The sequence below is a fragment of the Pseudarthrobacter sp. AG30 genome (genome assembly GCF_003116525.1).
Classification (GTDB): domain Bacteria; phylum Actinomycetota; class Actinomycetes; order Actinomycetales; family Micrococcaceae; genus Arthrobacter.
The window spans coordinates 172905-277099 of record NZ_QEHL01000008.1; the positions used below are offsets into that span (position 1 = coordinate 172905).

The 104195-nt window shown below is 64.7% G+C and carries 86 protein-coding genes, 1 tRNA gene, 1 other RNA gene and 1 riboswitch (1 of these 89 only partly in view); of the genes, 36 read left to right on the top strand and 52 right to left on the bottom strand.

What is annotated here, in order from left to right:
- The 5 genes in view from thrB to argS are tightly spaced (at most 5 nt apart) and all read right to left on the bottom strand, a layout consistent with a single transcriptional unit that may run on beyond the window.
- On the bottom strand, positions 1-347 hold the 5' end (the start) of the coding sequence (thrB, locus tag DC347_RS08570; protein WP_109045063.1) for a homoserine kinase. Its footprint begins 628 nt before the window's first position; only the first 347 of its 975 coding nucleotides appear in the window; the start codon lies at positions 345-347; the stop codon falls past the left edge of the window.
- Between the two features lie 2 nt (positions 348-349).
- Complete coding sequence (thrC, locus tag DC347_RS08575) at positions 350-1456, bottom strand: threonine synthase (RefSeq protein ID WP_109045064.1); 1107 nt, start codon at positions 1454-1456, stop codon at positions 350-352.
- Positions 1457-2773: a homoserine dehydrogenase gene (locus DC347_RS08580; RefSeq protein WP_109045065.1), complete on the bottom strand. Its 1317-nt coding sequence runs from the start codon at positions 2771-2773 to the stop codon at positions 1457-1459.
- Entirely contained in the window at positions 2774-4243 is a 1470-nt protein-coding gene (gene lysA / locus DC347_RS08585) for a diaminopimelate decarboxylase (RefSeq protein ID WP_109045133.1), read from the bottom strand. It lies immediately after the preceding gene.
- Between the two features lie 5 nt (positions 4244-4248).
- A complete protein-coding gene (gene argS, locus DC347_RS08590) occupies positions 4249-5913 on the bottom strand; it encodes an arginine--tRNA ligase (protein WP_109045066.1) in 1665 nt (554 codons plus the stop codon).
- A 143-nt stretch (positions 5914-6056) separates the two neighbouring features.
- Here argS and DC347_RS08595 point away from each other — a divergent pair, with 143 nt between their 5' ends.
- From DC347_RS08595 to DC347_RS08610, 4 genes are all read left to right on the top strand, one after another.
- On the top strand, positions 6057-6578 hold the full coding sequence (locus tag DC347_RS08595; RefSeq protein ID WP_231369808.1) for a hypothetical protein: 522 nt from the start codon (positions 6057-6059) through the stop codon (positions 6576-6578).
- Positions 6579-6581: 3 nt separating this feature from the next.
- Positions 6582-7454 carry an FAD:protein FMN transferase gene (locus DC347_RS08600; RefSeq protein WP_109045067.1) on the top strand — a complete coding sequence of 291 codons (873 nt, stop codon included), beginning with the start codon at positions 6582-6584 and terminating at the stop codon, positions 7452-7454.
- Positions 7451-9037, top strand: coding sequence for a ferredoxin--NADP reductase (locus DC347_RS08605; RefSeq protein ID WP_109045068.1), 1587 nt, complete (start codon positions 7451-7453; stop codon positions 9035-9037). Before DC347_RS08600 ends, DC347_RS08605 begins: the two co-directional genes overlap by 4 nt.
- Before the next feature lie 111 nt (positions 9038-9148).
- Positions 9149-9224, top strand: a tRNA-Arg gene (locus DC347_RS08610).
- A 53-nt stretch (positions 9225-9277) separates the two neighbouring features.
- Here DC347_RS08610 and DC347_RS08615 read toward each other — a convergent pair.
- A complete protein-coding gene (locus DC347_RS08615) occupies positions 9278-10228 on the bottom strand; it encodes a cation diffusion facilitator family transporter (RefSeq protein WP_109045069.1) in 951 nt (316 codons plus the stop codon).
- Positions 10229-10355: 127 nt separating this feature from the next.
- Here DC347_RS08615 and DC347_RS08620 point away from each other — a divergent pair, with 127 nt between their 5' ends.
- The 4 genes from DC347_RS08620 to DC347_RS08635 all read left to right on the top strand — a co-directional run bounded on the left by DC347_RS08620 (position 10356) and on the right by DC347_RS08635 (position 16870).
- Positions 10356-11408, top strand: a complete 1053-nt coding sequence (locus tag DC347_RS08620; protein WP_109045070.1) for a M4 family metallopeptidase — start codon at positions 10356-10358, stop codon at positions 11406-11408.
- 60 nt (positions 11409-11468) lie between these two features.
- A complete protein-coding gene (locus tag DC347_RS08625; protein ID WP_109045071.1) occupies positions 11469-11807 on the top strand; it encodes a protealysin inhibitor emfourin in 339 nt (112 codons plus the stop codon).
- A 64-nt stretch (positions 11808-11871) separates the two neighbouring features.
- Positions 11872-15858 carry an ATP-dependent RNA helicase HrpA gene (gene hrpA / locus DC347_RS08630; protein WP_109045072.1) on the top strand — a complete coding sequence of 1329 codons (3987 nt, stop codon included), beginning with the start codon at positions 11872-11874 and terminating at the stop codon, positions 15856-15858.
- A gap of 28 nt (positions 15859-15886) precedes the next feature.
- Positions 15887-16870, top strand: a complete 984-nt coding sequence (locus DC347_RS08635) for a beta-ketoacyl-ACP synthase III (protein WP_109045073.1) — start codon at positions 15887-15889, stop codon at positions 16868-16870.
- Between the two features lie 2 nt (positions 16871-16872).
- On the opposite strand, the gene DC347_RS08640 is transcribed toward DC347_RS08635, so the two are convergent.
- Genes DC347_RS08640 through DC347_RS08650 form a run of 3 tightly spaced genes read right to left on the bottom strand, consistent with a single transcriptional unit; the run spans position 16873 to position 19345 of the window.
- Positions 16873-17301: an HIT family protein gene (locus DC347_RS08640; protein WP_109045074.1), complete on the bottom strand. Its 429-nt coding sequence runs from the start codon at positions 17299-17301 to the stop codon at positions 16873-16875.
- Positions 17298-18455, bottom strand: a complete 1158-nt coding sequence (locus tag DC347_RS08645) for an NAD(P)-dependent alcohol dehydrogenase (protein WP_109045075.1) — start codon at positions 18453-18455, stop codon at positions 17298-17300. Before DC347_RS08645 ends, DC347_RS08640 begins: the two co-directional genes overlap by 4 nt.
- Positions 18452-19345 (bottom strand): sulfurtransferase, encoded by an 894-nt coding sequence (locus DC347_RS08650; protein WP_018760148.1) that lies wholly within the window; start codon positions 19343-19345, stop codon positions 18452-18454. Before DC347_RS08650 ends, DC347_RS08645 begins: the two co-directional genes overlap by 4 nt.
- Before the next feature lie 109 nt (positions 19346-19454).
- Between DC347_RS08650 and DC347_RS08655 the strand changes: the two genes are divergently transcribed.
- Positions 19455-20570 carry a PLP-dependent cysteine synthase family protein gene (locus DC347_RS08655; RefSeq protein ID WP_109045076.1) on the top strand — a complete coding sequence of 372 codons (1116 nt, stop codon included), beginning with the start codon at positions 19455-19457 and terminating at the stop codon, positions 20568-20570.
- On the opposite strand, the gene DC347_RS08660 is transcribed toward DC347_RS08655, so the two are convergent.
- Positions 20567-21223, bottom strand: a complete 657-nt coding sequence (locus DC347_RS08660) for an MBL fold metallo-hydrolase (protein WP_109045077.1) — start codon at positions 21221-21223, stop codon at positions 20567-20569. The genes DC347_RS08655 and DC347_RS08660 overlap by 4 nt on opposite strands.
- A 90-nt stretch (positions 21224-21313) precedes the next feature.
- On the opposite strand from DC347_RS08660, the gene DC347_RS08665 reads away from it, so the two are divergent.
- Positions 21314-21775, top strand: a complete 462-nt coding sequence (locus tag DC347_RS08665) for a Fur family transcriptional regulator (RefSeq protein WP_109045078.1) — start codon at positions 21314-21316, stop codon at positions 21773-21775.
- Here the strand turns inward: DC347_RS08665 and DC347_RS08670 are convergent.
- The 5 genes from DC347_RS08670 to DC347_RS08690 form a co-directional block, all read right to left on the bottom strand.
- Positions 21753-22637 (bottom strand): metal ABC transporter permease, encoded by an 885-nt coding sequence (locus DC347_RS08670; RefSeq protein WP_018760152.1) that lies wholly within the window; start codon positions 22635-22637, stop codon positions 21753-21755. The genes DC347_RS08665 and DC347_RS08670 overlap by 23 nt on opposite strands.
- A complete protein-coding gene (locus DC347_RS08675; protein ID WP_109045079.1) occupies positions 22637-23455 on the bottom strand; it encodes a metal ABC transporter ATP-binding protein in 819 nt (272 codons plus the stop codon). Before DC347_RS08675 ends, DC347_RS08670 begins: the two co-directional genes overlap by 1 nt.
- Positions 23452-24429 (bottom strand): metal ABC transporter solute-binding protein, Zn/Mn family, encoded by a 978-nt coding sequence (locus DC347_RS08680; protein ID WP_109045080.1) that lies wholly within the window; start codon positions 24427-24429, stop codon positions 23452-23454. Before DC347_RS08680 ends, DC347_RS08675 begins: the two co-directional genes overlap by 4 nt.
- A gap of 67 nt (positions 24430-24496) precedes the next feature.
- The gene (locus tag DC347_RS08685) at positions 24497-25579 is read right to left on the bottom strand and encodes a hemolysin family protein (protein WP_026264243.1); all 1083 of its coding nucleotides are present in this window, start codon (positions 25577-25579) and stop codon (positions 24497-24499) included.
- Positions 25576-26910, bottom strand: a complete 1335-nt coding sequence (locus tag DC347_RS08690) for a hemolysin family protein (RefSeq protein ID WP_109045081.1) — start codon at positions 26908-26910, stop codon at positions 25576-25578. Before DC347_RS08690 ends, DC347_RS08685 begins: the two co-directional genes overlap by 4 nt.
- 550 nt (positions 26911-27460) lie before the next feature.
- On the opposite strand from DC347_RS08690, the gene DC347_RS08695 reads away from it, so the two are divergent.
- The 4 genes from DC347_RS08695 (at position 27461) to DC347_RS08710 (ending at position 33386) form a co-directional block, all read left to right on the top strand.
- On the top strand, positions 27461-31273 hold the full coding sequence (locus DC347_RS08695; protein WP_109045082.1) for a multifunctional oxoglutarate decarboxylase/oxoglutarate dehydrogenase thiamine pyrophosphate-binding subunit/dihydrolipoyllysine-residue succinyltransferase subunit: 3813 nt from the start codon (positions 27461-27463) through the stop codon (positions 31271-31273).
- Positions 31274-31415: 142 nt separating this feature from the next.
- Complete coding sequence (locus DC347_RS08700) at positions 31416-32015, top strand: GDSL-type esterase/lipase family protein (protein ID WP_109045083.1); 600 nt, start codon at positions 31416-31418, stop codon at positions 32013-32015.
- An 82-nt stretch (positions 32016-32097) separates the two neighbouring features.
- Positions 32098-32925, top strand: coding sequence for a hypothetical protein (locus tag DC347_RS08705; RefSeq protein ID WP_109045084.1), 828 nt, complete (start codon positions 32098-32100; stop codon positions 32923-32925).
- Positions 32925-33386, top strand: coding sequence for a PadR family transcriptional regulator (locus DC347_RS08710; RefSeq protein WP_109045085.1), 462 nt, complete (start codon positions 32925-32927; stop codon positions 33384-33386). Before DC347_RS08705 ends, DC347_RS08710 begins: the two co-directional genes overlap by 1 nt.
- Positions 33387-33680: 294 nt before the next feature.
- On the opposite strand, the gene rsrA is transcribed toward DC347_RS08710, so the two are convergent.
- Both rsrA and DC347_RS08720 read right to left on the bottom strand, forming a co-directional pair.
- Positions 33681-33941 carry a mycothiol system anti-sigma-R factor gene (rsrA, locus tag DC347_RS08715; protein WP_018760161.1) on the bottom strand — a complete coding sequence of 87 codons (261 nt, stop codon included), beginning with the start codon at positions 33939-33941 and terminating at the stop codon, positions 33681-33683.
- The gene (locus tag DC347_RS08720; RefSeq protein ID WP_231369809.1) at positions 33938-34711 is read right to left on the bottom strand and encodes a sigma-70 family RNA polymerase sigma factor; all 774 of its coding nucleotides are present in this window, start codon (positions 34709-34711) and stop codon (positions 33938-33940) included. The genes rsrA and DC347_RS08720 overlap by 4 nt, the downstream gene beginning before the upstream one ends.
- A 276-nt stretch (positions 34712-34987) precedes the next feature.
- On the opposite strand from DC347_RS08720, the gene DC347_RS08725 reads away from it, so the two are divergent.
- The 8 genes from DC347_RS08725 (at position 34988) to DC347_RS08760 (ending at position 42696) form a co-directional block, all read left to right on the top strand.
- Positions 34988-35536 (top strand): DoxX family protein, encoded by a 549-nt coding sequence (locus tag DC347_RS08725; protein ID WP_018760163.1) that lies wholly within the window; start codon positions 34988-34990, stop codon positions 35534-35536.
- 6 nt (positions 35537-35542) lie between these two features.
- A complete protein-coding gene (gene aroA, locus DC347_RS08730) occupies positions 35543-36931 on the top strand; it encodes a 3-phosphoshikimate 1-carboxyvinyltransferase (RefSeq protein WP_018760164.1) in 1389 nt (462 codons plus the stop codon).
- A complete protein-coding gene (gene rsgA, locus DC347_RS08735) occupies positions 36915-38030 on the top strand; it encodes a ribosome small subunit-dependent GTPase A (protein WP_109045086.1) in 1116 nt (371 codons plus the stop codon). The genes aroA and rsgA overlap by 17 nt, the downstream gene beginning before the upstream one ends.
- A 44-nt stretch (positions 38031-38074) precedes the next feature.
- Positions 38075-38899, top strand: a complete 825-nt coding sequence (gene hisN / locus DC347_RS08740) for a histidinol-phosphatase (protein WP_018760166.1) — start codon at positions 38075-38077, stop codon at positions 38897-38899.
- A 141-nt stretch (positions 38900-39040) separates the two neighbouring features.
- Positions 39041-39154, top strand: a riboswitch (SAM riboswitch).
- A gap of 37 nt (positions 39155-39191) precedes the next feature.
- Positions 39192-40610, top strand: a complete 1419-nt coding sequence (locus tag DC347_RS08745; RefSeq protein WP_109045087.1) for an aminotransferase class V-fold PLP-dependent enzyme — start codon at positions 39192-39194, stop codon at positions 40608-40610.
- Positions 40611-40702: 92 nt separating this feature from the next.
- Positions 40703-41461, top strand: coding sequence for a class I SAM-dependent methyltransferase (locus DC347_RS08750; RefSeq protein ID WP_109045088.1), 759 nt, complete (start codon positions 40703-40705; stop codon positions 41459-41461).
- Positions 41462-41533: 72 nt separating this feature from the next.
- Complete coding sequence (locus tag DC347_RS08755; RefSeq protein WP_018760169.1) at positions 41534-42238, top strand: metal-dependent transcriptional regulator; 705 nt, start codon at positions 41534-41536, stop codon at positions 42236-42238.
- Between the two features lie 80 nt (positions 42239-42318).
- Complete coding sequence (locus DC347_RS08760) at positions 42319-42696, top strand: hypothetical protein (protein ID WP_109045089.1); 378 nt, start codon at positions 42319-42321, stop codon at positions 42694-42696.
- 27 nt (positions 42697-42723) lie between these two features.
- Here DC347_RS08760 and DC347_RS08765 read toward each other — a convergent pair whose 3' ends face one another.
- The gene (locus DC347_RS08765; RefSeq protein WP_109045090.1) at positions 42724-43707 is read right to left on the bottom strand and encodes a S1C family serine protease; all 984 of its coding nucleotides are present in this window, start codon (positions 43705-43707) and stop codon (positions 42724-42726) included.
- Positions 43708-43920: 213 nt separating this feature from the next.
- On the opposite strand from DC347_RS08765, the gene DC347_RS08770 reads away from it, so the two are divergent.
- From DC347_RS08770 to DC347_RS08780, 3 genes are all read left to right on the top strand, one after another.
- The gene (locus DC347_RS08770) at positions 43921-44385 is read left to right on the top strand and encodes a pyridoxamine 5'-phosphate oxidase family protein (RefSeq protein ID WP_109045091.1); all 465 of its coding nucleotides are present in this window, start codon (positions 43921-43923) and stop codon (positions 44383-44385) included.
- A 77-nt stretch (positions 44386-44462) separates the two neighbouring features.
- Positions 44463-44933: a pyridoxamine 5'-phosphate oxidase family protein gene (locus DC347_RS08775; RefSeq protein WP_109045092.1), complete on the top strand. Its 471-nt coding sequence runs from the start codon at positions 44463-44465 to the stop codon at positions 44931-44933.
- A gap of 22 nt (positions 44934-44955) precedes the next feature.
- Positions 44956-45972: a zinc-dependent alcohol dehydrogenase family protein gene (locus DC347_RS08780; RefSeq protein WP_109045093.1), complete on the top strand. Its 1017-nt coding sequence runs from the start codon at positions 44956-44958 to the stop codon at positions 45970-45972.
- A gap of 35 nt (positions 45973-46007) precedes the next feature.
- Here the strand turns inward: DC347_RS08780 and DC347_RS08785 are convergent, their stop codons facing one another.
- The 3 genes from DC347_RS08785 to DC347_RS08795 form a co-directional block, all read right to left on the bottom strand.
- Positions 46008-47033 (bottom strand): ATP-dependent 6-phosphofructokinase, encoded by a 1026-nt coding sequence (locus DC347_RS08785; RefSeq protein ID WP_109045094.1) that lies wholly within the window; start codon positions 47031-47033, stop codon positions 46008-46010.
- Complete coding sequence (locus tag DC347_RS08790) at positions 47030-50215, bottom strand: HAD-IA family hydrolase (protein WP_109045095.1); 3186 nt, start codon at positions 50213-50215, stop codon at positions 47030-47032. The genes DC347_RS08785 and DC347_RS08790 overlap by 4 nt, the downstream gene beginning before the upstream one ends.
- A 68-nt stretch (positions 50216-50283) precedes the next feature.
- A complete protein-coding gene (locus DC347_RS08795) occupies positions 50284-50748 on the bottom strand; it encodes a pyridoxamine 5'-phosphate oxidase family protein (RefSeq protein WP_165837999.1) in 465 nt (154 codons plus the stop codon).
- A gap of 407 nt (positions 50749-51155) precedes the next feature.
- Here DC347_RS08795 and DC347_RS08800 point away from each other — a divergent pair, with 407 nt between their 5' ends.
- Complete coding sequence (locus DC347_RS08800; protein ID WP_109045097.1) at positions 51156-53303, top strand: acyltransferase family protein; 2148 nt, start codon at positions 51156-51158, stop codon at positions 53301-53303.
- 122 nt (positions 53304-53425) lie between these two features.
- Here the strand turns inward: DC347_RS08800 and ssrA are convergent.
- The 15 genes from ssrA to DC347_RS08875 form a co-directional block, all read right to left on the bottom strand.
- Positions 53426-53794: a transfer-messenger RNA gene (gene ssrA, locus DC347_RS08805) on the bottom strand.
- Between the two features lie 73 nt (positions 53795-53867).
- Complete coding sequence (gene smpB / locus DC347_RS08810) at positions 53868-54341, bottom strand: SsrA-binding protein SmpB (protein WP_026264249.1); 474 nt, start codon at positions 54339-54341, stop codon at positions 53868-53870.
- 82 nt (positions 54342-54423) lie between these two features.
- Positions 54424-55854 (bottom strand): M23 family metallopeptidase, encoded by a 1431-nt coding sequence (locus tag DC347_RS08815; protein WP_018760180.1) that lies wholly within the window; start codon positions 55852-55854, stop codon positions 54424-54426.
- Between the two features lie 27 nt (positions 55855-55881).
- Entirely contained in the window at positions 55882-56796 is a 915-nt protein-coding gene (ftsX, locus tag DC347_RS08820; RefSeq protein ID WP_018760181.1) for a permease-like cell division protein FtsX, read from the bottom strand.
- The gene (gene ftsE / locus DC347_RS08825; protein ID WP_018760182.1) at positions 56793-57581 is read right to left on the bottom strand and encodes a cell division ATP-binding protein FtsE; all 789 of its coding nucleotides are present in this window, start codon (positions 57579-57581) and stop codon (positions 56793-56795) included. The genes ftsX and ftsE overlap by 4 nt, the downstream gene beginning before the upstream one ends.
- 184 nt (positions 57582-57765) lie before the next feature.
- Positions 57766-58881, bottom strand: coding sequence for a peptide chain release factor 2 (gene prfB / locus DC347_RS08830; RefSeq protein ID WP_018760183.1), 1116 nt, complete (start codon positions 58879-58881; stop codon positions 57766-57768).
- 77 nt (positions 58882-58958) lie between these two features.
- Positions 58959-59369, bottom strand: coding sequence for a pilus assembly protein TadG-related protein (locus tag DC347_RS08835; protein ID WP_109045098.1), 411 nt, complete (start codon positions 59367-59369; stop codon positions 58959-58961).
- Positions 59370-59404: 35 nt separating this feature from the next.
- Positions 59405-59818, bottom strand: coding sequence for a hypothetical protein (locus tag DC347_RS08840; protein WP_368665750.1), 414 nt, complete (start codon positions 59816-59818; stop codon positions 59405-59407).
- A 178-nt stretch (positions 59819-59996) separates the two neighbouring features.
- Complete coding sequence (locus DC347_RS08845; protein ID WP_018760186.1) at positions 59997-60341, bottom strand: TadE family protein; 345 nt, start codon at positions 60339-60341, stop codon at positions 59997-59999.
- 75 nt (positions 60342-60416) lie between these two features.
- Positions 60417-60668, bottom strand: a complete 252-nt coding sequence (locus DC347_RS08850) for a hypothetical protein (protein WP_109045100.1) — start codon at positions 60666-60668, stop codon at positions 60417-60419.
- Positions 60669-60738: 70 nt separating this feature from the next.
- Entirely contained in the window at positions 60739-61680 is a 942-nt protein-coding gene (locus DC347_RS08855; protein WP_109045101.1) for a type II secretion system F family protein, read from the bottom strand.
- Positions 61677-62534 (bottom strand): type II secretion system F family protein, encoded by an 858-nt coding sequence (locus tag DC347_RS08860; protein WP_206073904.1) that lies wholly within the window; start codon positions 62532-62534, stop codon positions 61677-61679. Before DC347_RS08860 ends, DC347_RS08855 begins: the two co-directional genes overlap by 4 nt.
- Positions 62531-63754, bottom strand: a complete 1224-nt coding sequence (locus DC347_RS08865) for a CpaF family protein (protein ID WP_109045102.1) — start codon at positions 63752-63754, stop codon at positions 62531-62533. Before DC347_RS08865 ends, DC347_RS08860 begins: the two co-directional genes overlap by 4 nt.
- Before the next feature lie 145 nt (positions 63755-63899).
- Positions 63900-65156: an acyltransferase gene (locus DC347_RS08870; RefSeq protein ID WP_165838000.1), complete on the bottom strand. Its 1257-nt coding sequence runs from the start codon at positions 65154-65156 to the stop codon at positions 63900-63902.
- A gap of 41 nt (positions 65157-65197) precedes the next feature.
- Positions 65198-66499, bottom strand: coding sequence for a hypothetical protein (locus DC347_RS08875; RefSeq protein WP_133247076.1), 1302 nt, complete (start codon positions 66497-66499; stop codon positions 65198-65200).
- Positions 66500-67222: 723 nt separating this feature from the next.
- Between DC347_RS08875 and DC347_RS08880 the strand changes: the two genes are divergently transcribed.
- Entirely contained in the window at positions 67223-69280 is a 2058-nt protein-coding gene (locus tag DC347_RS08880) for a lysozyme (protein ID WP_109045136.1), read from the top strand.
- 271 nt (positions 69281-69551) lie between these two features.
- Here DC347_RS08880 and DC347_RS08885 read toward each other — a convergent pair whose 3' ends face one another.
- The 5 genes from DC347_RS08885 to DC347_RS08905 are packed head-to-tail and all read right to left on the bottom strand — an operon-like array spanning position 69552 to position 76210.
- Positions 69552-70787 (bottom strand): oligosaccharide flippase family protein, encoded by a 1236-nt coding sequence (locus tag DC347_RS08885; protein WP_206073905.1) that lies wholly within the window; start codon positions 70785-70787, stop codon positions 69552-69554.
- 23 nt (positions 70788-70810) lie between these two features.
- Positions 70811-72991, bottom strand: coding sequence for a glycosyltransferase (locus tag DC347_RS08890; RefSeq protein WP_109045106.1), 2181 nt, complete (start codon positions 72989-72991; stop codon positions 70811-70813).
- A 9-nt stretch (positions 72992-73000) separates the two neighbouring features.
- A complete protein-coding gene (locus tag DC347_RS08895; RefSeq protein WP_109045107.1) occupies positions 73001-74425 on the bottom strand; it encodes a bifunctional dTDP-4-dehydrorhamnose 3,5-epimerase family protein/NAD(P)-dependent oxidoreductase in 1425 nt (474 codons plus the stop codon).
- A 3-nt stretch (positions 74426-74428) separates the two neighbouring features.
- Positions 74429-75427, bottom strand: a complete 999-nt coding sequence (gene rfbB / locus DC347_RS08900; protein WP_018760197.1) for a dTDP-glucose 4,6-dehydratase — start codon at positions 75425-75427, stop codon at positions 74429-74431.
- 30 nt (positions 75428-75457) lie between these two features.
- Positions 75458-76210, bottom strand: coding sequence for a glycosyltransferase (locus DC347_RS08905; protein ID WP_109045108.1), 753 nt, complete (start codon positions 76208-76210; stop codon positions 75458-75460).
- Positions 76211-76420: 210 nt separating this feature from the next.
- Here DC347_RS08905 and DC347_RS08910 point away from each other — a divergent pair, with 210 nt between their 5' ends.
- The 6 genes from DC347_RS08910 to DC347_RS08935 all read left to right on the top strand — a co-directional run bounded on the left by DC347_RS08910 (position 76421) and on the right by DC347_RS08935 (position 82324).
- A complete protein-coding gene (locus tag DC347_RS08910; protein WP_109045109.1) occupies positions 76421-77173 on the top strand; it encodes a glycosyltransferase family 2 protein in 753 nt (250 codons plus the stop codon).
- The gene (locus tag DC347_RS08915) at positions 77173-77562 is read left to right on the top strand and encodes a DUF2304 domain-containing protein (RefSeq protein WP_109045110.1); all 390 of its coding nucleotides are present in this window, start codon (positions 77173-77175) and stop codon (positions 77560-77562) included. The genes DC347_RS08910 and DC347_RS08915 overlap by 1 nt, the downstream gene beginning before the upstream one ends.
- On the top strand, positions 77562-78458 hold the full coding sequence (locus tag DC347_RS08920; RefSeq protein ID WP_109045111.1) for a glycosyltransferase: 897 nt from the start codon (positions 77562-77564) through the stop codon (positions 78456-78458). Before DC347_RS08915 ends, DC347_RS08920 begins: the two co-directional genes overlap by 1 nt.
- Entirely contained in the window at positions 78458-79381 is a 924-nt protein-coding gene (locus DC347_RS08925; protein WP_109045112.1) for a glycosyltransferase, read from the top strand. Before DC347_RS08920 ends, DC347_RS08925 begins: the two co-directional genes overlap by 1 nt.
- Positions 79382-79424: 43 nt before the next feature.
- The gene (gene rfbA / locus DC347_RS08930) at positions 79425-80288 is read left to right on the top strand and encodes a glucose-1-phosphate thymidylyltransferase RfbA (protein ID WP_109045113.1); all 864 of its coding nucleotides are present in this window, start codon (positions 79425-79427) and stop codon (positions 80286-80288) included.
- 62 nt (positions 80289-80350) lie between these two features.
- Entirely contained in the window at positions 80351-82324 is a 1974-nt protein-coding gene (locus tag DC347_RS08935; protein ID WP_109045114.1) for a DUF6541 family protein, read from the top strand.
- Between the two features lie 108 nt (positions 82325-82432).
- Here the strand turns inward: DC347_RS08935 and DC347_RS08940 are convergent, their stop codons facing one another.
- From DC347_RS08940 to DC347_RS08965, 6 genes are all read right to left on the bottom strand, one after another.
- Positions 82433-84541: an acyltransferase family protein gene (locus tag DC347_RS08940; RefSeq protein WP_109045115.1), complete on the bottom strand. Its 2109-nt coding sequence runs from the start codon at positions 84539-84541 to the stop codon at positions 82433-82435.
- Between the two features lie 54 nt (positions 84542-84595).
- The gene (locus DC347_RS08945; protein WP_109045116.1) at positions 84596-85321 is read right to left on the bottom strand and encodes an ABC transporter ATP-binding protein; all 726 of its coding nucleotides are present in this window, start codon (positions 85319-85321) and stop codon (positions 84596-84598) included.
- Entirely contained in the window at positions 85322-86203 is an 882-nt protein-coding gene (locus DC347_RS08950; protein WP_109045117.1) for an ABC transporter permease, read from the bottom strand. It abuts the gene before it with no gap.
- The gene (locus tag DC347_RS08955) at positions 86200-88221 is read right to left on the bottom strand and encodes a glycosyltransferase (protein WP_109045118.1); all 2022 of its coding nucleotides are present in this window, start codon (positions 88219-88221) and stop codon (positions 86200-86202) included. The genes DC347_RS08950 and DC347_RS08955 overlap by 4 nt, the downstream gene beginning before the upstream one ends.
- Positions 88218-89405, bottom strand: a complete 1188-nt coding sequence (gene glf, locus DC347_RS08960; protein ID WP_109045119.1) for a UDP-galactopyranose mutase — start codon at positions 89403-89405, stop codon at positions 88218-88220. Before glf ends, DC347_RS08955 begins: the two co-directional genes overlap by 4 nt.
- A 123-nt stretch (positions 89406-89528) precedes the next feature.
- Positions 89529-90113 carry an acyltransferase gene (locus tag DC347_RS08965; protein ID WP_109045120.1) on the bottom strand — a complete coding sequence of 195 codons (585 nt, stop codon included), beginning with the start codon at positions 90111-90113 and terminating at the stop codon, positions 89529-89531.
- A 181-nt stretch (positions 90114-90294) separates the two neighbouring features.
- On the opposite strand from DC347_RS08965, the gene DC347_RS08970 reads away from it, so the two are divergent.
- A complete protein-coding gene (locus tag DC347_RS08970; RefSeq protein WP_165838001.1) occupies positions 90295-94362 on the top strand; it encodes an FtsK/SpoIIIE domain-containing protein in 4068 nt (1355 codons plus the stop codon).
- 98 nt (positions 94363-94460) lie between these two features.
- On the opposite strand, the gene DC347_RS08975 is transcribed toward DC347_RS08970, so the two are convergent.
- The gene (locus DC347_RS08975) at positions 94461-94949 is read right to left on the bottom strand and encodes a hypothetical protein (RefSeq protein ID WP_109045121.1); all 489 of its coding nucleotides are present in this window, start codon (positions 94947-94949) and stop codon (positions 94461-94463) included.
- A 230-nt stretch (positions 94950-95179) separates the two neighbouring features.
- Between DC347_RS08975 and DC347_RS08980 the strand changes: the two genes are divergently transcribed.
- A complete protein-coding gene (locus DC347_RS08980) occupies positions 95180-95428 on the top strand; it encodes a WhiB family transcriptional regulator (protein ID WP_003804966.1) in 249 nt (82 codons plus the stop codon).
- A 135-nt stretch (positions 95429-95563) separates the two neighbouring features.
- Here the strand turns inward: DC347_RS08980 and DC347_RS08985 are convergent, their stop codons facing one another.
- The 4 genes from DC347_RS08985 to DC347_RS09000 are packed head-to-tail and all read right to left on the bottom strand — an operon-like array spanning position 95564 to position 103909.
- Positions 95564-97030 (bottom strand): sensor histidine kinase, encoded by a 1467-nt coding sequence (locus DC347_RS08985; RefSeq protein ID WP_018760216.1) that lies wholly within the window; start codon positions 97028-97030, stop codon positions 95564-95566.
- 27 nt (positions 97031-97057) lie between these two features.
- The gene (locus DC347_RS08990) at positions 97058-101911 is read right to left on the bottom strand and encodes an NAD-glutamate dehydrogenase (RefSeq protein WP_109045122.1); all 4854 of its coding nucleotides are present in this window, start codon (positions 101909-101911) and stop codon (positions 97058-97060) included.
- Between the two features lie 55 nt (positions 101912-101966).
- Positions 101967-103271 (bottom strand): P-loop NTPase, encoded by a 1305-nt coding sequence (locus DC347_RS08995; RefSeq protein ID WP_109045123.1) that lies wholly within the window; start codon positions 103269-103271, stop codon positions 101967-101969.
- Positions 103268-103909 (bottom strand): hypothetical protein, encoded by a 642-nt coding sequence (locus tag DC347_RS09000; protein WP_109045138.1) that lies wholly within the window; start codon positions 103907-103909, stop codon positions 103268-103270. The genes DC347_RS08995 and DC347_RS09000 overlap by 4 nt, the downstream gene beginning before the upstream one ends.
- Positions 103910-104062: 153 nt before the next feature.
- Between DC347_RS09000 and DC347_RS09005 the strand changes: the two genes are divergently transcribed.
- Positions 104063-104195: helix-turn-helix domain-containing protein (locus DC347_RS09005; protein WP_133247077.1), on the top strand; the 133-nt coding region annotated here is incomplete at its 3' end.

The following is a 104195-nucleotide window of genomic DNA, read 5'->3' on the forward strand; positions in this document are numbered from 1 at the left end:
GCAGAGGCGGAGGACCCGAGCCCGCGCCCGTGCGGGTTGACGTTCTCGGCGGTCACCTTCAGGCCGCCGTGGCGGTAACCCAGCCGCTCGAACGCCGCATCCATGGCGCGGATGACCAGGTGGCTGGCATCGCGGGGCAGCGTGTCGGCGCCCTCGCCGCGGAGCTCGAACAGGAGTTCGTCGGTGTCCAGGCTTTCCACGGTGAGGGTGTCGTGCAGGGCCAGGGCAAGCCCCAGGCTGTCGTACCCGGGGCCCAGGTTGGCCGACGTCGCGGGGACGCGGACGGTGACCCTCTGGCCGGGCTCAATGAGGTGCAGCCCGACGGCGGCCTGCGAGGTGGCGTCCAAGGCTACTTTTCTTCCAGTCCCAGCTCAGCGGCTACGGTGACGACGTCGTTGGGCACCTTGACCGGCTGCACGTCGCTGCCGTCCTCGGTGCGGAGGGCCCACTGCGGGTCCTTGAGGCCGTGCCCGGTGACGGTGATGACGATGGTCTTCCCGCCGGGGACTTCGCCTGCGGCGTGCTTCTTGAGCAGGCCCGCCACGCCGGCTGCGGAGCCGGGCTCGACGAAGACGCCTTCCCTGGCGGACAGCCAGCGGTGGGCGTGCAGGATTTCCTCGTCCGTGACGGCGTCGATGAGGCCGCCGGACTCGTCGCGTGCGCCGACGGCACCGTCCCAGGATGCGGGGTTGCCGATGCGGATGGCAGTGGCGATGGTGTCCGGCTCGGTGATCGGGTGTCCGGCGACGAAGGGTGCGGCTCCGGCGGCCTGGAAGCCCCACATGGCAGGCGTCCTGGTGGAGACGGCGGGCAGCGTCCCGGCGGTCTCCGACTCAAACGGTGCTGAGTACTCCTTGTAGCCCTTCCAGTAGGCGGTGATGTTGCCGGCGTTGCCCACTGGCAGGACGTGGATGTCCGGGGCGTCGCCCAGGGCGTCCACCACTTCGAAGGCGCCGGTCTTCTGGCCCTGGATGCGGGCAGGGTTGACGGAGTTGACCAGGAAGACAGGGTAGGACTCCCCCAGCTTGCGGGCGATGTCCAGGCAGTTGTCGAAGTTGCCGTCAACCTGCAGCAAGGTGGCGCCGTGCGCGATGGCCTGGCTGAGCTTGCCCATGGAGATCTTGCCTTCTGGCACCAGGACGGCGCACTTCAGCCCGGCGGCGGTGGCGTAGGCGGCAGCGGAAGCCGAAGTGTTTCCGGTGGAGGCGCACACCACGGCCTTGGCGCCGGAAGCCACTGCGGCTGTCATGGCCATGGTCATGCCGCGGTCCTTGAAGGATCCGGTGGGGTTCATCCCCTCCACCTTCAGGTAGACCTGGGAGCCGGTGAGTTCGGAGAGCTTCTGCGCGTGGACCAGCGGGGTGCCGCCCTCGCCCAGGGTGATGACCCTGGTGGACTCCGTCACGGGCAGACGGTCAGCGTATTCGCGGATGACGCCGCGCCATTGGTGAGCCACTTAGACTCCTTCTACCCGCAGAACGGATGTAACTGAATTGATGACGTCCAGGCCCTTCACGGCCTCGACGGTGGCTGCGAGGGCAGCCTCTGACGCGCGGTGGGTGACGATCCGCAGCTCGGCCGACTCCACGTTGGATTCGGCGTCGCGGTGGATGGTTTGCCGCATGATTTCGATGGATACGCCGTGCTCGGCAAAGAGCTGGGCGATCCGGGCCAGCACGCCCGGCTGGTCCGCGACGTCCAGCCCGATGTAGTAGCTGGTGGTCGCTGCCTCGATGGGCAGCGCCGGGACGTGGCCGGTGGTGGTCTCGGTGCGCTGCGGTCCGCCCAGGACCAGTCGCCGTGCAGCGGAAACGAGGTCTCCCATCACGGCGGACGCGGTGGGGGTACCGCCGGCGCCCTGGCCATAGAACATCAGCTCGCCGGCGTTTTCGGCCTCGATGAAGACGGCGTTGAAGGCGCCGCGGACGGCCGCCAGCGGATGTTCGCGCGGCAGCAGGGTGGGGTGGACGCGGACGGACACGCCTTCCTTGCCGTCCGCACCGGTCAATTTCTCCGCGATGGCCAGCAGCTTGATCACGAAGCCGGCGTCTTTGGCCGCGGCGATGTCCGAGGCTGTGACGGCGGAAATGCCTTCACAGTGGACGTTCTCCAGGGCAAACCGGGTGTGGAACGACAGGGACGCCAGGATGGCGGCCTTCGCCGCGGCGTCGTACCCTTCGACGTCGGCGGTGGGGTCCGCTTCGGCGTAGCCGAGGCGCTGGGCTTCGGCGAGGGCGTCCGCGAACTGGGCGCCGGTGCTGTCCATCTGGTCGAGGATGAAGTTGGTGGTGCCGTTGACGATACCCAGCACCCGGGTGATCCGGTCGCCGGAGAGGCTGTCGCGGATGGGTCGGAGGATCGGGATGGCTCCGGCGACGGCGGCTTCGTAGGAGAGCTGGACGCCGGCTTTGTCTGCCTCTTCGTAGAGCGTGGGGCCATCCTGCGCCAGGAGTGCCTTGTTGCCGGTCACCACGCAGGCACCGTTCTGCAGCGCGGAGAGGATCAGCGTACGCGCCGGCTCGATGCCGCCCATCAGTTCAATCACCAGGTCCGCGTCCTTGACCAGGGTCCCGGCGTCGGTGGTGAAGAGTTCCTGGGGCAGTTCGACGTCGCGGTGGCCGTTGACGTTGCGCACGGCGATCCCGCTGAGCTGGAGTCGTGCCCCGGCACGGGCGGCAAGGGCATCGGCGTCCTCAAGCAGGATCCGCGCAACCTGGGCCCCAACGTTGCCACAGCCCAGCAGGGCCACTTTCAGGGTTCGCATTTCCGTCATTCAGGCTCCCATGTCGCGGTTCAAAAGATCTTCTTCGGTTTCCCCGCGGACAATCAGCCGGGCAGATCCGTCGCGCACCGCGACAACGCCCGGCCGGGCCAGATAGTTGTAGTTGCTCGAGAGGGCCCAGCAGTAGGCGCCGGTCCCCGGTACGGCAAGCAGATCACCGGCTGCCACGTCCCCGGGCAGATATACATCTCTAACAACTATGTCGCCGCTCTCGCAATGTTTGCCCACCACGCGGGACAACTGCGGGGCCGCGCCGGAGGTGCGGGAGGCCAGGACAGCCGAATAATCCGCGTCGTACAGCACCGGGCGGGCGTTATCGCTCATGCCGCCGTCCACCGAAACATACCGGCGCGGATACGTAACGTTGTTGCCGCCGTCACCGCCGGCCCCGGAGGGAGCGTCCACGCGAACGGTCTTGAGCGTACCCACCTCGTACAGGGTGAAGGTGGTGCTGCCCACGATGGCGCGCCCGGGTTCGATCGAGATCCGCGGCGCGTCGATGCCCAGCTCGGCGCAGGTTGAACGCACGACGGCGGCCATCGCCGTCGCGATCTCCGCTGCGGGGCGGGGGGTGTCCACCGGCGTGTAGGCGATCCCGTAACCGCCACCGAGGTCGAGTTCCGGCATGGTGATGGAGTATTTCCCCTGCATGGCCGCCAGGAAGCGCAGCAGTTTTTCGGCAGCCAGCGCGAAGCCATCGGGTTCGAAGATCTGCGACCCGATGTGGCAGTGCAGGCCCAGCAACTCGATGCCGGGGTGGGCTGACGCCGCGGCAACTGCTTCTTCGGCTGCGGAGACGCCTGCTTCCGCGGTGGTGTCCGCTGCCATCGAGAGGCCGAACTTCTGGTCCTCGTGCGCGGTGGCGATGAACTCGTGCGTATGGGCGTGCACGCCGGGCGTCAGCCGAAGCATGACCTTGGCCTGTTCGCCGCGGGCCTGCGCGATGGCCCCGACGCGGACCAGCTCGTCAAGGCTGTCCACCACGATGCGGCCGAGCTTCATGTCCAGCGCGCGGTGGATCTCGGCATCGGATTTATTGTTGCCGTGCAGTGCTACCCGTTCGCCGGGAATTCCGGCGCGTGCAGCGACCGCCAATTCTCCGCCCGATGCGGTATCCAGGCGCAGCCCCTCCTCCTCGACCCACTTCACCACTGCGGTGCACAGGAAGGACTTCCCTGCGTAGTAGACGTCCACGCCGCCGCAAATATCGGCAAAGGCGGCGTCGAAAGAGTCCTTGAAGGCCCGGGCGCGGGAACGGAAATCGGCCTCGTCCATAACGAACAGCGGCGTCCCGAACTGCTCCTTCAGGGCGTGGACGTCCACTCCCCCCACGGTGAGTGCGCCGGCGCCGTTCCGGACCACGCTGCCGGCCCACATTGGCTGGTGGAGCGCGTTCAGGTCGGCCGGGACCTGCAGCCAATCGGGGGCCAGCGGGGACGCGGTGCTTGAGGATACCGTCACGGTGCTCACATCCGTTCCGGCGCCGAAACGCCCAGCAGGTCAAGTCCATTGGCGAGCACCTGGCTGGTGGCGTCGTTGAGCCACAGCCGCGTGCGGTTGAGGTCGGTGACCGGTTCGTCACCCATGGGCGCAATCCGGCACGCGTCATACCACCGGTGGTAGGCCCCGGCGATGGCTTCGAGGTGCCGTGCCACGCGGTGCGGTTCACGCAGTTCCGCGGCCTTGGCCACGATGGACGGGTAGCTGCCCAGGTAGGAGAGCAGTTCGTTTTCCGTGGCGTGGTCCAGCAGCGAGGCCTCGAAGCTGTCGCGGCCGTCCACTGCGCGTTCCACGCCGGCGGCCACCGCATTGCGCGCGGCGCCGCGGGAACGGGCGTGGGCGTACTGGACGTAGAACACCGGGTTCTCGTTGCTGTGCTTCTTGAGCAGCTCGGGGTCCAGGGTCAGCGGGGAATCGGCCGGGAACCGGGCCAGCGAGTAGCGGACCGCGTCCTTGCCCAGCCACTCGATCAGGTCCTTGAGCTCGATGATGTTGCCCGCGCGCTTGGACAGCTTGGCTCCGTTGACGGAGACCAGCTGGCCGATCAGGACCTCGATGTTCACCTCGGGGTCATCACCGGCAGCGGCGGCGATCGCCTTCAGCCGGTTGATGTAACCGTGGTGGTCGGCGCCGAGCAGGTAGATCTTCTCGGTGAAGCCGCGGTCCTTCTTGGACAGGTAGTAGGCGGCGTCGGCGGCGAAGTAGGTGGGCTCGCCGTTGGCGCGGACCATCACCCGGTCCTTGTCGTCGCCAAAGTCCGTGGTCCGCAGCCAGACCGCACCGCCGTCGTCGAACACGTGGCCCTGTTCGCGCAGGCGTGCCACGGCACTCTCGATCGCGCCGGCGTCGTGCAGCTCCTGCTCGGAGAAGAAGACGTCGAACTCGACGCCGAAGTCCGCCAGCGTGGCTTTGATGTCCTTCATCTGGGCTTCGTAGGCCGCAGCACGGATGACGGGCAGCGCGGCTACCTCGGTGAGCTCGCGGATGTCCGGGTGCGCGGTGAGGACCTCGTGGCCGAGATCTGCGATGTACTGCCCGGGGTAGCCACCGTCGGGCACCGGGAGGCCATGCAGCCGGTTGTAGACGGAGTGCGCAAAGGTGTTCATCTGCGACCCGGCATCGTTGATGTAGTACTCGGCCGTGACATCGGCCCCGGAGGCCCGCAGCACGCGCGCGATGGCATCCCCGAGCGCTGCCCAGCGGGTGTGGCCGATGTGCAGCGGCCCGGTGGGATTCGCGGAGACGAACTCCATGTTGACGGTGTGCCCGGCGAGCGCGGTGTTGGTGCCGTAGCTCCGGCCTGCTTCGACAATGGCCTTGGCCAGGGCACCGGCTGCCGCGGCGTCAACGGTGATGTTCAGGAAGCCCGGGCCGGCGATGTCCACCGCGGAAACACCATTGATGGACTTCAGCCGGGTACTGAGGATGGCAGCGAATTCACGCGGGTTGGTCCCCGCCGGCTTGGCGAGCTGGAGGGCGATGTTGGTGGCCCAGTCGCCGTGGTCCCTGTTCTTGGGTCGCTCCACGCGCACCTCAGCAGGAATTGCTGATTCCGCAAGGGCGATTTCGCCGGCGGCGACGGCGTCCTTGAGGCAGGCGGATATGGCGAGGGAAAGTTCTTCGGGAGTCACCCCCCTAGCCTACCGGGGGCCAGTGACAGCAAAGAATTTAACGCCGGCCGGAGCCCCCGGGTGAACCTTTCGGGCAGATCCGGCGTTGTCCAGAGCGTAGCCACTGCCGCACGGCATGACCTCCGAGTGAAACGAGAGCCTTCATGAGACCCTCCACCCGCACAAGCCCGTCCGTACCCGCAAGCCCGCCGGCAGCGGGCGGCGCCCTCCGCCGGACCCTCTACGCCGGAATCGCCGGCTTGTCACTGGCCGGAACCGTGGCGGGCTGCGCACCCTCGGCGGCCGAAGCCCCGCCGGCCACCAACGGCGCCGCCGGAAACAGCTCCGCCGCGGCATCGGGCGGCTCCACCGCATTGGCCGGCAGCGGTGGCAGCTACAAGGACGGCACCTACAGCGCGGACGGCAACTACGTTTCCCCCAACGGCACGGAAACGGTCGGCGTGCAGTTGACCCTGGCCGCGGGAAAAGTCACCGACGTGCAGATCACCCAGCACCCGTCCAACCCGAATACCCGCAAGTTCCAGGGCGAGTTCGCCGGCGGCATCGCGGCGCAGGTGGTGGGCAAGAACCTCGACGAACTCAACGTGTCCAAGGTCGCCGGCTCGTCCCTGACCAGCGGAGGCTTCAACCAGGCCGTGGGCAAGATCAAGTCGGAGGCGCAGTAGGCGGTGTCCGGAACGGACTGGGAGGGCTTTGCGTTCCAGGGGATCGGCACCGACTGGGAGATCTCCACTCCCCTGCCCTTGACGGCGGCGCTGCGGGAGAGCCTCCTGGACCGCATTGAAAGGTTCGACGCCGCGTGGTCCAGGTTCAGGGCCGACTCGCTGGTGGCGGCGATGGCACGCGCACCGGGCCGCTATCGGTTTCCCGACGAGGCCGCAGCGCTCGGCCCGCTGTATTCCACACTGTACGGTTTGACCGGTGGCGCCATGACGCCGCTGATCGGCGGCAGCCTGGAACGGCTGGGTTACGATCCCGCCTACTCGCTCCGGCCGGCAGGTCCGCCACTCCCCGCGCCCGCCTGGGAGTCGGTCCTCAGCTGGTCCGGGACCAGCCTGACGGCCAGCGAGCCGGTGGTGCTGGACATCGGCGCCGCCGGCAAGGGTTTGTTGGTGGACCTGCTGGCCGCCGAACTGGAAGGCGCCGGCGCCGGATCCTTCATCATTGATGCCAGCGGCGACCTGCTGGTCCGCGGCCCGGACCCCGTCAGTGTTGCCCTCGAACACCCCTACAACCCGGCCCAGGCCATCGGCGTCGTGGAGCTGGCCGGGCGCGCCCTGTGTGCTTCCGCGGCCAACCGGCGTGCCTGGGGCGACGGACTGCACCACGTGCTCGACGGAACAACCGGACAGCCGGTCCGGACCGCCGTCGCCACCTGGGCACTGGCGGACACCGCGGTGCTGGCCGATGCCCTGGCGACGGCGCTTTTCTTCGTTCCGGCCGGCACGCTTGAGGATGAGTTCGAGTTTTCCTGGCTGACCGTTTTTTCCGACGGCAGCGCAGCCTATTCAGCCGCCTTCGAAGGGACACTGTTCGCATGAACCCCGTGGAAACACCGCAAGCAGGCCCGCTTCCCTCCCTGGCCGGCCGGGTGGGTTCTGCCGTGGGCAAGCTCACCATGTACCCGCTGATCCTGCTGGTCCTGGCCGCCCTTGCGGCCTACAGCCTGCTGCTCGACGTGCTGGGCTGGTTGACGTTCGGCATTCCGGAGATGCTGGCGCACCTGGCCCTGTGCCTGGGACTGACCTACGCCACCAACCGTGGACTGGCAGCGGTCTTCCGGGTGAACCCCCATTCGGAGTCTTCGCTGATCACGGGGCTCCTCTTGTACTTCCTGTTCTGGCCGTCCCTGCAACCGATGGATCTCGCAGGGGTGGCGCTGGCGTGCGTGCTGGCGTCGGCGTCGAAATATGCCTTGGCATGGCGGGGGCGGCACATCTTCAATCCCGCCGCGGCAGGTGCTTTCGTCACCGGGCTCACCGGGATGAACATCGCCACCTGGTGGGCCGCGACCCCCGCCATGCTGTGGCTGGTGGTTCCCGGCGTGCTGCTGGTCCTGTACCGGACCCGCAAGGTGCTGATGGCATCGGTGTTCACCGTGGTGGCCACCGCCATCATCACCGGTGAACTGCTCCGTGCGGGCATGACGGCCGGCATGGGCGTTTACCAGGCCCTGGCCCAGCGGCCGGTGCTGTTCTTCGTGGGATTCATGCTCACCGAACCCTTGACCCTGCCTCCGCGGCGTTGGCAGCAACTGTCCCTGGCCGCCGTGGTGGGGATCCTGTTTGCCGTCCCCTACAACCTGGGAACTTTTACGAATTCGCCGGAAGCGGCCCTCCTGGCCGGCAACCTGCTGGCCTTCCTGGCGGGCCAGCGCGGCGCGGTGAAGCTGCGGCTCGCCGGCACCCGGCCGCTCACTCCCAGCACTACGGAGTTCTCATTTGTTCCGTCCCGGCCAGTCCGGTTCGTGCCCGGGCAATACATGGAACTGGATCTTCCGCATGGGAAGCGTGACGGCAAGGGGCGGCGCCGGGTGTTCAGCCTGACGGGTTCTCCGCGCGACCGGTTAGTCCGGTTCGGGGTGCGGACCGCCGGGCCGCTGTCCGGGGCCAAGAAGGCGTTGTTGGACCTGCGCCCGGGCGATGAAGTCACGGCTACGTCCGTGGGTGGCGATTTCGTCCTTCCCCGCGACCCCCACAGGCCCGTGCTCCTGGTCGCGGCGGGCATCGGTATCACCCCGTTCGTATCGCATCTGTCCGCCGGAGGACTGCGGGACCGGGATGCCGTGCTCCTGCTGCTGGCCCGGAGCGCGGACGAGGTGGCGTATGCGGACGAACTCCGCAACTCGGGCGTCAGGGTCCTGGTGCGGGTGGCCGATGGTTCCGGGCCGCCGTCGGGACTGGCTCCGGCGTTCCCCGGGCCTGAAGGTGCCGCTTCGGAGGGTGCCGGCGCCCACACACCGGGCCACAGGCTGGACGCAGGGATGCTGACCGCGCTGGTCCCGGATATCGCGGGCCGGGAGGTCTATGTGTCCGGGTCCCCGGCGAGCGTTGCCGCGCTGCGCCGCGAAGCCCGCCGGGCGGGGGCGCGCCGCGTCCACACCGACTCCTTTTCGGGCTACTGAACAGGCACCGCGGCCGGCCCCAAGCGTGCCGCCAAGGACGGTTTTCCCTTGCGGGCCACCTTCCTGCTAAGCTCTAGGACGTCCCGCCGGCAACGGCAGGAAATCCGGATTGCCCTCGTAGCTCAGGGGATAGAGCGTCTGCCTCCGGAGCAGAAGGTCGTAGGTTCGAATCCTATCGAGGGCACCACAGGAAAACCCCGCCGCTTCACTGAAGCGGCGGGGTTTTTGGTTTTCGCCGCATTAGAAACTCAGTGCGGCCTCATCCGGTGTGGCCAGCGTCAGCACGGCTTCCTCGACCGTTTCGTGGTCCTCCAGTTCGCGCTCGATCCGGCGAAGGGCCACAGCCACTTCGTGCTCAGGGTGGTCGCCCTGCAAGTCCACGGCGGCAACAAGGTACAGCTTCCGGGGCCCGACGAACTCGAGGTGCAGGTACGTGAGCCTGGCGATGTCCTGGTGCTCCAGCATCCGTCGTGCCATGGACCGTTCGATGTCCGGGGTGACGCCTTGGCCCACGAGGAAGCGCCGGTTGCGGTCGATCAGCAGGACGGCGACGACGGCGAGCAGCACCCCCACGACGATCGAACCGATGGCATCGGGCAGCGGCGAGCCGGTGACTTGGTGCAGGAACACGCCCACGAAGGCCACGACGAGTCCGATCAGCGCAGCCGCATCCTCCGCGAACACGGCCCGCAGGGTGGGGTCGGAGCTGATGAGGACCTGCTCCAGGGTGTGCCGTTCCAGCTCGTGGGCCGCCTTGCGGGTTTCCCGGAAGGCCTGGATGAACGAAATCCCCTCAAATACAAAGGCGACGGCCAGGACCACGTACGCCACCATGAAGTCTGCGGCAGGCTCGGGCTGAATAATCTCCTGGATGCCGTGCATGATGGAAACCACCGCGCCGGCGGTGAAAAGCCCAAACGCTGCGAACATCGACCACACGTAGGCTTCCCGCCCGTAGCCCATGGGATGGCCCTTGTCGCGGGGCCGGGCGGACCGCCGCTCCGCGAAGAACAGGAATACCTGGTTACCGGTGTCCGCCCAGGAATGCGCTGCCTCCGCAGCCATCGAGGCCGATCCGGAGAGGACGGCCGCCACCGATTTGGCCGCCGCCACGAGGATATTGGCCGCGAACGCGATGATGACCGTCAGCAGCGTTGAACTGGACTTGGATCGCTCTTCGGTTTGCGCCATGGGCCTACCGTACCCAACCGCACGGCTTCCGGGCGCCGGCACGGCCCATCAAGTCCGGGTACCGTGCCTACGGCCGATTGTCAGTGCCCGCTCGTAGTCTGAAAAGACCTAACTGAGGGGGTACGCCATGCATGTTCCGTTCTGTTCCATCGTTCCGCCCTACCTGTTGCGGCGGCTGGCCCGGGAGGCCGCACCGCAATACTCCGCCGCGGCGAGCGCCGCCAGGAAAGCCCTGGGACACGTCGAATCGTTCCAGGCAGCCCGCGCCCAGGGGGTGGCCACCCCAACGGCCGGGTTGCGCCAGGCACCGCCGGAACCGGTGGCGCGCAGCATTTACGACGCCGGAGGTACCGAAACACTGCCTGGCACCTTGGTCCGCGCGGAAGGTACCGCTCCGTCCGGCGACGCCGCAGCGGACGAGGCCTATGACGGGCTGGGACATACGCACCGCTTGTATGCCGAGGCCTTTGGACGGGACTCAGTGGACGGCCGCGGAATGAAGCTCGATGCCACGGTGCACTTTGGCAAGCTCTACGACAACGCTTTTTGGAACGGCAGCCAGATGGTCTTTGGTGACGGGGACGGCGAGGTATTCGAGCGCTTCACCAAATCCGTCAGTGTCATCGGGCACGAACTTGCCCACGGGGTCACCCAGTACTCTGCCGGGCTCGCCTACCGGAACCAGGCGGGCGCCTTGAACGAATCGCTGTCCGACGTCTTCGGCGCGCTCGTTGAGCAGTTCGTCAGGAAACAGTCGGCCGCCGAGGCAAGCTGGCTGATCGGCGAAGGCCTCTTTACGCCCCAGGTGCAGGGGGCAGCGCTCCGCTCCATGAAAGCGCCCGGAACAGCGTACGACGACGACGTGCTCGGCAAGGATCCACAGCCGGATTCGATGGATTCCTACGTCCGGACCAGCGCGGACAACGGTGGTGTCCACATCAACTCCGGCATCCCAAACCGCGCCTTCTACCTGGTGGCCAGCACACTCGGAGGCAACGCATGGGAGGCGCCGGGCCGGATCTGGTACGAGTCACTGACCAACGGCGCGCTGCCTGCGGCGGCCACGTTCACCGTCTTTGCCCGTGCCACGGTGCGCGCGGCCGTGGACCTGTTCGGCGCCGGAACCAAGGAACATGACGCCGTCCGCGGCGCGTGGGAAACTGTGAGGGTCAAGGTTTAGCCACTGTTCCGGCGTGCCGGCCTCCGGCCGCCGGAACGTCCGAAAGCCCGGGGGCCTGCAATGAAGATCAAGGTGGAGCGCAGCGGCGGGCTCGCGGCTGCCACCAGGGTGTGGACCGTCGATGCCCGGACGGACAGCGACCTCAGCCAATGGCAGCCCATTCTTGAGGCTTGCCCGTGGGACACCGTTCCCAGCACCAGGCGGGCAGCGGCCGCCGCCATCGACTCGCCGCAGCCGGACCGCTTCATCTACGCCATCACTGCCGGCCGGCGCAGGGCGGCCCTTCCGGAACAGGCCCTCACCGGTCCCTGGCGGATCCTGGTGGACACAGCACGGGCTGCGGCGGAGGAGTCCGGTGGCGGCGCACGTGCCGCGGACAGTCCGGAAGAGCCCGCCTAACCGCCGGGCTGCGGGCCGGCCCCGGCCGATCGCTCCGCCACGCAGCAGTAGACTGTCTGCAGCCATGACTTTTCATATTTCCTATCCCGCCGAGCTGCCGGTTTCCGAGCGCCGCGAGGACCTGATGGCAGCGATCGCCGCCAACCAGGTGACCATCATCGCCGGCGAGACCGGCTCCGGAAAAACCACCCAGATCCCCAAGATGTGCCTGGAACTGGGGTTGGGCGAGAAGGGCCTGATCGGGCACACGCAGCCCCGCCGGCTGGCCGCGCGCACCGTGGCCGAGCGCATCGCAGAGGAACTGGGCGTGGAGATCGGCCAGGAGGTCGGCTTCCAGGTGCGGTTCACCGGCGAAGTCAGCAAGGACACCAAGGTCAAGCTGATGACCGACGGCATCCTCCTCGCCGAGATCCAGCGGGACAGGCTGCTGCGCAAGTACAGCACCATCATCATTGATGAGGCCCACGAGCGAAGCCTGAACATCGACTTCATCCTGGGCTACCTCAAGCGGGTCCTCCCGCAGCGGCCGGACCTGAAGGTCATCATCACCTCGGCCACCATCGATCCTGAACGGTTTGCCAACCACTTCGGCAGTGCGGACGCACCGGCTCCCATCATCGAAGTCTCCGGCCGCACGTACCCCGTGGAAGTCCGATACCGTCCGTTGTCGCAGCCGAAATCCGATGAGGACGACGCCTCGGACGACGAACTTGAGGAAGACCGCGATCCCCTGGATGCTGTCTGCGACGCCGTCGACGAACTCGCGGCGGAGGCTCCCGGGGACATCCTGGTGTTCTTTTCCGGGGAGCGTGAAATCCGTGACGCAGCGGAGGCGCTGCAGCCACGCATCCAGGCCAACCGCAGGCTGGCCAACACCGAGATCCTCCCCCTGTTTGCCCGCCTGAGCCTGCAGGAGCAGCACAAAGTGTTCCACCCGGGCAGCAAGCGCCGGATCATCCTGGCCACCAACGTGGCCGAAACATCGCTGACGGTTCCAGGCATCAAGTACGTGGTGGATACGGGAACTGCCCGTATCTCCCGCTATTCGCACCGCACCAAGGTCCAGCGCCTCCCCATCGAGCGTGTCTCGCAAGCGTCAGTGAACCAGCGCTCCGGCCGGTGCGGACGCGTGTCCGACGGCATCGCCATCCGCCTCTACTCCGAGGAAGACTTCGAGTCCCGGCCGAAGTTCACGGATCCGGAGATCCTGCGGACCAACCTCGCCGCCGTGATCCTGCAAATGACGGCCATGGGCGTGGCCAAGAGCCCCAAGGACGTTGAGGACTTCCCGTTCGTCGAGCCCCCGGAGACGCGGGCCATCAACGACGGCGTCACCCTCCTGCGCGAACTCGGCGCACTGGCCCCGGCCAGGCCGCAGCACGCATCCGGCACCCCGGAGGCCGGCACCAAGGGCGGGGCCAGGGGCAGCGGCCTCACCGCCGTCGGGCAAAAACTCGCCCAGCTGCCGGTGGACCCCCGCCTCGGCCGGATGATCGTGGAAGCCGGGAAACGCGGCTGTGTCCGCGAAGTCATGGTCCTGGCCGCCGCCCTCACCATCCAGGACCCGCGGGAGCGGCCCACGGACAAACAGCAGCTGGCAGCGGAAAAGCACAACCGCTTCCGCGATGAGAATTCCGACTTCACCGGCTTCCTGAACCTCTGGAACTACCTGCAGGAGAAGCAGCAGGAGCTGTCCTCGTCGGCGTTCCGCCGCCTGTGCCGCGCCGAGTTCATCAACTACCTTCGGGTCCGTGAATGGCAGGACCTCTTTGCCCAGCTGCGTCAGCTCGCCCGGCCGCTGGGCATCACCCTGGACAACAAGCGCCTCACGGATCCGGTGGGCAACCATGACGGCATCCACATCAGCCTGCTCTCCGGGCTCCTGAGCCACATCGGAATCCTGGACGAACGCAAACGCGAGTACGCCGGCGCCCGCGGCAGCCGGTTCGCCATTTTCCCGGGCTCAGCGCTGTTCAAGAAGTCCCCCACGTTCGTGATGGCGGCGGAGCTGGTGGAGACCAGCCGGCTGTGGGCCAGGGTGGCAGCGAAGTTTGATCCGGTCTGGGCAGAGCAGGTGGCGCCGGACCTGGTGAAGCGCAGCTACAGCGAACCGCATTGGTCCACCAAGCAGGGCGCCGTCATGGCGTACGAAAAGGTCACCCTTTACGGCGTGCCCATCATCGCCCAGCGGCGGATCAACTACGGCCGCGTTGACCCGGTGGTGGCCAGGGAGCTGTTCATCCGGCACGCACTGGTGGAGGGCGACTGGCGCACCCACCACAAGTTCTTCCACCGCAACCGGGCGCTGCTGCATGAGGTCGAGGAACTCGAGGCGCGCATGCGGCGCCGGGACCTGATGGTGGACGATGAAACGCTGTTCGATTTCTATGACGCCCGGATCGGCGCCGACGTGGTGTCCGAGCGCCATTTCGACAAATGGTGGAAGGACGCCCGGCGCGATAACCCGGACCTCTTGGACTACGACAAGTCGCTGCTGCTCAGCGACGACGCCGAGGACCTGGACGAGTCCGCCTATCCGAAGACCTGGCTGCACAAGGGCTTCGAACTCCCGTTGACGTACGAGTTCCATCCGGTGGCCCCGGGCGGATTGCCCGACCCCTCCGACGGTGTCACGGCCGAGGTGCCCGTCCTGTTCTTGAACCAGCTCGACGATGCTCCCTTCCGCTGGCTCATCCCGGGCCAGCGGGTGGAGCTGGTGACTGCCCTGATCAAGTCGCTGCCCAAGCAGGTCCGGAAGAATTTTGTTCCGGCCCCTGACGTTGCCCGCCAGGCGGTGGCGCTCCTCGAAGCGGACTTCGACCCCGCCACGGATGAGCTGGAGCCGTCGCTGGAGCTGGCACTGCGGCGCCTCCGCGGCGCGGTCATCCCGCCCGGCTCCTGGAACTGGGATTCCGTGCCAACGCACCTGCGCGTCAGCTTCAAGGTGGTGGACAGCAAGGGCAAGGTCCTCGGCGAGGGCAAGGACCTTGCCGCCTTGCAGGAGCAGCTGGCACCGGCAACGCGGCGTGCCATTGCCGAATCGCTCGGCGCCACTCCCGCGACCACAGCGCCAGGCGGTACAGGCCCTGCGCAGCGCCGGGGCGGCAAGGCGTCCGACGACGGCCCGGCGGCCCGGCAGCAGGCCCCAGGAGTGCCGGGGCAGCACGCCGCGGCCGGGTTCGTGGAGCAGGACGGCTTGACGGAGTGGAGCTTCGGCGCGATCGAGCGCCAGGTCAGCAGCATGGTCAAAGGCCACACCGTCACCGGCTATCCGGCGCTCGTGGACCAGGGCCAGTCTGTTTCCCTCCGCGTCTTCCAAACCCCGGAGGAACAGCTCGAGGCGATGCGCGGCGGCGTCATCAGGCTGCTGGCCCTGCGCGTTCCAGCCCCGGACCGCTACGTCCTGGAGCACCTGAGCAACACGGAGAAGCTCACCTTCAGCCAGAACCCGCACGGTTCGGTCTCGGCCCTGATCGCTGACTGTGCGCTGGCGGCCATCGACAAGCTCACGCCGGTGGACCTGCCATGGGACCGCACGGCCTTCGATTCACTGTATGAGGTGGTCCGCGCCGAACTGATCGATACGGTGTTTACCGTGACCGCGGTGGTCGAACGCATCCTGGCGAGCACCCGCCGGATTGAAAAACAGCTCAAGGGCACTACCAGCCTGGCCTTGATCAGCGCGTTGAACGACGTCAGGAGCCAGCTGGAACAGCTGGTCTACCCGGGTTTTGTAGCACGCACGGGTTACGCCCAGCTGAGCCAGCTGCCGCGGTACCTGGCCGCAATCGAAAAGCGGCTGGAGCGGCTGCCGGGGAACGTCCAGCGCGACGCCGTCAATATGGCCGTGATCCAGCGGCTCGAAGACGACTACGACGACGCCGTCTCGGCGCTGCTGCCCGGCCGCCGCGCCGGCCGGGAGTTAACCCAGGTGCGCTGGATGCTCGAGGAGCTTCGGGTGAGCCTGTTCGCCGTCGAGCTGGGAACCGCGTATTCGGTGTCCGAGAAACGCATCCGCGCGGTACTCAACAAGGCGCTCGCACCGGCCTGACGACGCCCGTCCAGAGAAGAGGAACTCAATGAAGATCACGCTTGCCCAGGGTCCTGCCGGGACAGAGCTCGCCGGCTTGGGCCACGCCCAGCCGGCGCATGTCATGGACAACCATGAACTGGAAGGCATGATGGACACGATTGACGAGTGGATCCGGCAGCGTACGGGCATCGTGACCCGGCACATTGTGGCCGAGGGAGAAACGGTGGTGGACCTCGCGGTTCCCGCTGCGCGCATGGCCCTCGCTGATTCCGGGGTCGACGCTTCCGACATCGACCTGGTGGTGGTCGCCACCACCACGGCGGCGGAGCGGTCCCCCAACACCGCGGGCCGCATCGCGGAGGCACTGGGCCTCGGCAGGGACGGCCGCGGCCCGGGAATCATGGACATCAACACCGCGTGCTCCGGCTTCGAATACGCCCTCGGCGTGGCTGACCAGGCCATCCGTACCGGAAGCGCCACGCACGCACTCGTGGTCGGGGCGGAAACCCTTTCCGCGGTCACGGACTGGACGGACCGCGCGACGGCGGTGCTCACCGCCGACGGTGCCGGCGCCGCCGTCGTCCGTCCGTCCGCCACACCGCGGGTTGGGCCGGTGGTCTGGGGTTCGGAGGCGGGCATGGCGGACGCCGTCCGGATCTCCCCGCCGGCGGGCAGGTTCTCGCAGAACGGCAGGGAGGTCCTCCGGTGGGCGTTGACCAGGGCCCCGGAGCGCGCCCGCGAAGTGGTGGCCCGCGCCGGCCTGGCCATGGACGACATCCAGGTCCTGGCAGCACACCAGGCCAACCTGCGCATCATCGAGCCGCTCGCTGAAGCCCTCGGCCTGACGGACCGGATCGTCATCACCGACGTCACCGAGTCCGGGAACACCTCCGCGGCCAGTGTGCCCCTCGGGTTGAGCAAATGGTGGCATGCCGGGCGGATCCCGGAGGATGTCCCCGCACTGCTGTTCGGGTTCGGCGGCGGCTTCACCTACGCGGGGATGGTGGCGATGACTCCCCGCAGGAGCTGAACCTACCCTTCGGGTACGAACTCCCCGTAGCCGGCCGCGCGGAGGCCTTCACGGAGTTTTTCCGCGTTGGCGTCCAGGACAGCGGGGTCCGGGTTCTGGTCTGCAGAACCGAAGTCAAAGTCGGCCATGCTCCGGGAGGGCCATACGTGGACGTGCAGGTGGTTGACCTCGTACCCGGCCACGATCAAGCCGGCCCGCCGGGCGTTGAAAATGTCCACTTGCACGGCCCCGATGCGCCGGGCAACCTCCATGACACGGGCCAGGGTCTCCGGCGATGCGTCGGTCCAGCGGTCCACTTCCTCGGTGGGAACCACCAGCGTGTGGCCATCGGCGAGCGGTCCGGTCGTGAGGAATGCGGACACGTCGTCTTCACGCCAAACGAACCTGCCGGGGATCTCACCATTCAGGATCCGGGTGAAAAGGGTGCTCATGCGTCTGCCTCCTCGGCGGCTGGCTGCAACGTGCCGGTATCCAGCACGAACCGGTATTTTACGTCTCCCGCAACCATTCGGTCGTAGGCGTCATTGAGTTCTCCGGCGGCCACCAGCTCGATGTCGGCCACCACGCCGTGCTCGGCGCAGAAGTCCAGCATCTCCTGGGTTTCGGCGATGCCGCCGATCAGCGATCCGGCGTAGGCTATCCGGCGCCGGATCAGTGAGCCCGGATTGACCGGGGGCATGGCCTCGGACGGCAGGCCCAGTTGGAACAGCGCCCCGTCGACCCGCAGGGTCCGGAAGTACGGGTTCAGGTCGTGCGGGGCGGCAACGGTATCGATAATGAGGTCGATGCTCCGGTCGGCACCAGCCATGGCCGCGTCGTCCCGGGACAGCACAACCCGGTCCGCACCCAGTTCCAGGGCGGCAGCAGTTTTCGCCTCGGACGTGGTGAATACCACCACGGTGGCACCCATGGCTTTGGCGAGCTTGACGGCCATGTGGCCCAGTCCGCCGAGGCCCACCACGCCCACGACGTCGCCTTCCTCCACACCGAAATGCCGCAGCGGGGAGAACGTGGTGACGCCTGCGCAGAGCAGTGGCGCGGCGGCGGCCGGGTCCAGGGAAGCAGGGACATGAAGGACGTACCGCTTGTCCACCACGATGGAGGAGGAGTATCCGCCCTGGGTGATGGCGTCGCCGTTCCTCCGGTCCTTGGCGCCGTAGGTTCCGGTCATCCCGTTTTCGCAGTACTGTTCCAGGCCGTCCAGGCAGCTCCCGCATTCGCGGCAGGAGTCCACCATGCAGCCCACGCCCACGCGATCGCCGATGGCGAAGTCGGTGACGCCGGCACCAGTCCGGCTGACCGTTCCCACGATCTCGTGCCCGGGAACCAGTGGATAGGCCTGCGTGCCCCACTCTCCGCGGGTGGCGTGCACATCCGAATGGCAGAGCCCGCAGAATTCAATGGCGATCTCGACGTCGTCCGGTTTGGGAATGCGCCGGGCCACGGTCAGGGGCACGAGCCCGCTGTCCCCGGAGGTTGCGCCGTAGGCGCCGGCCAGCCGTCCGCCGTCCTCCGCCGGCCGCGGGTCGGCGGCGGCCGCAATAGGTTGGGCGAGGGGTGGCGGCACGGGGCGTCCAGGTGTCATGGTCCGACGCTACCCTTGCCGTCGGCGAAGTTTCCAGCCGGGGCGCCGGTGCCTCCCGGTTCCGGACCGGTCGCCACCGGCAGGCCGGGGCGGTTGGACCATTCCGAGAACGACCCCGGATAGAGCGCAGCCGTGAAGCCGGCCAGTTCCAGCGCGGCCACCTGGTGGGCCGCTGTGACGCCGGACCCGCAGTAGACGGCGATGGGCAGGTCACCGCCGGCCCCGAGGGACTCGAACCTCCGGCGCAGCTCTGCCGGTGGCAGGAAGTACCCGGAATCGTCCACGTTGTCCGCCGTGGGCGCGCTGACCGCTCCCGGAATGTGCCCGGCCCGCGGATCAACGGGTTCCACCTCGCCCCGGTACCTCTCCCCCGCCCGCGCATCGAGCAACAACCCGTGGCCGGACCAGGTGGCGGCAGCGCCGGCGTCGAGCACCGGCATCCCGCCGCCGCCCAGGTCTACGTCGCCGCGGACGGTCTGGACGGGGCCGGATTCAAGGGGCAGGCCGGCCTTTCGCCAGGCGGCCAGGCCGCCGTCGAGCAGGTATGCCTCGGCAAACCCTGCGTTGCGCAGCATCCACCAGAGCCTGGCGGCCGCCATGTTGGCGCTGTCATCGTAGGCGACCACGACGTCGCCGTTCCGGATCCCCCACCGCCGCGCCGCCTCCTGGAACTGCCCGGCGCCAGGCAGCGGGTGCCTCCCGCGGTCCGGGATGGCCGGGTCCGCAAGTTCGGTGGCCAGGTCAACGAAGACAGCTCCCGGCAGGTGCTCCCGCAGGTAATGCTCGTGCCCGCGGGGGTCGCCGAGCACCCAGCGGACATCCAGCAGGACTGTTCGGTGGCCGGCGGCCCGCCGCGACTCAAGGCGGGAGACATCCATCAGCGGGTTCATGTGCACTCCTTCTGCGGATCCGGGCCGCGGCTCAGGCTTGGTGTGTGGATCTTGCCAACGGATCCCACTCTAAGCGCGCCGCGGCCGCCCGCGCGGGTAGGCTGGTCAGGTGAAGATCGAGGGCAGCGCAGACGGGGACGGCAGCCGCCGCGGCGGGGCAGACCGGGAATGGGCAGACAACGCCATCCGGACCGTCAGGGCGGAAAACAACCGGTCGGCAGACACCCATCTCTACGCGGTGCCGCTGCCGGAGCAGTGGGGCATCCAGCTCTACCTCAAGGACGAATCCACCCACCGTTCCGGCAGCCTCAAGCACCGGCTGGCGCGGTCCCTTTTCCTGTTCGGGCTGGTGAACGGCTGGATCCGCGAGGACACCACCATCGTGGAAGCCTCCAGCGGCAGCACCGCAGTATCCGAGGCCTACTTCGCCCGGTTGCTGGGGCTGCCCTTCATCGCGGTGATGGCCCGTACCACCAGCCAGGAAAAAATCGCGTTGATCGAACAGTTCGGCGGCACGTGCCTCCTGGTGGAGAACGCCTCGGATGTCTACGCCGTGGCCGAAGACGTGGCGGCCACCTGCAACGGACACTACATGGACCAGTTCACCTATGCGGAGCGGGCCACCGACTGGCGCGGCAACAACAACATTGCCGAGTCGATCTTTGGCCAGCTCAGCCTGGAACAGCATCCGGTGCCGGACTGGATCGTGGTGGGCGCGGGGACCGGCGGGACCAGTGCCACGATCGGCCGCTACCTGCGCTACCACAGCCATCCCACCCGGCTCCTGGTGGTGGACCCTGAAAACTCGGCCTTCTACCCCGGCTGGCTGGCGGACACGGCTGAACAGCCCACCGGCCTGCCGTCACGCATCGAAGGCATCGGCCGGGCGCGGATGGAGCCAAGCTTCGTCCCCACCGTCATCGACCGGATGGTCCAGGTGCCGGACGCGGCGTCCGTCGGCGCCATGCGCCACCTGGACTCCTACGCCGGCCTGCACGCCGGACCCTCCACCGGCACCAACCTTTGGGGTGTCTGGCAAACAGTGGCACGGATGCTGTCCGATGGCCGGCGAGGCAGCATTGTGTCATTGATGTGCGACGGCGGCGAGCGCTATGCGGGCAACTACTACAACCCGGAGTGGCTGGCGTCGCAGGGGCTGGATCCGGCGCCCTACGAGGCCGTGATCTCACGCTTCCTCGACACCGGCGAGTGGACGGCGGACTAGACCTCCACGGACTCGCGGGCAGCCAGGTGCCTGTACTCGGTGCCATACTTCGCACCGATCCGCTGCACATGGCCCTCAATGATGCCCAGTCCGATCTCATTGAGCAGGCCGTCGTGGATCTGGAACGCCTGCGGTGCCCGCACTCCGATGACGAAGTCCACCACCTCGGCGGACTTGCTCCACGGTGCGTGCAGCGGCACCAGCAGGGTTTTCACGCTGAGGCCGTCAGGGATGATGAATGAATCTCCCGGGTGGTAGACATTGCGGTCCACCAGGTAGCCAATGTTCGCCACCATCGGGATCTGGGGGTGGATCAGGGCATGCTGTCCGCCGAAGCTGCGGATTTCGAACCCTGCAACCTGGAACGAGGACCCCGGGTCAACCGTGTGGATCCTCCCGGCGGCGCCGGCAGCTTCCCCGCGCAGCTGGGCGGCCACGGACCCGGGCGCGTACAGCGCCAGGTCCTGGTTGCTGGCGAGGGCCTCCACCACGGCTTTGGTGTCCAGGTGGTCCTGGTGCTCATGGGTCACCAGGACGGCGTCAGCCCCGGCAAGGGCCTCGGCTGATTCGGAGAAGGTGCCCGGATCAAGGACCAGGACCCCGGACTCCTTCTCAAGCCGGACACAGGCGTGGGTGTATTTGGTCAGCTTCATGGCGCCAGCCTAGGGCGCGTCCCGGAACCGTGTCCACGAGGCGCCGGCTGGTAATCTTGGTGTTTGCCCCCCACGGAAGCGAGTTTGTCCATGCCGATCGGCGTCAAGGCTGATTCCGCCGCCCCATCCCCGGCAGGAGGCGGCAAGGAGCAGCGCGTCACCAAGCAGCGCAAGGCCGTCAGCGCAGCCCTGGACGACCTTGATGACTTCGTCAGTACGCAGGAGCTCTACCGGATCCTGCACAACCAGGGCGTGTCCGTATCCCTCGCCACGGCCTACCGGATCCTCCAGTCCCTCGCGGATGAGGGCTTGGTGGATGTACTGCGCAATGGCGACGGCGAGGCCGTGTACCGGCGCTGCAACGTGACCGTGCACCACCACCACCTGCTGTGCAGGAACTGCGGCAAGGCCGTGGAGGTGGAGGCACCCGCCGTCGAAACCTGGGCAGCGCGGACAGCGTCCGAACATGGTTTCACCGAGGTGGACCACACGGTGGAGATCTTCGGGCTGTGCCCGGACTGCACTGCCCTTAAGGCTGCCGGGCAGCTGTGAGGACCCTGCCGTTGATTCCGCGGGCCGCCCGCACGGAACCGATGACGCGGCACACAACGTAGATCAGGAATGACAACGTGGTGACGTAAGGGCTGATCGGGATCCGGCCACCCAAGGCCAGCAGGATTCCGCCCACGGTCGCCGTAACGGCGAAAAGGACACTCAGGATAACCACCCATACCGGCGATGAGGTGACCCGCAGGGCAGCAGCGGCAGGTGTGATCAGCAGTGCGAGCACCAGGAGGGCCCCCACCACCTGGATGGACAGTGCCACGCTGACGCCCAGCAGGATCATGAACACGATGGCCAGGCTGCGCACGGGAACTCCCCGCGCCTCCGCAAGTTCCGGGTCGATGCTGGCAAAGTTCAGCGGCCGCCAGATGGCCACCAGTGCGAGCATCACTACGAGGGCCGCCCCGGCCAGTGCCTGGAGCTGGACGGTGTCCACCGAGACGATTTGCCCGGTGAGCAGCCCGAACTTGTTCGCTGCGCGGCCTTGGTAGAGGGACAGGAACAGGATTCCCAGGCCCAGCCCGAACGGCATGATCACGCCGATGATCGAGTTCTTGTCCCTGGCCCGGACGCCCATCAGGCCCAGCAACAGTGCTGCCGCCACGGATCCGATCAGCGAGCCGAAGACCACGTCGGCGCCGATGAGCAGGGCAAAGGCCGCACCTGCGAAGGAGAGCTCGGAAATGCCGTGGACCGCGAAGGCAAGGTCGCGCTTCATGACGAACGTCCCCACCAGCCCGCCGAGGAGTCCGAGGACGGCGCCGGCCCAGATCGAATTCTGGACCAGGACCAGGAGCTCGCCGTAGTTGTCGAAGTTGAAGATGGCCCCCAGGATGCTGTTGGCGTCCATCACGCCACCTCCCCGGCCAGTGCGTCCGCCCCGGCATGATGATGGTGCGTGGTGGCATCCGGCAGGCCGACGACGACGATCCTGCCGTTGGCGTGGATCACCTCCACATGGCTGCCGTACAGGTCCGAGAGCACTTCCGTGGTCATGACCACTTCCGGCGTTCCCACCCGGAAACGACCGCCGGCCAGGTACAGCACCCGGTCCACGTAATCGATGATCGGGTTGATCTCATGGGTGACGAAGACGACCGCGCTGTTCTTCTCATGGCTTTGCTTGTTGATCAGCGCACTGACCGCCTGCTGGTGGTGCAGGTCCAGGGACAGCAGCGGCTCGTCGCAGAGCAGAACCTGGGGATCGGTGGCCAGCGCCTGGGCCACCCGGAGCCGCTGCTGCTCGCCGCCGGAGAGCTGGCCCACCGGCACCTTGGCGTAGTCGGTGGCCCCTACCAGTTCCAGGAGTTGATCCACGCGCCGGTTTGTTTTCGCCGCGGACAGCCGGACGCCCCAGCGGTGGCCGTCCACCCCCAGGCCCACCAGGTCGCGGGCGCGCATGGGCGTGTCCACCGGGAACGATTTTTGCTGCGGGATGTAGCCGATCAGGCTGCTGCCGCGTTCCACGGGACGGCCACCCAGCGTGGCTTGTCCCGCGTGCAGCTTTTGCAGGCCCAGGAGGACTTTCAGGAAGCTGGTCTTGCCGCTGCCGTTCGGGCCCAGCACGGCGAAGAACTCGCCCGGCCGGATGTCCAGGTCAAGGCCGGACCAAAGCGTCCGCTGGCCGAACGCAAGCCCGGCACCCTTGAGGCTGACAACGGAATTCACCGGTTGGCCTCCACGACATTGCTGATGTTGTTCACGTTGTCCGTCATCCACTGCAGGTAGGTCTTGCCTTCGGGCAGGGTTTCGTTGAAATCCACCACCGGAACGCCGGCAGCCTCCGCCGCCTTCTTCAGCGCCTCGGTCTGCGGCCCTTCGGTCTGGGCGTTGTAAGCCAGCAGCCGCACGCTCTTGGACGCCACCAGGTCAGTGGCTTCCTTCAGGACGGCAGGCGGAACATCACTTCCCTCTTCAATCGCAGCAGTGTATTGCTCCGGCGTGGCGTTCTCCAAGCCCGCGTCCTCCAGCAGGTACAGCGGAACGGGCTCCGTGACGGCCACTTTGCCTCCTGCCGCGGAGGCCTTCACAGCGTCCAGCCGGCTGTGCAGGGCCGACAACCCGGATTTGAACGAGGCTGCGTTGGCCGTGAACGTGGCGGCGGAGGCCGGGTCCAGCGTGCCGAGCTTGCCGGCGATGCTGTCGGCCATCCGCTCCATGGCCGCCAGGCTGTACCAGACGTGTTCGTTGAAATCGCCGTGGTCATGCGTGTCGGCGGCGGCAGTTGCGGACGCCGTGGCATGGGCCGTGGCGTCCTCCGGGTGGGCGAGGCCCGAGACCTCGACGGCGGTGAGGACGGCCGCGCTGTCCAGCTTGCTCCCCTCCACCAGGGTGTGGAGGAAATCGTCATAGCCGCCGCCGTTTTCGATGACCAGTTGCGCCTTTGAAACGGCGAGCCGGTCCTGCGCGGTTGCCTCATAGGAGTGCGGATCCTGGGCCGTGTTGTTGATGATGGCGGTAACCTTCACCTTGTCCCCACCGATCGCCCTGGCGATGTCCCCGTAGACGTTCGTCGACGCTACGACATTGACGCCCGCCCCGGTGTCGGGCGTCGATGCGGACTGCGTGCTGCATGCACTCAGCAGGAGGCCAAGCCCTGCGAGGGCGGCAACGAAGGAGCGGGCAGCGGCATTACGGCGCACGGGGGATACCTCAGTTCACAGGAGGGGACGTCAACAGTGCCAGCCTATACCTAAATGCGAATGATTCCTATTTAGCCTTCTGGCTTCCGTTGGGCTGGCCCAGCCGGCGGATCCCGGTTGCCTGCGTGGCGTCCCTGATTTCACCGACAAGCTGTTCGATCACGTCTTCGAGGAACAACACCCCGCGCGTCCTGCCATCCGGGCCGATCACCCGGGCAAGGTGGGAGCCCGTGCGCTGCATGACGGACATGGCCTTTTCAATCTCGTCATCCAAGGCAAGGTTGGCCAGCGACCGGACACGGCCCTCGGCAATCGGCAACTCATAGCCGGACTCCGGGATGGACAACACATCCTTGACGTGGAGGTAGCCGTACAGCATGTCCTCGTCATCCAGCATGGGGAACCGGGAGAACCCCGTCCTGCTGACCGCCTTCTCGAACTCCACGGGGGTGGTGGCCGCACCAAGCATGACCAGGTTCTCCAGCGGCACCATGATGTCCTCGGCGGTGTGCTCGGAAAACTCAAGGGCGCCGTTGATCAGCCCGGCGTCGTCGTCCACCAGGCCGTGACGGGTGGACTCCTGGACGATCGACTGGACTTCCTCAAGCGTGAACGAGGAAGTTACCTCGTCCTTGGGCTCGATCCTCAGGAGTTTGAGGATGTGGTTGGCCGACCAGTTGAGGACCGAAATCACCGGGTGGACCAGCCGGGCTACGAAGAGCAGCGGCGGCGCCAGCAGCAGCGCGGCTTTGTCCGCCACGGAGACGGAAATGTTCTTCGGCACCATCTCGCCGAAGGTGACATGGAGGAACGTCACCAGCAGCAGGGCCACCGCGAAGGCAGCCACGCCCGCAGCCTCGGCAGGCAGGCCAACCGTCTCGATGGGAACAGCCAGCAGGTGGTGGATGGCGGGTTCGGCCACCAGCAGGATCAGCAGGGAGCAGACAGTGATGCCCAACTGCGCGCACGCGAGCATCAACGAGACGTTCTCCATGGCCCGCAGGGTGGTCTGGGCCCGCTTGGACCCGGCGTCGGCCAATGGTTCGATCTGGCTGCGGCGCGCCGACATGATGGCGAACTCCGCCGCCACGAAGAAGGCATTGCCAAGCAGGAGTACGCCCAGCCACATTATTCCGGCCCAGTCGCTCATGGGTTGCTCCCGTCACTGGCGTCCGGCATGCCGGTTTCCTTGTCGGGCCGGAAGCAGATGCGGTCGATCCTGCGGCCGTCCATCCTGGTCACGCTGAGTGTTCCGCCGCCTACAGGAACGGCGTCCCCCACGGCAGCGATCCTGCCCAGCTTGCTCATCACGTATCCCCCCACGGTCTCGTACGCAGCCTCATCGGGCACACTGAGACCGGGAATCTGTTCGGACAACTCGTCCGGACGCAGGAGGCCCGGGAAGTACCAGTCGCCGGAGGCGCTTTGCAGCAGCCCGGGGCGGACCTTGTCATGCTCGTCCGCCACTTCGCCAACGATCTCCTCCACGAGGTCCTCCAGCGTGGCGATGCCTGCGGTCCCGCCGTACTCGTCCAGCACCACTGCCAGCTGGAGGTTGCCCTCCCGCAGCTCGGCCAGCAGGGCATCGAGGTGGATGGTCTCGGGCACGCGCAGGACCTCGGTCATGATGGCGCCCGCCTCAAGGTTCCGCCGGCGTTCCCACGGGACGGCGACGGCCTTCTTGACGTGGACCAGCCCGCGGATGTCATCGGCCGAATCACCGATCACGGGGAACCGGGAGTACCCGGTCCGGCGCGCGGCATCCACGACGTCGGACACCGGCTGGTCGGCGTCGATCGTCTCCACCCGGATGCGTGGCGTCATCACATCCGCCGCCGTCCGGGTGGAAAAGTCCAGGGTGCGCGCAATGAAGTTGGCGGTTCCGGCGTCGAGCGTTCCCATCGCGGCGGAACGGCGGACCAGCGAGGCCAGCTCGGCCGGCGTGCGGGCACCGGAAATTTCCTCTTTGGCTTCCAGTCCGAACACGTTCAGGACCCGGTTGGAGAATCCGTTGAGGACCAGGATGGCAGGCTTGAAGATGGTGGTGAAGACCAGCTGCGGGCCGGCCAGGGCACGGCCCACAGGGAATGCCAGGGCGATCGCCATGTTCTTGGGCACCAGCTCCCCCAGGAGCATGGAGAGCAGGGTGGCCACCACCATGGCCAGGACCAGCGAGGCCGATTCGACCACCACGGGGGGCAGTCCGACGGCGGCCAGCGGGCCTTTGAGGATATGTCCCACGGAGGGTTCCATGACGTAACCGGTCAGGAGGGTGGTCAGGGTAATGCCCAGCTGGCAGCTCGAGAGCTGGGTGGACAGCGACTTCAGGCAGGTGAGCAGCGGTACCGCGCCGGCATCGCCGTCGTCAATGGCGCGTTGGACCGTGGGCTGGTCCAACGCGATGAGGGAAAACTCGACGGCCACGAAGAAGCCCGTGCCGGCGATCAGCAGCAAACCTGCTGCGAGGAGGAGCCATTCCATTCAGCACCCCGCCCGGTGCGCGGGATGGGCAGTCAAACCTGGAACGGGGAGGATGTGTCGTCCCGGCGGAGGATGATCGGCCGAAACCGACGCCTGGTCCGTGCGGGTTGCGGCAAGCTGGGCCGTCTTCTGGTGATGGGCGCGTTGTCGGGGTTTGCCGGCTCTGGGGGCGGACTGCGCGGCGCTTCTCTTCGAGCTCCGCTGACAGCGCCCAGGCCGGCACCTAGATTTACTGTCCATAAGAATTTCAGTCTACAGGAGCGGCCCCGCGCAACCACGCGGCACCAGTCCGTCGCCGGCCCCTGAAACACGGTCACAGGCATGCCTCTCCCGGTGATCCGGCAGGCCTTGCTGTGCCTCCCGGAATGCCCTCGATAGGGCCGGCGATCGTCACTTCATGATTTGGGTCACCCTTATTGGCAGTTAACACACGATGCTCACTAGACTTGCAAAGGTCTGGGTTCAGAGGACGCAGAGACTGGTTCGATCGCAGTGCTGAAGCACCGGGGGGCCGGAGAGAAATCAAACTCATGGAAGAGGCGTATTTCAAGTGCCAGAGCAGCCAAGCCACCGTCTACCAGAGGAATTTGGCGGAAACGAGTGGCTCGTTGACGAACTGTACGAGCAGTACCAACAGGACAAGAACGCTGTGGATGCCAAGTGGTGGCCGCTGTTTGAATCCTTCGACTCGGGCAACGGTTCTTCTTCCAATGGAAATTCCGCACACGCAGCCCACCCCGCCACCCGGGAACTCCCCGTCGTGAAGGCAGCTCCCGCCGCGCCGGCACCGTCGCCGGCAGCAGCCCCCGCCGCTCCCCCGGCAGCACCCGCTGCTGCCGCACCCGCCGCCCCGGCCCCTGCGCCGGTCAAAAAGGCTCCTGCAACCGAGGCCCGCGACGGCGGCACGAAGACCGGTGCAGGCACCGGCGCCCAGCCCATCCCGGCCCAGCTGCCCAAGAACGTCAAGGCCCCCACGGCTCCCGAAGAGGACGTCGTCTCGATCCTGCGCGGCCCTGCCAAGGCCATCGCCACCAACATGGTGACCAGCCTCGAGGTGCCCACCGCAACCAGCGTCCGCGCCATCCCCGCCAAGCTGCTGATCGACAACCGCGTGGTCATCAACTCCAACCTTGCCCGCGCCCGTGGCGGCAAGGTTTCCTTCACGCACCTGATCGGCTACGCCGTCATCCGCGCGCTCTCCCAGTTCCCGTCCATGAACGTGTACTACGACGAAGTGGACGGCAAGCCCGTCGCCGTCCAGCCCGCTCACGTCAACTTCGGCATAGCCATCGACATGCCCAAGCCGGACGGCACCCGCCTGCTGATGGTCCCGAACATCAAGAAGGCCGAAACCCTCAACTTTGCCGAGTTCTGGCACACCTACGAGGACCTCATCAAGCGCGCCCGCAACGGCAAGCTGACCGCTGAGGACCACCAGAACACCACGGTATCCCTGACCAACCCGGGCGGCATCGGCACCGTCCACTCGGTACCCCGCCTCTCCAAGGGCCAGGCCGCCATCATCGGCGTCGGCGCCCTCGACTACCCCGCCGAGTTCCAGGGCGCCAGCGAAAAGATCATTGCGCAGAACGCCATCAGCAAGGTCCTCACCCTGACCTCCACCTACGATCACCGCGTGATCCAGGGCGCAGGCAGCGGCGAGTTCCTCAAGCTGGTCCACCAGCTCCTGCTCGGGGCCCAGAACTTCTACGACGAGATCTTCGAAGCACTGCGCATCCCGTACGAGCCCGTCCGCTGGAGCCCCGACCTCCAGGTGGATCCCGCCGACGAGATCAACAAGGTAGCCCGGATCCAGCAGCTGATCCACTCATACCGCGTCCGCGGCCACCTCATGGCGGACACGGACCCGCTCGAATACGTCCAGCGCAAGCACCCCGACCTCGACGTCCTCACCTATGGCCTGACCCTGTGGGACCTGGACCGCGAGTGGCCCACCGGCGGCTTCGGCGGCAAGCCGATGCTGAAGTTCCGCGACATCCTGGGCGTCCTGCGCGATGCCTACTGCCGCACCACCGGCATCGAGTACATGCACATCCAGGAGCCGGCCGAGCGCAAGTGGTTCCAGGACCAGCTGGAACACCCCTACTCCAAGCCCAGCCGCGAAGAACAGATCCGGATCGTTTCCAAGCTGAACGCCGCGGAGGCCTTCGAAACGTTCCTGCAGACCAAGTTCGTAGGCCAGAAGCGATTCTCGCTCGAGGGCGGCGAATCGCTGATCCCGCTGCTGGACGCCATCATGTCCAACGCTGCCGACGACGGCCTGGACGAAGTTGCCATCGGAATGGCCCACCGCGGCCGCCTCAACGTGCTCACGAACATCGCCGGCAAGACCTACGCCCAGGTGTTCCGCGAATTCGAAGGCACCCAGGATCCGCGTTCCGTCCAGGGCTCTGGCGACGTCAAGTACCACCTGGGCACCGAGGGTACCTTCACCTCCGACAACGGCAAGGAGACCAAGGTCTACCTCGCCGCCAACCCGTCGCACCTTGAAGCCGTCGATTCCGTCCTCGAGGGCATTGTCCGCGCCAAGCAGGACCGCCTGGACCAGGGCGAATCCTTCCCTGTGCTGCCCATCATGGTGCACGGCGACGCCGCCTTCGCAGGCCAGGGCGTCGTGGCCGAGACACTCAACCTGTCCCAGCTGCGCGGCTACCGCACCGGTGGCACCATCCACGTGGTGGTCAACAACCAGGTGGGCTTCACCACCGCCCCGTCGTCCTCGCGTTCGTCCACGTACTCAACCGACGTCGCCAAGATGATCCAGGCGCCCGTCTTCCACGTGAACGGCGACGACCCGGAGGCAGTGGTCCGCATCGGCCAACTCGCCTACGAGTTCCGGCAGCGCTTCCACAAGGACGTCGTCATCGACATGGTGTGCTACCGCCGCCGCGGCCACAACGAGGGCGATGACCCCTCGATGACCCAGCCCCTGATGTACAACCTGATCGAAGCCAAGCGCTCCGTCCGAAAGCTGTACACCGAATCGCTGATCGGACGCGGGGACATCACCGAGGAAGAAGCCGAGCAGTTGCTCCGCGACTACCAGGAACGGCTGGAGCGGGTCTTCGCGGAGACCCACGCCGCGCAGACCTCGCCGATCCCGATCGTGACCGCCGACTCCGCCGCCGTATCCGATATCGAGCGCCCCATGGCCCAGCAGTCCGATTCCAACGTCAGTGCACCGGTCGCCACCGCCATCAGCGCCGAGACCCTGGCCCGGATCGGCAAGGCCCACGTCGAGGTTCCCGAGGGCTTCACCGTCCATGCCAAGCTCAAGCAGCTGCTGGAGAAACGAGAGCAGATGTCCCGCGAAGGCGGCATCGACTGGGGCTTCGGCGAGATCGCAGCGTTCGGCTCACTCATCATGGAAGGCGTGCCCGTCCGCCTCGCCGGCCAGGACTCGCGCCGCGGCACGTTCGTGCAGCGCCACGCCGTCTTCCACGACCGCGCCAATGGCAAGGAATGGCTGCCCCTGGGCAACCTCTCCGATGACCAGGCCAAGCTGTGGATCTACGACTCCCTGCTGTCCGAATACGCTGCCATGGGCTTCGAGTACGGCTACTCCGTGGAGCGCCCTGACGCGCTGGTCCTTTGGGAAGCCCAGTTCGGTGACTTCGTCAACGGTGCGCAGACCATCATCGACGAATTCATCTCCTCCGCCGAGCAGAAGTGGGGCCAGCGCTCCTCGCTTGTCCTGATGCTCCCGCACGGCTACGAAGGCCAGGGCCCGGACCACTCTTCGGCACGGATTGAGCGCTTCCTGCAGCTGTGCGCCGAAGACAACATGATCGTGGCCAACCCCACCACGGCGGCCTCGCACTTCCACCTGCTGCGCCGCCAGGCGTACAGCCGCCCGCGCAAGCCGCTGATCATCTTCACGCCCAAGCAGCTGCTGCGCCTGAAGGCTGCCGCTTCGTCCGTGGAGGACTTCACCACCGGCGCCTTCCGCCCGGTCATCGGCGAGCACGAGCAGCTGCCGGCCACCGCCGTCGAACGCGTCATCCTGGTATCCGGCCGCCTGTACTACGATCTCCTGTCCACCCGCCAGAAGACCGGAGACAAGACCACCGCGATCGTGCGCGTCGAGCAGCTCTACCCGCTGCCGCACGCGGAGATCGCCGCGGAGCTTGCCAAGTACCCGAACGCCGAGGTCGTGTGGGCGCAGGACGAGCCCGCCAACCAGGGTCCGTGGCCGTTCATCGGCCTGAACCTGCCGGAGGCACTGGACCGCCGCGTCCGCCTGGTGTCCCGGCCGGCATCCGCCTCAACGGCTGCAGGTTCCATGAAGCGGCACGCCGCTGAACAGGACCTGCTGCTGAAGCAGGCATTTGCAAAGAAGTAAACCGTAAGGCTGCCCGGCCGGACGTCGAAATACCAGACTCCGGCCGGGCAGTTCTGTTTAATGGTTGGACAGCGCCGCCCCGTACCTCCGCAGCCGCGGCGGCGACGGAGGCTGCGGCCGGTTCGGAAGTGAAGAGGAACGCGTGGAAGACAGGAAGCTGCGGATCGCAGCTGTAGGAGACGAACTGCTGGCCGGACTGGGCGATCCCCGGGCGCTGGGCTGGCTCGGCCGCGTCCTGGCCCGCACTCCCCAGGACGGCATGCTGCTGGAAAGCTATGCCCTCCCCTGTCCGCAGGAAGGTACCGAAGGGCTTGCAGCCCGGTGGCTGGACGAAGCCGGCCGGCGCTTCAACGACCAGGCCGAGAACAGGCTGGTCATCGGCCTGTCCGGGCGCGACATCGAATTCGGCCTTTCCACCGCGCGGAGCAGGCTGAACCTTGCCAACATCCTGGACTCGGCGTCGCAGAACCGCATCGAGGTGTTCGTCGTTGGACCACCGCCCACGCTCGATCCGACCCAAAACCGGAGGCTGGATGAGCTGAACACCGCCTTCGCCGACGTCACCACCCGGCGTAAGCATCTGTACGTCGATACCTTCTCGCCCCTGCTGAACCATGAACAGTGGCGCCAGGACCTGGCTGCGAACGGGGGGACGCCGGGCCAGGCAGGCTATGGCCTCATGGCCTGGCTGGTGCTCCACCGCGGCTGGTTCCAATGGCTTGGCGTGGACGCGCCACAGTAGGCCCTGACAGGACGCCTTGACCGGCGCAAGCCGGCGCGGCTAGGTTGAAGCCCAACGCGATATATCGCCTCTGGAGGGGACCATGGCTGACGGAAACTGGACTGTGCAAAGCCCGCAAACCATTGAAATCGGGGACGCCACCGCCCTGAAGCTGGGCATGGTGCGCGGCAAGTTCACCGTGGCGGCCCATGCCGGGCCGGATGTCCGGGTTGAGATCTCGGAAGTCCACGGCGACCCCGTGGCGGTATCAGCAAGCGGCGGCAGGGTGGAAGTCCGGCATCAACTGAATGGTCCGCAGGGATGGTTCAAGAATTTGATGGAGTCCGTCAACCACACCAGCGACAACTCGGCCGTGATCAGCATTTCCGTTCCACCCGGCGTCGAGGTGGAGGCCGGCACCGTCAGTGGCGAAGGACTGGTCTCCGGCGTCGCCGCCCACGTCCGCCTCAACACCGTGTCAGGCTCCGTCGTCGCCGACGGCACCTCCGGTGAGCTGCAGGTCAACACCGTGAGCGGCACGGCCGCCGTCAGGAACCACCGTGGCGTCCTCACGGTCAAGACCGTCTCCGGGGCAGTCACCGCGGACGGGCACTTCACCAACGTACGCACGAACACCGTCAGCGGCCACCTCGCTTTCGAACTGCTTGGCTTTACCCATGATTTCGGCTCCAACTCCGTCTCCGGGGACCTGACCATTCAACTTCCGCACGATGTCGGCGTCGATATCGTGGCCAAGTCGGCCGGCGGGGCGGTGGTCCTTGACGGCCAGCAGTGCTTCCTGGCCAACGGAAGAGTGGAAACGATTGCCGGCCCGGATGAACAGCTCATGCTGGTCAGGACCAACTCGGTGTCCGGCCGGACGTCCATTGTCCACGCCCCGAAACCCGGCAGCGGGGAAGCGCACGGCTGATGCCTGCCGTCTTCGCACACGGTGCGTTGCGCTTGTACCTGCTTTCATTGCTCGAAGGCGGTCCCAAGCACGGGTACGAGCTCATCAAGGCCCTCAAGGACCGCTTTGGCGGCGCCTACTCCCCCAGCGCGGGAACGATCTATCCACGGCTGGGCAAGCTTCAAGCGGACGGCCTGGTGGCCACTGAGCCGTCCGGACGACGCACGACGTACCGCATCACGGCAGAAGGCCTTGCCGAGCTGAACCACCGCCAGGTGGACCTGGCAGCAGTGGAACGCGGGATCACCGCCTCCGTACAGCAGCTCGCCATAGACCGGATGCTGCAACAATTTCGGGATGGCATCCGCGCCGACCTGCAACGCCAGGGCCCGCCCGCGCCCCTCGACGCGGTGGCACTGGATCATGTCCGGCTTGTCCTGGAAGATGCCCGCGCCGCAATCGGCGCTGCGCTCCACGGGTAGGCGCAGGCAACCAGCGGCACCGCCGCAGGTCACCGGCCCGCTCCGGTTCGCGGGCCGCCACATCATGTGGGAGACTGGAGGGCAGCTCTTTTGAGTACCAACAGTAAGGAGGCCAGCTATGAGCAAGCGTGCACGCAAGCGTCGTGACCGTAAGCGTGGCGGCGCGAACCACGGGAAGCGCCCCAACACCTAGGCAAATGCCAGGGACTACGGTTCAAGCAAAGGACCCCGAAGCCATTCGGCTTTCGGGGTCCTTTGCTGTCTGCGGCCATTGTCCGCCGGCGTGGGGCGTTCCTACGCCTCCACCGGCCGGATGGCGTGGATACGGTCCAGGATGGCGTTCTTCAGGTTGTCCGGAGCGGACTCTGTGCAGGAGCGCTTGACCATGTTGCGGATCACGCACTCAAGGTCATACTGCTGCGCGCACTCGGGGCAGTCGTCAAGGTGGTTCTTGATTTCGGTAAGGTCCTCGCGGGTCAACGCCCCGTCAAGGTACTCGTAGATGCGTTGCATCCGGGTGTCGTCGCAATCGCCCAATCCCTGGCAGTCGCTCATTTCCTGTTCTCCTGTGGTTTGCTTCCTGCCGCTTCCGATGCATCTGCGGCCGTTTTGAATCCGCGCTCGGCGGCGTATTCCGCGAGCATGTCCCGCAACATTCTCCGGCCGCGGTGGAGCCGGGACATCACGGTGCCGATGGGCGTGTTCATGATGTCTGAGATTTCCTTGTAGGCGTAGCCCTCGACGTCGGCGAAGTACACTGCCAGCCGGAATTCCTCCGGAATGTCCTGGAGCGCCCGCTTGACGTCTGAATCCGGGAGGTGGTCCAACGCCTCGGCCTCGGCCGACCGAAGTCCGCTTGAAGTATGGGACTCCGCGCGGGCAAGCTGCCAATCCTCGATCGTGTCCGAATTGGACTGAAGCGGCTCGCGCTGCCTCTTGCGGTAGAGGTTGATGTAGGTGTTGGTCAGGATCCGGTACAGCCACGCTTTGAGGTTCGTGCCCGGCTTGTATTGGTGGAACGCCGAAAATGCCTTGGTGTAGGCCTCCTGGACCAGGTCCTCGGCATCTGAGGGGTTCCGTGCCATGCGCATCGCCGCCGAGTACAGCTGGTCGACGTATTGCATGGCGTCCCGCTCGAAGCGCAGGCGGCGGTCCTCAACGGTCTCCGCCGCAACGTCCAGGGCGGCGTCCTCGGTGTCCGGCCCTGCGGCCGGACCAACCTCCCCCGCCGGTGCGGCAGAAGCCGGCGGGGCCGGTGCCGAGCCGTTCGCTGCGCCAGGTGAAGCCTCATACATGGCCGCGACGGCCGGATCCAGGGTGCTCATTGCCTTCAAGTCTACTGTCAGGCGCCCTGCCCGGGGCGTGCCGTACTCCAAGGGATCGGCAGCCAGTGCTTCCACTGCCACCGGACCCGCGGGCCTCGTTCCGTCCAACACCTTCCCCAAGGGCCAACTCCGCTCTGTATCGGGTGAATGATCATCGGGCCGCATGTCGGTGACCCGTCAGCCATAACCCCTTCCCGCAGGCAAATATTCCCCAAAAGTGCAAGACTAGGACCGACTCCGCCGCGTTCCGCGGTTCGTCCATCCAGGAGGAAATCCATGTCCTTTGTCCGCACGCTCGCACGGCCCATGCTCGCCTCCAGTTTTGTCATTGCCGGACTGGATAAGCTCAAGAACTCCGACGACACTGCGCAGCAACTCTCACCCCTGCTCCGCAAGGCCGCGGCCTCGCTTCCGTTCCAGGCCAGCGAGAAGACCCTCGCGCGTGTTATCGGCGGTACCCAGGTGGGCGCCGGCGTCCTGTTCGGCCTTGGAAAGTTCTCCAGGCTCTCCGCGTCGCTGCTGACGGTGGTTTCCCTGCTCAACACGTTCGTTGAGTGGCGCAGCGCGGACATCAGCAGCAAGGAAGGGCGCGAGACCCGCCGGAACCAGCTGCTCAAGAACCTGTCCCTCAGCGGCGGTGCGCTGCTCGCCTCGGTGGACACCGCAGGAAAGCCGGGACTGGCCTGGCGCGCCGAGCACCTTGCCGCAGGTGCCCGGCGGAACGCCTCGCACCTGGCCGCCGACGCGCGCAAGACCACGAACAAGAAGCTGCACAAGGCGGACAAGGCTGTCCGCCGCGCCGTCGACCACGCCACGGGAGCCTAAGCACGAATGACCGCAGCAACTGCCGCCCGGGACGCTTCCGGAACACCTGTCCAGCACTGGGACGCCCCTTTCGCTTCCCGGCCCGTCAACGCCACCGTTACGGTGCCTGGCTCGAAGTCCCTGACCAACAGGTACCTCGTTCTGGCGGCATTGGCGGATGGGCCGTCCCGGTTGCGGGCGCCCCTGCATTCCAGGGATTCCGTGCTGATGATCGATGCGCTGCGGCAGCTTGGCGCCACGATCACGGAGGTCCCGGGCGACGGAACCTTTGGTCCCGACCTCGAAGTGGTTCCGTTGCCTGCGTCCGCGCCCGTGACGGAGGCCCGGATCGACTGCGGGCTGGCCGGTACGGTGATGCGGTTCGTTCCGCCGCTCGCTGCGCTCCGCAACGGGGTAAGCGTGTTCGACGGCGACCCGCACGCACGCAAGCGCCCCATGGGGACCATCATCGAGGCCCTCAAGGCCCTGGGTGTGGCTGTCTCAGCCGAAGACGGCAACGCCCCGTCGTCCCTCCCGTTCGCCGTGGCGGGCAAGGGCTCCGTCCGCGGCGGCCACCTGGTGATTGATGCCAGCGCTTCGTCCCAGTTTGTCTCCGCGCTCCTGCTCGTGGGGGCACGGTTCGACGACGGCCTGCATCTTGAGCACGTGGGCAAACCGGTACCAAGCTTGGACCACATCAACATGACGGTCTCGGTCCTTCGCGGCGCAGGCGTGTCCGTGGACGATTCCGTGCCCAACCACTGGGTGGTGGCGCCCGGACCGATCCGTGCCTTCGACCAGCGGATCGAACAGGACCTTTCCAACGCGGGCCCGTTCCTGGCGGCGGCCCTCGCCTCTCGGGGAACGGTCCGGATCCCCAACTGGCCGGCGGAGACCCAGCAGGTGGGCGACCTGTGGCGCAACATCCTCACCAGCATGGGTGCCACGGTCACGTTGGACAGCGGCGTCCTGACCGTCACCGGCGGTCCGGAAATCAAGGGTGGGGACTTCGCGGACACCAGCGAACTCGCCCCCACCGTCGCCGCGCTGTGCGCCTTGGCCTCGGAGCCATCCCGGCTCACCGGGATCGCGCACCTGCGAGGACACGAAACCGACAGGCTGGCTGCCCTGGTGGCAGAGATCAACCGGCTCGGCGGAGACGCCGAGGAAACTCCGGACGGACTGCTCATCCGCCCCGCCCGGCTGCACGCCGGCGTCGTGCACAGCTACGCGGACCACCGGATGGCCACGGCCGGGGCGATCCTGGGACTGGCGGTACCGGGCGTCCAGGTGGAGGATATTGCCACCACAGCCAAGACCATGCCCGACTTCCCACAGCTGTGGGCAGGCATGCTGGCCCAGGAGGGCACGTCCGCTGCCGGACCGGAAGGGCGCGGCAGTGGCGCGGAGCACTGATTCCTGGGACGAATCGGACGTCAGGATCCGCCCGAGCAAGAAAGGCTCCAGGCCACGCACCAAAGACCGCCCCAGCCACGATGACGCCGTAACCGGCCGGATCATCACGGTGGACCGTGGGCGGTACACCGCGGTGGTGGGTGAGGACTCGGACAATGAGCGGGTGGTCATCGCTGCGCGGGCCCGCGAGCTTCGCCGCAATCCCGTGGTGGCCGGCGACTTCGTCTCCCTGGTGGGGGATGTCTCCGGAGCCCCGGACACGCTGGCCCGGCTGGTGAGAATTCAGGACCGCCGCACCCTGCTTCGCCGCAGTGCCGACGATACCGACCCCGTGGAGCGCGCCGTGGTGGCCAACGCGGACCAGCTGGTCATCGTCGTGGCGGCCGCCAACCCCGAGCCCCGCACAGGCTTCATTGACCGCGCCCTGGTGGCGGCCTACGACGCCGGGATCGCGCCGATCCTGCTGGTGACCAAGGCCGACGTCAAGGATCCCGCCGAGCTCCTCTCCAATTACACGCACCTGGACTTCCCCGTCATCATCAGCAAGACCGCCGACGCACAGGCCTCCGGGATCGACGCGCGGTCCGACGACGGCCTCTCCGCCCGGCTGGACAGCGCTGCGGTGGCCGCCCTCCGCGCACACCTCGACGGCACCGTCACCGTGATGCTGGGGCATTCCGGGGTGGGCAAATCCACTATGGTGAACGCACTCACGGGCGCCGAGCGCGCCACCGGCGGCGTCAACGCCGTCACCGGGCGCGGCCGGCACACGTCGTCGTCGGCACTGGCACTTCGGCTCGCGGACGCGCCGCCCGGCAGCTGGATCATCGACACCCCGGGGATCCGGTCCTTTGGCCTGGCGCACGTGGACCCGGACAGGATCCTGCGCTCGTTCCCGGATCTCTCCCCGGGCATCGAAAACTGCGAGCGGGGCTGCAAGCACACGGCAACGGCGGTCAACTGCGGGCTGGACGAGTGGGTGGACGGCGGACACGCCGGCCCTACCGGCGCCGCCCGCCTGGCGTCCCTGCGGCGGCTGCTCGGCGCCGATCCAAGGATGGAAGCACAGGAAACGAAGGAGCTTGGCAGCGTCAACTGACGCGTTCTCCCGGCAGAAACGCCCGCAGACGGTAGTTTGGAACCATGATCCAACCCGCTTCGAGTTACAACGATGACCTGCGCCTGGCCCACGTCCTGGCCGACTCCGTGGACGACCAGACGATGAGCCGGTTCAAGGCCCTGGACCTCCACGTCGAGACCAAGCCGGACCTGACGCCGGTCACCGACGCCGACAAGGCGGCCGAGGAGGCCATCCGAGGCCAACTCTCCCGCTCCCGGCCCCGCGATGCCGTCCTGGGTGAGGAATTCGGCAGCACCGGCCACGGCTCGCGGCGCTGGATCATCGATCCCATCGACGGGACCAAGAACTTCGTCCGCGGCGTCCCGGTCTGGGCCACGCTGATCGCCCTGGTGGACGAGGGCGAGCCGGTGGTGGGCGTCGTCAGCGCTCCGGCACTGGGCAAGCGCTGGTGGGCTGCCAAAGGCATGGGCGCGTACATGGGCAGGTCCCTGGCCGCCGCCACCCGGCTTCGGGTTTCCAACGTCTCAAACCTGGCCGACGCCTCCCTCTCCTATTCCAGCCTGGGCGGCTGGAAGGAACGCGGAAACCTTGACGACTTCCTCGGCCTGACGGAAGACGTGTGGCGGACCCGGGCGTACGGAGACTTCTGGTCCTACTGCATGGTGGCGGAAGGCTCGGTGGATATCGCCTGCGAACCCGAACTGAACCTGTACGACATGGCCGCCCTGGTACCGATCGTGGTGGAGGCCGGCGGCCGCTTCACGTCCCTCGAAGGCGAGGATGGCCCGTTCGGCGGCAATGCCCTGGCCACGAACTCGATCCTGCATTCAGAGGTGCTGCACCGGCTGAACCCGGACCTCGACGACCTGCTCCAGCAGTCGCCCTAGCGGCACAATAATCGAACAATACGACGCCGGACGCCTCCTTGAGGGGGCGTCCGCGGCCGTTTCTTCGGCAGGGCGTAACAAAAGCCTTAACAATTGCCGCGGCTTTAGTCCTGCCCATTCCATGTTCTACGCTTTTATCCAGGTCACGAGTGCCAGCGCAAAACCCCGGTTTGCTGGCCGGCAACCCTCCATTCGCGGTGGGGTGCCCCGGGTGACGACCAGGCCGGTCCGGAGCGGATACGGCAAGCGCGGATTCCACTGTGCCGGAGTCCTGTATCCAAGTGAGGTCTCTGTGACAACTGCCACCGTCTCCCCCCTTTCCGCCACCGCCAACGCCGCCGCGGCGGATCCGCGACAGGCCGTCGCCGGCCGGCCCCTCGCCGCGGTCACCGGCGCCGAGATCCAGGCGCCGCTGATCTCCGGCGGCCACGTCCGCTACGCAAACCTCGACTACGGCGCCTCCGCACCGGCGCTGTCAGTGGTGTCCGCGTACCTGAACGAGATCCTCCCGTACTACGCGAGTGTCCACCGGGGCGCCGGCTACGCATCCCAGATCAGCACCTCAGTGTACGAAAACGCACGCAACATTGTCCGCGACTTCGTGGGAGGGCGCCCCGGCGATTCGGTCGTCTTCACCCGCAACACCACCGACTCCCTGAACCTGCTGGCCGGCTGCCTGCCGCTGGCGGACGGCCGCCCCGCCGGAGATGTCCTTTACCTGGACATCGAACACCACGCCAACCTCCTGCCCTGGCAGGGCGTCCCGCACCGCAGCATTGTCGCCGCGGACACCATCAGCGGCACTTTGGAGGCAGTCCGCACCGAACTTGAGCAGGGCGGGGTCAGCCTGCTGGCCGTCACCGGCGCTTCCAACGTCACCGGCGAGATCCTCCCCATCCGGGCCTTGGCCGCGCTGGCGCACCAGTACGGCGCACGGATCGTGGTGGACGCCGCCCAGCTTGCGCCGCATCGCCGGGTGGACATCAGCACGGACGACGTCGACTACCTTGCGTTCTCCGGGCACAAGCTCTACGCGCCGTTCGGCGCAGGCGTCCTGGTGGGACGTGCTGACTGGCTGGACGCCGGTGTCCCGCACCTGGCCGGGGGCGGTGCCGTCAAGGAAGCAAGGCTCGACGGCGTCAGCTGGGCCACCGGCCCGGCCCGCCATGAGGGGGGATCGCCCAACGTCCTGGGAGCCGCCACGCTGGCCCGCGCCACCCAGGTGATCGCGGAACTGGACCAGGAACGCTGGCACGCCCACGAGTCCGCCATCCGCTCCTTCCTGGTGGAGGGCCTCCAGGGCATCGACGGCGTCACCGTCCACCAGATCTTCAAGGACACCAATCCGGAAACGGACACCATCGGCGTGGTCAATTTCTCGGTTGCAGGCTACGACGCCGGGCTGGTGGCCGCCTACCTCTCGGCGGAGCACGGCGTGGGCCTGCGGGACGGACGCTTCTGCGCCCACCCGCTGCTGAAACGCCTGGGCCTGCCCAACGGATCACTCCGGGCGAGCTTCGGCGTCGGATCCCGGCTGGAGGATGCCGAACGCCTTCTTGCCGGCATCCGCGCACTGCGCAGCAACGGACTGGGCTGGGACTACGTGGTTGACGCAGGCCGTTGGGTGCCCGCCAACGACTCCCGCACCTACCCGCACTGGGCACCCAACACCCCGGGCACGGCCGGCGCGGCCCCCTGTATCGACGACTAGGGCTCCTCCCGCTCCTGCTCCCCCACCACATGTCCAAAGGGGGTGCGGTAAATTCGAGGGGCATCAACAGTCGGAATTGAAGGAGTCCACGCGTGGTTCGGGGTGGCCCCAAGCTTGATCACGGGCGCCGGCGGGAACTTGGCGGCAGTTTCCGCGACGGCGGACGGCACTACCAGCGCGTCAGGCCGGGCTACCCCGTGGAATCAGCCCGGTGGCTGGTCCCGGCGCAGGCCCGTGACGCACTCGATGTCGGGGCCGGTACCGGGAAGTTTACGGCCCTGCTGCTGGAGCTTGGCCTGGAGGTAACCGCCGTCGACCCTTCCACGGACATGCTCGCCCAACTCGCGGCACACTGCCCTGCTGCCACGGCCGTGGCGGGGACCGCGGAGGCGACGGGGCTGGCCGAAGCCTCCTTCGACGTCGTCACCGTGGCGCAGGCCTGGCACTGGTGCGACGCGCTGCCGGCGAGCACCGAACTTGCCCGCGTCCTGCGCCCGCACGGAACGCTCGGACTCATCTGGAACCAACTGGATACCTCGGTGCCGTGGGTGCACAGGCTCTCCAGGATCATGCACGCCGGCGATGTGTACCGCCCGGGCCACAAGCCGGTGGTGGGGCCCGAATTCACCGGGCTCGAAGGGCATGTCACGCACTGGCAGGACAAGGTGACCACCACGGGCCTGATGGAACTCACCAAGTCCCGGAGCTATTACCTGCGCGCCGGCGAGGCAACCAGGGCCAAGGTCCTGGCGAACCTGGACTGGTACCTCCACGACCATCTGGCCTACCCGCCCGACCAGGAACTCGATCTTCCCTACCTCACCTTGGCGTGGCGCGCCGTGAAGGCGTAACGGGATGGGTTTGCCCGACGCCGCAGGCCCCGCGGACCCGGCCACGGCAGGGAACCCGGTAGGCTTGAGCCTGTGAAGACCAGCGCGCCATCCTCCTCCATCGAGGACTACGTCAAGGTCATCTATTCATTCACTGAATGGCAGGACAAGCCCATCACGTCCTCCCAACTGGCGCAGCGGCTCGGGGTTGCGAACTCGTCAGTATCGGAGATGGTCCGCAAGCTCAAGGACCAGGGCCTGGTGGACCACAAACCGTACAGCGCCGTGACCCTGACCGAGGCGGGACTGCGGCTCGCGCTGGCCATGGTGCGGCGCCACCGGCTGATCGAAACCTATCTCGTGGAGCGCCTGGGCTACAGCTGGGATGAAGTGCACGATGAAGCCGAACAGCTGGAGCATGCGGTGTCGGACACCTTCATCGAGCGCGTTGCCGCCAAGCTCGGGGACCCCAGCCGGGATCCGCACGGCGATCCCATTCCCACGGCGGACGGCCAGGTGCTGATGCCGCGCGCCCACCTCCTCGCCGAACTGGACGAAGGCCACGCCGGCAGGATCACCCGGATCAGCGACGACAACCCTGAGTTGCTCCGTTACCTTGCCTCGCAGGACATCGAGCTTGACGCCCGCGTGGAAGTGCTGGGGCGGCGGCCGTTTGGCGGCGCGCTGGTGGTGCGGATCGGCGGTGCCCGGGAATACGACCTCGCCGATGAGATCGCCACGGCGTTGTGGGTTTCCAGCGATGCCCCGCATCCCGGCTGCAGCCTTGATCTGTCCTGACCAGCGGATTGCCGGGACAGCCGGCTGAGGGGCTCCGGGGCAGCGTCCCGATTTGGCGGGCTCCCGTATGGTGGATGGTGATGATCAGCAGACGTGACGCCGCAATAGCCCTGGACGTACCCCTCGAAATGGCGCAGCGCCATGGCCTGCCGAAATGGATGCCCGAAGCTGAGCTCCGCGGCATCCTGGACAATCCTCCCCCGTGGCTGGTGCAGTCACGGGCCAACCGGACAGGCAAGCGGCCCGTGTGGGTCCATCTTGAGTGCGCCGTGTGCGGGTATGAGGAAGCGGCCCGCCCCAAGAAGTGGTGGCCGGACTTCACCTATGTGGTGTGCGGGCACCACGCACCGGAAGAGATCCCACCGGTACAGCCCGGTTGCGTCCGTGGCGAGTACGACGGCGTCGGGACGCGTTTCACAGGCATCGCGGACGTAGAAGCGCCGGCAGCGGGGGCATAGCGCTTCCGGACGCACCGCCCCCGGAGCCTACGGCGTCCCGTTGCCCGTCATTTCCTCCGGAACGGCGGTGAGGTGCACTTCGGTGCCGTCCCGCAGGACCTTCAGGTCAAGCGGCTCGCCGATGGCATCGGAAAACAGGAGCCGCTGCAGGCTTTCGGCGTTGCTGACGGGACGGCCTCCCGCCGTCAGCAGGATGTCCCCGGCCGCCAGCCCTGCCTTGTCCGCCGGAGAACCGGGCAGCACCTCCACGACGCGCAGCCCTTCGCGGAGCCCGCTGCGGATCACAGCGCTGGGGTTGAGCTGGATCGGTGTGCTGACAAGGCCAAGGTAGGCACGGCGTACCCTGCCGTCCGACAGCAGCGCGGCGATGATCCTGCGGGTGGTGGCGTTGATCGGTATGGCGAGCCCCAGGCCGGCGCCCGCCACTGCCGTGTTGATGCCGACGATCCTGGAGCGCGTGTCTGCCAGCGCTCCACCGGAGTTACCGGGGTTCAGTGCGGCGTCCGTCTGGATAACGTCCTCGATCACCCTCCGGTTACCCCCGGCCCAGACCGGAATGGCCCGGCCCAAACCACTGACCACGCCCGCGGTGACTGATCCCGCGAGTCCCAGTGGGTTTCCGACGGCCACCACAAGCTGGCCCACGCGCAGACTTTCAGCCGCGCCGAATTCAGCCGGCGGCACCTTGGGCCGCGAACCGTGGACCACTGCAAGATCAGACAGGGGGTCGGCTCCCACCAGTTCCAGTTCCATCCTGCTGCCGTCGCCGAAGACCGCAAATCCGTGCCGGGTGCCTGCCACGACGTGTGAGTTGGTGAGGAGGTATCCGTCCTCGGTGAAGAGCACCGCCGAGCCGGCGCCCACCCTGACCCTGCTGTTCCTCCGGTTAGCGGTCATCTCGATTGCCGCCACGTGCGGCGTAACCGTCGCCGCCACCCGCATGACCGTCTGCGAGTACGAGTCCAGGATGTCGTCGTCATCCGGCGGCATGATTTTCCGCGCCTGCTCCATGGGGCACCTCCAGCCCTCGTGCCGGTTCACCCGGTGCGGTCCCCGGTCCGTTGCCGGCCGTGGCAGGTTTCCATCGGGATCCTTACGCTAGTCAACGACGCAGTGGCAGATTCCAGTCCCGGTGCTGCTACGCCGTCGGTGAACAGCACCGCGGCGTCCGGCATTCCCTTCCCGCCGGTGCGCTGGTGCTGCCCAGGCTTTAGGATCGGTAGCATGACTGGTTCCCCGGCGGGCTCTCCCACGGAAATTTTGGACGCTGATGCGTGCTGGCAGTACCTGAGGTCTTCCTATATCGGCCGGCTGGCGGTCATCAACGGCGAGATTCCGGAAATCTTTCCGGTGAATTTCTCTGTCTCCGGCGACACGCTGTTCTTCCGGACGGCGCCGGGAACCAAGCTTCGTGCCTTGCTGCGCGGGGCGGTGGCAGCGCTGGAGGTTGATGGACTCAATCCATACGCCACGGAGGTGTGGAGCGTGGTTGCAAAGGGCAGGCCGGAACCGTTCGACGAAACGCGCATGAGCCTGCCGGCAGTCGACGCCGACCGTGAACCATGGGAGGCCGGGATCAAGGACCACCTGATCGCCATCTCCCCCACCGAACTCACCGGCCGCCGGTTCGCGGTCACGCCGCCCACCCGGTGGTGGCCGCCTGTGGACTTCGCCGCCGATTGGCTCTAGCCGCAGCACATTCCTCCGCCCAAGGCCGGGCCTTTGTGCCCTTTCCGGGGGCGGTGGACTTCCCTACGCTGTGCCCTATGACAGAGAACCCAAACGTACCTGCAGCTGAAATCCTCGATGCGGAAGAGTGCTGGTCGCTTCTCGCGCAGACCGGGGTGGGACGCCTGGCCGTGATGGCGGATGGCCATCCGGACGTCTTTCCGGTCAATTACAAGGTTGACGGCCAGACCTTGGTCTTCCGCACGGGCGGGGGCACCAAACAGCAGGCCATTGAGGCGGACGCTGTGGTCGCTTTGGAGGCAGATGCAGTCAGTTCCCAGTTCGGCCTGGCATGGAGCGTCGTGGTCAAGGGCAAAGCCGCAGAGACGACCCCCACAGGCCCTGACTTGGACAATATCCGGCGGGCGCTCTTCCCTTGGCAGGGCGTGGGCAAGGAATATTTCATCCGCATTACGCCGGAATCCATCACGGGCCGGCGTTTCACCATGACCGCACCGCTGCTGTGGCAGACGCCGTTGGACGACGCGACCCGCGCGGGCTTCGAGTAGCCGCCACCGAACCGGACGCATCATGCGTGCATGGTGGGTGGGCGCCCCGGGCCCCATATCCACGCATCCCCTGGTCCAGGGGCACAGGGCCACGCCGAAGCCGCGGCCGCGTGAGCTCCTGGTGCAGGTCAGTGTCTGCGGCGTGTGCCGCACGGACCTCCATCTCGCTGAAGGAGACCTGGCACCACGCCATCCGCACGTGGTCCCCGGGCACGAGGCGGTCGGCGTCGTCATCGAAACGGGCGCGGACTGCACACGGTTCCACGCCGGCGACAGGGTAGGCATCGCCTGGCTCGGCAGCGTGTGCGGCCGGTGCGATTACTGCCGGCGCGGCGACGAAAACCTGTGCTCATCGCCAGTGTTCACCGGGTGGGACAAGGACGGAGGCTTTGCCGAACGGCTGGCAATCGCCGAAGACTTCGCCTACCCGGTCCCGGCGGCCTTTTCCGACGAACAGGCCGCACCGTTGCTGTGCTCCGGGATCATCGGGTACCGCGCCCTGAAACGCGCCGCATTGCCGGTTGGCGGCCGCCTTGGCATCTATGGCTTTGGCAGTTCCGCCCACATCACCGCTCAGCTGGCCATCAGGCAGGGCGCCTCCGTGTTCGTCATGACCCGGTCGGAGGAGGCCCGGTCACTCGCACTGGAACTGGGGGCGGAGTACGCCGGCGACGCCTACGGGCGGCCGCCCGTCCCCCTGGATTCGGCCATCCTCTTTGCCCCGGTGGGCGATCTTGTCCCGGTGGCGCTGGCGGCCCTCGACCGCGGCGGGACCGTTGCCGTCGCGGGCATCCACCTGAGCGATATTCCGTCCCTGAATTATGGCAGGGAGCTTTTCTACGAGCGCCAGCTGCGTAGCGTCACCGCCAATACCCGGGCGGACGGCCGTGAATTCCTGGCCCTGGCGGCGAGGCTGTCGCTGACCTTGAAAACAACCGCATACCCCTTCGACTCCGCCGATGAGGCGCTGGAAGACCTGGCAGCCGACAGGATCACCGGGTCCGCCGTCCTGCGCGTCCGCCCGGAGCAGCCTGGTTAAGCCCAGCCCTATTCCGGCCCCTTCCGGCGGTCGAGTTACCCGAACAGCACGGCGGCTTCCCTGTAGCGGGCCTCGGGAACCCTCTTGAGTTCGCCCAGGGCCTCATCCAGGCCCACATTCACGATGTCCGTGCCCCGGAGCGAAACCATCGTGCCCCACCGTCCGGCGGCGGCTGATTCAACGGCAGCCAGGCCAAGCCGGGTGGCAAGGACACGGTCAAAGGCGGTGGGCTCGCCGCCGCGCTGGATATGGCCCAGCACGGTGGCCCTGGTTTCGATGCCGGTCCGTTCCTGCAGTTGTTCCTCAAGCAGCAGCCCGATCCCGCCGAGGCGTGGCCGGCCGAAGGTGTCCAGGCCGCGCGGCGCGTAAGGTGCCTGCCGCCCCTCCGGCGCGAAAGCTTCAGCCACCACCACCAGCGGAGCCCTGCCACGGTCCCGCGCCGACAGCACCCAGGCGGAGATCTGCTCGATCGGGACGGGATGTTCCGGGATCAGGATGGCGTGCGCACCGGACGCCATGCCTGAGTGCAGCGCTATCCAGCCGGCGTTCCTGCCCATGACCTCGGCAATCATGCACCGGTGGTGTGATTCCCCCGTGGTCCGCAACCGGTCAATTGCCTCGGTGGCAGTCTGGACTGCGGTGTCGAAACCAAAAGTGTAATCCGTCGCGCCCAAGTCGTTATCGATGGTTTTTGGGACACCCAGGACGTTGAGCCCCTGTCCGCACAGCTCCCGGGCCGCCGCCAGGGTGCCTTCTCCCCCGATGGCAATCAGGCCGTCCAGCCCGCTGCGCTGGAAGCCGGCACGTACTGCGTCGATGCCGCCCGCGGCCAGCGGATTGGTCCGCGACGTCCCCAGGATAGTCCCGCCAAGGCGCGCGATCCCGCGGACACCCGTCCTGGGCAGGGGAACGACGTCGTCCTCCAGGACGCCCCGCCATCCATCGCGGAATCCTACGAACTCGTACCCATGGACGACGTCGCCGCCCAGCACCGCTCCACGGATGACCGCATTCACGCCGGGGCAGTCGCCGCCGCTGGTCAGGATCCCCAGCCGCCTCACGATGCCGCCACCCCGGCGGTGCGGGCGGGTAGCGGGAACTGCCGGGTTTGGCCTGGCGGCAGGACCACATCGGTGCCATTAACGTGCACGGTGATGGGGCCGGCGTCACCGGGGGCCGACGCGATGCTCATCTGCCCGTCCTTGAGGTGGACCCGCAGCCGGTGTCCCCGGTAGAGGACCTCGAAGGCCACGGCACGCAGCCGTGTTGGCAGGTTGGGGGCGAACAGGATGCTGTCCCCGCTGAAGCGCAGGCCGGCAAAGCTGCGCTGCACCACGTCGATGGTTCCTCCCATGGCCCCCAAATGGATACCCGCCCGGGTGGTGCCGTGCTGGGTGTCGTCAAGGTCGGCGTCGAGCGCTTCCCGGAAACTGTCCCAGGCACGGTCGGCATCCACCCCGGCCAGGACGGAGGCGTGGGCCACCCGGCTCAGCGTGGAGCCATGGGCCGTCCTGGACAGGTAGTACTCGACGGTCCGGTTCAGCTGCTCCCTCGTGAAACCGTAGCCCAGCCGCTCGAGGATACCCAGCAGGCCTTCGTGTCCCAGTAGATACGGGAGCATCAGAACGTCCGCCTGCTTAGCCAGCTTGTAGCCGTTGGTTCCGTCCCCCTCCGCTTCCAGAATCAGGTCCAGCCGCTCAATGTCGCCATAGGCGTCGCGGTAGTGCTCCCAGTCCAGTTCCTTGAGCTGCTCGTACCCCTCGAACTGGCTGATGACGCCGTCGCTGTGGAAAGGGACATACATGGCAGCGCCCGTGGCTTCCCAGCCTGCGGCCTCCTCGTCGTCAACGCCGAGTGATTCCATCAGCCCGGCACGCTCGCTTCCGTGCAGGTAGCGAAGGATTTCCGCCGCCTGCAGGCACACCCACGCCGCCATGACGTTGGTGTACGCGTTGTCATCCAGGCCGGGGTCGGCCCGGCCCGGATATCCCGTGTGGTATTCATCCGGGCCCACAACACCGCGCAGGTGATATCTGCCATCGCGCCGGTCGAGGGAGGCCAGGGACTGGAAGAACCGGGCCACTTCGATCACCAGCTCCGCACCTTTTTGCAGGAGCCAGATCTTGTCACCGGTGGCCTGGAAGTACTGCCATGCGTTGAAGGCCACCGCGAGGCCCGAGTGCACCTGAAGATGGGAGTAGTCCCTGACCCACCGTCCGGAACGCTCGTTGTACAACCACTTCGGCGTTTCCTCAGTCCCGTCGCTGCCGCTCTGCCACGGGAACTTCGCCCCTGCCAGGCCGGCCGCGGCGGCAGCGTGCCTGGCAGCGGGCAGCCGCCGCCACCGGTACTCAATGACGGAGCGGGCCACCACCGGGGTCCTGGAGGTGAGCACCGGGAGAACGAACAATTCATCCCAGAAAACGTGCCCGCGGTAGCCCTCGCCGTGCAGTCCACGCGCAGTGACACCGGCATCCAGTTCGGCCGTGTGGCGCGTCAGCGTCTGCAACAGGTGGAAGATGTGCAGGTTGAGGACCAGGCGTACCTGGACCGGGGCGTCGATTTCCACGAGGAACGGGCGGAGTTCCCTCCGCCATGCTTCCTCGTGGGATGCCAAGAGCCGGGGAAAGGAATCGCCGGCGCGTTCCAGCACCGCGCGGGCGCCGGTTTCCGGGGAGGAAATGGCCCGGTCACGGGACGTCACCACCGCCACCGTCTTGGTCAGCCTGACAGGGATGCCCGGCGTGAGGGAAATCTGGAACGTCCTGTAGTGGAAGGCCCCTTCTCCGCCCTCCCCTAACGACTCTGCCGCCACGGACACGTGCGTACGGTACGCCGCAGCGATACGGATGAGGCTTTGGGTGGTTTGGACTTCGACGACGGATGGAGCGTGCAGGGGCAGTTCGACGGCGGTGCCGCCCGACGGCGTCAGATCGGCCAGGTGGATGTCCGAGCCCTGGGCACGCTCCGGCAGGTTCGCGTTGCGGACGCCGGCGTTGATGCCGCTGCGAACTTCCACGGCGCCGCTCCACCCCAAGGCGGTGATGGTGGTCTCAAGCGCCAGGAGGTGGGGTTCGGCCATGGAAACGAAGCGGACCTGGACCACCTCCATGCGACGGCGGTCCGCGCCTTCGAGCAGCAGGCGCCTTTCCAGCACGGCCCGTCGGAGGTCCAGGACACGGCGCTCACGCACCACGGCCAGGCCGCCGTCCGACCACCACGGCAGCCCGGCGATCCGGAGGTCCAGCGGGAGGCAGTCCGGCGCATTGACCATGTGCTCCTCGACCAGCGTCTCGTCTGCGGCCTTCACGGTAACCCTGTTGTACACGCCGGCAAGGTACATGCCCGCGTAGCTGAAGGGGCTCCCTTCAGGGGCCGCCCCCCGGACGCCCATGTAGCCGTTGCCCAACGTGGTCAGGGCTTCACGGTGCCCCTCGTGGCCGGCGTCGACGCCTTCATACACGAGGTGCCAGGCGTTGCCGATGACCAGTCCCAGGTCCAGCTCACCCACATCGTTCAGCACAGTACTTGCGCCGGCGGCCTCCAATTGGCGGCGGCTGCCGCTGCGGTCGATTCCGACCACCAGGCCGAAGCCGCCCCGGCGCCCTGCTTCCACTCCCGCCGCTGAGTCCTCTATGACCACGGCGTGTGCCGGTGCGACGCGCAGCTGGACGGCGGCGGCGAGGAAGACGTCCGGTGCCGGTTTCCCCCGCAAACCCAGGCCAGCCGCCGTCGCGCCGTCCATGACCACAGTGAACAGGTGCTCGATGCCGGCGGCTTCCAGGACCAGTGCGGCGTTCCGGCTGGCGGTGACCACCGCGGTGGGGACTGCAGCGCCGGCAAGCCGCTGCAGCAATTGCAGCGTTCCCGGGTAGCTTTGCACCCCGTCCCGGCGCAGCCGCTGGTGGAACAGTTCGTTCTTCCAAGCGCCCAGGCCAAACCCGGTCCAGGCTCCCGGCTCGTCAGTCTCGGCTCCCCTGGCGATCTCTACCCCCCTCGCTGCGAGGAACCGGACCACGCCGTCCTCACGCGGCATGCCATCGATGAAAGAGAGGTACTCCGCCCGGGTCAGCGGAGCACGGTTGGCGCCGGCGGGCATCCGCGGGTCCTGGAAGATGCGGTCGAAGGCATCTTTCCACGCAGCCTGGTGGACCAGCGCCGTGTTGGTTACCACCCCGTCCAGGTCGAAAATGACGGCGTCAAAAGGGGGCTTGGCGGCAGCGGCGGTTGGCGACCCAATCATAGGTCAGTGGTACCAGCACGCACGGGAATCCGGACAGGGCCGTTGGGCCCGCCCCTCGTTTCCAGGGCCTATACGGGTTCGTGCCGGGTGCCGTGTCCCACGTGGTTCCACCAGGTCAGCGGCGACGGGATGGTGAAGCGCCTGCCGGTTATCGAAGTGGGGACGATCCGGACGAAGTGGTCCTTCTGCCCGGCCTGCCAAGGGAACAGGGTAAGGCCTGCTCCGGCGAGGAGTTCATCGGAGGGCTCCAGGACGACGGCTTTTCCCTTGACCAGCACGCTCCAGGCTTTGGCGTCGTCGTGCCCGTCGGCTTCAAGCGCGACCGCGAGTGGGCCGCCGGCGGCGCGCAGCTTGGTTCCCTCGCCCGTGCGGAAGACCAGCGACTGCTGATCCACTTTGTAGTTGACGGGGAAGACTTCCGGGTAGCCGTTGACGAACACGGCGAGGTGCCCAACCGAGACACCGCGCAGGAGGTCCCAGCAGCTGCCTGGGTCCAGGAGCTCAGTGGGCGTTTGCGGCGGATCGTTGTGCATAAAGTCGACGGTAGCCGCGTGCCGGAGCATGCCACTAGAGCATTTAGGCCCGGCGCTGTCCCGGTGGCGGGGTAGCGGGTGGGAACCCCTTGGAAGCCGGTGGGCACCGGCGCAGGCATGCCGCGGTGCTAGAGTACCCCGGGGGGTTGCAACAGCGGCCCAGACGCAGGGCTCGCTTGATTCATGACCTCACCGACTCCGCCGCCGCCAGGCGGCCGGTATTCGTCCAGGCCTTTCCGCGCGCAGGATACCGCACGCGGGCATCGAGAAGCTGCCGGCGCCATTCCATCTCCGGATGTCGCCTGAACACGCCAAGCACTGTGTGCACAGCCTGGAGGCCCTCCACGCATGCCGCCAGCGGCACGGCAGGCGCGCTGCGCTTAAACGAAGATCGACAAGGAGTACCTGTGACCGGACACGTTGTCCTGCGAACCCGCGCGGAAATGCGGCGGACAGAGGCCGTCAACGCAACCCGCAAGGATATCCAGGCACTTCGCGCACTGGCGGTGGGGCTTGTGGTCCTGAACCATTTGTGGCCGGCACGGCTTCCCGGCGGGTACGTCGGCGTCGATGTGTTCTTCGTGATCTCAGGCTATTTGATCTCCAAGCACCTGCTCGGCGAACTGGAGCGGTCAAACCGCATCAATCTCGGACAGTTCTATTCCCGGCGCATCAGGCGGTTGCTTCCTGCCGCAACGCTCGTTGCCTCGGTTTCCCTGCTGGCTGCATGGGCACTGCTGCCATTTTCGCGCTGGCTCGCCATTGCGCAGGAAACCATTGCGTCGGTTCTGTACGTGGAAAACTGGGTTTTGGCGGCGAAGTCGGTTGACTACTCGGCCCACAACGAAGCCGCTTCGACGGTGCAGCACTATTGGTCCCTCTCGGTGGAGGAACAGTTCTACCTGGTCTGGCCCCTGCTGTTCCTGGGGCTGTCCCTGGTCGCGATCCGCTTCCGCCTCCGCAGGCGGGCGTTACTGGCACTGGGTGTCGTTCTGGTGTGTGCCCTTGCATTGGCATTCTGCATCTGGTTTACCTATTCCAACCGGAGCCCGGCCTATTTTGTCACGCCCGCACGTGCCTGGGAGTTCGGCGCAGGCGCACTGATAGCCCTCGGAGGCCCCCACGCAATGGCAGCCTTGCGACTGCGGCTGCCCGACCACCACCTGGCCATCTCCGGCACCGCCCAATATCTCGGATACGGGTTGATCGCGTATTCGGCCTTGGCCTACAACGAGCAGACTTTCTTCCCAGGCTTCGCCGCGGTGGTCCCAGTTGCGGGCACGGTCCTTGTGATCGCGTCCGGGCCCAACAGTCCGTTCTGGTCCCCCAACCAGCTCCTGTCCGCAAGGCCCATCCAGCTTCTGGGTGACGTGTCCTACTCCCTCTACCTGTGGCATTGGCCGCTGATCGTCCTGGCACCCGCGCTCGTGGGCCACTCGCTGGGGACACGGGACAAGGCGGTCCTCCTGGTGGCGGCCGTTGCGCTGGCGTACCTTTCCAAGAAATTCATTGAAGATCCGGGCCGCACGAAGCTGCTCCGCGGAGCCAAACCCATCCGAGTCTTTGCGGCAATGGCAGTCGCTGCAGCAATGGTCGCCGCACTCTGCGGCGGGCTCCTGCTGAACTTTGGGAAAGCCCAGGCTGCTGAAGCGGCGAAGCTGGAGAGCCTCATCGGCGAACCTTGCCACGGGGCGCGCAGCCTCGACCCGCGAAACAATTGCAGCGACCCCTTTGGTGCAGCCAAAGTCGCCAATGTGGGGCAGAACGAAGCGCCTTGGTTCAGCGCGCCCGAATGCCACCCGTCCGCGGATCCGGTTGTCTACGAGGATCAACAAATCCTGGCAGACTGCGATTTCACTGGTGGCGCTCAGCCGGAGGCAACTGTCTGGCTCGTTGGCGACTCGCACGCGGAACAGTGGAAGGCTGCCCTGTATGAGCTGGCAAGGATTCACAAGTGGAAGCTAAAGGAATCCCTGCTGGGCGGCTGTCCGTTCATCAACGTGAACAGGGCTGCCTTCATGGGCGCGGCCGCGGACCAGCACTCACAGGAGAGGTGCCTCGGATGGAGCACCCAGGTCTCCGACCGGATCGTCAAGGAAAAGCCAGACATGGTCTTCGTTTCCTCTTTCGGGGCAGGTGAAACCATCGACGACGGCACAGGCCGGCCGCAAATGGATCAATACAAGGACTCCGTGACGAAAAGGTTCGGTGACTGGACAGCGGCAGGCAGCCGGGTCTTCGTCTTCCGGGATCCGCCACTGACCCTTCACCGCACCAGCCCCGACTGCGTGTCGCTGAACCCGCAGCAACCCGTCACTTGCACCAACGCACGTGAGGAGGCGCTGGCGCCTGACCCGGTTGCGGAGGCCGCCAAAAGCATGGGCAAGCCCAATGTAAAGGTCCTCGACCTCTCGGATCAGTTCTGCGACGGCCAGCGCTGCTACGCGGTCATTGGCGGACTGCAGGTCTATTTCGACAATGACCATGCCGCCCGCAGCTATATCCGGTCCTTGGTCCCGGTCCTGTCCCAGCGGTTCAACGAGGCCCGGCAGTAGTTCCCGGCGTCCTGAGGGGTGCTGCTGGTGCCCTCGCCGAACAAACGAAAACGCCCCGGTCCTGGGACCGGGGCGTTACGGCAAAGGCCGGGACATCCGTGGGATGTCCCGGCCTTTGCCGTGGGTGGAGATGGGGGGAATTGAACCCCCGTCCGATGTCGTGTTGTCAGGGCTTCTCCGGGCGCAGTTTGCGTCGGATTTTCTCGGCCCCAGCCATGCGGCAAACAGCTGGCTGATCCGGGCCCAGTCACCTAAGAGTCCCGTTCACTCCGGTGACGGGAGCAAACAGCAGTGGCTATCTAAATGACGCCAGGATCCGGGGCGATAGCAACCCCGGGCTGACGGACTGTCTTACTGCTTAGGCAGCGAGAGCGAAGTCAGTGCGCTTAGATTCGGCACTTATTGGTTTGCAGACAGCGTTTACGAGATAATTCTGCATCCTCGGCCCGCTTCACCTGTCGCGACTAACATCGTCGAAACCGATCATCCCCGTATTTTGTTACCAAACCGGCTGGCAAGCCTGCCGGACTATCAATACTAACGCATGCCCTGCGGAAATAATTCCTACCGGCGCCGGTTGCGTTCGCGCATCTCGCGCTGGGCCTCGCGGTTGTCCTGCTGCTCACGCAGCGTTTGCCGCTTGTCGTATTCGCGCTTGCCGCGGGCCACGCCGATTTCCACTTTGGCCCGTCCGTCCACAAAGTACAACTGCAACGGGACAATGGTGTAGCCGGATTCCCGGACCTTGTGGGCGATCTTGATGAGCTCCTCGCGGTGCAGCAGCAGCTTTCGCCGGCGGCGGGCAGCGTGGTTGGTCCAGCTGCCCTGGTTGTATTCGGGAATGTGGATCGCTTCCATCCACAGTTCGTCGTTGTAGAACGTGCAGAATCCATCCACCATGGAGGCGTGGCCCTCCCGGAGCGACTTTACTTCGGTGCCCATCAGGGCGATGCCGGCCTCGTAGGTGTCCAGCACGTGATAGTCATGCCGGGCCTTGCGATTGGTGGCCACCACCTTACGGCCACTTTCTTTAGGCACGGGGAAACTCCTCAGGTTCAGGTTGGCTGCTCCGTGCCCGCGGCGCGGAGCTATACCAGTCTACGGCAGGGGCAGCATGCCCCTAGAGCAGTCCCATGGGGTCAACCGCGACGCCGTTGAGCCAGGTTTCGAAGTGGGCGTGGCAGCCAGTGGAGTTGCCCGTGCTGCCGGAGTAGGCAATGAGCTGGCCTTGCGAGACCCTTTGTCCATTCGAAACCACGATGCTGGAGTTGTGGTAGTAAATGGTCGTCAGGGTGTTGCCCTGCACCACCCCGTGGTCGATCTTGACGCGCCAGCCGCCGCCGTCGGCGGAGTTCCAGCCTGAGCTGAAGACTTCACCGGCTGCCGCAGCGTACACAGGAGTGCCGCAGGCCGCACCGAAGTCGATACCGGTGTGCATGTATCCGCCGGTGCCATAGAAGTCGATGGTGCCCGGCGGGGTGGTGCGGTAGCCGAAGCCTGAGGTGATGGGGATACTGCCGTCGAAGGGGTGGCGGAGGCCAAAGGCCGACGGCGACCCTGCTGCGGGCGGAACATACGGCTGGACAGGCGGTGCGGGGCGGTTCGCTGCCGCCGCTGCGGCGGCAGCTGCGGCTGCCGCCGCAGCGGCCTGCCTGCGCTGTTCGGCTTCCCAGGCCTCACGGGCCTTCCGGTCGCGCTCGGCAATTTCGTTGGCCACCTGGTTCTGGTTGGCCTGGACGCCCGCAAGCTGGGCCTGAATGCCGGGTTTGGCCGCCTGGAGCTCCGCATCAAGGCGGGTGGTATCGGCGATCAGCTGGTCAACTTGGGCTTTCTTCGCCGCGGCTTCGTCCCGGGCGGCCTTCTCACGTTCCAGTGCCGCATCGGCTTTGGCCTTGAGGTCCTTGATCTCACCTTCCACGGCCTGCAGCCGGGCTTCGGAGTTGACGTTGGTGGCGTTCTGCTGGTTGAGCTTGTCCATCGCCGCGTTCTGGCTGCGCATGGCCTGGTCGGCGAGGTCCATGGTGTCGGTTAGGCTGCCGCCGCCGCTGGACCCAAAGAACAGGGAGAGATTGGAGGGTACGCCGCCGGACTTGTAGGCCTGGGTGGCGATTTGGCCGATCAGCTTCTTGGTACCGGCGATCTTTTGCTTGTCAGTTTCGAGCTGCTGGGTGATCTTGGCCTTGTTCTGCTGGGCCATGTCCACCCGGGCCGCCAGGGCTTCCGATTCTTTCACAGCACTGGCCACGCGGCCTTGCGCGTCGAGGAGGGCCTGCTGCGCACCGGGGAGCTGGCCCTGGTAAATCACCAGGTCACCGGCGGCCTTGGCGATCCTGGAATCGACGAACTCAAGGGAGGCCTGGACGCGGGCCGCTTCGGCCTCGAGCGCGGCCTTGCGGTCCTCGAGGTCGTCGGCGAAGGCCACGGGAGTTGCCACGGCCATCCCGGCGGAAAGGATGACGGCCAGTACACCGCTGACGATCCCCATGCGGCGGGCAGCGGCCCGCCCCCGGCGGAACCGGCGGCGCGGAGAGGTTTGATCGGTTACGTTCATGAGCATTCCTTGGTCGGTTTGCATAGCCTAAACGCGCAAGTATCTGCGAAGGGTCAAGAGAGACGAAATTCCTGCCAAGGATCCGCCAAGGATCAACAGCGCCGGCGCGAGGATCAGTGTCTGGCCCGAGGAAATGAAAGCGGTGTCCGGGTACTGGCGGGACATGTAGTCACCCAGGAAGAACTGCGCCACGGCCCACAGCGTGCCGGAGGCCAGCGCAGCACCGATGACTGCGGCGATGACCCCTTCAAGGATGAAGGGCAACTGGATCACGGTCTTCGACGCGCCCACAAGCCGCATGATGCCGGTTTCCCGGCGCCTGCTGAAGGCGGATAGCCGGATTGTAGTGGCGATCAGCAGGATCGCGCAGACGATCATCACGCCGGCGATGCCCACTGCGACCAGGGAGGCGCCGTTCATCACCGAGAAGAGGCGTTCGAGGAGCTGTCGCTGGTCGATCACGGTCTCCACGCCCGGCTGCGATGAGAAGGTCTCGCTGATGATCTGGTATTTTTCGGGGTCCTTCATGTTGATCCGGAATGATGCCGGCAGCTGGTCCGGGGTAACCGAATCGACGATGGGCGAGTTGGAGAACTGGTCCTTGAAGTGCTTGTACGCCTCATCCCGGGACTCGAACTGGAAGTCGTTGATGTACTGCGCCACGGCGGGTGATTCCAGGAGAGCGTTGAGGCCCTGCTGCTGCTCAGGGGTGACCGGCCCGGACGCGCACCCGGGCGCGGTCGAACCGTCGCTGCACAGGAAGATGGCTACTTGGACCTTGTCATACCAGTACCCCTTCATCTGGTTGATCTGCATTTGGAGCATCCCGGCGGCGCCCACGAAGGTGAGGGACACGAAGGTAACCAGGATGACCGAAACCACCATGGAAAGGTTGCGGCGCAGGCCGCTGCCGATCTCGGAAAGGATGAATGCAAGCCTCATTGCCGTGCCTCACCTTCGGCACCGTTGCCCGGCAGGCCGTCGTCGGGCGTTTCCCTGCCGCTGGCGTCCTTGAGCCGCCTGGACTGGCCGACGACGGGGATCATCGAGGTGTACAGGGCCTTGGCTTCGTCCCGGATCACCACGCCGTTCTTGAGCTCGACCACCCGCTTGCGCATTTCGTTGACGATGTCGTCGTCGTGGGTGGCCATCACTACCGTGGTTCCGTTTTGGTTGATCTTGTCCAGCACACCCATGATGCCCATGGACGTTGTGGGGTCCAGGTTTCCTGTGGGTTCGTCGGCCAGGAGGATCCCGGGCCGGTTGACCACGGCCCGGGCGATGGCCACCCGCTGCTGCTCGCCGCCGGACAGTTCGTGCGGCATACGGTGTTCCTTGCCTTCGAGGCCAACGGTCTTGAGGACCTCGGGGACGGTATCGCGGATGACGCTGCGGCTCTTTCCGATGACCTGCATGGCGAACGCCACGTTGGCGAAGACGTTCTTTTGGGGCAGGAGGCGGAAGTCCTGGAAGACGACGCCGATGCCACGGCGGAGGCGCGGCACGCGCCAGCTCGAAATCCTGGCAACGTTTTGGCCGGCGACGTAGACGGCGCCCGAAGTTGCGCGGTCCTCCTTCAGCACCAGCCGGAGGAAGGTGGACTTCCCGGAGCCCGAGGCTCCCACCAGGAAGGCGAATTCGCCGCGATCAATCTCAAGGTTGACGGAGTCCAGCGCAGGCCGGGCTTTTTGGTCGTAGACCTTGGTAACATTTTCGAATCGGATCATGGCCCTAAGTACCCTGCAGGGCATGGCTGATTGTTCTGATGCAGCCCAGTTCTGCAGCCGGTGCACGGGTTTTCGTTTGGGGGAAGTAGGGCCCCGGCCCCTCGACTATACGCAGGATGCCCGGCGCTAGGGCGGGCTTTCGGGGGCGTGTCGCCGGATCCGATCGCGCCCGGCAGCCGCCCGGCTACTTTTCGGCGTTGCGGTTGTCAGTACGCCAGCGGATGCCGGCGTCGATAAAGTCGTCGATCTCGCCGTCGAATACAGCTGATGTATTGCCCACCTCGTGTTCAGTGCGCAGGTCCTTCACCATCTGGTAGGGATTGAGGACATAGGAACGCATCTGGTCGCCCCAGGAGGCTTTGACGTCTCCCGCCAGGGCCTTCTTCTCCGCGTCTTCCTGTTCCTTCTTAAGCAGGAGGAGCCGGGATTGCAGCACGCGCATGGCGGCGGCCCGGTTTTGGAGCTGTGACTTCTCGTTCTGCATCGAGACGACGGTGCCGGTGGGAATGTGGGTAAGGCGCACCGCGGAGTCGGTGGTGTTCACCGACTGGCCGCCGGGCCCGGACGAGCGGAATACGTCAACCCTGATTTCGTTGTCCGGGATGTCGATGGAATCAGTCTGTTCGATCAGCGGTATGACTTCCACGGCCGCGAACGATGTCTGGCGCCGGCCCTGGTTGTCGAACGGGCTGATCCGGACCAGGCGGTGGGTCCCTGCTTCGACACTGAGGGTGCCGTAAGCGTAGGGCGCCTTGACCTCGAAGGTGGCCGATTTCAGGCCGGCTTCCTCCGCGTACGAGGTGTCCATGACCGTCGTGGGGTAGCCGTGCCGCTCGGCCCAGCGGAGGTACATGCGCATCAGCATCTCGGCGAAATCTGCCGCGTCGACACCGCCCGCTCCCGCACGGATGGACACCACGGCTTCGCGCTCGTCATATTCTCCGGACAACAGGGTGACCACTTCCAGGTCCTTGAGGGCCTTCTTGATGGATTCGAGTTCGGCCGCGGCCTCCCCCATCGAGGCGGCGTCGTCCTCGTCCTGGCCCAGTTCCACCAGCACTTCGAGATCGTCGATACGCGAGGCCAGGTTGGTAAGGCGTTCCAACTCGGACTGTCGGTGGGAGAGACGGGAGGTGATCTTCTGCGCCGCTGCAGGGTCGTCCCACAGGTCCGGCTCCCCTGCCCGCTCGCTGAGCTCGGCGATGTCTTCACGGAGTGCATCCACGTCGGAGACGCGTTCGATGGACTCGTAGGTGGCGCGGAGGGCGCGGATTTCAGCGGAAAAATCAATATTGGCCATGGTGGTTTAACCCTACGCTATTGGGGCTTACGGCCCGGCGCCGGCCGCCACCGGGGATTGGACCGCCGGGCCAGGCATCAACGGGTCAACCGGGAACGTGCCGTGGAGGTGGCCTCGATGCGGATTCCGTCGGGAATCAGGAAGTTCACCACCGGCGGGTGCACCGCAGCGGTGAGGACTACGACGGCGGTGGAACCGTCGGGCGATCCCGTTCCGGGGGCGACGGCGAGGCCGGAGAACCGTTGGGCGGCCGGGCTCCTGTCGACGAAGTCGGAGGCCACGTTGCGCACGCGGGCGGGGTTTAGGACAGCCGATGGAGTTCCGCCCTGCGATGAGACGTCGCCGAGCGTGTAGCTGTCGGCAGCCGCCAGCGATGCTCCGTCAGCCAGGGAGAGCAGCCGCTTGTGTTCGACGTAAACACTGGATATTCCGATGACGACCGTTGCCACCAGCAAGGCGAGGGCCACGTAGCCGACGATCATCACCATCAGTTGGCCCTCCTCGCTATTTTGCGCACGGGGTGTCACCGGTACCGCCCCACCAATTGGGTGGCGGAGGCCTGGACATCCGTGGCCGACAGTCCTTCCGCAAAAGGGAGGAAGGGCAGCGGCACGCTGAGGCTGACGGTCACCGTGACGGCACTTCCCGCAGCAGTGCAGTCTGCTGGTTCGCAGCTTGTTGTCATGGTTGCCCGCCCCGGTTCATGCCCGAAATCGGAAAGAGCCAGGGTTACCGCCCGCTCTGCGGCCGCTTGCGCGGTGACGGGGTCGGACTGGGCAACGTACACCTTTGCTGCCTGGTCGGCGGCGCCCACCACGGCGAAGGAGCCGCCCTGGATCTGGGACACGGTGATGACGAAATACACCAGCGGGACCATCAGCAGGAGTGCCAGGAAGGTGAATTCGACGACTGCACTCCCCCGTTCGTGCTCGCTCACGTGCCGCTGCACGTCCTCCCGGTTGGGACGCGGCGGGTTCACCGCCAGGCCGGAGGCGTTTGCATTTCCCGGATGTTGTCCGGCGTACGGTGCCCGTTCCCGGCAGAGTGCTTCCGTGAGCCTTGTCCTGATGCGGAACCTGATGGCGGTGCGGGGCGGCTTGTCTGTCGCTAACGGATCACGGCTGGATGGCCGCATGCCCTTTCACCTCCAGCATCTCCCGGGGACCGATCAGGCCGATGACCGGCAACGGGGACCGGACTGTCACCTCCAGCGTGCGCATCCCTTGAAGATCTACTTCCCGGGTGCTGACCTGCTCGGCAAATCCGGGATTCAGGGCAGTTTCGATGAGGCTGCGGGTCCGTTCCTCGGCGTCGGCGGAGTTGCGGTCTGCCAAGGTCCCGTAGCGGGCGCCGGACGCGGCAGCATCGATGAGCGTGTTCCGAACGTGCAGGACCAAGGTCAGCTGGATGATCGCGAGGAAGAACATCGTGAGCAGCCCGCCGACCAGAACAAAATCCACGACGGCCGAGCCCCGCTCCCCCTCAGACCGAAGCCCGGGACGCGCCTCAGGCCCTGGAGCGGAGCGTGCCAAGGGTCAGTTCCCTACTTTGTCCATGGCCTGGTTGAACATGGCTTCCAGTGCAGGGCCGGCGAGCGCCAGGAGAGCCGCTACCAGGACGGCGGACATCAGTGTGATCATTACCCAACCCGGCACGTCCCCACGTTCCGGATTGTCTCCGGGGACTCCTGTGGATCGGTGCCCGTCCGCCGGGCGGTGCAGTTCACACTGCACGACGGCGGCCATACCGATAAACAGCATCACGAGACGGTTTCCCATTGTTTTCATGTTGCGTCCTTTCCTGATGAATACGGTGTCCTTGCACGAGCTGCTTTACGACAAGTGGCCGCCCACAGCTTCAGAAGCCCAAATTGATCGCTGCTATGCCCGGGAATACGGCGAAGACCACGGTCAGCGGGAGTATCCCGAAGACCAACGGCACCATCATTGCTATTTCTTTCCTGCCCGCTGCCTCCATGAGGTCCCGCTTGGCCGAATCACGAACATCCTGGGCTTGGGCCCGGAGCACTTCCGCAAGGGGTGTTCCCCTGTCCACCGCAACGATGATTCCGTCAACGAACCTGACCAAGGGCGCCAGGTCAGTACGTCCGGAAAACTCCTCCAAGGCAAAGATGAGCGGCTTCCCTGCCCGCGTCTCCGCGAGGATCTTCGCAAACTCCTTTGACAGTTCCCCGTGGGCGCTCCTGCACACCCGGTCCAGTGCACCCGTCGCGCTTTCCCCCGCGCTGACAGCCAAGGCCATCAGCTCCGCCAGGCTGGGGAATTCGGCCATCATGCGCGCCTCCCGGCGTCGCACCTGGGCGCCCAGCCAGAAGTCCCGCAAAACAAAACCTGCCGCCGCGCTGCCAATGATTGCGGCCACTGCAAAGATCGGGCTGAACCTTCCTGCGGCGGCTCCCAAAAGTACGACCGTCACGGCGATGGCAAAACCGGCCGCTGCCCAAAGCAGCTGTTCCGCACGGAAGTCAATGGGTGACTTGCCGATTCCCGCTTGGGCCAGCCGCCGCTCCATTGCTCCCGGTGATGGGTTTAGCCGGGCCAATGCGGAAAGCCAGTCGCGGATGACCGGACGGAAAATCCGCTCCAGCGGGCCGAATGGTGTCAGATTCGGATCGCCCGTGCTCAGGAGCCGCGACTCCAGGTTCTGCGACTTAAGCTGGGGCTCGATCCGCTCAGAGAGCGTCATGGCACGCATCGGCGGGGACCTGAAGATCACAAGCCACAAGCCGAGGCCAAGGCCGATTCCGCAGACAACGGCGGCGGCCGGGACGGCCATCATCGGAGCACCCTTTCATCCTGGGGCAGCGCGCCGATCTTCAACATGATGGTGTAGCAAATGAGCGAGACCACCAGGCCCCCAAGCAGGACTGCAGCGCCCAGGGGTGTGTTGTACGCCTGGATTGCTTCCGGTCTGGTTGCCAGCAGCACCAGTACAATCCACGGTGCGGCGACAGCAAGCCGGGCCGCGTTGATCGTCCAGGATTGCCGCGCTTCCAGCTCACTGCGCGTGCGGGCGCTTTCACGAAGGAACTCTCCCAGGGTGCCGAGCAGCCGCCCCAGATCCGAGCCGCCCACTTCACGGGTGAGGCGCAATGCTTCCACAATGCGGTCTGCGACGGGGTCGGCAAGCCGGTGTTTCAGTTTATTCAGGGAGCCGTCGAATTGGCCGCCGGCCCGGTAATCGGCTCCGAAATCGCGGAACAGGGGCCGGAGTTCCTCGGGCCCTTTGTCGCCGAGTTGAATGAGGGCCTCAGGCAGCGGGAGGCCGGCGCGGATTGCCGAGCGAAGGTGATCAACGACGTCTGGCCAGAGCTGGCGGAGCAACGCTGACCTTTTTCGTGCCCGCCAGCGAAGCAGCGTGACAGGCAGCCACGATCCGAAGAGGCCGAAGCAGCCGGCAATCGGCCATGAACGACTGAGCGCGAAGAAGACAAGGGCAATGAACAGCCCCAGACCAAGGCAGGTCCCGACCAGGCCACGGGCCGAAACTTTCTCCACGCCCGCCGCAACGAGCAGGTCGCTGATACGTCCTGGCTTCCGCTCCCGGCGTCCGGCATCAGGAGTCTCCCAGCAGGACCACCAGATGAGGAAGAACCCCACCCCGGCCGCAGCTCCCACCATCGCGGAAATCATCGCGCGTCCAACAGGGCAGCGACGTCGTATCCCGCCCGGGAGAATTTTTCCGCGGCCGGCATTGCATTTGCCCTGGGCTGAAGGACGCCGCCCTCCAGGGCGAAGACGAGGGACGATTCAATGATTCCGTTCTCCACCCGGCGCCCCAGCGAGAGGATCTGCGTGACCTGCCGCCGTCCGTCGGCCTGTCTGCTGCAGTGCACGACGAGATCGATGCAGGACGCGACGGTGGGCACCACGAAGGCGCTGGAGATGTTCTCCCCGGCCAGCAACGGCAGCGTGCAAATCTTGGTGACGGCGTCGTGGGCGGAGTTTGCGTGGACGGTACACATCCCCGGAAGGCCGCTATTTAGTGCAATGAGCATGTCCAGGCTTTCGGCTTCGCGGACCTCCCCCACCACCAGCCGGTCGGGCCGCATGCGAAGGGCTTCCTTAACAAGGCGCCGGAGCGGGATTTCGCCTTCGCCCTCCAGGTTGGGTTGCCGGCACTGGAGTCCGACGACATCGCGCAAGGGAAATTGGAGTTCGAAGATTTCTTCAACCGTGATCACGCGCTCCCGGCTGCCGATGCTGGCTGCCAAGCAGTTCAACATGGTGGTCTTGCCGGCCTGTGTTGCGCCGGAGACCAGGATGTTCAGGCCGCTGGATACCGCCGCGCCGAGGAACCGCGCTGATTGGTGCGTCAGCGTTCCGAGTTCAACAAGGTGCTCGAGCCGGCTCGCCTTCACCACGAATTTTCGAATGTTGACCGCCCAGTGGCGGCGGGTGACGTCTGGGATGACGACGTGAAGCCTGGACCCGTCAGGCAGGGCAGCATCCACAAAGGGCGAGGACATGTCCAGCCGCCTGCCGGAGCTTTTCAGCATGCGCTCCACGAGATCACGCACCTGCTGCTCCGTCAGGCTCAGTGATGTCAGTTCCGACTCGCCGTTGCGCGCTACAAAGATCTCGTTTGGCGCGTTTAGCCAAACCTCTTCTATCGAAGGATCGTCGAGCAGCGGCTGGAGTACACCGAACCCTGCCACAGCGTCGAACAGGAATCTTCGCGCTGCGTCCAGCGGGCCGATGGGAGGAAGCGGGCCCATCAGTGCCCGTTCGTCGTAATCGGTGACCGCGGCCTCCACCAGGCGCCGGACCTCACCCGCTTGCTTGAGCGGATCCAACCCACGGCGGCGGATCAGTTCGCGGACCTCGTCCTCGACTATTCCCAGCGCGTCCATATGTTCCCCCATACAAATGCCGCCTCCGTCGGAGGCACTGCGACTGGCTTACAGCCTAGGGAGCATACACCACGCTGCCAAGTCATATGGGCTGCCCCTGTGGACAAAGTCGCCCATCCTTCAGCGCAAGGTGCCGGTGGATGGGCTAGCTGGCGCTGGGAACACGGTCTTCAATTGCCGGGTCGGATCGCTTGGCAGGCCGCTTCTTCAACCTCATCGCGGGGCGTTCGACGGCATAGTAGGTTACTGCCGACAACGGCAAAACGATGCCAAGCACCAAGACCACATTGAACGGCAGCGCAAGGGCAGACGACCCGACAGTCAATTGCCGTCTCATGAGCCAGAAGATGATCGGCAGATGCCACAGGTAAATGCTGTAGCTAATGAGGCCGACAAACCGGATCGGAGACCACTCCAGCACGGCCGCGAGCCGGTTCGGCCCGTCGTTCCTGGACGAGGGAAGAACAACCGCAAGGAGAAGCAACGCCGAAGCCACGCCCGCGAAGTTGGACAGAAACGGCATTGTTCCGCTCGCGCCGGCCACCAGAGATGCGGCGGCTCCGGCCACAAGGAAAAGCTTGGCAGGAATGCCCACGCGCCGGACGCCGCGCTCGTTCAACAGGACAACAATGAGTGCGGCGGCCATTCCGTACCCAAACAGGTCAGCCTGCCCAAGAAAGCTTCGCAGCAGGACCGCGGTCCACGTCTGACCAAATGCGAAGTCAATGAGCTGTGCATAACCAAGGTCGTCAGCTGCTAGGTGACCCCACAAGGAAACGCCCAGGCCAATGACAATCAGCGCGGCCGCCGGGACCGCCAGCGCCGTCGCCTTGGGCATCCCCCGCCTGATGAGCCCAGCGGCGAGCAACGCCATGACGGGGACGGCCACGTAGAAAGTGATTTCAGCCGTCAACGACCACGCCACCGGCAGACCACTCATCACGAACTGGGGAATGAACATGTGTACCAGCAGCGCATTGGCGACGAATTTCGCCGGATCTGTCAGGCGCCCGACGTTCTCCGGACCAAAACCGTGCGTACTGCCCACCAGGTAGACGCATCCCATGGCGAGCGACGCCACAGAGAAGATGAGCAGGTAGGCCGGATAGATGCGGAGGACCCTGTTTCTTGCATATCGCCGGAATGACGGCAGCTCGCTGCCGCGGAGAAGCGACGAAGCAAACGGCCTGAACAGCAGGAACCCTGAGAGGACAAAAAACAAGGGCAACCCCTGCCCCATGACTGGGAGGATGACTTGGCCGACCGGTCCGGCATGCACCTCATCGGAGGCCATCAAGCCAACATGGTAGGCCAGCACAGATAAAGCCGCGGCGGCCCGGAGGCCTTCAATGCCGGCGAGCCGCCGGCCCCAGCTCGGGGCAGGTGCGACATTGTTGTCCAACGTGTGTCCTTTCCTCGCGGACGGCATGAGTGACAGGCGTTTCACCTTCGCAGAATGGCGCACGGCACATCGACTTTCCAGTTTCCCGGCGCCGTTGCGACCACGTGCGCAACCATCGCCTGGTTCGCCGCGCAGGCCGCGCGGGCGTCCGCCACTCCCACAGCCCAGATGGGACCGTCTTGGCGGAATGAAAAAGAGGGGAAGAAATACAAGCACTGCAAAAGGGCGAAGACTGTCAGCACCGAGGTTGCGGCCTTGGCGGATGTTCTTTCCAAAGCCACTGCCAGGAGAGGAAAGAGCACAAGAAGGAACATGGACGGCACTACGCTGTATCTGCCCAGAAGGAATTCATGCCACTGGGCCGCCGTGAATTCCGCGTAGTTGAACTCTTTCGAGAAATTGAAAAGAACGGCCGCAGCCCAAACGCCCACCGAAGCGACAACCGCGACTACGGCAACGCCGCGATGGGCAGCTGTGCCTCGAAACAGGAGAAAGAGAAAAGCCGCGAAAAAAGGGAGCGCCGCCAACACGATCGGGACCGCACCAAAGTTCAAAATGATAAGCGCAATTTGGTTGGACGTACCGAACACTACGGCCGAGCTGCTGTTGAGGAACCACCCAACCACCACGGACAGTAAGTTTCCCGGCTCAAACGGAGCGGAACGCGGATAACTCACGGTCGTGAAGACCTGGCAAGCGATACCCAGCAATAACCCAGCCCTGGCAGGCCACAACCACTGGTCTCGAAACCGGTAAAAGAAGATCGGAACAAACATCAGCGTCAGTATTTCTGTCAATGATGACAGCGCGGCCGCAGCGAATAGGAGAATGCCCTCAGGTTTGTTCCGCGCCGGTTTGATAAGCAGCCAAGGAGCGAGCCAAAGCAGATACCAATGCAGGTTGGCAAAATTTCCCTGCGTCTCCAACGCTGCTGGTGCCACCATGATGGTGATCGAGGCCCACGCCAGTCTAGGTACAAGGCGTGTCGATATGGCGCTTGCACAATGGAAGACGATTAAGGCGACGAGACCAATGATCAGGCTGCTCAGAAGTGAGATGGCCACGGCATAAGCATCGACGGGGAACAGGCGGACGACGAACGCGGCTGCAAATCGCGGCACCACGTGCAGATAGCCCTGATATGGGGCAAAAACTCCGAGAATTCCAGGACGGGCCAGTGCATCCTGGAGGAATACCGCTCCATCCTCTGCCCAGATGGTGCCTTGAGCTGATGGGCTAAGGCGGGCAAAAGCAATGAGACTGGCCCCTAAAACAGCGACGGGAGCCGCTGACATCCTCCAGCCGAGCCTCATGGAAGCATTAGAGCCCTGATTGCTGTTCATCGTCCCTTATGACCCCCGGCGTTGAGCGTACGAAGCCGGCTAGTAATGGATGCGCGGTCAACGAATGCTCTCTCGGGACGCGCCTCATGAATGCTACCGGATACGCCGGCGATTCAATCAAAGCCCCAGGGCGGACCCGGCGCCGAAACCTCACACGAGCCCCAGCAGAAACACGCCTACCACTGGTCCCCCACGCATCACGATGCTATGGTGAGCGCGTTAAGTGTCAGTTACTGTGTTCGACAGGTCCCTGGGGGACCCCGGCACAGCAAACCAGATGGGCGTTCGGGGGAGCGCGCATTGCCGTCCGGAGCCAATATGAAGCGGAACCTGTCTCAGTCCCGTACCCCATTCCTAAAGTACCTAGGGGTTGTTCCGCTTGCGCTTGCATTGGTGGTGGGCCCGGGCCTCACAGGCCCCGCGATCGGGCTTGAATCAAGCCCGCCCCAAGCCCCCTCCCCGTCGTCGGCCCCCGTCACGGCCGCACCTTCGGTTGCGCCCCAGTCCACAGCAGCGCCCGCTGCACCCAGCATGGCACAGCCCTCCCCCAGTCCGACCGAGAGCCCTGCGGCCACACCGTCACCAAGGCCACAGTCGATGGCAGATGCCATCGGACCAGGCGGCGCGCAGATGGGTCAGCGATCAGCACGGGTTACGTCCGCCGCTTCTGCAGCTGCTACCAAGCCCAACAGCATCGAAACTCTGTCCGCGCAGGGCACGTGGATGCCCACCTTCGGTGTCCAGGGGCTGGACGTCAGCTATTACCAATCATCCGTTGACTGGCAGCAGCAATGGAACATGGGAGCACGCTTTGCCTATGTGAAAGCATCTGAGGGCAACTACTACACAAACCCGGCCTACAGCTCCCAGTACCAGGGATCCCGGAACGTTGGGATGATCCGCGGGGCGTACCACTTCGCAATTCCGAACTGGTCGTCTGGAGCGGACCAAGCCACATACTTCGTCAACAACGGCGGCGGGTGGTCCCCGGACGGATATACGTTGCCACCAGTCCTCGACTTTGAATTCAACCCGTACGAGGGCAGGACCATCAACGGCTTCTACTTCGGCAACACCTGCTACAACATGTCCCCGGGACAGCTGGCTGCCTGGGTTCAGGACTTCGGAAACACGGTCAGGTCGATGACCGGCAGGCTTCCCATGATCTATACCAACACGAGTTGGTGGAACCAATGCCTCGGCAATCAGACAGGCTTCGGTGACTACCCGCTGTGGGTTGCCGCTTACCCCGGTTCACCGACGAACGACGCTGGCGCAGTTCCAGCAAGCTGGGCAACCTACAGCGTCTGGCAGTACAGCAGCACGGGACCGATGGCCGGAGACTCCAATGTGTGGAACGGCGATTACGCATCGCTGCAACGGTTCGCCGGAGTCGCCCTGCCCACCGGCAGCTTCGACGACCTCTCCGTGGTCAAGAACGGGAGCGACGTCAGCCTCAGAGCCCGTGGATGGTCGGTAGATCTGGCCAACATTCCGGCGTCGAACCAAACGCATGTCTACGTCACCGGCCCGGACGGAACCACAACAGGCTATCCCTGGACAGCGGATGCCTACCGACCCGACGTCAACAATGTCTTCGGCTACGGTTCGTCCCATGGCTTTGACGGGAAGATACCTATCACCAAGTCGGGAAATTACAAGGCCTGCGCCTACTCCATCGGAACCTTCGATAACACCTCACTTGGCTGTAAGTCCATCACCGCTTCCGGCGTCGAAGCCCCGATTGGAAATTTTGAGAGCCTCAGCGAAGTAAGAACTGCTGACAAAGTCAGTCTCCAGCTCAAAGGGTGGGCTGTAGATCTGGCAAACCCTGCCGCCAGCACGTATGCGGACACCTACATAACCGGCCCAGACGGGACAACCACCGGCTACCGGATGACCGCAAATACTTCCCGGCCGGATGTTCAGACTGTTACCGGCCTGGGATCCAACCACGGCTTTGACTACCAGGTGACCCTAACAGCGCCCGGAAATTACCAAGCGTGCACATACGCCATAGGCCAAAACTCGAATCTATCGCTTGGATGCAAGAACATCACTATCGGTGCCAGCCCGGCACCCATCGGTTCGTATGATGCGCTTTCCCTCGTGCAGGCACCCAACACCGCAAACCTCCAATTGACCGGCTGGACCCTGGATCCCAGCTACCCGGGAAAGATCAACACGGTAAGCACCTACGTGTCCGCTAAAGACGGCACACCCATAGCCAATCCAGTAATAGCAACGGCAACGGCGAACCTTGCCAGGCCTGATGTGAATGCCGCCTTGAACACGATCGGCAACCACGGCTACCAAGCCCAGATCGCGATCAGCGCCCCTGGCAACTACTCCGTGTGTGCCAAGGCCGTAGGGGTTGCCCCCCTCGCAGCCGGGCCTACCGCGCTGGGCTGCCGCGACATCACCGTGCGGCCGACTCCGCCCACCATGGGAAGCCTCGACACGGCAGGCATCCAGGTCTCCAACGGCCAGGCCTTGCTGACAACCCAGGGGTGGACCTTGGATCCGGCCATGCCTGGCTTCTCAAACCCCGTACACGTCTACATTTCGTATCCTGACGGCACCACGAAGGGGTACCCGTTCACCGCCAACCTCAAGCGGTCAGACGTCAACGCCGTTCTGCAGACCATCGGAGACCACGGGTATTCAACCACCGTAGCCATCACGGCGCGAGGCAAATACAGCGTTTGCACTTATGGCGTCGCAGTATCCCCATTCAGCACTAACAACTCCCAGCTTGGATGCCGGAGCTTGACCTACTAGGACCGAACAAGTTGTCATTCAAAGGTATGGCAAAACACGACGCATTGGATAAAAGGAGCGGTCTATGCGGCCCGAAGGTCCACAGCATAGTTGCTGATCAAAAGGGCTCATTGCATATGCGGCATGCCGCGCACTTCCCATAAATTCGAGAGACGCTGGGGCTATATGGGATTCCAAGAAAGTCACGAAGTCTGTTTTTGATCCCAAAATAACCCAGACGACAACAGACATTCGGTGATGAAGTCGAATTTACCTACTGGACAGGCCAAGACTACTGTTTCACGCCGGCCGAAAGACGTGGAATGCGGGACAGGTGCTGCAGGGCCGGGGGCAGTATGACGACGACGAGCATTACCTCGCTCAGCATGAAACCGGCGGCCACACCGTTGGCACCAAAGGTTCGTCCCAGCGTAAGCATAGCTATCACGCCTACCAGTGCTCCGATTGCCGTTCCGGCCAAGACGAAACGAGTCTTCAGCGAGGGTATGAGCAGGTTGCGGATCAGGGGGGTGGACACAGAGACCGCGAAGAAGGCGACGCCGTAGAACCACATGGTAGAAGTAGCCGCCTTAACTTCATCACCAAAAAGCAAGGCGGTCCCAAATTCACCGACAAGGCCTAACGCCAGTAGTCCGAGCAGTCCAAGAGCACAGTGAGCGAAAATTGCGGCAACATGACGCCGCCGGGGACTCTCTGCGTGTGGATCTAGAGTCCAAGCCTGCAAAGTATTGCCAAGAGTTGTAACAGCTATGAGCCCAAACCTGTACAGCTTGTCGGACGAGGCTATGCTTCCGGCGACCGATGTACTTCCGGTGGCCCCTGCCAGCGGAACGGGCGCAGATACATACACTCCGCCCAAAGCATCAATGCTGGCAACGCCAAGCCTTTTTCCTAGTCCTTCACGAATATCAGAAATACTCCGCCCCCTAAAAAGTGGGGGCCATCCAAATTTGTGCTGAATCGCAAGTGGGCCAGCTAAAGACGAAAGGATCCACAAAAGCGGGTAGGACCAGAGAGACTGCGTAAGGAAAACGAGTAAAGCGGCAAGTAAGGTTGCGACTAGACGTGGAATCATATCGTAGACAGCCATACCCCTAGGCTCACCGGCCCCGATGAAGTACCAATTAGGTGTCAGCCCGTTGAGGCAGAACGCCACTGCCATGGCCACAGTGAAGAGCCTGTATTCTTCGGCACCAAGCGACCAGGAGAGACATGTGGCAACCGGCACCACGGCACAGGAGATCAGGAGTCGCTCACCAAGCGATTCAACCCAGAGGCTGCGGCGGAAGCACTCATCTTTTGATTTTGCAATCAGCGCAGGCCCCAAAACATTCCAGCCATAAGTAATCGCTATGCTACCGAAAGTGCCTACAGATTGCCCCACCGCCAAGCTGTACCAGCCGTCCAATCCGCCGACACGCGCCGCGACAGGGAGAAGCAGTAGAGGCGCAAGTGTTCCAATAAGGGGCACAAACGTGAACCCCGCAAATCTCCTAGCGAGCAGCATCCTATTCATTCGGCAGAAGTGCCCTATCGCACATTCGTTATCACTGCCTCAAATTTTTGAGCTGCTTTCGATGGGCTATTTTCGCGCATGTCAGCCAGCCCTCTGGAAGCTAGTGTTTGAGCAAAATGAAGATCATTCAAAAGCCGATCTATATTATTACGTAATCCCTCGGCATCCCCTACTGCCGAAAACAGAGCACCGTTTTCGGCATAGGCTCTCACGCCGCCGATATCGGTTGACACGACAGCACAGCCGCTTGACATGGCCTCAGCGGGAGGCAGATGCCAGCCTTCGCCGTCACTGGCGCATAGATACAACTTCGAGGATTGGTAAGCATACCGAATATCCTCTTTGGAGGGATTTTTTATAAACACGACGTCTGGGTGCAGACCACTGGGCCTTGTACCTGTCCCGAAGGTGATGGCTCGAACTCGAGAATCGCGCTCTACGAACGAATTTATTACTTCAACGACCAGGTCTGCCCTTTTCCAAGGAACATCGGAAATCATCGCACAAATATCGAAGCGACGTTCACTTAAAGGCGGACCTGCAGGAAATTCTTCAGGGTCAATACCGTTGGGAACCAAGTCACATTCCTCGCCCAAGGAATGCATGTGTTCCTGTAACCATGGTGCGATTACGACCTTTCGCAGAGGAAGCTTCCATGTCTTATCAATAAATTCGGGCGCAGCTGACCAGTCCTCGTAGTGCTGGATGAAATATGATGCCGGAATTTTCTGGCGCCGGGCTGCAGAATTCACAACGTGCGCAGTCTGAACTTCAGTGGCTACCAAGAAATCCGTCTTGGGCAACATCATCGGCATCAGGTACGGCAAGGTGTAGACGTTAATCCTTCCGTCCAGCTGGAACCAATGGGGTTTTTGACGAGGTCGAAAACTGGATACAAGTGAAGCCATTGGTCTCCTGACATCAACCTCGCGACGCTTGGCGCCCCAAAGAAGGAGAGCATGTATAAGCGTAACTTGATAGCCGCGCTCTGCGAGATGATTCGCATAGGTATAAACGACCTTGTAACCACCAATGGGGTACTTGCTAAACCCGGGCAGAACAATCGTAATACTGCCACCTGCCGGCGCTTTCGACGATGTGTCCACGGACAGCCCCTTTTTCCTATCGTTTGACACGGTTTTCCGCGAGAGCTTCAGACGGAACTTATTCAACAGCGTACTTTCAGACTTCCAGGTTGAAGGCCAAGGGCTCCTGCCGCATCGGACAAGTTCCATTGGAAAACCGGCCAAGAATTCCAAAAAACAAGAAAAGGCGATATCTCCGCGTCTCAAGCCCAGTATCAGGGCCTTCGACGTCTGGACCCACCCGTGAGAACTTTGGAACGGCGATATCCCTGCTTCAAATTCTGGAGAGGTAACCTTGACGCGCTGACGGAGAGAGTCTGCCATTACCCGACGCCATCCAAAGCTCATGCCATTGGCTGTCTTCAGGACCGCTAACGGGCTGGCGCTTCCCTGATATTTGCGAGAAAGCGCTATCAGATGCTCAAAGGATTTGAATAGACTCTTCCGGGCCTCGACCTCGCCCAGGACGTTGGCGGCATGCTGCACGTAATCCTGGAGGATGTCGTCGACGACCAGCGCTCCCCCCGTGGCCTTCGCACACACAGCGAGCCAATGGTCGTGGACCTGGGTAACCGCCGCGAACCGCGGAAACGGCAGGGCCAGGTCCAGGAGGTCACGGCGAAAAAGGCAGAGACTTCCCGTCACCTGGTTCTGGGCGATCAGCGATCCCAGACTGACGTCTTTGCGGTGCGTTGAGTCGGCCACAACGTCATTCCCGGGGCGCCGGACCACACGGGCTTGACCAGCAACGAGGCTGACATCATGCAGGTGTGGAAGGAGCGTTTCGATCTTTGCCGGGTACCACGAGTCGTCCTGGTCGGACAAAGCAACCCACTCGGCGTCCTCCGGTACGTGTTGGAGTACCCGCTCGAAATTTCCGTAAAATCCCAGTCGGTCCGGAAAACCGAGGACCTTGAAACGCTGATCCCCGTTCATCTCCCGGGTGACAAATTCCTGGACCTCAGCGTGGCCGCCGTCGGCTGAAATAAGGCACTCGAAGTTGGCATGCGTCTGCGCCTGTATCGAAAGCAACTGAGCCCTGAAAAGGTCCCAGTCAGGTTTGTACGCCGCCAGGGCGATGATTCCAAAGGAAGAGGAGTCAAAGGGCATGGTGAACGTCTAGACAGTCGCCGACTGCTGCGCAAGGTAGGCTTCAAGACCCTCACGCGCAGCCCTGGGAGCGAAACCGGATGCCTTGATCTTCGAAAGGTCTAGCACGCTGCTGAGCGGTCGCGGCGCAGCATCCTTGCCCTTGAAATACTCTGCCGTACTCACACCGGAAACAGCATCACGGGATCCACCGGACAGCGCGTAGACGTCCTTTGCGATGTCGGCCCACGACTGCGGCTCACCGTCATTTGTCAGGTTGTACGTCCCATAGTCGGCTGCGCTCTCGAGAAGGTGCCGGATGCCCGCCGCAATGTCCTCCGTGAATGTCAGGCGGCCGATCTGGTCGTTGACCACTGACGGCTCAATCCCCCGGGCGGCGAGCGACGCCATCGTCCTGACGAAGTTGTTGCCATCGCCGATAACCCAACTCGTGCGAAGGATGTAGTGGCGAGCCACCGTGCTGACAATCGCGTCCCCTGCCGCCTTGGTCTGCCCGTACACCCCCAGCGGACTGAGAGGCTCGTCCTCCGAATGGATGGACTGGGAACCGTCGAAGACGTAATCGGAGGAAACATGGACCAGGGTCAGGCCATGCTCGACGGCGGTCTTTGCCAGGTGCGCGACGGCGGTCACATTGTTGGCCCAGGCGGCGATCCGGCCTTCCAGGGTCTCGGCCGCATCGACGGCCGTGTACGCCGCCGCATTGATGATGGTCGAATAGTTCTTCCAGTTCCTGGCTGCAAACGCTTCAGGATCGGTGACGTCAAACTCCGCCCGGCCGACGAACTCCACGGACGAATCCTCGGCGTAAAGCGTCCGCAGGGCCTTCCCCAACTGACCGTTCGCCCCCACCACCAGCGTCTTCTTCGCCGGCATGGGCACGACGTCGGCCAGCCGTGGATGGGCTTTGTCCTTGTCGGACAGTTCTGCCTGTTCAAGCGAAATCGGCCATTGGATGGCTGCGGACTCGTCGGCCAGGTTCAGGAACGTGTATTGTCCCTGCGCATCGGCTGACCAGTGGTCATTGACCAGATAGGTGTACGCCGTATTGTCTTCCAGAGTCTGGAAGGCGTTCCCGACGCCGCGTGGAATGAAGATCGCTTGGCTGGGGTCGAGTTCGGCCGTGAACACGCTGCCAAACGACGGGCCTTCGCGAAGATCGACCCAGGCACCGAAGATGCGCCCGGTGGCAACGGAGATGAACTTGTCCCAGGGCTCCGCGTGGATACCACGCGTGGTACCGGCCTTTTCGTTGAACGAGATGTTGTTCTGCACCGGCCGGAAGTCGGGCAGCCCAAGGGCGAGCATCTTCTCGCGCTGCCAGTTTTCCTTGAACCATCCCCTGTTGTCCCCATGGACCGGCAGGTCATAGACGACGACGCCGGGAATTGGAGTCCGGTGGGCAGCAAGCTTTTTGGAGAACTCGATGGTCATCGGTTACTGGCCCTGTTCCTTGTACTTCGCTTCCGTCTGGGCCTTCTGCGGACGCCACCAGTCCTCGTTGGCCCGGTACCAGGCAATGGTGTCCTCGATGCCCGCGTCAAAGTTGGAGAACTGGGGTGACCAGCCGAGCTCATCGCGCAGTTTGGTGGAATCGATGGCGTAGCGCAGGTCATGACCCGGGCGGTCCACCACGTGGTCATAAGCATCCGGCGATTCACCCATGTGCTTGAGAATCAGCTCGACAACGTCCTTGTTGTTCTTCTCACCGTCAGCGCCGATGAGGTAAGTCTCTCCGATCCTGCCCTTGGCAATGATCGCCAGGACAGCGGAAGAGTGGTCGTTGGCGTGGATCCAGTCGCGGACGTTCTCGCCCTTGCCGTAGAGCTTGGGACGAATGCCATCGATGACGTTAGTGATCTGGCGCGGAATGAACTTCTCCACGTGCTGGTAGGGGCCGTAGTTGTTCGAGCAGTTGCTGATGGTCGCTTGAAGGCCAAAGGACCGCACCCATGCCCGCACCAGCAGGTCCGAACCTGCCTTCGTGGACGAGTAGGGACTGGACGGGTTATACGGCGTCTGCTCGGTAAACCGCTCGGGGTCATCCAGCTCAAGGTCTCCGTAGACCTCGTCCGTGGAGATGTGGTGGAAGCGCTTGTTGTGCTTTCGCGCAGCCTCGATGAGCGTGTACGTGCCAATGATGTTCGTGTCCAGGAAAGGACGGGGGTCGTGCAGTGAGTTGTCGTTGTGCGACTCGGCCGCGTAGTGGACCACGACGTCGGCGGCAGCCACCAGCCGGTCCACCAGCTCTGCGTCGGCAATGTCGCCCTGGACAAATTCGAACCTGCCCTCCGGCAGCCCCTTCAGCGATTCCATGTTGCCTGCGTATGTCAGCTTGTCCAGGACGGTTACACGGTCATCCGTGTTCTCAAGAACGTAGTGGACGAAGTTGGAACCAATGAAGCCGGCGCCGCCGGTGACAAGGAGATTCTGCATGAGCCCAGCTTAGCGTCTCGGCCCTCCCCCTCACCGACCGCGGAGTCTGCGCGACGCCTCAAGGACCAGCCGGGCAAGCATGAACCGTGCGGCCGCTATGCGCCGGAGCGAACGGAAGCCGGCCGGCGTCTCGTTTTGTTCGTGAAGGCGCCGGAGCAAGCTCGGCGTTTCGAGGTGGGCAATTGACTGTGCAAGGTTGCCGCAGATGGCGATCCAAAGATCGTGCGACTCCCGGACGTAGGACGGGATGGGGGTGACGACGTCAACGAAGTCGCGCCGGAACGCCATTCCGCAACCGTAATAGGCGCGGTAACCGACCATGATTCCCACGAGGTTCGCCATGCGCCGGCCGTCCATTTTCCCCGTCAGTGGCGGGATCCATGGCCGCGGGCCGCCGCCGAGCATGGCAAAGTTCGTGGCTACCACGGCGGCATTCCGGAGGCCGTCCAGCATCAGGGCGACCCGGCCGGGAATCCAGACGTCATCCTGGTCGGACAGGAAGATGAAGCTGCCCCTGCTCGCGCCGATGGCGGCTTCGAAGGCGCGGACGTACCCCACGTTGCTGACTCCCCGAATTAGCCGGATTCTCGGGTCCTTGAACCCGTTGATGACGTCAACGGTGTCGTCGGGGGACGCGTCGTCGTAGATGACTAGCTCGTCCGCGGCATCCAGCTGGTCGAGTATCGAACGGATTTGGTCCGCGATGAAGGACGCACCCCGGTAGCTCGCCATGCAAACGCTGACACGGGTGGCGGAAGGAACGCTGGGTGGGATGCTGGTCATGCAACCGACACTAACTGATTCACCCCTGCCTCTGGTGGTGGCTGGCGATGTGCGCCCCTGCCAGGTCCGCCGCGGACTCGGCCGCGGCGGCCGCCACGCGCTAGGATGCGAACCACTGGCCAACTGGCTGGCGGGGCAGCCGCGGCCTGCCGACTGTCCGTGCAGGCTCCGGACAGTGCGCAATCGCCGCGTTGATATAGTTGGGACATTATGCGCAATTTGGAAAACAACCGTGTGCTGGTCATCATGCCGGCGTGGAATGAGGCCGATTGCGTAGGGGCAACCGTGGCCGAAGTACTGAGCCTCGATGAGCCCTACGACGTCCTGGTAGTGAATGACGGCTCGACCGACGGCACACCGGACCTCGCAGCGGCGGCAGGGGCAACTGTCCTGAACCTGCCGTTCAACCTGGGTGTCGGGGGCGCGATGCGTGCTGGATTCAAGTACGCCCAGCGCCTGGGCTACCGGCAAGTCATCCAGGTTGACGCAGACGGGCAGCATGACCCGCGAAATATCCGCGAAGTGCTCAACGGCCTGGAATCAGCCGATATCTCCATCGGCGCCCGGTTTGCCGACCGCGGCGACTATGCCGTGAAGGGCCCCCGGAAGTGGGCAATGAAACTCCTGGCGACTGTCCTCACCAGACTTGCCAAGACGCCGCTTACAGATGTGACTTCCGGATTCCGCGCTGGAAACAGCCGTGCGATCGCGCAGTACCTGGACCACTACCCGGCTGAATACCTTGGAGACACGATCGATTCGCTGGTGGTGGCCATTCGGTCCGGGCTCAAGGTCACGCAGGTTCCCGTGGCGATGCGGCCCCGGCAGGGCGGCACGCCGAGCCACCACCCCATCAAAGCCGCCGTATACCTCGGCCGTTCCTTCTTCGCACTCGCCTTCGCCCTCACGCGCAAGCGATCCAATGTTGCCTTGCCCCTCCCCCTGATGGCAGGAAAGAACTGATGCCGAATATTGCCGCATTCTTCCTGGCCCTGGCCATCGTCGGGCTGGTCGCGGAGATGCTCCGACGCAAGAAGCTGCGCGAAAAATACGCGATCTGGTGGCTCGTCGTCGGAATTGCCACCTTGGTTCTTGCCGCGTTCCCGCAGCTCCTGGATTACGTGGCCCAGGCAGTCGGAGTCCAGCTCCCCTCCAATCTGCTGTTCATCCTCAGCATCCTGATGCTCCTGGGCGTCTGCCTGCACCTGTCCTGGGAAATATCGGTCGTTGAAGAAGAGACCCGCGCCTTGGCCGAAGAAGTTGCCATTTTGCGGATCCAGATTGAACGTATTAACGAGGTGATGGTTGCCGGCCGGCCCGGAGGCAGCCAGGACCCGGAGGTTGAGCCCTAGTGGTGGAACCCTCGCTGGACATCTTCGTGCCCTACTGGGGCGATCCCGACTACATGAAAATCACGGTTGACAGCGTCCTTGCGCAAACGGATCCGCACTGGTTCCTCACGGTGGTGGACGACGCCTACCCGGATCCCACGGTGGAGGATTACGTACGGAACATCGATGACCCTAGAATCACGTACGTCAAGAAAGCCACGAACGAAGGCATCACCGAGAGCTTCAGGACCTCCATCCAGATGGCCCGGCAGGATCTGGTCGCCGTAGTTGGCTGCGACGACATCCTCCTGCCGAACTATGTGGAGACAGTGCTGCAGGCCTACCGTGACAACCCGGAGGCGGACATCATCCAGCCGGGGGTCCAGGTCATTGATGCGGCGGGCGACCCCGCACGCACCCTCGTGGACACCGTCAAACAGCGGCTCCTCAGGCCGTCGGCAGGCGCTCCCCTCCTCCTGTCCGGCGAAAGGCTCGCCACGAGCCTCCTGCATGGAGACTGGCTGTACTGGCCGTCCCTCACGTTCAAAACCTCGTCAGTCCGCACCGTCGATTTCCGCGATGAGTTCCGCATCATCCAGGACCTCGCCCTCATCATCGACATGATCCTTCAGGACCGCTCGCTGCTGGTGGTGCCCACTGTTGCCTTTGCCTACCGGAGGCATACCGAAAGCGCATCTTCGCTCCTGCTCCAGGACGGCTCCCGCTTCGACGGCGAACGCGAGTACTTCAGCCTGGCAGCCACGCTCACCCGGTCCCGGGGCTGGCGCCGGGCGGAACGGGCCGCCAAGCTTCGGCTGACGTCGAGGCTTCATGCCTTGTCGCTGATGCCCGGCCTGGTGAAATCCCATAATCTCGGAGCAATCCGCACCATGGCCAAGCACGGGCTGGGTGCCTGATGGCCGACACGTCCCAAAGCACCCGGACAGCCGCCGTTGTCAGCACCTTCAATCCTCACCACAATGTTCTGGAAAACTGCGCGGCACTGTTGGACCAGTGCGTCGACGTCGTTGTCGTTGACGACGGCAGCACTGCCGCCGACGAGTCCGTCTATTCCGAACTGGAGGCGCTCGGCTGTACGGTTTTGCGACTCCCGCAAAACTCCGGAATTGCGGCGGCCCTGAACAGCGGCATCGCGCTTGCACGGTCCCGTAACCCGTCGCTTGCATTCATTCTCACCATGGACCAGGACTCGCTGGTCCAGCCCGGATTTGTCCAAGGCCTTGAGGGCGCTGCTGGTGCGGCAACCGGCGCCGGGCTCGGGGTGGGCATGGTGGCGCCAGGGGAAGTCAGCGGACTGCCGCGGCGGGTGGTGCGGACTCACCACGGAGTGACCATCGGGGACGAGCCGGTCCAGTCGGGTCTCCTGATTCCAACGGCCAGCCTCGACGCCGTGGGGCCCTTCAACGAACAGCTGTTCATCGACGGGGTGGACAGCGAGTTCTACCTGCGCGCCAAGGCCCGGCAACTGCACTGCGTCATTGCCCTTGACTGCTCACTGCACCATTCCCTCGGCACCATGGTTCCGGCGCGCCTGGGTCCGTGGCCTGTCACATGGCGCGGAAAGCCACTGATGGTGAGGACCGCCTCCACCTGGCGCTACTACTTCATTGTCCGCAACCGCGTCCTGTTGGCGGCCAGGTTTGCGCTCAGGGAACCCTATTGGACCGCGCGGGGACTGCTCACGGACCTCCGGCACCTGACTGTCGTCAGCGTCCTCGCCCCCGGCAGGCGCCAGCGCCTCGTAGCGGCCCGAAAAGGCCTCGCCGACGGGCTCCGGCGGAAGTCGGGCCCGGGACCCGAACGGCAGCCCGGCACCTGATCCCGTTTTGGCCGTGGCTGCGTCGTGGGGAATGATTGATCCCATGCGTGGAATTATTCTGGCCGGCGGAACTGGATCGCGGCTGCACCCCATTACCCTTGGCATCAGCAAGCAGCTCGTCCCGGTGTACGACAAGCCAATGATCTACTACCCTCTCTCCACGTTGATCCTTGCTGGGATCAGGGACATCCTGATCATCACCACTCCGCACGACGCCGAGCAGTTCCAGCGCCTGCTGGGCGACGGATCGCAGTTCGGCATCAACCTTTCCTACGTCCAGCAGCCCTCACCCGATGGACTCGCACAAGCTTTCATCCTTGGTGCTGACCACATCGGCGACGAAACAGTAGCGCTTGTCCTCGGCGACAACATCTTCTACGGACAGGGCATGGGAACCCAGCTTCGGAAGCATGCGGACATCGACGGCGGCGCCGTGTTTGGCTACTGGGTGAAGGACCCCAAAGCCTACGGCGTTGTTGAGTTCGACGGCGACGGCAAGGCACTGTCCCTGGAGGAAAAGCCGGAGAAGCCCCGCAGCCACTATGCGGTGCCCGGCCTCTATTTCTACGACAACGATGTCGTGGAAATTGCGCGGGACCTCAAGCCTTCCCCCCGCGGCGAACTTGAGATCACAGATGTTAACCGGACCTACCTTGAGCGGGGCAAGCTGCAGGTCGAGATACTCCCCCGCGGGACTGCCTGGCTGGACACCGGAACTTTCAATGACCTCAGCGATGCTTCCAACTTCATCCGCACGGTCGAGAACCGTCAGGGGCTGAAGATCGGTGCCCCTGAGGAGATCGCATGGCGCCAGGGCTTCCTGACCGACGACGACCTCCGCCAGCGTGCCGAGCCCCTGGTGAAGAGCGGCTACGGCAGCTACCTTCTTGGACTTCTGGAGGGCTAGCACATCGTGATGGCCATCGCGATGCGCCTGGCCCTTTTCTCGTCGTCGTCCCTGGAGTATTAATGAGCTGGTTTTCCGTCCTGCCGACTGCCTTGGCGTGCCTGCTGCTGTTATTTGCGCCCGGCACGCTCCTGATCGTGGCACTGGGGTTGCGGAATCCAGCGTTCCTGGCAGTTGCTCCGCTGCTTACGGTAAGCGTCGCCTCGGTAAGCGCCATCGTTGCCCCGTACCTCGGCATCGGATGGTCGCTCCTGCCCGTGGGGGCGGCAACGGTGCTCCTCGCGGCGGTCCTCTTCGCCATCCGAAGAATCCCGGCACTCCGCCAACCCAAACTTCCCTGGCGTACTGCGCTGGCAGGATCGCAGCGGATGCTGCTTCTTGGAGGTGTTGGCTTTGGCATTGGTGCCCTTTCCATAGCAATCCAACTCCGCACCGCCTTCGGCAGGCCGGACAACATCTCCCAAACGTTTGACAACGTCTTCCACCTCAACGCCATCCGGTATGTTCTGGATACCGGTAATGCGTCGTCAATGACGCTGACGGGGATGACCAACGGCGGCAATCCGCCGTACTTCTACCCGGCGGCATGGCATGGGCTGGCCTCGCTCCTTATCCAGCTGACGGGCGCCCCGCTGCCGGCCTCCGTCAATGTCCTGAACCTTTGTATCGCCGCCGGCGTCTGGACCTTGGGCTGCATGTTTCTGGTGCGTACCTTGGTCGGGCCGAACCCCTATGCCGTGGGGGCAGCAGGCGTCCTGGCAGCCGGGTTTGGCTCCTTCCCCATACTGCTGCTGGATTTTGGTGTCCTCTACCCTAATTTCCTTGCCGTCAGCATGCTGCCTGCAGCTTTGGCTTGCGTGAGCATCTTCTTCGGCAGCCGCCAGTTCGTAAACATCGGTCCCGGAGCCCGGTTCCTCCTGGCTCCCATGACGGCCCTCGGCGTGGCGATAGCACACCCCAACGGGGTCATGTCACTTCTCGCGCTCTCCGTACCCGTCCTGCTTGCGGCCTGGGCCTTCTTTGCCATCGACCGGCGCAGGGCCGGACGTCCCATGAGGCTCACCTTGGCTGCCGGGGCAGGCCTGCTCGCCACGTTCGGCGTCATGGCTGTCCTGTGGAAGATCATCAGGCCTCCCGCTGTAGCGGCGTTCTGGCCACCAATCCAGACTCAGGGCCAGGCCCTCGGGGAAGTCATAACCAACTCAGCCATGCAACGTCCCGTCGCATGGGCAGTGAGCGCCCTTGCGATAGTGGGACTGGCAATTGTGTTCCGGCGGCGCGCCACAGCCTGGTTCGCGGGATCATTCATCGTCGTCGCACTGCTCTTCGTCGTCGTGTCAGCCGGCCCGGCGGGCCGGTACAGGGATTTGCTGACCGGCGTCTGGTACAACGACAGCTACCGACTCGCAGCCCTGCTGCCCGTCGTCGGAGTGCCGCTGGCAGCGATCGGTGCCGCCTGGCTGATCGAACGCCTGCAGGAACGCACCCTCCGGTTTCGGAGCAATGCGGCCCCCGGGGCCGCCCCGGGACTCCTGGACAGCGCAGGACCAATCATTGCGCTGGTGGTCGTGGGCCTGCTGCAGGCACCGCCTATGGTTACGCCCGTGTTGTCGGCGCAGGCGAACTACTCGACGACGCCGGATTCCCCATTGGTCAGTTCCGACGAGATGGCCATCATCCAGGAACTCGACAATTATGTCCCGACGGATGCAACCGTCGCGGTCAACCCCTGGACCGGCGGGGCCATGGCCTTCGCCATTGCGGACCGCAACACCACGTCGAAGCACACCCTCACGACCTACACCAAGGCCACCGAGCTGCTGAACGACAAGTTCCGCGAAGCAGCCACCGACCCCTCAGTGTGCGCGGCTGCGCGGGACGGCAATGTCCGGTATGTCCTCGACTTCGGCACGCGTGAAGTCCACGGTGGGAATCACGGCTTCCAGGGACTGCAAATCCCCGACGCGACTCCGGGATTCAAGCTCCTGGACCAAAAGGGCGACGCGAAGTTGTTCCAAGTCACTGCCTGCCAGTGACATCCGGGTAGCCCCGGCCGGTAGCCCCACTGCAACCAGTGGTACTGGGCCTTCGGGATCGCTGCTGTGGTTCCCACAGAGTCGCGGACCGGGAACGCTGGTCCCTGCCTAGAGCCTCAGCTTCCGCGAAAGGACCGGAGCCAAGGACTTGGCAAACGTGTTTGTCAGGTGGTTGTCGCGGTACACGAGCACGTTTCCAATGACGGACGGGCAGGTGTCCTGGCGGCAAAGGTAGTCGGATATGTCCATCACCTCAACGCCGGGCACCTGGTCGGCTGCACGTTGCAGCGGATCGTCCACTGCGGTCCTGGCCACCTGGCACTCCGGAGACGCCGGGCTTCTGCGCTGCACGCAGTCGGGGACTGAGAAGGTCGGGTACGGATTGTCGAAGATGACAGCCACCCTCAGGCCCTCGTTCCTGAGCGGCCTAATGAGGTCGACGTAGCCCTTCACCAAGGCATCCGGCGTGTCCCACCTCCAGTGGAGGGCCTCCTCGTAACCACGGGGCACCATCCCGGCAATCACCACCAGGTCCGGCCGGAGGTCCAGGATCCGTTGCAGGGACACTTGGTTCTGCGCCGAACAGTTTGAGTAGACCGTTGAGTCATCGGCGGGTGGCACGGCACTAAACGGACACCCGTTACGGACCATTGCATGGATCTGCCAGCCAGCCGGTTTCCCGGCGAGCACCATAGGGTCCACGAACTGGGCAGCGTGGGAGTCACCCACGATCACCATGTGCTTGGATGGGTCCGCGGACCCGTAGACGCACTTTTCGGGCCCCATAGCCACCGGATCGTATACCCCGCAGCCATCTCCCGCCGTCGTTGGAACGTCTTTCAATGCCAGGGAGGCTTCCGGCCGAATCGGGAGTCCGGAGGGGACCGGCTTCTCATGGCCGGGATCAAAGGCCATGGCACCCGGGTATTCACGGGTGTTGAGCAAGCTTTGGAGCTCTTGGGCTTTGGCTTCCACGATGCCCCACGGAACCAATGCGGACCCCGAGGTTGCGACCACTACACCGGCTGCCACGAGGAAGGTGGCAGCGGAACGAAAACGGACCCTCATGGTCCTGGCCTGGTTCGTCTTGGGACTGTAACGGACATGCCTGAAACGCTGCTCGACAAAATAGTAAGAAAGCGTTGCGCAGAGCATGCTGAGTACCAGGATCGCGGCACCATGCAGGATCCCGGGTCCGCGGCCGAGGAAGTACACGTAAAAGACGACAATCGGCCAGTGCCACAGGTACAGCGAATACGAGATGTCGCCAATAAAGGTTACGGGCCGCCAACTTAGCAGTGCGGGCACGGAGAGGAAACCCGGGGCCGGATCCTGGCCTCCCGCACACAGAATCAGTATCGTGGCTGCGACCGGGATCAAGGCCACATACCCCGGAAAGGCCAAGGACGTGGAGAACGTCAGGGCCGCGAAAACAATACCTGCCAGGCCGGCCCACCCGGCCACCAGCTTGGGTTTGCGTCCCGGCAGGCCGCCCTTGAGGAGCACGGCGACCAAGCCTCCTGCCGCCAGCTCCCAGATACGGGTGCTCGTGGCGAAGTAGGCAACGTCGTGATCGGAGCTGGACAGGAAGATGCTGTGGACGAACGAGCAGACCGTGAGGCCGCCGATGACAGCGACGCAAACGGATGCAGCAGCCCATTTGAACTTCCGGGCGAGGAAGACGCCGCCGAGAAGGAAAATGGGCACAAAGATGTAGAACTGCTCCTCAACGGCCAGGGACCAGTAGTGCTGGACCGGCGAAACCGAGGCTGTGGCGTGCGCGTAGCTGTTGGCACTAAACGCCTGGTTCCAGTTCTGGACCTGGAGCCCTGAGGCAATCACGTCCAGGCTGACCGACTGCCATCGGCTTTGCGGAAGGAGCATCACCGTCCCCAGGACGATGACCAGAAGCACGAGGGTCGCTGCAGGAAGCAGCCGCACAATCCTTCGTTCGTAAAAGGACAACAGGTCAAGGCTGTTGGATTTAGAAATCTCCCGAACGAGTGAGCCTACGATCAGGAATCCGGAGATCACAAAGAAGACGTCAACGCCGACAAAGCCCCCGGGCAGAATAGTCGGCCAGACGTGGTAAACGATGACCAGGCCCACAGCGACCGCACGGAGGCCCTGGATGTCAGAGCGGGCAGATCCGGATTTTCGACTGTTTGGCGTTGCCCGCACATGGCGGCCAACCAACATCTCTACTGTTCGGGGCATCAGCGCCGCAATCCCACGCGTGTCGTCATCAAAGGTCGGGCCGGGTGCGCGGGGTCAGGACCGCAGGATCGCAACCGCGTCGTGGATGGAGCCGTCGAACTTCACGTTCCCGTGTTCGAGCAGGATGCCCCGTTCACAGATCCTGGACACCAGGTCCAGGTCGTGGCTCACGACCACCAAGGTCTTGCCGTCGCGGGCGAGCTCCTGGATCTTGTCGATGCACTTCCGTTGGAAGGGCTCATCGCCAACGGCGAGAATCTCGTCAATCAGGAAGACCTCGGGGTCGGTGTGGACCGCGACGGAAAAAGCGAGCCGCAAGTACATACCGGACGAGTAGAACTTCACCTCGGTATCGATGAATTGGCCGATCTCCGAGAATTCGACGATCTCGTCGAATCGGTCCTTGACCTGCTGCTCGGTCATCCCGAGGATGGCCCCATTCAGGAAGACGTTGTCCCTGCCCGAGAGGTCGGGGTGGAAGCCGGCGCCGACCTCGATGAGGCCCGCGACGCGTCCCCGCGTCTTGACGGTGCCGGTGTCAGGCAGCATGACGCCCGAGATGTGCTTCAGCAGTGTCGACTTTCCTGACCCGTTCAGCCCCAGGAGTGCAACCGTTTCGCCCGCCTGGACTTCTACGGAGACGTTCTTCAGCGCATGGAACTTCTCGGAGAGATCGCCCTTGCGCCCTTTCGCCAACCACACCACGGCCTCTTTCAGGGACCGGGTGTGGCGCAAGACGAATTGTTTGCTGATGTTCGAAACTTCGATTGCCGTGACCACTTAGAGCTCCTGTGCGAAACGGCCCTCAAGGCGCCGGAAGGTGTACTGACCCAGAACAACAATGACCACCGCGACCACCAGGCCCACCGGAAGCCACAGACCGAAAAGGTTGGGTGGCATCGCCGCCGAACCGTCGGTGGTGGGGTACCAGAACGCGTAGTGGAACAGTTCCACCCCGATGGTGATCGGGTTCGCCTGGTAAATGGCAAATGCTGTGCTTCCAAGCTTCTGCTCAACCATGGACCACGCGTACATCACGGGCGAAGCCCAAGTGGCAACCATCAGGAGCATGTCCACGAGGTTTTCCGAGTCGCGGAAGTAGACGTTGGCAGCGCCAAACAGCAAGCCCAGGCCGGTGGCGAGCATTCCGACGATGATGAAACCCGCCACGGCAGCAAGCAGCTGGATGACGTTGGGGTGCCAGCCGGCGAAGACACACCCCACCACCAGCACCACGAGCTGCGGAAAGAAATGCACCGCAGACACCCAGACGGAAGCGACGGGGAACAGTTCGCGCGGAAGGTAGATCTTCTTGATCAGGTTTCCGTTCATCACGATGGACCGTGCCGCGTTGCCCAGGGCCTCGGAAAAGAAGTTGATCAGGACGATGCCGGAGAACAGGTAAACGGCGTAGTTCGCCAACCCGTCCGGGTTCCTGGGACTCCGCTCCAGTCCGAGAAAGATTCCCAGCGCCACGTAAAAGACGATGAATTGGACGCCCGGTTTCACGTAGGACCACAGCAGTCCGAGAACCGAGCCCCGGTAGCGGACCTTGAGTTCTTTCCGCACCAGCAGCTTGAGCAGGAAGCTCGACTGCTTGATGTCCCGCAGACCCCCGCCCAACCCGGGCGTCGTCAACTCACCGGTCGAGATAACGCTCACTTGATCTCATTCTGCGTGTGCTGCTCAAACGTCTTCCGCCACGATTCGATCGATGTCAGATCGTTCATGGCCGACTTGTACTTCCTGCTGAGCGCCGGCCACTCCCGGAGCAGCGCAGCGTGGAGCCGGCCGCTTTCGGCCAGCATCGTCCGCAGCCGCTTCGGATCGCGCCGGTACCATGAGGCGCCGGTTCCCTCAGCGTTCGAGACCACGGCGCTGTCGTACTGCGCCATGCGCCACCACCGGTTGTCCTGGTGCGCCACAGTCGTCTGCGGACGTTCGGCACTGGTTCCCGTGACCGGCTTAACCAGTTGCCGGGCAATGGTCTTGGCAGCCCAAGGCAGGAGGGTGATCCTGGAGGGCTGGGACGGTCCGTGGCCGCGGCGGGGCGGCTTGTCCATCTTCGGAGCCGGGAAGTCCTCCGGGTCCGGGCGGAAGACGGCGTCGGAGTGCCCGGACATCATCTCCCGGATTTCCGGCAGCTTGGTCGACAACAGGTCGGGGAGGGCTTCCGGTCCCTTCAGGACATCCTCCAGCGCCCACTGCCGGCCTTGGGCTGTGGCGTACTGCATGGAGACCATGTGCTTGACGTCCCCGTACTGTGACGCCTTGACCACTTCGCCGCCGAACTCGTAGGGGCTGTGGAGCAACGCGGCCACCACGCGGTTGCGGGAATGGAAGTACGCCTGCCAACCGACCAGGTCATCCTTGTCGATCCAGGAGACGTGCCACACTGCAGAGCCGGGAAGGGAGACCGTGGGGTAGCCGTGTTCCTTTGCCCGCAGGCCATACTCGGCGTCGTCCCACTTGATAAACAGGGGAAGCGAAAGTCCAATGTCGCGGATGACTTTGGTGGGGATCAGGCACATCCACCAGCCGTTGTAGTCAACGTCGCAGCGCCGGTGCAGCCACGAGGTCTGGCGCAGGTTGGACGACAGGAAGTCGTGCCCGAGGATCATGTCCTCGCTGGGAAGGGCCGGCTGGAACCGGTAAGGGTTGACGACTTCGCCAAATGTATGCAGGACTGTCCGGTTGTACAGGTCGAACATGTGTCCGCCAACCAAGGTCGGCGTCTTGCACCGGTCCGCGAAGGTGAGCAGGCGGATGATGCTTTCCGGCTCAACGACGATGTCGTCGTCCATCAGCAGGACGTAGTCGCTGCCGTTTTCGACGGCCTCGAACATTCCGCGTGCGAATCCCCCGGAGCCGCCCAGGTTGGACTGGTTGATGATCCTGAGTTTGCCGTTAAGGGCCTCTTTGACCTCATCGAATCCGGGTGCGTCGGAGAGTTTCTGTGTGCCCTGGTCAACGATCAGGATCTCCTGCACGTGCTCCAAAGCTTCGGCGCTCTCGGCCAGGAGGCTGAGGTTGTTCAAGCAGAAGTCGGTCTTGTTGAGCGTCGTGATCTGGAGGGTGACCGATCCCGGTGTGCTCTCGACGGCAGGCCCTTGCCACTCAGCGTCGAGCATGATCAGAGGCTCGGTTCCGGCCAACAGGTCGAACCAGTACCATCCACCGTCCCCAAACGGAGCAAGCGACAGTTCAAAATGGCTTTCCGAGATTCCCTCGACACGGCGGGTATCCACCCGCTGCAGTGATCCGCGGGCGTTCGACTTGTAGACGATGACTGAACCGGCGCCTTGGGTGCGGACCTGCAACCGGATTTTGTCCACGGTTGTCCACCGACGCCAGTAGCTGGCGGGGAATGCGTTGAAGTAGGTGCCGAAGGAGACCCGCTCCCCCGACCTCACGGAAGTGGAGTGCCGCGAGAGGAAGTCCTCGACGTGCGCCTCCTTCGAGGGGCTGCTGATGGTCCGGGGCTTGGTGTCTTTTCCGTCCCCGTCGCCGATTGTGGGGAGTTGGATGCCGGTTGCCGTGCCCATGTCCATATACAGGGGGGCCGTGTCCATCTGGCTTGCGCTGGGCAGGATGACCCGCTGAAGGGTATTCCAGTTCGCCGACGACTCGTCAGCTGCCCCAACGGCGGCTTTTTTCTGGTTCGCAGTTGACACGCTCATGCGTCTACGCCTCCACTTTCCAGCTTCACGCCGCTTTCGAAGTGCGGCCGGATCTTGTTATCGAACATGCTTAGCGCGGATCCAATAGCCATGTGCATGTCCAGGTATTTGTAGGTGCCCAGCCGGCCGCCAAACAAGACGTCGGTTTCGGCGGCTGCGAGGTCGCGGTACTTGAGCAGTCGCTCCCTGTCGGCGGAGGTGTTGACGGGGTAGTACGGTTCGTCGCCCTTTTCGGCAAATCGCGAGAACTCCCGCATGATGACCGTTTTTTCGGTCTGGTAGTCGCGTTCGGGGTGGAAATGGCGGGGTTCGATGACGCGGGTGTAGGAGACGTCGTCGTCGTTGTAATTGACGACGGAAGTGCCCTGGAAGTCGCCGACATCAAGTACTTCTTCTTCGAAGTCGATGGTCCGCCAGGACAGGTCACCCTCGGCGTAGTCGAAGTAGCGGTCCACCGGACCCGTGTAGACCACGGGGATCTTGCCGACAACTTTGTTCTTGCTGTATTCGTGCGATTCGTCGAAGAAGTCGGTATTCAAGCGCACCTCGATGTTCGGGTGCTCGGCCATCTTCTCGATCCACGCGGTGTAGCCGTTGGTGGGCAGGCCCTCGTACTTGTCGTTGAAGTACCGGTTGTCGTAGTTGTAGCGCACGGGCAGCCTCGAAATGATGCCCGCCGGCAGGTCCTTGGGGTCCGTCTGCCACTGCTTCCCGGTGTAGTGCTTGATAAAGGCCTCGTACAGGGGACGGCCAATCAGTTGGATGCCCTTGTCATTGAGGTTCTGGGGATCGGTCCCTGCAAGTTCCCCGGCTTGTTCCTGGATGAGGTCCCGCGCCTGGCCGGGGGTGAGGTTGGCCCGGAAGAACTGGTTGATGGTCGCCAGGTTGATGGGGAGGGAGTACACCTCTCCCTTGTGGACGCCATAGACCTTGTGCACGTAATTCGTGAAGGTGGTGAACCTGTTGACGTATTCCCACACACGCTCGTTGGACGTGTGGAAAAGGTGGGCGCCATACCGGTGGATTTCGATACCGGTCTGCTCTTCCTTTTCGCTGTAGGCGTTGCCGCCGATATGGTGGCGGCGGTCGAGGACGACGACCTTCAGGCCGAGCTCGCTAGCGGCCTGTTCTGCGATTGTCAGGCCAAAAAAGCCGGACCCTACAATGACGAGGTCAGCGGTCACAAAATCTCCTGGTTTGAATACGGGCAGCACAATGGAGTGCATCGTCTGCTGTTCTAGCCTACCCGAGGGACCATAACGTCCGTCGAATCCGCCGGGCCCTTGTGGTCCGTCGCACATCCGACCTCAGGCGGGCCGCAGGACCCCGGCCCGCTCGATATACGCATCCCGTGTTTCGGGGCAGAGCCATTGGCTACCTTCGCTGACCAATGGTTGGCCGGCCTTGCCCACCCAGCCGATGCGCCGGGCGGGGACTCCCGCCACGAGAGCGAAGTCCGGCACGTCCTTTGTGACCACAGCGCCGGCCGCCACCATCGCCCACGCGCCGATGGTCACGGGCGCTATGCAGACTGCGCGGGCACCAACAGCAGCTCCCTCGAGGATCGTCACGCCCACTTTTTCCCAGTCCTCCTCTGTCTTGAGGATCCCTTCCGGAGTAACAGCGCGGGGAAAGACATCATTGGTCAGGACCACTGCCGGACCAATAAAGACCCCCGCCCCAAGAACCGCCGGTTCGTATACCAAGGCGTAATTCTGCACCTTGCAGTTATCCCCCAAAACCACGCCGGGGCCGATGTAGGCGCCACGGCCCACGACACAGTTCTCCCCCAAGCGCGCCGCCTCCCGAACCTGCGCCAGATGCCACACTTTGGTGCCCGCTCCGATACTCGCGCCTGCATCAACGTCAGCACTGTCCGCGATGGTGCCCAAAGGATTCTCCCTTGCTGCTCATGGCCCGCTTTTTGAGGGGACCGGGTGTAGCGATCCTAGCCGAGCTCCCGCCGTGCAAGCAGGACTCCCTGGCAGGGTTTTCCACATAGAGCCCGAAACGGCTCCCCAGGCTTTCCCTTCATGGATAGCGTGACGCAATACGCACGAAGGATTGGCACCCATGACCCTGCATTGCACCTTGGTTGGTGGTCCGGGCTCCCCACATCTCCGGGCTCCTCTCGAACTTTCCATCGAGGCCCCGCCCGGCACGCCGGGAGCGGACATCAACGAACAGTTGTCGACAAAATTCGGCACCGGGCCGGTCACTGTGGACGGACGTGATCTCCGTTCGTTGGTCTCCGGAATTCCGCCGTTGGTAAGCGCGGCAATTCTTGTCGACGGCGGCACCTCGCAGTCAGGGCAACGGCCGCGTCGTCTCCGGGCCGCTGATACCGCGGCCCCGCTGGCACTCGCCATTCACAGCGGCGCTGCTGCGGGAACAGTCATCCCGATCCGGCGAGGCAGCTACACCATAGGTCGCAGCGGTACGCGCGTTGTCATACCGGATCCGGAGTTGTCGCGCGAGCACGCACGCCTTGTCGTCACGGACACGGATATCATCCTGATCGACCTGGACAGTGCAAATGGCACCTACGTCGACGGTGAGAGGATCCGGAATACTGCCATCTCCACGGATTCCGGTATCAGGTGCGGGCAGTCCACCATGTCGCTGATGTTTTCTGACCAGTCGGAGAGGGTCCTGGCCGATGCCGGAAAATCCGTGGCCGAACCCATCCTTGTCTCCGGCGGGGCTGAGGCCGGCAACCGCGCACTGCTGCTGCTGGCCGCAGTTCTCCCGCTGGCGATTGGCGTGGGGCTTGCGGTGGTTACCGGGATGTGGATGTTCCTTGCCTTCTCGGCGGCGTCCGCGTTTTCTGTCCTCGTGCCCGTCATCAGCGGCCGGCGGCAGAGGCAGCAATTGGCGGCTGCTGTTCAAGCGGCAGTGCGGGAAGACAGGGAACGCCGGCGCCGGTGCGCCCCGTCCCTTGCCCTCGTTGCCCTGGCAGCGCACCGGAGCACCCAGACGCCGGTGCCCCATTTGGCGTCCGACGGCGTGTGGCTGAGGTTGGGCGAAATGGACCAGTACGCCAATGTCCGAATTGAGCCGGCACGCGCCGTCCAGTCCATCCACCCGGTTGGGCGGGTCCCCATCGTCCTTGACCCGCGCCGGCCGCTCACCATTATTGCGGGCTCTTCGGCGGTCATAGACGGCGCCATCAGGTCCCTCGTCATGCAACTTGCGGGCTACCCCTTGGCTGACACGACGGGGGTGGTCGTCCACGGCCGGCCGAAGGATCTGCCGTTGGCCGCCCGGTATCTTCCCAGGGCAATCCTCACCGGAACAACTGATGCCGCCCTCCGGGTCATCGAAGGAGGTGGCCCATCAGGTTCAGAGCGAAGTGTCCTGTTGATCCGCAGTACGGACCCGGCGGACGAGGGCGACGTCAAAGTCCGTGAAGCCGCTGTGGAACGGGGTTGGCAGGTTCTTCATTTTCTTCCGGAGCACACCGAATCCCCTTTAGCTGACGTGTTTTTGTCCGAGGGCAGGTCGGTCATGCTCCTTGACCACGACAAGCCGGTCTTTGTCCCGGACCTTCTACCTGAGGCAGTGTTCACCACGCTCTGCCGACGCCTGGCGAAGGCGCCCAAACGGGAGGACGGGCACGTGCGCTCCGTTCCGGCCACCGTCGCCCTCAGCGAGATCCTGCCCATGACGGCGGCTGAGACCGCGAGACGCTGGGAAGCCGCAGCGGAAAGCCCGGGGCTCGCGGTGCCACTGGGCCTGGGTGCGGCCGGCCCGAGGACCCTGGACCTGCAGGCCGACGGTCCCCATGTGCTCATAGCAGGCACCACGGGCTCAGGAAAATCGGAATTGCTCCGGACCCTTACCCTGGCGCTCGCCCTGAGCTACCCGCCTGAGCGCGTCAACTTCTTCTTCGTCGATTTCAAAGGTGGCTCCGGCTTGGGTCCACTCCACGGCTTGGTCCACTGTGTCGGACTTCAAACCGACCTGACCGGCGCCGAAATGGAACGCACCCTGATGTCGCTGCGGGCAGAAGTCAGACTCCGTGAGGAGCACCTCTCGGCAGCCGCCGTACCGGACCTCGCAGCGTACAGGTCCTCGCACGCGGCCAAGGATTTCAACCTCCCCCACCTTGTTGTCATCATCGACGAGTTCAGGATGCTTGTTGACGATGCTCCGGAAGTGCTGCGTGAGCTGCTGCGGATCGCTTCCATAGGGCGGTCGCTGGGTATCCATCTTGTGATGGCCACGCAACGGCCACAGGGTGCATTGACGGCCGACATCCGGGCGAACGTCACCTCCAGCATTGCCCTCCGCGTGCAGTCGGACATGGAGTCAGTGGACATCATCAATTCGAAGGCCGCGGCGGCCATCGGAGTGGATACTCCGGGCCGTGCGTTCCTCGCCCGCGGCGCGGAACCTGCTGAAGCGTTCCAGGCCGCGTCCCTGCCACCCATTTCCGAGGATCAGCTGCACGGTCCGGTCGTCATCCAGCCGACAACCACGTACCTTGCTCCCCGGGAAGCGGCGGCCCCGTCCCCGCCGTCCCCTGCGCCAACCCCTGCCACGGCGGCGGCTCCCCTGGTGGCACTCGTGGAATCCCTGTGCACGGCGCATGGCAAACAGGTCCCCCGGAGACCGGTGGCTCCTCCCTTGCCGGCAGACCTGGAAGAACCGGGGCAGGATTTTTCATCCGACGGATACCAGGCAGCACGGTCCATGCCCGCTGGACCTGGCGACGACGAAGGCTGTGTGCGCCTGGGACTGATGGATCTGCCCCAGAAGCAGAAGGTGGTGACTCTGGCCTGGAGCCCTGCCATCGATGGGCATGCCGCCTTCCTTGGCAGTTCCACCTCCGGCGCGCCGGAAGCCCTTGAACTGACGGCCGGAAGATTGATGGCCAGCCCGTCCGAAGCCCACTTCTATGTCCTGGACAGTACGGGAAGCTTTTTGCCCTTTGCGCACGCCGGCCGGACCGGGGCCCACGCCGGTATCCACGAGTTGCGCCGGGGAGTCCGAATCCTGGAACGTCTTACCCGCGAACTAGGGAGGCGACTTAGCCGGCCGGCCGTTGGGGAGGTACCCCTGGTTCTCATTGTGTCTGGCTGGGGCTCCTGGGTTTCAGCGTTCCGGTCCGGCCCATTGGCCTGGGCCGAAGACCTGGTCCAGGACCTCGCCCGCGACGGGAGCAAGGCTGGAATAACTCTGTTGCTTTCCGGTGAACGCGAACTGGTCGCAGCGAGGTTCTACGCATCCATCCCCAACCGCTTCTATTTTCCGTCCGGCTCCACCGAAGAGAGCCGTGCCGCATGGCCCCGGATGCCCTCCGTTCCCCCGGTGTCGGGAAGGGCTGTCGCATTTGGGCCTGCAGCCGCCGGCGGCCCGACGGTCTGCCAGTTTTACCGAGAATCCCTCGCTGGCCACGGGCAACCATCTCCCTGCAGGGACGGCCTGCCTGCGGCATCGCCGCCGTTCAGGGTCGAACCCCTCCCGGCTATGATCACCGCCGGCGAGGTCACGGCACGTGCCGGGCGCAGCACAGCGTTCCGGACTGGTGCCGAGAACGGGCAAACTGGCACTGCAGACGCCTCCGCAGGAACCGGGCAAGCCCGGGCCGTCCTGCTGGGCGTGGCAGGCGACGAGCTCGATGCGATCGCCGTCCGGATTCCAGCCGGCGCCGTGATGGCAGTCCTCGGCGGTCCCGAAAGTGGCAAGAGCAACGTGCTGCACGCTATAGAAACGCTCAATTCCGGCAAGGGAGTTTTGTCAAGCCCCGTGCCGCACATGAAAGCCGGAAACCTTTGGCGGGGCGTGCTGGAGCAGGCCCAGGCCGGAGAGCTTTCGCCCGACACGCTGCTGCTCGTCGACGATGTAGACCTTCTGGACCCCGCGGCAGTGAAGGACCTGGGCCACCTGAGCGGTTTGGGCTATCCGATGGTGGTCACCGCAAGGTACAGCCCGTTGCTGCCACAACGCGTTCCTTTGATCATGAACGCCCGGGCGGCCGGCCTCGGTCTTCTGATGTGCCCGCGGACGATGGCCGAGGGTGACCTGTTCGGGGTCCGGTTTGAGGTGGAGGCGAATCTGCCGCGCGGGCGTGGCATCCTGATTTCTGAGGGACGGTCGTGTGCCCTGCAGGTGGGGTGGGCAGGGGCCGCACCCTGAACTGCCGGGTGTTCCCTGCCGTTGCCCCAGATCCGGGCGTTCGTTACCCAGTCCGGACGTTTACAAGGAACGAACCAGTGGCGCCTGGTGCAGGGGCGTCAGAGAGCAGGGGGAGGACTGCCCGTTCGGGACGCGTGGCCGATCACCCTGTTGGAGAACAGCAGAACTATGGCGGCCGCCGCTGGTACCACCATTGCCGCGCCCGCAAGGACCAGGCCGCTGGTCAAGGTTGGGACACCAATCGTCAGGACGAACAGTTGGGCCACCAGCGCCGCTGCCCGGGTCCACCGGTACCCGCGATAGAGGAAGACGGATACCGCAAAGAGCCAGGCCGAAAAGGCCAGCAGGAGGCCCAGAGTGAAGACAGCTCCCCAGAAAGAGAGCACGGGGCTGCCGGTGAACAGCTCGTACCCGTACCAGCCTGCAGCAACCAGCAGGGCAAGGGCTTCGGCACCGGCAATCAACGCCACCACGGTGGCAGCAACGGGTGCGGGAGTGGAACGCTGGTCGGCCGGGCGGCCGGGTCCGTTGCCGGGCTCGTCCGGAATCGCTGGGACACCTGCTGGGTTTACCGGGGGTCTTGACACACTGGCACCCTACCGGACATAGTCGGACACTGGTGAGGGCAGGAGCCGCCACTGTGATGCATCGCTCAGGTTTCCACTGATATCAGGCGTTATTACCCCTTGTTTACACAGCGTTAACATGACAGGCTTGATGCAGATGACCAAGGGGGCCCAGAGGGCCCCTTTCCTTTGTAGCCACTAGTGAATAATTTCACAAAGGGCACTTCCCAGAAATGGAGCAACTGATCAGCATGGATTGGCGTAACCGCGCAGCGTGCCTCGACAAGGACCCGGAACTGTTCTTCCCCGTCGGAAACACAGGCCCGGCCCTCCTGCAGATCGAGGAAGCCAAGAGCGTCTGCCGCCGGTGCCCCGTAGTGGACACGTGCCTCCAGTGGGCTCTGGAATCCGGCCAGGATGCCGGTGTCTGGGGCGGCATGAGCGAAGATGAGCGCCGCGCCCTGAAGCGGCGTGCCGCCCGCGCCCGCCGGGCGTCCTAGAAGGCGGGCAGCCGGCACCGTTAAAACGGACCTTACAACCAGAGGCCCCGGATCGATCCCAAGGATCGGTCCGGGGCCTCTGTCGTTTGGTTTTACCCACCACCGGGCGCCATATCGGCGCGTACGGTCCGTGGCCTACTTCCCGTGCAGGCTGAGCCTGATCTTGACCTCGGTTCCGCCGCCCTCCCGGCGTTCCCACGTGATGGTGCCGCCCAGTTCACTGGTGACCAAAGTCCGCACGATCTGCAATCCAAGCCCCTCGACATGCGGGGTCTCCGGGAGCCCCACGCCGTCGTCTGCGATGGTTACCGTCAGTTCCTCGCCATCCTCCCCCTCGGACCTGTCGGCCAGGAGCCACACTGTCCCGGCCCTCCCCTCAAGACCGTGCTCCACGGCATTGGTCACCAGTTCGTTGATCACCAGGGCAAGCGGTGTGGCCAGGTCGCTGGGCAGCTCACCGAACGTGCCGGAGCGTTCAGTCCGTACCTGCTGTGACGGGGACGCAACCTCGGCGGACAGCCTGAACTGGCGGCCAATCAGCTCGTCAAAATCAACGCTCTGGGTCAAGCCCTGCGACAGGGTCTCATGCACAAGGGCGATGGTGGCCACACGGCGCATCGCTTGTTCCAGTCCCTGTTTGGCCTCATCACTCACCATCCGCCTGGATTGCATCCGCAGCAGCGCAGCCACCGTCTGGAGATTGTTCTTGACCCTGTGGTGGATCTCTCGGATGGTGGCATCTTTGGTCACCAACTCCATTTCCCGCCGCCGCAGCTCCGAGACGTCCCGGCAGAGCACCAACGCACCGAAGCGCTGCTGTTCATCGCGCAGGGGGATGGCACGCAGGGACAGGCTGACACCGCGGGATTCGATCTCGCTGCGCCACGGCATCCGCCCGGTAACCACCAGCGGCAGGGTCTCGTCAACCATCCGCCGGTCCTTGAGGAGGCCGGCCGTGACCTCGGCAAGGGAACGCCCTTCAAGGGATTCACCGTCGCCAAGGCGGCGGAACGCGGAGACACCGTTCGGGCTGGCATACTGCACCACGCCATCGGCATCAAGCCGGATCAGGCCGTCCCCCACGCGGGGTGCACCCCGGCGCGACCCGGTAGGCGAGGCAAAGTCCGGCCATAATCCCAGGGTGCCCATTCGCAACAGGTCATACGCGCACTGCCGGTAGGTCAGCTCCAGCCGCGACGGCATCCGCGAACTGGACAAGTCCATATGCGTGGTGACCACCGCAAGCGTCCGCCCGTTCCGGACCATCGGGACCGCCTCCACCCGAAGCGCCATCTCACTGTTCCAGTTGGTCTCGCTGGACCGCTCAATGGAGCGGCTGTTCCAGGCTTTGTCCACCAGCGGCTGCAGGTCGGAGCGGATCCCTTCCCCCACGAAGTCGCTGTGGAACGCGGTATGCGTGGTGGAAGGGCGCACGTGGGCCAGGGCGACATAGCCAAGCTCCGGGTGGGGGAACCACAGTGCCAGGTCGGCGAACGCCAGGTCCGCGACCATCTGCCAGTCCCCCACCAGGAGGTGCAGCCATTCGGCATCGCCCGGCCCGAAATCAGCGTGTTCCCTGATGGGGTCCGTAAAGATTGCCACTGCACCTCCAGTTGCGACGCCGCAAGGCTAGCGTCGGACGATTGACCTCAAGAGCCTCAATGCTACCGACAGTGAGGCCATGTCGTCGGCCTCCAGGGCGTTCACTTCGTCGAACATGCTCTTTGCCCTGCCCAGCTGTTCGGCATTCTGCGCCTCCCAGTCCTTGAGCCGCGCCTCCGGTGAGTCGGCCGTTGACGTTGCGTCCAGCACCGCCGTCGTCATGTCCGACACGGTCGAGTACAGATCGTCGCGCAAGGCGGCCCGCGCCAGCGCCTGCCACCTGTCCTGGCGGGGCAGGCTGCTGATCCGTTCCAGCAAGGAATCCGCGTGGAACCGGTTGAACACGGTGTAATACGTGGCCGCAATGTCCTCTACCGGGTCCTTGCGGGATCGGGCGATCTTGGCAATATCCAGCAGCACGAAGCTCTCGAACAGCTCGGCCCAACGCAACGCCAGGCTCTCCGGGAGTTCCCATTCGCGACCCTTCGCCAGCCATTCGGACACCCGTTCGCGGTCATCCCCGCGCAGGTAGTCCAGCAGGCGGGCCCGCATCGGATCCATGAGCGGCTTGAACTCCGCCACTACCTCTGCGATCGGGCGGGAGACGCTTTCCTGTCCCAGCAGCCACCGGACCGCACGGTCCAGGAGCCGGCGGATGTCCAGGTGTACGGTGCTCCAGTGCTCCGTCGGGAACGAAGCCGGCAGGCTGTTCAACTCGGCCACCATCGCATCCAGTTCGTACACCTCCCGCAGTGCCACGAACGCCTTGGCGACGGCCACTTCGCTGGCCGACGTTTCTTCCATGACCCGGAAGGCGAAGGTGATCCCGCCAAGGTTGATCATGTCGTTGGCCACCACGGTGGCGATGATTTCGCGTCGCAGCGGATGCGTGTCCAGCTCCGCATCGAAGCGTTCGCGCAGCTGGTGCGGGAAATAGGAGCGCAGCGTGGCCCGGAACCAGGGATCGTCGGCAAGGTCGCTGTCCCGAAGCGCCGAGGCCAGCTCGATCTTTGCATAGGCGGCCAGCACCGACAGTTCAGGGGAAGTCAGGCCCTGCCCCTGCTGCAGCCGGTCACGCAGGGTTTCGGTCGTCGGCAATGCTTCCAGGTCGCGTTTCAGGTCCGCGCTCTTCTCCAGCCAGTCCATGAGCCGCTCGTAGCTCGGGCTCCACTCGGCCACCCGGCTGCGGTCGTTCAGGAGCAGGATGTTCTGGTCGATGTTGTCTTCCAGGACCAGCCGGCCCACCTCGTCGGTCATGGAGGCCAGGAAGTCCGCGCGTTCGGCCGCCGGCAGCTTGCCTGCGGCGACCATGCGGTCAACAAAGATCTTGATGTTGACTTCGTGGTCGGAGCAGTCCACGCCGGCAGAGTTGTCGATAGCATCAGTGTTGAGGATGACCCCCTGCAACGCCGCCTCGATGCGGCCGCGCTGGGTCATGCCGAGGTTTCCGCCTTCGCCCACCACTTTCACGCGCAGATCCCGGCCGTTGACGCGGATGGCGTCGTTGGCCTTGTCCCCCACCGTTGCGTTGGATTCTGAACTGGCCTTGACGTAAGTGCCGATACCGCCGTTGTACAGCAGGTCGGCCGGGGCCAGCAGGATGGCCCTCAGCAGCTCCGGCGGGCTGAGTTCGGTGGTTTCGGCCGACAGCCCGAGTGCAGCGCGCACTTGCGGGGATACGGGAATGGACTTGGCCTGCCGGGCGAAGACGCCGCCGCCTTCACTGATCAGCGACTTGTCGTAGTCGTCCCAGGAGGACCTGGGCAGCTCGAACAGCCTCTGCCGCTCAGCGAAGGAGGATGCCTCGTCCGGCGCGGGATCGAGGAAGATGTGCCGGTGGTCGAATGCCGCAAGCAACCTGATGTGGCGGGACAGCAGCATCCCGTTTCCGAACACGTCACCGGACATGTCCCCCACACCCACCACCGTGAACGGCTCGGTCTGGGTGTCGAGGTCGAGCTCACTGAAGTGCCGCTTGACCGACTCCCAGGCGCCCCGGGCCGTGATCCCCATGGCCTTGTGGTCGTAGCCTACGGAGCCGCCGGAAGCGAACGCGTCCCCCAGCCAGAATCCGTATTCTGCCGACAGCCCGTTGGCGATGTCCGAGAAAGTAGCCGTCCCCTTGTCCGCCGCCACGACAAGGTAGGAGTCGTCGTCGTCATGCCTGACAACGTTCGACGGCGGCACAAGCCGCTCGCCGCTACCTTCCGTGAGCAGGTTGTCGGTGAGGTCCAGCAGGCCGCGGATGAAGGTCTTGTAGCTTTCGACGCCTTCCGCCATCCAGGCCGCGCGGTCGGCGGCCGGATCCGGAAGCTGCTTGGCGAAGAAGCCGCCCTTGGCTCCGGTGGGAACGATGACGGCGTTCTTGACCGTCTGCGCTTTCACCAGGCCCAGGACTTCGGTACGGAAGTCCTCCCGCCGGTCAGACCAGCGAAGGCCACCGCGGGCGACCTTGCCGAACCGCAGGTGCACGCCCTCCACCCGGGGCGAATAGACCCAGATTTCGAACATCGGCCGCGGGAACGGCAGCCCCTCGATCTGCGCCGGGTCCAGCTTGAAGCTCAGATGCGGCTTGTCCTGGAAGAAGTTGGTGCGCAGGGTGGCCTCAATGAGGTTGCCGAATGTGCGCAGCACGCGGTCTGCGTCCAGTGTGGCAACCTTCTCAATGGCAGCTGCCAGGTCCTGGCGTACGGACGCCTGGGCGGCGGCGCGGCCGTCGTCGTCCATGGCCGGGTCAAAGCGGGCAGCGAAAAGCGCGATCAGGGCCTTGGTCACGTCGGCGTTGGCCAGGAGCGTGTCCGCCATGAACCCGAAGGAACTGCTGCTGCCCATCTGGCGCATGTAGCGTGCGTAAGCCCGCAGCACCGTGATCTGCCGCCAGTGCAGGCCCTCCCGCAGCACCAGGCGGTCGAAGCTGTCAGACTCCGCCGCTCCTGTGATGGCGGCGCCAAAGGATTCGGCCAGGAGTTCCCCCGTGCTGACCGGATCCACGCCGGCAGGGTATTTCAACCCAAGGTCGTAAAGGAAGAAGTCCCTGTGGTCGGCGGTTTCGATCTCGAACGGGCGTTCGTCCAGGACTTCCAGACCCAAGTTGTGGAAGTAGGGAAGGATCTGGCTCAGGCTCTTGGGCTCCAGCATGTAGAGCTTGACCCGGGCGTCCTCTTCCAAGGTCGCGCCTGCCCCCTCGGGCAGGTAGACGTGGACGCCGGGACGGTCCTGCCGCGCGTCCGCACTCCGTTCGGCGGCGGCTCCGTACTTCTCGAAGCGCGCAATATCCTCAAGCGCGTCCTCTACCTCGTAGTCCACCCGGTAGCTGGCGGGAAACGCCTCGGCCCAGATGGCGGCGAGCTCCTTGGCCTCGGCCGGGTCCCGCCCTTCGCGCAGGACCTCGGTGATGCCCTCACTCCAGGACCTCGCGGCCCGGACCAGCCGCGTTTCCAGCTCCTCGCTGTTGACGTGGCTGACATCGGCGTTCTTGGGCAAGCGGATGCGGAAGAACAGGCGGGCAAGGGCCGACTCCGTCATGCGTGCTTCGTAGTCGATCGAGACCGCCTGGAACGTTTCCCGCAGTTCCTGCTCAATGCGCAGCCTGACATTGGTGGTGTACCGGTCACGGGGCAGGTAGACGACGGCGGACATGAAGCGGCCGTAGATGTCGGGCCTGAGGAACAACCGGGTGCGGCGACGTTCCTGAAGCTTCTGGATACCCAAAGCCGTTGCGGCGAGGTCGGGAATTTCGATCTGGAACAGCTCATCGCGCGGATAAGTCTCGAGGATCCCCAGCAAATCCTTCCCGGAATGCGAGTCCGGCGGGAAGCCCGCGGTTTGCAGCACAGCGTCGACCTTTTCGCGGACGATCGGAATATCCCGGACGGAGCCGGCGTAAGCGCTCGTGGCGAAAAGTCCGATGAAGCGGCGCTCGCCGTTGACGTTGCCTGCGGCATCGAAACTCTTGATTCCGATGTAGTCGAGGTAAGCCGAGCGGTGCACGGTCGAGCGGGAATTGGCTTTCGTAATGACCAGGGCGCGTTTTTCCCGTGCCTTCTTCCGGCCGGTATCGGTGAGGTGCTGGATGTGGGGGGAATCGGCGGCCGCCCGCAACAGTCCAAGCCCGCTGTCTTCGCGCAGCTCGAGGACATCTTCCCCGTCGACGTTCAAGAGGTCGTATTCGCGGTAGCCGAGGAACGTGAAGTTACCGTCGTCCAGCCAGCGGAGCAGGTCCTTGGCCTGGCGCAATTCGGCGATCTGTGCGGGGTTGGCCACCTGGTCCAGGCTTCTGGCGATTTCCAGCGCCTTTTGGCGCATCTTCGGCCAGTCCTCGACAGCGGCCCGGACGTCCTTGAGTACCCTGGTCAGTCCGGCAAGCAGGGACGACTTCGCGTCGTCCGGAATACGCTGGATTTCGACGGCGATCCACGACTCCATGTGGGAGGCGTTTTCACCTTGGGCGATGAGGTGCGACAGGTTCGGCATGGCGGCCGTGTCCCCACTTGAAATGCCCAGGTGGGCCGGGACCCTGTTAACCTCTACCAACTCGCCGGTTTCCCGATTCCTGGTGGCGACAAACAGCGGGTGGACCACCAGTTTGATGGCTGCGTGCTGCCGGACCAGTTCCGCGTTCACGGAATCGACGAGGAAGGGCATGTCGTCAGTAACGACGAAGATGACGGTGCTGTCCTCCTCGTCGGCGATTGAGATCTTTGCCTGCCCGGGCAGCCGGACCGACGCCGTCGTGTGGTGCTCCCGCGCCCGGGACTCCAGTACCTCGCGAGGGTAGCTCCGGGCGTCCTCCTCCGCCAAGTGCTGGTAGTAGTCCCCCATGAAACCTTCAAGGCCTTCAATGGAGAGGGGCTGATCCTCCACACCGGATCCAGACGACATCGACAACGCCTCCACTAGAGAAATTCGCCGCACCTTTGCAGCTCTTATGGCGAGCCTAGTCCTTTGCCTTGCGCCGCGGTGTGGAAGAAGATACAGAGGATTTGGACTTTTGCTGGACGGGTGCACAAACCAGTTCCCTGATCGCCCTGCGGAGCGTCGACTCCGGCGCAGCTTCGTGCAACAGGGATCCAGCCAAGAGCGCTGCGTCGGCTGCAGCGGGGTCGTACGGCAGAAACGCGGTGAGCCCGGAAGCCGGACCGTATCGTTCCCAGGCATCCCTCAGCTGGCGCTCGGGACTTCTGCCAACGGAGGAGGCCCGCACTTTGTTCATGACCACGATAGGTGCGGCCTGTGGGACCGCTGTTTCCAGTTCGGCGAGCGCCCGCACCAGCCTGGGCACCCCTACCGGATCCGCTGCCCCGACCGCATAGACCGTGTCAGCCACCTCAAGGGGGCAAAGCGTCGCCGCATTCCGCCGCGGCGCCATGGTGTCGAAGCTGAGTTCTTCATCAGCCTCAAGACAGAAGCCGGTATCGACCACCACCACGTCCGCCATGTGCCTGGCCCGCTCGAGGACCAAGGCCAGAGCTGTGGCCCTGAGTTCGGTCCACCGGTCAGCGCGGGTTATCCCCGTCAGGACCCTGAACGTCCCTGACGCGGTGGCAACGGTTGAGGCCACTTTCCGAAGCGCATCAGCGTCCAGCGCCCCCTGGTCGGCGAGCCTGCACGCCTGGGCAAGCCCGGCCGACTCATCCAGCAATCCCAGGACTGCCGCTACGCTTGCGCCGTAGGTGTCGGCATCGACAAGGAGGACCTCCCGGCCGTCAGCCGCCATTTCTCCGGCGATGTTGGCTGCAACCGTGGTCCTTCCGGGCGACCCCGCCGGACCCCATACGGCGATGATCTTCCCCGTCCCGGCATTCTCCGGGCCGGGCCTGGGTTCAACCGGAGTAATGGCGAGCGCCGCTCCAGTATCAGCTTCCGCGCTCAACGCCGGAGGACGACCCAGACCGGTCAGGCGGGCAACAGCGTCCGCTATCCTGTCCGAAAGCTCCGCGGAATGAACCCCGGTCAGTGCCGAGGCCACCCCGATCTTGCGGAGCCTGTCCGCCTCATCGGCGTTGTCCGTCAGGGCAATGACTGCCACCCCCACAGCGCCAAGGCGGTCAACCAGGGACGCAGTCAGCCCTTCTGAACCTTCGGCCACGACGGCAGCCCTGGCGAGGCCGCTCTGGCAGGCTGCCAGCAATTCCGGAAGTTCAGCGCATCGCCGAACCACTGTGACGGGGCCGTGCAGCCGTTCCAGGCCGCCCACCACATCCTCCCGGCTTTGGCCCACAGTGACCACCGGAATGCTCATCGGGCGCCCCCGGGGTTCCAGACGACCGAGATCTTTGCTTCATTTGCCTGCGCGCCCAGCAACGCCGGCATCTGCTTGTCCTCCACCAGTACCATCAGAACCGTCGTCTTCGACGATCCAAGGGCCGTGGACCCCGTGGCCACTTCGGTGATCTCCGCACCGGGCAGGAGGAGCTTCGGCTCACTGAAACCGTTCTTGGCATCCGGCTGCGCCACCCAAACATCGACGCGGGCGCCGGCAACGGCTTGTGCCGGCAACGTCTGATCAATGGTGAGAGCCACAGGCTTCCGGTCCAGCCGGTCCACTTCGCCGAGGCTTGACCGCGGAACGAGCTGGTCTTTCCCAATGCGCTGCATGGCAACCACGTCCTGCGGCAACCCGTCCGCCACGGTGATGTAATGCTGCTCGGTATCTCCCAGCCTGACCTTGGCGCGCACCACGTTCTCGGGAGTGAGTCGTTCGCCCACCGCAATGCCGTCCCTGGCGGCGTAGACCTCGGTTGTCCGGTCTGCGCTGCCTACGAGAAAGACGACACCCGCTATGGATACCAGGACCAGGAGTACGCCAACCAACAGCCGGGGGTCTCTCCACGAGGGACGCTTGAGCCGTGCAGCACCGACGCTTGAATCAGGAACCATACCGTCCTCCCCCTTGGCATCCCGGACCCTCCCCACGGGGGCCGGACTCCTCATTGTTACCGGAAGGCCGATGGAACAAAAGTCATTTGGCTAAAACCTGCCAATATGTGGATAACGGGCACAAGCTGTGCCACTTGATGGCAAAATGAGTCCATGCCAAGGTTTCTCACGCTCGCAGACGTCGCTGAGCAGCTTCAGATTAATTCTCCAGCCGCGTATGCCTTGGTGCGCAGCGGCGAGCTGAAGGCCATCCAGGTGGGTGGCCGGGGTTATCTTGCCCAGTCAC

Excerpts from the sequence above, each read along its gene's own strand:
- DC347_RS08580 (WP_109045065.1), bottom strand. The coding sequence starts at position 2,773 with ATGACGGAAATGCGAACCCTGAAAGTGGCCCTGCTGGGCTGTGGCAAC.
- DC347_RS08595 (WP_231369808.1), top strand. The coding sequence starts at position 6,057 with ATGAGACCCTCCACCCGCACAAGCCCGTCCGTACCCGCAAGCCCGCCG.
- DC347_RS08605 (WP_109045068.1), top strand. The coding sequence starts at position 7,451 with ATGAACCCCGTGGAAACACCGCAAGCAGGCCCGCTTCCCTCCCTGGCC.
- DC347_RS08615 (WP_109045069.1), bottom strand. The coding sequence starts at position 10,228 with ATGGCGCAAACCGAAGAGCGATCCAAGTCCAGTTCAACGCTGCTGACG.
- DC347_RS08620 (WP_109045070.1), top strand. The coding sequence starts at position 10,356 with ATGCATGTTCCGTTCTGTTCCATCGTTCCGCCCTACCTGTTGCGGCGG.
- DC347_RS08625 (WP_109045071.1), top strand. The coding sequence starts at position 11,469 with ATGAAGATCAAGGTGGAGCGCAGCGGCGGGCTCGCGGCTGCCACCAGG.
- hrpA (WP_109045072.1), top strand. The coding sequence starts at position 11,872 with ATGACTTTTCATATTTCCTATCCCGCCGAGCTGCCGGTTTCCGAGCGC.
- DC347_RS08635 (WP_109045073.1), top strand. The coding sequence starts at position 15,887 with ATGAAGATCACGCTTGCCCAGGGTCCTGCCGGGACAGAGCTCGCCGGC.
- DC347_RS08640 (WP_109045074.1), bottom strand. The coding sequence starts at position 17,301 with ATGAGCACCCTTTTCACCCGGATCCTGAATGGTGAGATCCCCGGCAGG.
- DC347_RS08645 (WP_109045075.1), bottom strand. The coding sequence starts at position 18,455 with ATGACACCTGGACGCCCCGTGCCGCCACCCCTCGCCCAACCTATTGCG.
- DC347_RS08650 (WP_018760148.1), bottom strand. The coding sequence starts at position 19,345 with ATGAACCCGCTGATGGATGTCTCCCGCCTTGAGTCGCGGCGGGCCGCC.
- DC347_RS08660 (WP_109045077.1), bottom strand. The coding sequence starts at position 21,223 with ATGAAGCTGACCAAATACACCCACGCCTGTGTCCGGCTTGAGAAGGAG.
- DC347_RS08665 (WP_109045078.1), top strand. The coding sequence starts at position 21,314 with ATGCCGATCGGCGTCAAGGCTGATTCCGCCGCCCCATCCCCGGCAGGA.
- DC347_RS08670 (WP_018760152.1), bottom strand. The coding sequence starts at position 22,637 with ATGGACGCCAACAGCATCCTGGGGGCCATCTTCAACTTCGACAACTAC.
- DC347_RS08685 (WP_026264243.1), bottom strand. The coding sequence starts at position 25,579 with ATGAGCGACTGGGCCGGAATAATGTGGCTGGGCGTACTCCTGCTTGGC.
- DC347_RS08690 (WP_109045081.1), bottom strand. The coding sequence starts at position 26,910 with ATGGAATGGCTCCTCCTCGCAGCAGGTTTGCTGCTGATCGCCGGCACG.
- DC347_RS08705 (WP_109045084.1), top strand. The coding sequence starts at position 32,098 with ATGGCTGACGGAAACTGGACTGTGCAAAGCCCGCAAACCATTGAAATC.
- DC347_RS08710 (WP_109045085.1), top strand. The coding sequence starts at position 32,925 with ATGCCTGCCGTCTTCGCACACGGTGCGTTGCGCTTGTACCTGCTTTCA.
- rsrA (WP_018760161.1), bottom strand. The coding sequence starts at position 33,941 with ATGAGCGACTGCCAGGGATTGGGCGATTGCGACGACACCCGGATGCAA.
- DC347_RS08720 (WP_231369809.1), bottom strand. The coding sequence starts at position 34,711 with ATGAGCACCCTGGATCCGGCCGTCGCGGCCATGTATGAGGCTTCACCT.
- DC347_RS08725 (WP_018760163.1), top strand. The coding sequence starts at position 34,988 with ATGTCCTTTGTCCGCACGCTCGCACGGCCCATGCTCGCCTCCAGTTTT.
- aroA (WP_018760164.1), top strand. The coding sequence starts at position 35,543 with ATGACCGCAGCAACTGCCGCCCGGGACGCTTCCGGAACACCTGTCCAG.
- hisN (WP_018760166.1), top strand. The coding sequence starts at position 38,075 with ATGATCCAACCCGCTTCGAGTTACAACGATGACCTGCGCCTGGCCCAC.
- DC347_RS08760 (WP_109045089.1), top strand. The coding sequence starts at position 42,319 with ATGATCAGCAGACGTGACGCCGCAATAGCCCTGGACGTACCCCTCGAA.
- DC347_RS08765 (WP_109045090.1), bottom strand. The coding sequence starts at position 43,707 with ATGGAGCAGGCGCGGAAAATCATGCCGCCGGATGACGACGACATCCTG.
- DC347_RS08770 (WP_109045091.1), top strand. The coding sequence starts at position 43,921 with ATGACTGGTTCCCCGGCGGGCTCTCCCACGGAAATTTTGGACGCTGAT.
- DC347_RS08775 (WP_109045092.1), top strand. The coding sequence starts at position 44,463 with ATGACAGAGAACCCAAACGTACCTGCAGCTGAAATCCTCGATGCGGAA.
- DC347_RS08780 (WP_109045093.1), top strand. The coding sequence starts at position 44,956 with ATGCGTGCATGGTGGGTGGGCGCCCCGGGCCCCATATCCACGCATCCC.
- DC347_RS08790 (WP_109045095.1), bottom strand. The coding sequence starts at position 50,215 with ATGATTGGGTCGCCAACCGCCGCTGCCGCCAAGCCCCCTTTTGACGCC.
- DC347_RS08795 (WP_165837999.1), bottom strand. The coding sequence starts at position 50,748 with ATGCACAACGATCCGCCGCAAACGCCCACTGAGCTCCTGGACCCAGGC.
- DC347_RS08815 (WP_018760180.1), bottom strand. The coding sequence starts at position 55,854 with ATGAACGTAACCGATCAAACCTCTCCGCGCCGCCGGTTCCGCCGGGGG.
- ftsX (WP_018760181.1), bottom strand. The coding sequence starts at position 56,796 with ATGAGGCTTGCATTCATCCTTTCCGAGATCGGCAGCGGCCTGCGCCGC.
- ftsE (WP_018760182.1), bottom strand. The coding sequence starts at position 57,581 with ATGATCCGATTCGAAAATGTTACCAAGGTCTACGACCAAAAAGCCCGG.
- prfB (WP_018760183.1), bottom strand. The coding sequence starts at position 58,881 with ATGGCCAATATTGATTTTTCCGCTGAAATCCGCGCCCTCCGCGCCACC.
- DC347_RS08835 (WP_109045098.1), bottom strand. The coding sequence starts at position 59,369 with ATGGTGATGATCGTCGGCTACGTGGCCCTCGCCTTGCTGGTGGCAACG.
- DC347_RS08850 (WP_109045100.1), bottom strand. The coding sequence starts at position 60,668 with ATGAAAACAATGGGAAACCGTCTCGTGATGCTGTTTATCGGTATGGCC.
- DC347_RS08855 (WP_109045101.1), bottom strand. The coding sequence starts at position 61,680 with ATGATGGCCGTCCCGGCCGCCGCCGTTGTCTGCGGAATCGGCCTTGGC.
- DC347_RS08860 (WP_206073904.1), bottom strand. The coding sequence starts at position 62,534 with ATGATTTCCGCGATGGTGGGAGCTGCGGCCGGGGTGGGGTTCTTCCTC.
- DC347_RS08865 (WP_109045102.1), bottom strand. The coding sequence starts at position 63,754 with ATGGACGCGCTGGGAATAGTCGAGGACGAGGTCCGCGAACTGATCCGC.
- DC347_RS08875 (WP_133247076.1), bottom strand. The coding sequence starts at position 66,499 with ATGAACAGCAATCAGGGCTCTAATGCTTCCATGAGGCTCGGCTGGAGG.
- DC347_RS08880 (WP_109045136.1), top strand. The coding sequence starts at position 67,223 with ATGCCCACCTTCGGTGTCCAGGGGCTGGACGTCAGCTATTACCAATCA.
- DC347_RS08885 (WP_206073905.1), bottom strand. The coding sequence starts at position 70,787 with ATGCTGCTCGCTAGGAGATTTGCGGGGTTCACGTTTGTGCCCCTTATT.
- DC347_RS08890 (WP_109045106.1), bottom strand. The coding sequence starts at position 72,991 with ATGCCCTTTGACTCCTCTTCCTTTGGAATCATCGCCCTGGCGGCGTAC.
- DC347_RS08895 (WP_109045107.1), bottom strand. The coding sequence starts at position 74,425 with ATGACCATCGAGTTCTCCAAAAAGCTTGCTGCCCACCGGACTCCAATT.
- rfbB (WP_018760197.1), bottom strand. The coding sequence starts at position 75,427 with ATGCAGAATCTCCTTGTCACCGGCGGCGCCGGCTTCATTGGTTCCAAC.
- DC347_RS08905 (WP_109045108.1), bottom strand. The coding sequence starts at position 76,210 with ATGACCAGCATCCCACCCAGCGTTCCTTCCGCCACCCGTGTCAGCGTT.
- DC347_RS08910 (WP_109045109.1), top strand. The coding sequence starts at position 76,421 with ATGCGCAATTTGGAAAACAACCGTGTGCTGGTCATCATGCCGGCGTGG.
- DC347_RS08915 (WP_109045110.1), top strand. The coding sequence starts at position 77,173 with ATGCCGAATATTGCCGCATTCTTCCTGGCCCTGGCCATCGTCGGGCTG.
- DC347_RS08925 (WP_109045112.1), top strand. The coding sequence starts at position 78,458 with ATGGCCGACACGTCCCAAAGCACCCGGACAGCCGCCGTTGTCAGCACC.
- rfbA (WP_109045113.1), top strand. The coding sequence starts at position 79,425 with ATGCGTGGAATTATTCTGGCCGGCGGAACTGGATCGCGGCTGCACCCC.
- DC347_RS08935 (WP_109045114.1), top strand. The coding sequence starts at position 80,351 with ATGAGCTGGTTTTCCGTCCTGCCGACTGCCTTGGCGTGCCTGCTGCTG.
- DC347_RS08940 (WP_109045115.1), bottom strand. The coding sequence starts at position 84,541 with ATGCCCCGAACAGTAGAGATGTTGGTTGGCCGCCATGTGCGGGCAACG.
- DC347_RS08955 (WP_109045118.1), bottom strand. The coding sequence starts at position 88,221 with ATGAGCGTGTCAACTGCGAACCAGAAAAAAGCCGCCGTTGGGGCAGCT.
- DC347_RS08970 (WP_165838001.1), top strand. The coding sequence starts at position 90,295 with ATGACCCTGCATTGCACCTTGGTTGGTGGTCCGGGCTCCCCACATCTC.
- DC347_RS08980 (WP_003804966.1), top strand. The coding sequence starts at position 95,180 with ATGGATTGGCGTAACCGCGCAGCGTGCCTCGACAAGGACCCGGAACTG.
- DC347_RS08990 (WP_109045122.1), bottom strand. The coding sequence starts at position 101,911 with ATGTCGTCTGGATCCGGTGTGGAGGATCAGCCCCTCTCCATTGAAGGC.
- DC347_RS08995 (WP_109045123.1), bottom strand. The coding sequence starts at position 103,271 with ATGAGCATTCCGGTGGTCACTGTGGGCCAAAGCCGGGAGGATGTGGTG.
- DC347_RS09000 (WP_109045138.1), bottom strand. The coding sequence starts at position 103,909 with ATGGTTCCTGATTCAAGCGTCGGTGCTGCACGGCTCAAGCGTCCCTCG.